Origin of the sequence: Pseudomonas sp. TTU2014-080ASC (genome assembly GCF_001446935.1) — a bacterium.
Taxonomy (GTDB): Bacteria; Pseudomonadota; Gammaproteobacteria; order Pseudomonadales; family Pseudomonadaceae; genus Aquipseudomonas.
Genome location: NZ_LKKK01000002.1, coordinates 57,672 through 173,014 on the forward strand (window position 1 = coordinate 57,672; position 115,343 = coordinate 173,014).

The window sequence follows — 115,343 nt, forward strand, 5'->3', positions numbered from 1 at the left end:
CGCCGACCAATCGGCTGAAGACTGGCGCGATGCAATTCAGCGACTGATTGAAGACGACCATGAGTGGCAACTGAAACGAGACCTGGGTTTACAACAGGCCCAGCAATTTTCCTGGGCCAATTGCGCTCGTATTACCGCAGCAGCTTACCGGGAGACCTTGGGATAAAACATGCGAGTACTGCACCTGTTCAAAACCTATTTGCCCGAGACCGTCGGCGGTATCGAAAGCGTCATTCTGCAAATCTGCCAAAGTGGAATAGCCCAGGGGATTCACTCCGAAGTTCTGACCCTCAGTAGTACTCCATGCGCGGAACCAGTCCAGATTGCCGATCACAAGGTTCATCTGGTCAAACGTGATCTGAATCTGGCCTCCACAGGGCTCTCCTACAGACTTATTCCGAAGTTCAAAGAACTGGCAAAACAGTTTGATCTGATCCATTACCACTTCCCGTGGCCAATGATGGATTTGCTGCACTTCGCTGCGGCAACAGGCAAACCGTCAGTTGTGTCCTACCACTCCGACATTGTTCAGCAGAAGTACCTGCTTAAACTGTATCGCCCACTCATGCATCGCTTTCTCGACAGCGTTGACTACATTGTCACCGCGTCGCCCAACTACCTTGCCACCAGTGAGGTACTCCAGCGCTATAAGCAAAAGACTGCGGTTATCCCGTACGGTCTGGATAAAACTGCCTATCCACAGCCAAGCCCGGACACCCTGCAGAAATGGGAACAACGATTCGGCAAACGCTTTTTCCTGTTTGTAGGAGTAATGCGCTACTACAAAGGCCTGCATGTACTTCTTGAGGCTGCACGGGACAGTGACTATCCAATCGTGATCGTCGGGGCAGGACCTCTGGAGCAGGAGCTGAAAGAGCAAGCGCGTCAGCTCAATCTCTCGCATGTGCATTTCCTCGGCCGGGTCGACGAGGAAGATAAAGCGGCTTTACTCCAGCTGTGCAGCACTGTGGTGTTTCCCTCCCACCTGCGTTCCGAGGCTTTTGGGATCTCTCTGCTCGAAGGGGCCATGTATGGCAAACCCATGATCTCCTGCGAGATAGGAACAGGCACCAGTTATATCAACCTTCATGAGCAAACCGGGTTGGTCGTTGAACGTGATAACCCGCAGGCGTTTCGCGCTGCCATGGATCGCTTGTGGAACGAACCCGAACTGGCTCAAGCCATGGGACAACGTGCGGAGGAGCGCTACTGGCAAGTCTTTACCGCCCAGCGCATGGGCGAGCAGATTGCAGAGTTGTATCAGCAAGTCATCGAAAGTCACGCTAACGCCAAAAGGGCTTAGTCAGCTCCATCTGGCGTTGCGCTTGGCTGATCCCGGTATCTGACAACAGCCTCTGATCCAGACTGGCAAGCTGTCGCCGGCTCCGTACGTTATGCCTCCAGCACGCCACCACAGTCCTTACCCTCCGCCAGATGCGGCGAAACGCCAATGGCCGTGGCGCGCATACGACCATGCTGGCTGGCACAAAGCTGCTCTTCATATCCGCCTCACATCACTGATGACTGGATAACAAGAGTGCCCTCAACAGGCAGAACAATGCAGATACAGGCGTGTTTAATTGTTCAGGTGCACAACTGCCTAACAGAAAACTGTACTTGTCCCTTGAAACCTATCTGTTAGCAACAAAAAAGAAGCCCCAACGCGTAGAGCGTTGGAGCTTCAAAAAATCCCATTTACTGGGGGAGCAGAATTCGTGTCGAGACTTAGCGCCAGAAAGGCTTGCTCAACTCAGCCTGGCGCTGGGCTTCGGTAATACCGGCATCAGCGAGCAGGCGGGCGTCCAGATGAGCCAGTTGGCGGCGGCTGATTGCGCGACGGCGCCACTGTACGATTGCTGAAAAAATACGCAGCGACAGAGCGCTGGAGCCATTGTTGTGGCCATGGTCAAAAAACAGGTCGGAACTGAGGGTACGTTCCATGATGCTCATCCTTCCGCTTGTGGCGGTACTGTGTTGCGTTACGATGAGGCTATTATCCGCTGCGCGCGCCCTCACTCAGTAGTCACAGCTGAGTAGAATTGTCAGGCAATTAGTTAGGTAGCTTAACAACTGTTATGGTTTTAGGCACAGAAACTGTTATACCCATGAGTGATAATGCCTACAATAAAATATTAAACAGTGAAAACAACTGCTTAATATCTATATAGCAAGATATTACTACCGGTACAGTTCTAAATTGATTGTCTCTTACAACTGAGCTGTCAAACGCCTTCTTCAACCTAAAAAGCCAGAATCTGTCCTTACGGTCAGGATATATTTCGTAGCCGCTTTCAGGCTTTTCAGCCCCCTGTAGCTGCCTGCACGCGAAACATCGGGCCCCAGACTAAAACGGCCGAAAACACCTACGATGACGAGCCATTATTTATGGCTGTTCATGGAAGCAAACCCACGGCGGCGGATTCTGTACTGCTCAACCCAAGCTTGCAGCCGCACAAGAAGTAGCGAAGCAAACAAACTTCCACCGATAACTGACAGTACATACAAAGGACCGTCCTCAGTCGGAGTCAGCTTTAATAGCTTTTCACAGCAGAAAAACACCAGCACGTGGCTGATGAAAATGGGGTATGCCATCCGCCCAAGCAAATCATCCAAAGCCACCCAACGTACTCCTGAGGGCTTGCTATTCAGAGCGATCGTAATCAGTGGCAATGTGAGAGCAGCCCCCAGCAACAGCTCAGTCACCCACGGATTGCGAAACAGACCAAAGCTCGGCGCTATCACTAACAGCATCAACAAATACAGCAGAAAGTAGGCCTGCACTATCCGCCTGTAAAAGCCGTCTTCTCGTCTTCCGTATGCCAATCCGGCAAGGAAGAACACCAAAACACCGAAAATGAAGCGATAGCCAAAATTGTTGCTGTTAAACCAACCATCACCATGAAACAGCGCCGCAATCTGTACAAATGCAGCTAGGGCAATCAGCAACAGAAAACCCACCCGCCCAAGCAGCAGAATCAAGGGCAACAGCAAATAGAAATGGAACTCTGTTGATAACGACCAAGCCGGCGGAACGATCGGTGAAGGCAAGATTGCTTTGATAGCCAGAGGGTCAAAAACATAGTTAACCGGAAGCAGGGCAAGGTTTAGCACAACCTTTAACGGATCAATTGCCTGGTTGAGGAACAGTGCATATTGAGCCGGCCCCAGCAAACGCATCAACACAGCAGTCAAAATCACGATCAAAACATACTGCGGCATCAGTTTAAGCAGACGGTCCACGTAGAAGTCCCGCACCGGGCGCACGCTATGTTGCTGAAAACGGCCGTAACTACGCCCCATCAGATAACCGCTGATGAAATAGAACAGGATCACGGAGCTGACCCCTAGGTTCAGCGGCATGCCCAAGCCCCATATATGTGAAAGCAGCACGAGCAGAGCAAGAATAAATCGAAGAATTCCTAGCATGTCTGTCTCACAGTAAAAGGCTGGGCTTGTGTATGAGTAAACTAACGGTGCGTCCTGACAGGCACTTATCGTCCCGCAGAGTAATAGCTCAGGCGCTCCAGTAATTTGGCCTGCAACACCTGCTCATCTAACTCAGGCTGGGCCTGCACACCGTATGCATCCAACTGCTCAATCAGTGTACGGGTTCTCTGAGCCGCACAATGAGCAAGAACATGGTAATACGTGTCGAGCATGCAACTGGCAGGGAAACGGCTGTCCTCAGGCTCACCGATAAAAGCGAAGTTCTCCGCCTCAACCATCTGCCGGATATCGTGGACGTATTGAACGATCTCGTTGCGCCATAGCTGATAGCACTCGTCATCATCGCGTGCCGTAACCGTCGGCCAGGCAAAAATGATCTGTGCCCCTGTGTTGTCTCGCAATTCATTGAGACGCCGAAGGTTGTCTGCAAAAACAGGGTTAATCGTTGCAAACTCAAAAAGGCCAAACAAAAACTGGTCGCAAGCCAACCCCTGAGTCAGCGACTCCATGGGCAGCGGCGCGTCAATCAGTTCATTGCCCCGCGCATTTTGTTGTATTAGCTGAGCAAAACGCTGCTGCGACTCCTGATGGACTACACCCAGCTGAGGATTCCATCGTTCCAGTGCGTTAAGCCCAACCAAACGTTCAAGCGCCAATTTCACCGGCACACTCTGGTAGACAAAACGAACTCGCTCAGGCCAGGACAGCTCCTGATAATAGAAAGCGTTGCTGCCGCTGGTATCGAGAATGCTCTCCACGTAATCGGCAGGAGCCGAGCCATCTGCCCGGTAATGCAGCCACTCCAGCGGCAAAATTACTGTATCGCCCGGGTTTAGGTGGTTGGCTAAGCGCCGTATCTTGTGCTCTAACGGATACCCTGCATTATCCGAAAGAATCAGAACCGGACGTTTAAAGTGCTTTTCCAGCGCCCGTGCATCGATCGAGTGCACAGCATTGGAACCACTCTCAACGATGATCCGGTTCGGCATATCGTCAGTTGCCCCCAGCAAAAACTGGCGATAAGACTTACCCAGCGGGGCATCAACGATAGCTAATCGGTCAATCAGCAAAAAATACCCGACCCCAAGCAGAATAAAACTGAGCACGCAGACTGATAGAAATCGAGATGAGCGCATTAACCGGCCACTATTAAAAGTTGAAGTACAGAAAGTCCGAAGGGCTGTTCTGGATCTGCGCAACCAGTGCGTAAAAGAACGCAAAGCCAACCAGTGCAGCCGCCACCAGCCCTCTGTTAAAGCGCAATACGCCAGCTCGTGGAGTCAACCCGGCAATCTGCTGCGAGTTCGGAGCTAAGTACGCCAACAGTGCAACACAGATCAGGCTGATTACCGCCACTAGCGGCAGTAAGGGGCTATGAATCGAGCCAACGCCGGCGCCTCCAAGTCCGAACATGCTGGACAGCATCTTCAGTGCCTGCCCAAGATCCTCTGCCCGGAAGAACACCCAGGCGAAATTGACGAACAAGAAGGTCATACCCCAGCCCACCCAGCCAGGTAAGCGCAACCCCGCTTCTTGCCATGCCCGATGCAAGGCAATGGCAGCCCCGTGCATGGCTCCCCAGATCAGGAACGTCCAGCCTGCACCATGCCAGATGCCACCAATGACAAACGTCGCGAAAAGGTTGAAGTACACCCGCGGCAATGTCGCGCGCTTACCGCCGAGGGGAATATAGACATAATCCCGCAGCCAGCTCGACAAAGTGATATGCCAGCGCCGCCAGAAATCCTGGATGTTCTGAGCCTGATAAGGAGAGTTGAAGTTGAAGGGCAGGCGAATGTTAAACATCAGGCTCAGCCCAATGGCCATGTCGCTGTAGCCGGAGAAATCGAAATACAACTGAAAGCTGTAGAACAGACTGGTAGCCCACGCCTCAATAGCAGTGAGCGGCTGCTCGCTGGCGTAACCTGCGTTCGCCCACTGCCCCAGGTTGTCTGCAATCAGCACTTTCTTGATCAGCCCGATTGCAAAGATAAACAGCCCAAGCGAAAAGTTATCCAGATTGAAACGCAGTTGGGCAGAGCCCGAAAATTGCGGCATCAATGCCTTGTGATGCACGATCGGCCCGGCAATCAGGTGCGGAAAGAACGTCACAAAGAGGGTGTAGTTCACCACGCTGTAGTCCTTTACTCCGGTCCGGCTGCAATCCACCAGATAAGCGATCTGAGTAAAGGTGAAGAAGCTGATCCCCAACGGCAGTAACAAATTCAGCGTATTCAAATCGCTGGCAGTCAGACTATTGAAAGTGGTGATAAGAAAGTCGGTGTATTTGAAATAGATCAGTGCGCCCACGTTAAGCACAATACCGATCAGCAGTAATAAACGGCTACGCCTTGAGGGCCCATCGGCCAAAACCAAACGTGAAATCCAAGTTCCGAGCACATAGTTGACTGCTATCGATACGGCAATCAACAGCAAATACTTGGGTTCCCAGAAGCCGTAGAAAAACAGTGATGCAGCTGCCAGCCACAATCGTGGTAACCAAGGCCGGCCGGATTTGGCGAGTAGAAAGTAGCCGATCAGGGCGATAGGAAGAAAAACGTAAATAAACTCAGAAGTACTGAAAAGCATATACGGTATCGCGCCTTCAAATGAACTTCAGGACCGTAGCTCGCATTACTAAAAAACCCGGCATGTGCCGGGTTTTTTATCAACAGTATGTACGTCAGTCTACCGCCTTCACCATATCTTCGATGACTTTCTTCGCGTCACCGAAAACCATCATGGTTTTGTCCAGATAGAACAGCTCGTTATCCAGACCGGCATAGCCGCTGGCCATGGAGCGCTTGTTAACGATGACGGTCTTGGCTTTGTAGGCCTCGAGAATCGGCATACCTGCGATTGGCGATTTCGGGTCGTTCTTCGCGGCCGGGTTGACCACGTCGTTCGCACCCAGCACCAACACCACGTCAGCCTGACCAAACTCGCTGTTGATGTCTTCCATCTCGAACACCTGCTCGTACGGCACTTCAGCTTCTGCCAGCAGGACGTTCATGTGACCCGGCATACGACCGGCTACCGGGTGAATCGCATACTTCACAGTCACACCACGGTGAGTCAGCTTCTCAGCCAGTTCCATCAGTGCGTGCTGAGCACGGGCCACTGCCAGACCGTAGCCCGGAACGATGATCACGGTGTCAGCGTTGGTCAGCAGGAAGGCAGCATCGTCGCTCGAACCTGATTTAACCGGACGTGCTTCCTGAGCACCGGCCGGGCCGCCTGCATCAGCAGCGCCACCGAAACCACCGAGGATCACGTTGAAGAACGAACGGTTCATTGCCTTACACATGATGTAAGACAGGATCGCACCGGACGAGCCCACCAGCGAACCGGCGATGATCAGCATCGAGTTGTTCAGCGAGAAACCGATACCAGCCGCCGCCCAGCCCGAGTAGCTGTTGAGCATCGACACCACTACCGGCATGTCGGCACCGCCAATTGGGATGATGATCAGTACACCAATAATGAAGGCCAGCACAGTCAGCGCCACGAACGCACGCACGTCGCCGGTAACGGTGAAGTACACGCCCAGGCCAATGATCGCCAGACCGAACAGCAGGTTAACCAGATGCTGGCCCTTGAACACAACAGGCGCGCCCTGGAACAAGCGGAACTTGTACTTGCCCGACAGCTTGCCGAAGGCAATTACCGAACCGGAGAAGGTGATGGCACCGATCGCAGAGCCGAGGAAAAGCTCAACACGGTTAGCCGCCGGAATGGCATCGCCAATGTTGGCCACAATGCCCAGCGACTGCGGCTCAACCACAGCAGCAATAGCAATAAACACCGCAGCCAGACCGATCATGCTGTGCATGAAGGCAACCAGCTCAGGCATTTTGGTCATTTCAACGCGCTTAGCCATGATCGCGCCCGCGCCGCCACCGACCACCAACGCAGCCAGCACATAGCCCAGCCCCTGAGTCAGGCTCAGCGTGATGCCTTGCTTGGCAAACTCTTCGATCTTCAGTTGGATCAGACCTACAGTGGTGATCACCGCAATGGCCATACCGATCATGCCGAAAGCATTACCACGGCGAGAAGTCGTCGGGTGCGACAGGCCTTTGAGTGCCTGAATGAAGCAGACCGAAGCAACCAGATACAGGACAGTAATAAGGTTCATGCTCATCGGTTACTTCTCCGCGGACGCCTTAGGCGCCTTCTTCTTGAACATTTCCAGCATGCGGCGAGTTACCAGGAAGCCACCGAATACGTTTACAGCTGCAAGTGCCACGGCCAGTGTGCCCATGGCTTTGCCCAGCGGAGTCACGGTCAGAGCCGCTGCCAGAATGGCACCGACGATCACGATCGCGGAGACCGCGTTGGTAACCGCCATCAGCGGAGTGTGCAGCGCCGGGGTCACGTTCCAAACCACGTGGTAACCCACATAGATGGCCAGCACGAAGATGATCAGGTTGTAGATGCCGTCTGAAATCAGATCCATGTCCGTTCCCCTTAGCCGTTGTTACGAACGACCTGACCGTCGCGGCACATAAGGCATGCAGCAACGATGTCGTCTTCGAGGTTGAGGTGGTACTTGCCTTCGCCGTCGATGATCAGCTTGAGGAAGTCCAGCAGGTTGCGCGCATACAGAGCAGAAGCATCCGCAGGAACCAGAGCAGCCAGGTTGCTGTGGCCAACAATAGTCACACCGTGTTTAACCACGACTTTGTCAGCTTCAGTCAGCGGGCAGTTACCGCCCTGAGCAGCAGCCAGGTCGATAACCACGGAACCTGGTTTCATCTCAGCAACAGTGGCTTCGTGCAGCAGGGTCGGAGCCTTACGGCCTGGAATCAGTGCAGTAGTGATAACGATATCAGCCTGCTTGGCGCGCTCGTGCACAGCCTTGGCCTGACGTTCCATCCACGAGGCTGGCATCGGACGGGCATAGCCGCCAACACCTTCAGCGCACTCACGCTCTTCGTCAGTCTCGAACGGCACATCAACGAACTTGGCACCCAGGGATTCGATCTGCTCTTTCACCGCCGGACGCACGTCCGATGCCTCAATCACAGCCCCCAAACGCTTGGCCGTTGCAATCGCCTGCAGACCGGCCACGCCAGCGCCGAGAATCAGTACACGCGCAGCTTTCACCGTACCAGCAGCAGTCATCAGCATCGGCATAAAGCGCGGATAGTGATTGGCTGCCAGCATTACAGCCTTATAGCCGGCAATGTTGGCCTGCGAGGACAGAACGTCCAGGCTCTGCGCGCGGGAGGTGCGCGGGGCAGCCTCAAGTGCAAAGGCAGTAATGCCACGGGCGTTCATGCGGGCAATGGTTTCATTGCTGAACGGGTTGAGCATACCAACCAGCACCGCACCGGCCTTCATCAGACCCAGTTCGGCATCATCCGGTGCAACGACTTTCAGCACCAGGTCAGCAGCAAAGGCAGCAGCAGCATCAGCAATGGTCGCACCAACGGCGGCATAGGCACTGTCCGGAATGCTTGCGTTAACACCAGCACCGGTCTGTACAGTCACCTGATGGCCCTGGCCGATCAGCTTCTTGATGGTTTCGGGAGTTGCGGCGACGCGCGTCTCACCAACATGGGTTTCGAGAGGAACACCGATGTGCACTTCAAATCTCCTGCGTGATCTTTATTGTGAACCTGCGCACTACGGGTGGCACGCGGGCGTATTGGGAGGATCAGCACAATCCCAACCTGCAACATCGAGAAACAGACGGGGGCGGCATTTTGCAGGCGATAGAGCGAGCCTTCAAGGCGTTTTGGAGTAAAAGATTGCGTCAACTACAAGACAGAGCGGCCTAAAACTCGCCGAAAAATCCCTGTAAGCCGCTAAATACAAGGGCTCTTTGCTGACTACAAAAAAAAACAAAGCCATAAAAAAATCTGAAAAAAACAAACCCAACTCAATCCTTCGAATTTTCCTTAAACCTACTGAAAGCCGCTATCCAAGCGTACTTCGAGCTTTATTTGTGCAAAAAACGCAACACTAAACTCAGACCTTTAAACTAGAAATGTAGTGATATTCAACCGACACTACATTAAATAAAAACGGCTGGAGCCAGCTATTTTCAAGGCATACGAAAAATAGCCGGAGAGCCTGAGGGCACTCAGCAATGAACTAAAGTAAGAAAATTCGTTAGCAAGCTGTGTACTATTTCAGAACACCCGCCTCAACATAGCCGCGCGCCTCCTGCACCAGCCAGTCGCGCAGCCGCACTAACGCCGCCGATTCCAGCTTGCGTTCAGGGATCATCAGGTAATAGGACTTATCGGTAGGCATGGTCAGCGGAGCAGCGATCACCAGACGCCCTTCATCTAACTCACGACGGATCAGAAACGGAGGGATCAACGCGACGCCCATTTCATGCATGGCAGCCTGAGCCAGCATGGAGAACAGCTCATAACGCGGGCCACTCATATCCCGCGCCGTACTCAGCCCTTGAGCGTTAAACCACTGCCGCCAGGCGTAGGGTCGAGTCGACTGCTGAAGCAGCGGCAACGCAGCGATTTCTTCAACACTCAGGGCTGTGCGGCCTGCCAGCAACGCCGGACTGCATACCGGCATCATGTCTTCCCCCATGAGCAGATAGGCACGGGTACCGGGCCAATCGGCATCACCGAAGTACACCGCCGCATCCAGCTCGGTATCGGCAAACAGAAAAGGGCGCGTGCGGTTGGTCAGGTTAACGGTGATTTCCGGATGCAGACGCTGAAAGTTCTTCAACCGCGGCAACAGCCACTGCGTGCCGAAGGTAGGCACCACGGCCAATTCAATGGTCATTGCACCTTGCTGGCCCATCACCGCCAAAGTGTCACGCTCAACTGCATCCAACTGACTGGCAACCCGGCGGGCGTATGACAGCCCGGCTTCCGTCAATTGCACACCACGACGCGAGCGGCGGAACAACTCAATATTCAGAAATTCCTCAAGCCCGGCGATCTGCCGACAAACAGCACCCTGAGTCAGGCTCAATTCCTGCGCAGCTTTGGTGAAGCTTTGGTGACGGGCCGCAGATTCAAAGGCTATCAGGGCTGTTGTGCTGGGAATTTTACGGCGCATTTGTGCGTCACTCTCACTCTTAAAGGCAATTATTGCCGTCAAACGCTATCTCGAAGTGAGCTTTTCGCACAAGTCATTGAAGAATTCTCGATTGTCTGCGACATATTGCCCACATAGCATCTGTTCCCATCCAGACGGGCACGAGTCAGTAGTACGGAGCCCGTCTCTTCCACATCAAGAACACGAGGTTTTACGATGGCCAAGGCAAGCTTCAACTGGATTGATCCGCTGCTGCTCGATCAGCAACTGACTGAAGAAGAGCGCATGGTGCGCGACACTGCCCAGCAGTTTGCCGCTGACAAGCTGGCTCCCCGTGTGCAGGAAGCTTTCCGCAACGAGAAAACCGACCCGGCCATCTTCCGTGAAATGGGCGAAACCGGCCTGCTCGGCGCAACCATCCCGGAAATCTACGGCGGCAGCGGTCTGAACTACGTGTGCTATGGCCTGATCGCCCGTGAAGTGGAGCGTATCGACTCCGGCTACCGCTCCATGATGAGCGTGCAATCCTCCCTGGTGATGGTGCCTATCAACGAATTCGGTAACGAAGCCACCAAGCAGAAATACCTGCCGAAACTGGCCACCGGTGAATACATCGGCTGCTTCGGTCTGACCGAGCCTGACCACGGTTCCGACCCGGGCTCGATGATCACCCGTGCTCGCAAAGTCGAGGGCGGCTACCGCCTGACCGGCGCAAAAATGTGGATCACCAACTCGCCGATCGCAGACGTATTCGTGGTCTGGGCGAAAGATGATGAAGGCGAAATCCGCGGCTTCGTGCTGGAAAAAGGCTGGGAAGGTCTGAGCGCTCCGGCAATCCACGGCAAGGTCGGCCTGCGCGCCTCGATCACCGGCGAAATCGTCATGGACAACGTGTTCTGCCCGGAAGAAAACGCCTTCCCGGATATTCGCGGCCTTCGTGGTCCGTTCACCTGTCTGAACTCCGCTCGCTACGGCATCAGCTGGGGTGCACTGGGTGCAGCAGAAGACTGCTGGCACACTGCTCGCCAGTACACCCTGGACCGTAAGCAATTCGGTCGCCCTCTGGCACAAACCCAGCTGATCCAGAAGAAGCTGGCTGACATGCAGACCGAGATCACCCTGGCCCTGCAAGGCTGCCTGCGCCTGGGCCGCATGAAGGACGAAGGCACCGCTGCGGTGGAAATCACCTCAATCATGAAGCGCAACAGCTGCGGCAAGTCCCTGGAAATTGCCCGTATGGCCCGTGACATGCTGGGCGGCAACGGCATCAGCGATGAGTTCGGCGTAGCCCGCCACCTGGTCAACCTGGAAGTGGTCAACACTTACGAAGGTACCCACGACGTCCACGCGCTGATCCTCGGCCGTGCGCAAACTGGCCTGCAGGCTTTCTTCTAAGCCCTGACGCTCCAAGGGCACCTCTAAAAACGTAGGCGAGGCAGTCAGCGCGAGGCAAAAACAGGCGAAAAAGCGCAGTTTACGAATGGTAAATGAGCATTTTGAGCCTGTTTTTAACGCAGAGATGGCAACGCAGGTAGTTATTAGAGGTGCTCTCAAGTGGGGAAAGCCTGGCTTTCCCCAGCCATTCCACGTTCGCATGAGGTCTGCCATGTCTGGTGCTTTGTCTCATATCCGCGTTCTTGATCTTTCCCGCGTACTGGCCGGGCCCTGGGCCGGGCAGATCCTTGGTGATCTCGGCGCTGAGGTGATCAAAGTTGAGCGTCCCGGCAGCGGTGACGACACCCGTCATTGGGGCCCACCCTTTGTGAAAGATGCCGACGGTAACGATTCCCGTGAGGCGGCTTACTTCCAGAGTGCGAACCGCAATAAGCAATCCGTTACCGTCGACTTCACCCAACCGGAAGGGCAGCGCCTGATCCGTGAACTGGTACAGCACTGCGACGTACTGCTGGAAAACTTCAAGGTCGGCGGTCTTGCGGCTTACGGCCTCGACTATGCCAGCCTGAAGGCGATCAACCCACGCCTGATTTACTGTTCCGTGACCGGCTTCGGCCAGGACGGTCCTTATGCCAAGCGCGCCGGTTACGACTTCATGATTCAGGGTCTCGGCGGGCTGATGAGCCTGACCGGTAAGCCTGATGGCGAAGAAGGTGCAGGGCCGATGAAGGTCGGCGTAGCCCTTACCGATATTCTCACCGGCCTGTATGCCACCGTGGGCGTACTGGCTGCACTGAACCAGCGTGAACAATCTGGCCTGGGCCAACATATCGATGTAGCCCTACTGGATGTGCAGGTTGCCTGCCTGGCTAACCAGGCCATGAACTACCTGAACACAGGCGTCTCGCCGAAACGACTCGGTAACGCCCACCCGAATATTGTTCCATATCAGGATTTCCCCTCCGCTGATGGCAACTTCATCATCGCGGTGGGTAACGACGGGCAATTCCGCAAACTTTGCGAGGTTGCCGGCCTTCCGGCTTTGGCCGACGACCCGCGTTTTTCTACCAATAAGGCCCGCGTTGCCCATCGCTCCGAGCTGATCCCGCTACTGCGTCAGGCCACGGTGTTTAAAACCACGGCCGAGTGGGTAGGCCTGCTCGAAGAGGCTGGGGTACCGTGCGGACCGATCAATGATCTGGCCCAGGTATTTGCGGACCCACAGGTGCAGGCGCGCGGCTTGCGCATTGATCTGCCAAACAGTTTGGGCAGCACCACACCGTTGGTGGCCAGCCCTCTGCACCTGTCAGAAACCCCGGTTGAGTACCGCAATGCGCCGCCGCTGCTGGGCGAGCATACCGATCAGGTCCTGAGCCGGCATTTGGGCCTGAGCCCTGAGCAGATCAGCGCCTTGCGTACAACAGGCGTTGTTTAACGGCCTTTTTCCTGCACAATGTTTACTCCTCGACGCGGCCATCTGGCCGCGTTTTTTTGTCCTGCGATTCACTATTTTCCTGCGGATCTCTGCTTTCCGACTGTCGCCCACCAGTACTGATAATTTGAATTATTCGCAATTGGCTGATCTAATTCCTGCCACGGTTACCGCTGTCCGGTAACCTCCCAATGGCAATGGATTGACCACAATGGGCAACACCTCCTGCGACCTCGAACAGCTCATCAGTACCGCCACACAGATCGTGCCGCGCCTCAGCGGACAGATCGGTACAGCACAGTCTGATCAACTGGTCTGTGGCACCCAGGACAATCCTCAGCGCATCAGCAATCTGTACACCTGGTGGCAACACCAGCACCCGGAAGCGGGTCGGCATTACTGGTCAGTGCGCAGCTGGACACTGCTGATCTGGCAACCCATCTACTTCACCGTGCTGGCCGTACACATGAACGGCAAAGCGCCTTGCCTGAAAAACATCGGCCAGACAGTTTGTGATGGTTTTGTCGGTGGTTTCTGCCTGCCGGAGCACTGTCCACGCCAAGGTCAGAGCAAAGAGCTGATCGAGTTTGCCGCAGGACAAATCGTCGAATTTCTTAACGACCAGCTTACCGAATTCAATCAAGTCGCCAACATTTATCCGAAGCTGGCACGCTTGCTCGCAGCGGACTGCGTTGTTTCCGCGCTGCTGTTGGCCCATGAGCGCCTGTCACTGTCCCGCGAACACCTGATCGAGCTTGAAGCGCTGTGGATGAACGCTCTGAAACTCGCCCCCAGCAGCGGTCTTACCAGCGTGCAAACAACAGATGGTGAAGAGCACATATGCTTGCAACGCCAGGTCTGTTGCCAGCACTTTCGCCGTCACGATGGCGAGCTGTGCAGTACTTGCCCCAAGCTTAAAAAAGCGGAGCGTGATCTGCGTTTGCAAGCGGAGTTTCAGGCCGCATGCTGAAACTGCACGACATTGAAGTATTCCGCGACCATCGCAGCATTCTCAAACTGGATCAGCTGCACATTGCCAACGGGCAATTCACCGTCATTCTCGGCCATAACGGCTCAGGCAAATCGACCCTTATCAACCTGTTGGCCCGCCAGCTCGAACCGGACAGCGGGCATCTGCGACTGCACGACAAGCCACTGCACAGCTTCAACCACCGCGCCCTCGCCCAGCAGATCGCCTACTTACCGCAACGCCTGCCAGATGTGCCGGGGCTGACCGTACGCGAGCTGGTGCGTCTGGGCCGCTATCCATGGCGCGGGCTGTTCGGGCTGTGGCAGGAGGAAGACCACAAGCGAGTCGAAGAGGCCATGCAGCAGACCGATACGGCCCAATACGCCGAGCACTTGGCCGACAGCCTTTCAGGCGGTGAACGGCAGCGCGCTTGGATCGCCATGCTTTTGGCCCAGGCCGCGCCGATGATCCTGCTGGACGAACCGACCTCGGCGCTGGATCTGGGTCATCAGTATCAGTTGCTTGATCTGCTGCACCAGCTCAACCGTGAGCAGGGGCTCGGCGTTGTGGCGATCCTGCATGACATCAACCTCAGTTGCCGCTACGCCGACCGCATCATCGCGCTCAAACAGGGGCGCCTGTTTTTTGATGGCACGCCTGAGCAACTGCTGGATGAAAAACGCCTCAGCCAACTCTACGACATCGACATTCAACTCCTGCCGCAACCGGGCCAGGCGCTGCCGGTGGCTGCTGTCAGCTGATATGTCCGCACAAACCGCCTCCTTCAATCTCGCCCAGAGCCAACGCCGCCTGTGGCAACGTTACAGTCTGACATTGCTGCTGGGTGCTGCGCTTGTACTGCTGCATATCAATCTCGGTACCCATTTGCCCCTAACGCAGCAGTGGCGACTGCTGTTCACACCAGACAGCGGGGATTTCACAGCACTGCATTACCACTTGGCCGTGTTGCCACGTACTGCTGTAGCGCTTCTGGTCGGTGCTGCACTTGGGCTGGCGGGCAGTCTGCTGCAACAGATGACGCAGAACCGACTGGTATCGCCCATGACCATCGGCGCTTCCTCCGGTGCCTGGCTGAGCCTGCTGGTAGTGGGCACAGTGGCACCGCAATTCGCAGCTGAGCATGGTGAGTGGGCAGCCTTAGGCGGCGCACTGGGGGCGATTGCGCTGGTGTTGCTGATTGTCGGCCGCGGCGGCCTTTCCGGCCTGCCGCTGGTGCTGGCGGGAATGGCGTTGAACCTGCTGCTCGGGGCGATTGCCGGGGCGATCATGCTGATTTTCCATGAGCAGAGCCGCGGCCTGTTTGTCTGGGGAGCAGGTGATCTGACCCAGATCGACTGGGGCTGGGTGCAATGGCTGTGGCCGCGCCTGTTAGTTGGTCTGCTCACCTTGCTTCTGGCACCCCGCGCGCTGACCTTGCTGCAGCTGGGCGGGCAGGCCGCGCAAGGCCGTGGCATGAACCTGCTACCAGTATTGTTTGTGCTGTTTCTGCTGGCGGTGTGGCTCAGCTCGGTGGTCATCACTGCGGTGGGCATGATCGGATTTATTGGCCTGATTGCACCGAACCTGGCGCGCTGGCTCGGTGCCCGTACGGCGCGGGACGAGCTTTGCTACAGCCTGCTGCTGGGTATGTTGCTGCTGCTTGGCAGCGACGCCTTGGCGGTGATCCTCAACAGCTGGCTGTTCGAGCTGGTGCCAACCGGCGCAACCACTGCTCTGATTGGTGCTCCGGCGCTGCTGTGGCTTTCTCGCCGGCAACTGGCCGCCAAAGATCAGGGCGCACTGCAACTGCCTGCCGGAGCGACTCAACTGGCACCTCACAACGTGCTGATGATTATTGCTGCGCTGCTGCTATTGGCGTTGGTCAGTCTATGCCTGAGTCGCACGTTACAAGGTTGGGAGCTGGCCTGGCCGGCTGAACCGATGTGGTCATTGCGCTGGCCACGTGTACTGGCCGCAGCCAGTGCCGGTTGTGGCCTGGCGGTGTCCGGCCTGCTGCTGCAGCGTCTGCTACGCAACCCGCTGGCCAGCCCGGACCTGCTCGGCCTGACCGCCGGCGCGTCACTGGCTGTGCTGACGACCCTGATTCTGTTTGGCAGCTCGCTATTCTGGCTGTTCGCACCACTCGCTGCGTTTGCCGGCAGCCTCACCGTACTGGCCGTTTTGCTGCTTCTGGGCCGTCGCCACCAATACGCACCGGCGGTGATGGTGCTGATCGGTGTAGCGCTTAGCGCCTTGCTAACGACAGCCTTGCAGTTCGTGTTGAGCAAAGGCTCATCCGATGCACTGGCACTGCTCGGCTGGCTGTCCGGCTCGACGTATCGCATCAGTGGCACACAAGCGCTGTGGCTGCTCGCCGGAGTGGTTGTCCTGAGCACCCTGAGCCTGTTGCTGCAACGCGCTATTACCCTGATTTCGATTGATGACGGCGTAGCCCTGAGCCGTGGCCTGAACCTGAGGCGCGCACGCATGCTGCTGTTGCTATTGGCTTCACTGCTGTGCGCCTGGGTCACCAGCCTGCTCGGCCCCACGGCTTTCGTTGGGCTGCTGGCACCGCATATGGCGGCCATGCTGGGCGCACGCAAGGTGGTTCCACAACTGTGGTTGTCCATGGCCCTTGGCGGTCTGTTGATGGTGCTGGCGGATTGGCTCGGGCGAAACCTGATCTTCCCTCTGCAAATTCCGGTCGGGCTGGTTGCATCGGTGGTCTGCGGGCTGTATTTCGTCCTCCTGCTGATCAGGGCCCGCCGCACATGAGCCATCTAACCCGCCGCTCATTCACACAGGCCATGCTCGCCGCCACCGTGTTGCCATGGAGCCTGGCTAAAGCGGAAACAGCTCCACGCATCGTGTCCCTGAGCTGGGAGATGACCGAACATCTGCTAAAGCTTAATGTGCTGCCAGTTGGCGTGGCCGATGCGCAGGTGTATCGGGAATGGGTCGTGCACCCGCCACTGCCGACCAGTGTGCCCAATGTCGGCACCCGCACTGAGCCGAACCTGGAGCTTCTAGCGCAGCTGAGCCCCGAGCTGATTCTGATCACCCCGCTACTTGAAGACATCCGCTACAAGCTGGAAAAAATCGCACCGGTGATCAGCTATCAGGATTTCACTCAGGAGCAGGACAATCAGGTTCTGCAACGCAGCAATCTGCTCAGTTTGGCCATGCAAGTCGGACGGACAATAAAAGCAGAGGATGAGCTGCTGCGGATGGACCAGCACCTTTTGCTGCTGCGCCAGCAGTTATTGCAGCACTTCAATGGCCAGCCGCCGAACGTCACCGTTATTCGCTTTGCCTCACCGACCGTGGTGTATGTCATGGGCCCGAACTCCATGCCGGAGCACGCCTTGCAGCGCCTCGGGTTGAGTCCGGCATTGGCGGTGGAAAAAAGCCGCTGGGGAGCATTGCAGAAGCCAGTGACCGATTTGGGCCAGATCAACGCTGGTGTGGTGTTGTACATCGGCCCATTTACTCAACAGGAGCGGGTTTTCAGCACCGCACTGTGGCAGGGCATGCCATTTGTACGCAAAGGGCACTTGGCTGAGATGAAACCAGTGTGGACCCACGGCGGCATTTTCTGCATTGAGAATCTGGCCGCGGCCATTAGCGAGGCCCTGATGCAATTGCCGGCGGATACCGGACATTAGATCAGCCCCCTAGTTATTCGCGGCTTCAGTCGCGAATAACAGCAATAAAAAGGCGACGACATCCGCAGATGTCGCCGCCTTTGATTCCCTCAACCGCAGTGGGCGGAGATCAATACTTCCAGGTCACGGTCGCCATGGTGTTACGCGGCGCGGCGTAATAGGACTGATCCCAGTACAGGCTGGTCAGGTATTTCTCGTTGAACAGGTTATTAACGTTAAGCGCGACGTTCCAGTTCTCGTCAATGTCATAACTGGCCATTGCGTTAAACACCGCGTACGAATCCTGCTTGCTGATAATCTCCTGCCCGCTGGCGGTCTTGCCCTGCTCGCGGTAGATATCGCTCTGCCAGTTCATACTGCCGCCGACCTTCAAGCCCTGAACCTGCGGCACCTTATAACTGGTGCTGAGGTATACGAAGTTCTGCGGCGTGTAAGTCCGCGCCGCGCTGCCGTCCTTGTTTGTCAGGGAGAACAAATGGGTCCAACCCGCATTGACTTGCCAGCCGGTGAGCAACTCGCCCGCCACCGTCAATTCATAGCCTTCAGACTTAATATCAATGCCTCTGTAGCGGCTCATGCCGCCAATCCAGTCGGCATACTCGCCGTAGTTATCCTGCTTGGTGCGGAACAGCGAGAAGCTGGCATTCAGGCGCTTGTCGAACCACTCGCCCTTGATCCCACCTTCGATGCTGTCACCCTCAACCGGATCAAGCAGGCCGCCATTAACGTCGATCTTGAACTGCGGATTGAAGATTTCGGTATAACTGATGTATGCCGAATAGTTGGGGTGGAAGTCGTACACAAGGCCGTAATAAGGGCTGACCTTAGATTTCTCATAGTCATGCACATCGCCGGTCTGATTCCCTGAGCTGGTCATTTTGGTCCAGTTGGCCCCGGCAACCAGCTTCAACTCATCGGTCAGACTTAACGTCGTAGCACCATAGAACCCACGACGGTAGTTGATGAAGTCAGCACCACTGGTAACCGCACCAAAATTAGGCTCTGGGTAATCGCCATTGAAGTTCGGCGGCAAGAACTCAGTGGAGAACGCATCCCTTGAGGTCCAATGCACGTCATCCTTAGCCCAGTTGGTGCCTACAACCACTTCATGGTTGCGTCCCAACAGCTCAAAGGGGCCTTTGACGTAGAAGTCCGCCAGGATTTGCCGTTCTGCACGGGCAAACTGAGACGCGTAAGGCGTTTCTGTGGCGGGCGGCAGTCCCTTGGTCATGAACATTTTGCCGTCGCCCGTCGTCTCGTTGTAATTCAGCGTAGCCTTGCTCTGCCAGCCATTGCCCAAGTCACTGGCTAGCTCAACAAAGGTCTGTTTGTCGTCGGTATCCCAATAGCTCCAGTCCGGCGCGGTGCTGTGACTGCGGCTGAAATGATGCTTGGAACCATCGCTGTTATAGAGATTGACCGCTCCCCACATGATGCCATTAGGACGGTTGCGCTGTTGCGAGTGGCCGACGGTCAAGGTGTTGCTGTCATTGAGGTCAAATTCAAGGATGCCGCCGAATACATTCTTGGTATTCGAGTAACGATCCAGGTACGAATTGCCGTCCTCATCCATCGCAATAAAACGACCGCGGACGGTTCCGGCTTCATTCAATGCGCCCGACAGATCAAACTCACTACGACGGGTATCCCACGAGCCATAACCGAACTTGGCAGAAGCCTGGAACTCCTGAGTCGGGCGCTTGCGCACAAAGTTGACGGTCGCAGATGGATTGCCTGGGTTGGAGAGTAGGCCGTTGGCCCCTTTAAGTACGTCGATATGGTCGTATAACACAGTGTCGATATCGCCCATTTGCTCTTCAGAGCTAAATGGCAGGCCAACCCCATCGACCTGGAAGTTAGATACGTCTAAACCCCGTACCGTGAAATAGGTCCGGTTGGTTTCAACACGCTGCACATTCACGCCTGCCGCATCCAACGTGTTGTTCACATTGGTCAGGTTAAAGTCTTTCATCTGCTGGTTGGTCACCGTAACGATGGTCTGCGGTGTCTGCCGTGGGGCCAGATCCAGCTTGGTCGCTGTATTGCTCGACTCGATGGTGTAGGAATCGCCCCGTTCAGTGACTGTAGGTGCAGGAGACTCCTTGCCCACAATGTTGGCGCCTTCAAGGGACAAGGTTTCCCCGGCAGCCACTACCGGTGGCTCTTCAGCCCAAGCTTGTGGAGCGATAATGCCCAGCGCAAGGATCAGGGCACAGGGGCTGGATGCAGCATTGAGCGGTGTCAGACGGCCATGCTTAGTCGTTATTTTCATGTGAGTAACTTCGGCTTGTGGGTCAATCCATGGTGCTGCGCCCTATTTACGCAGCGGTTCTTTCCATCATGTCTGCTGTGGCCTTTCGGCTGCGGCAGACGAAATAACGGCAGGCTCAACCTGCCGCTGTAACAGGTATTTACTGACCTGCCCGGGCGGGCGCGTAAGGTGCCAGCGGGTTGGGCAGCGGATCAGCCAGAATGGTGCTGCCAGCCGGGTTGGCCAGGTCGACCATCTGCAAGTTGTTGCGCAGTTGCAGGCGGTTCAGGCACGAATGCAGGAAGTCCGGGGCGAAGAAGTCGTACGTGTCGAAGCGCTGCTGCAGCTCAGGATGGGCACGCTGGTACTCCAACACCGACTCGGCCACCGTGCGCCAGTAAAGCTGCTCACTCATGCAACCGTGCTCTTCGAGTAACTGGCTCATATGGCGGAATACCCCATCGAATACGTCGATGAAGATGCCGAGCAGCTTGTAGTTTTCCGGCACATCCACAGCCAGGCGCTCAAGGCCTTGCGGCATCTTCGCGTCTTTGTCGAGGATGGCTGACTCTTCGGCGATGTCCTTCATAAACACGCGCACCGGCACGTGATCCTTCAGCACCAGAATCAGGTTCTCGCCGTGGGGCATAAACACCAGCGAGTGCGCATAGAAGCAATGCACCAGCGGTTGCAGGAAGGCCTTGAGGTACTGACGCATCCACTGCACGGGTTCCAACCCGGAGCGGCGCATCAACTCCGGCAGCAGGGCGGCACCATCCGGGTCCGTATGCAGCAGAGCGGTCATGCTCATCAGACGCTCATCCGCCTCCAGCTGACCCAGCGGGTTTTCCCTCCACAGAGCCGAGAGCATCTTCTTGTACGGGCTGTCGCTTTCCAGCGCGGCTTCGTAATAGCGGTTGCGATAACCAACTGACGCCACTTCACGGAGGATGCGGAAACCGTAATCACGCAGCACCGGATCACTCTCAATCAGCTCGTACAGGTAGGCATTGATCGCCGGAGTGCCAGCCATGTAATAGGGCGACAGGCCGCGCATAAAGCCCATGTTGAGGACCGACAGGGAAGTCTTCACATAGCGCTTATGCGGTTGGGAAATATTGAAGTAAGTGCGTACCGACTGCTGGGCCAGGTATTGATCTTCACTGCGCCCCAGCGCGATGATCTTACGGTTGGCCACATCGGCGCTGAACATGATGCTCAGCTTGCTGAACCACTGCCACGGGTGAGTCGGCATAAAAATGTAGTCGGCCGGATCAACACCCAGATCCTTTATTTGCTGATGAAAGCGGGCAACTTGCTCGCGGCCCAGCTCTTCATCCATCAGACGCTGATGGTCCAGGCCCGGAATCGACGCAAAGTGCGCATTGCTGGTGTGCACCGCCAGCCAGATCACCGAGAAGGGCGAGCCAGCTTCCGGTGCAAAAGCCTGATAATCGAACGCATCAAAGCCGAGGCGGCCGTTATTGGCGACAAAGCCCGGATGGCCTTCAGTCATGCTGACTTCGAATTGCTGATACTCAGCATCGGCCAGTTGTGCACTGGTCAGATAATTGCGACTGATCTTGTAAGCCGCGCCGAACAGAGTGCTGCTGATCTCATCCAGATAGATCGGCAGCTTGTCCGCAGGTACACCGAGTGTGCGTTTGAAGTCGATGACAAAAGTCAGCGCATCCAGCTCTTGCTCGGCCTTGCCATCCAGCTCGCGGACGATACTGTCGGCACTCACCCACCAGTTACGCAGCTCCATCTGTTTGGCTTCGAACAGGTAGCGGCAGTTCTCGGTATTGGCTGGCAGCTGATAACGCGCCCAGCCTTCACGGGCGGACGCACCGATACGCTCTGGGGTGAAGAGTTGTTCGTGGGAATACTCGGCAATGGCCTTACGCACCAGGTGGCGGTTAACCCTGGCCCACACCTCAGGGTCCAGGTGGCTGACGACAGAATTGGGCTGATCCATGCGTGAAGACGTCATCTGAGTCTCTATCCTTCAAGTGTTTGAGCAAAATCGCTGGCGGTGCAGAACGACAGCTGGGCGGTTTTCCACGACAGTTGAATAACCGCACTGTCGACAAATCCGACCTGATGATTGAGGCGGTGCACCTTGGTATTACGGATATCCGGCTCCACCACCACGCGCTTGGCCTGGCAGTGATCGAACATGAAAGCCATCACCACCCGCAGCACATCGCGGGTGAAATTGCGGATCGGGGCGCTGCTGGGCGCAACGAAGAAGTGCATGCCGACATCGCCATCGGCCACCTCGTAACGCGTCGAGACTTCATCCAGACGCGGCTCGTAGCGCTCCACCACAAACGCTGGCTCGCCCCGATAAAAGCCCATGTAAGCGCGCATGGCACCGCTGGCCAATGCATCCGCATAAAACGCCCGGGTGGCTTCCGGCGTCATGTTCTGCATGTTCCAGAAGTGGGCGTAATCCATCTGATACCAGGGATGCAGAATGGCGATATCGGTATCCAGATTGAGATCGCGCAGGGCCAGATCGGGGTTCAGCGCCGGGCGCTGGCGGGCCGGATAAATCAGTTCAGTCATGACCTGCGCCTCCTTGCGCGGCAAGCAATGGTGAAGCGCTGTCTACTGAGTGCAGCTCAGCCTGCTCACTCAGCGGCTGTTGGCGGTCCAGATCAAACACGCAGCGATCAAACATCAGGGTCAGCAGCATGCCCACTGCGGCAATCACAAAGGTCATGGGAATACCCAGCAGACTCACCACATAACCTGCGCCGAATGACGACAGCAGCACCCCGAAATTCTGGAAAAAGTTGGCCACGCTGAAATCCCGAGCGTAGGACTCCGGTGTGCTGACCTTGAACAGCGTTACCTCCAGCTTTACCAACAGCTGGAAAATGGCCCAGCCGTACAGGACGCGGCCCAGCAAAATCAGCCACATCGACGGCGTGGCCTGCAGCAGCATGCCGACTGCCGCCAGCAGCAAATTGAACTGGCTGTGTTCAACCCACCACGGCGGGTTAAGCCAACGCCGTTTGAGCAACAGAGCGAACAGCGCCACGACACCGGGAATGGCGAACACAAAGCCGGTCAGCATCTGGTTGCTAATCTGAGTGGTGTTCTCCCAAAACAGGGTAAAGAACGGACGGATCAGGTAAGCACTGAAATCAAACAGCAGCATCAGCAGGCTCAGCTGCATCAGTTTTACCAGTGCCACGCGGGAGCGTTTGGGGACTACTTTGGCGCGGTTATCTTCATCCCGGTCGATCACCTTCACCACTTTGCCGCTGCGGATCAGATACAGGCACAACAACATCTGAATGAAGTCACCGGCAGCCATCAGCAGCAGGCAGAACTCCGGCCCCTGACGCTGCAGGCTGAGCCCACCCACGGCCGCGCCGAAGATCCCGGCAATGTGGATGATTACCGACAGCAGGCCGATGACCACAGCGTGATTGTCGGCCTTCTCCAGCCGCATCAGATACGGGAACATCAGCAGGTAGCTGGCCTTGACCATGTACATCAGCATGGTCAGCACCCAGAACATCAGCGCGGTCGGTGCCCAGATCGCCAGCAGGCACAGAACTCCGGCAGCGAACTGGGTGTAGACCACCAAGTGCATGGTTTCCACGTAGCGCGCTACATACGCCCACACCGGCAACATGCACATCACCGCAATTGAAATTGCCGCGATATAGGCTCCGGTGTGAACGGCATTGGTCAGGCCGTAGCGGGCTTCGAAGAACTGTGGATAAAAGGCGATCAAGATCGAATCGCTGATCACGCCGAAGGCCGACATGATCAGGATGGCGGTTCGTAGACTCACAGTAGCTCTGCCCTAACTGGCCAACGCAGTAAAGCCGTCACCCACGCGCGGGCTGAACTCCTGAAAGGCAATCCGTGGGTCGCAAGGGTAATGATCAACACCCGTCAGTTGATGCAGCAGACGGCCGTTGCGGTAGCAGGCCAACCCCAAGTCCGGGTTCGCCATGCCATGGCTTTGCAGGCCGACATTCTGTACGTAAATCTCACGCTCCTGATGGTCCACAGCCCAGGTTCGTGACGCCTGATAGCAGCCCTGCGCATCCCAGCGAATACGCTCACGAATGCCCTCAATGAACCCCGGCAACTGGTAGCCGTACCCGGTGGCAAAGATCAACCCATCGGTGACATGCTCGAACTCGTTACCGAGCTTCTGGTGCTTCATGCGCAGCGCCCACTGTCCGTCATCACGCTGTTCTGCGCTTTGCAGGCCGAGGTTGCTCAACAGTTTGACCGGCGGCAGCTTATGCAGGCTGCGCTCATCCAAGCTGTCGTAAATTTTGGAAATCAGCGACTGATTGATTCCCTTGAACACCCCTTGCTGGCTGCTTAGGGTTGAGGCTTTTTGCGCCTCAGGCAGGCCATAAAAATACTCAGCATATTCCGGTGTCAGCAGTTCTAGGGTCAGCTTGGCGGTTTCCATCTGGAAGAAGCGGTCCGAGCGGGTCACCCAGTTCAGGCTGTAACCATGCTCGGCCGAGCCTTGCAGCAGATCGTAGAAAATTTCCGCGCCGCTCTGGCCGCTGCCAATAACCGTGACGTTCTTACAGCGTTGCAGCTGAGCTTTGTGCTCCAGATAAAAACCGCTGTGAATCGCCTTGGCAGCATCGGCCGGTTGACTGAATACGCCGGGGAAGCGGGGCAGGCTGCCAATGCCAATCACCAGCTTGCGAGCCTGATAGGCGAACGGCGTACCGGTTTGCGCATGCACACCACACACCTGATAGACCTGTTCCTGTTCGTCATAGCTGATGTCCTGCACCTCATGAGCAAAGCGCACGTTGCTCAGTTGCGCGGCAACCCACTGGCAGTAGCGGTTGAACTCGTGGCGGTCGAGGTACCAGTTTTCGCGGATGAAGTAGCGATACAGGCGCCCGTGTTGCTTGGCGTAGTTGAGGTAGGTGTAGCGGCTTGTGGGATCGGCCAGAGTGACCATGTCAGCCATGAAGGGGTTTTGCAGCGTGGTGCCATCTAACAACATGCCTGGGTGCCAACTGAACTCCGTTTTTTTATCCAGGAATAAGCAGTTGAGGTTTTCCACAGGCTCAGCCATGCAAGCGAGACTGAGATTAAACGGGCCCAAACCAATAGCAATGAAGTCGTACATGACAAAGCGCGTCCTTGTGCAGCACTAGAGCAGGTGCATTACACGCTAAAGCTAAATGAAAATCATTGTCAACAAAAAGCGCGACCGACTCTCATCTCTCTGCCAAACGGTCAGCTTTCGGGATTTTCTCAGTAAAGGAATGGCTCTACCGTGCTAGATGCAGGCAGTTCTGACCAAGGAAGCTTCCGCGAGACAGGTCGCTGCTATAGCAGCACATCACTACGACGACGGAACCATCCCGTCAGAGAAAGGCGTTCGCGCTGGGTTAACAGCACTTCGTGATGCAGATCGGCGGACATAAACACCACTAACGTACCCGCTTCAGGCAGCACATCCAGAGGCTTATCGCCATCCAAATACAGGCGTAGCGCGCCACCGTCTTCGTCTTGCCAGTCCGGGTTTAGGTACAACACAGCCGTCACCGTACGCCGGTCATCATCGCGGAAACGGTCCACATGGCGCTTGTAGAACGAGCCCGGCGGATACAGGGCGAAGTGTCCTTCGAAGTCTTCCAGCCCCAGATACAGGCTCTGGTTAAGCTCGCAACGTAAGGCCTCCAGCCGGTCTAAAAACTCATCGGTGACGCTGGACTGACCGGGCTCAAGCCACTGGATATGATCACCACGCACCCCTTCGAGCACCTGCTGCTGATTGCCACGCCCCACACCAGCCGGGTTTAAAGCGCCCTTTTTTGCCCGATCACGGCACTCTTTCGCTAACTGCAGGGTCAGAGTTTGTGGAATAAACTGGGGTAATACTGACCAGCCTTGCTCAGCAAGGTCGTCAATAATGCGAGGCAGAGTGGTGCACGGGGAATTTGTCATACTGCCGATTTTATCAGTGCCACCTGCCACCTCGACAAGCACGTGTTCACCCCGGAAAATAATGGTTCCTCAGTGGAGTCCCCAATGCGTGCCATCACTCTTGCCCTGACCCTCCTGCTCAGTCTGCCTGCCTGGGCCGACGATGTTCTGCGCCTGTATCAGGCTGCCGGTTGGCCACAACAACGCACCCACTTCAGTGAGGCCCTGCAAAGCGCGCAGGAGCGCTACCGCAGCAGCCTGCCGCCTGCCGTGTTTCAGGCCCTGGTGAATAACAGCAACCAGCGCTTCAATCCCAGCGCTGTCGATCAGCGCGTGCAGCAGGGCCTGCGCGACAACCTGAGCAACCCAACAGCAGCGCTGCAGTTTTTTGAATCACCACTGGGACGCAAGATCGTCAGCGCCGAGCTGACGGCCACTCGCCGTGATCAATTGGCGCGCTATGCCAACGGCCTGCCACGCATCGAGGCAGATGCCACGCGCCGCCTGCAAATTCGCCACTTGGCTCAGGCCCTACCCGCGAGCCAGGCCGGAGCCGAAGTCAGCCTGGCCCTGGCTGGCATTGCTGCCGACAGCCTGAGCCAGATGCTGCCGGGCCTGCTCGGTGGCGACAGCACCCACATGCTGCTCAACAGCCAGCGTCAGCGTTTGGTTGAACAGATGAATGCGGATCTGGATAACACCCTGCTGTTTGTCTACCGCGACCTGAGTGATGCCGAGCTGGAAGAGTTCGTCAGCTTCGTCCAGTCCCCGGACGGTCAGGCCTACTATCAGGCCGCCTTGGCGGCACTGCGCAGTGGCTTAGCGGTAGGGCAAAGCGCTGCCAGCTTGGCTCCGGCACCAACCGGCATCTGATCTTGCGCTTTAGCGCAGGTGTTCACTGAGAAAACCGAAGAAACGCTCGCGAAACTCCGGCAGCTCATTGGACAAATGGTGGCGAGCCTCGCTCAGGCGCAAAATCTCAGGCTTAGCGAACTTATCCTGCAACACCTCCAGGTTGTGCTGCCAGGCCACCGTCATATCCTGCTCCCCCTGAACTATCAGCGGCCTGCGCTGGCTGCGCCCAGCTGACTCGATACGTGGCACCCAACGGCTCAGTGCGCCCACCCAGGCAGTAGGCAGCATGCGCGGCTGCAGCGGGTCGTGGTTGTGGACAAAGTCGATGAAGGCGGAATCGGTTGAATTGACGCTGAAACGCCGGGGAATCTCGCTGACAAAATTGCGCATGACGTGGTAGCTGAGCTTCGACCAGTTCCAGGCGCGGGGCCGCACCAGCGGAGCCATCAGGATGGTTTCGCCGACGTTTTCGGCTGGCTCGCCGTTAAGCAGGTAGTCGATCAGAATCGCTCCGCCGGTGCTCTGCCCGAACAGGTGCCATGGACGCGGTAGCTGCAGCTCGCCCGCCTGCGCCAACACAGCCTGCAAAACGGTCTGATATTCGGCAAAGTCATTAATGCTGGCGCGAGGACCGCTGGATAGGCCATGACCGGGCAAGTCGAAACTCAGCACGGCAAAGCCCAGTGCCAACGCCCACTCCACCACATGCCGGTACAGCCCACCGTGATCGTAATAGCCGTGCAGCACAATCAACGTAGCGCGGGGTTCTTCAGGCCACCAGGCCTGCACGGCGATCTGATAGTCCCCGGCCTGAATCTGCCCCATACGACTGGTGCGGGCCACGTTTTCACGGAAGCCATAGAAGCGCCGATAGCCTTGCTCAGCAGCTGTCAGATGACTGGCTGCGGCCAAGGGTCGCAGAGCAGAGATCAGCGATTCAGGTTGAAACGGCTCAGGCATAGGGATTCCACCAGCTCCAGGGCAAAAAAGGCTCCGTGCACGCGCGCACTGCGCAGATTAGGGTTATTTAGCTAAATCGTCAGCCATGGCAAGCTTAACGCTTGTCTGAAGATGGTCCGTTATGAATCCCCGCCCACGCAATATCCTTCTGGTCTTCATCCTGCTGCTCGCCTGGATTGTCACTATGGTGGCAGCCTACTGGTGGTACGAGGCTCGCTATATGCGCAGCTTTACCGATCAGACCACGCTGTTCAGCGGAGATACTCTCAGACTACCGGAAGAGCTGGCCGGTTCAGGCAAAATTCATTTCATTCACTTCTGGGATCCGAAATGCCCGTGCAATGTGGGTAATCAACAGCACCTCGGCGAGCTGCTTGAGCGCTTCAGCGGCCAGGATGTTGAGTTTTATGCGGTGCAAAAACCCGGAACACAAGGTCTTCTGCCCCAGAATCTGGCCGCACTGAAACACCTGGCTGCGTTTACCGGCACAGATCAGATTCCCGCCAGCCCAGCAGTTGCCATCTGGGACCGTAATGACCAGCTGGCCTACCTGGGCCCTTATAGCGAAGGCACTGTCTGCAGCTCCAGCAACAGCTTTGTCGAACCTATTCTCACTGCTCTGGTGGAAGGACGCACCGTGAGCGCCAGCAACAACCTAGCTGTTGGTTGTTTCTGCCAATGGTCGGGCGACTGAACTTCAGCTCCCGCCACTCGGTTATGGATTAGCACGCCACTCATGTCGCTACGGCCACACACTTAGACACTGTCCCAATGCAAAGCAACAACCTTTCCACAGCCGCACCGCTTTCAACCCTTCAGCTGCACTACCAAAAAGCCGACCGCATCATGCTGATTGTGTTGTGGCTGATGTTTTTCTATGCGCTAGGTCTGGCCGCCTGGCATGACACCTGGATGCAGGCCCTGATCGTCGGCGGAGGCACTGCGCTGGTGATGACTGCACTGCAGCAGCTGATCGCCGGTGAGCGCCTACTGCGCTGCGCCATTGCGGCAGGCTTTATGGTGATGTCGGCCCTGCACATCAACCAGGCCAGTGGCATGATCGAAATGCACTTCGGCATCTTTGTGCTGCTGGCATTCCTGCTGTACTACCGTGACTGGCTGCCGATTGTGGTGGCTGCTGCCGTCATTGCGGTGCATCACCTGAGCTTCTTTGCCCTGCAAACCCAGGGTTTTGATGTCAGCGTGGTCAGCGAAGGCTCCTGGCCGACGATTTTCCTGCATGCGTTTTATGTGGTGCTGGAGAGCGTGATCCTGATCTATCTGGCCCGCGAAACCCAGACCGAGGCCCGCGAAAGCTCGGCACTGATGGAAGTGGCCGCAGCCCTCAGCCAAAGCGACTCGGTTGACTTAAGCGCCCGCAGCGAAGCAGAGGGCGCCGTCAGTCAGCGTTTCAATCAGTTCCTTGCTGTACTCGACGAGTTGGTCGGCGCAGCGCTGCAAAACACCCAGAGCCTGCAAGAGCTGGGGCAGAAGCTGGCCACGGCCACAGCCGAAATGCGCAGTGGTGCAGACCAGCAGCTCGGTGAAATCAATCACATGAGTTCCGCGATGCTGGAGATGAGTGCGGCCATCGACGGGGTTGCCGAACATGCCCACAGCGCTGCGGATGCCACTCAGGCGGCCGCTAAGCATGCCTGTGACAGCAGCCTCTCAGTCAATCATGTCGGCAGCGAAATCAGCCGTCTGGCGACACAGATCGACACTACTGATGCTGAAGTTCAGGCACTGGTTGTTCAGTCTGAAGAGATTGGCAAAGTGCTGCTGGTCATTCGCGCCATCGCCGAACAGACCAACCTGCTGGCGCTCAATGCCGCTATTGAGGCCGCCCGTGCCGGTGAGCAGGGCAGAGGCTTTGCCGTGGTGGCAGATGAGGTGCGCAGCCTGGCGCAAAAAACCGCCAGTTCAACCTCTGAGATCCAAGGCATCATCAGCAGACTCCAGCAAAGCAGCCAGCAAGTGGCCGCAGCGATGGTCGACAGCCGCAACATTGTCGCCGGCTGCGTCAACGACAGCGAAAATACCGCTGGCCTGCTCACTGAGTTGGCAGAAGATATCCGCTCAATCAGCCAGATGAACGAACTGATCGCCAATGCGACCCAGGAACAAGCCATCGTCAGTAACGAAATCAGCCAGCACATCAGCGGTGTGCAGCACGTGGCTGAACTGAACCTCACCGAAGCCGCTGCACTGAGTCAGGAAGGCCAGCGCCTCAGCCAACTGGCCCAGCGCCTGGCTCAACTGACCCATCGCTTCCGCGTCAGCCGCTAAGCCTCTGACGCCGGGTCTGCGCCCAGCAGGCCCGGCGTTGTGAATCATCCCCTATCAATACCTGGAAGCAGGCTTTCGCTGCCGTCAGATTTGATCGATGCTAGCCGCCGGCTAATTCAATCAATAAGACGGAGCCCGCATGAAGCGCTTGCTACTGGTGCTGTTATCAGCCGTTCTGATCCTGCTTGTGGTGGTTCTTGCACGCACCTTTGCGCAGCCTGCTGCCGAATTCAACGCAAACCCAGTGGCCTTGCCTGACGGTTTGGACGCCCAACGTGCCGCGCAGAGCCTCTCCGCCGCGATTCGCCTGCAGACCATATCCCATCAGGTCGGCGCACCAGCCGCGCAACAGGCTGCCAGCGACAAGGCTTTCCGCGAACTTGAAGCCTGGTTGCAGGAGCGCTATCCACAGGTAGTCGCCACCACCGTGCGCGAGCAGGTACGCGCGCCGAGCATCCTGCTGCGCTGGCCGGGCAAGGATCGTCAGCTGCCGCCCGGTTTGCTAATGGCGCACAGTGACGTGGTGCCAGTTACGCCGGGCACCGAGAAAGACTGGAGCTATCCGCCGTTTTCAGGTGAGATCGCCGAAGGCTTTATTTGGGGGCGGGGTGCCATCGACAGCAAAGGCTCCATGGTGGCCATGCTGGAGGCGGTGGAAACCCTGATCAGTCAGGGCTTTCAGCCGCAGCGTGATGTGTTCCTGGCGTTCGGCCACGACGAAGAAATCGGTGGTCTGCAAGGCAACAAACGCATTGCCGCGTACCTGCAAAAGCAGGGCACGCGACTGGCCTGGGTCAGCGATGAAGGTGGGTTTGTCGTACGCGGACAGATTCCCGGAGTTAAGCAGGATGTCGCCGTTGTTGGCGTCGCAGAGAAGGGCTATCTCAGCCTGATTCTGCAAACCAGTGCAGCAGGCGGGCACTCGTCACAGCCTCCGGCCTTTAATGAAACCGCGGTGGGCCGTCTCAGCCGGGCTTTGCAGCGCCTGTCCGAAACGCCTTTCAAACGTGATTTTGATGGCCCGACCGGTGCGCTGCTGGAAAGCGTCACACCGGCACAGTCGTTCCCGTACCGGATGATATTTGCCAACCTCTGGCTGTTCGGACCGTTAGTGGCAGATCAGCTGGCTGCCACCCCGACCGGCGCGGCGCAGATGCAAACATCGATTGCACCGACCATGCTACGCGCCGGCGTAAAAGACAATGTGCTCGCGCCCAGCGCCCGTGCCACCGTGAATATCCGCATTCATCCGCGTGACAATCTGGATCAGGTGATGGCGCATGTTCGCAACACAATCAACGACGATCAGGTGCAGATCAAGATGCTGCCAGCGGCGCGCAATCCGTCGGCGGTTTCCGATATCAACGGTGAAACCTATAAGCGCTTTGCCGGGATCATCCGCCAGAGTTTCAGCAACACCCTGGTCAGCCCCAATCTCACCGTAGGTGCCACAGATGCACGTTATTACGAGCCGCTGACACAGAACGTATTCCGCTTCAGCCCGCTGCTGATGGAGAAGGAAGATCTGGGGCGCATGCACGCCACCAACGAACGCGTATCAGTCGAGAATCTGGCCAACGCCAGCGGCTTTTACTATCGGCTGCTGCAGAATTTGACGGAGTAAGCGGCGGCTTACTCAATCAGCAGGCGGACCATTTCCACCACCGAGGTGACGCTGAGTTTGTCCATGATGCGCGCCCGGTGGTTTTCAACGGTACGCGGGCTGATCCCGGCCAGCTCGGCAATTTCGCGGCTGGAGCGGCCCTCAACCACCCACAAGGCAATCTTGCGCTCCTGCGGTGTCAGCAAGGCCAGGCGCGCCTCACGGCTTTCGCGTTGCAGGCGCTGCTCGTAGCGTTCGCGGCTCAGCTGCAGGGCCGCGCCGACGCGCTCCAGCAGATGCTCACCGTGCACCGGCTTTTCCACATAATCGAAGGCACCCCGGCGCATGGCTTCGACTGCAGTCGGCACATCGGCATGGCCGGTAATGAAGATAAGCGGAGTCTCAACGCCGCTCTCCGTCAGATGGGCTTGCAAGCTCAGCCCATCGATTTCGGGCATGCGCAGGTCGGAGAGAATGCAGTGATCGGGTGCTGGGGTATAACGCTGCAAAAAATCAGCGGAGGAACTGAAGCTACTCACCTGCAATCCCGCAGAGCGCAGCAGCTCTGCATGTACATGCAGAATGAAATCTTCATCATCAATGAGAAAGACTTTGCCCTTGGACATCGTCATTGGCAGGTATCTTCTGATCGGAAATTGTGGCGCTCACGCAATCCATCAGGCTGTCAGGTCATGCCGCACAGACTTCAGGACAGCAGACTGACCACCGTGTAGCGACTGATGGTGGATTGTGCCACTACCGTCTGTGACAACGCAGCAAAATTGTTGCTGCGCAGCAGGCGGAATACCTCACCGGTAAATTCTCGGGCCCATTGCTGCTCATCCTGCCCGGTATTACGCGCAAGGAATGCCTGAACCTCACTCTGACGCTGACTGATCTGCTCACGCAGAGCACTGATGCGGTCCAGCGAGGTCACCACCTGATCAAGCACACGACGCAGATCGCGCGCACCTTCCAGCTGATTTGCCGCAGGCAGACGCAGCAACTGTTCTTCTTCACTGTTAACCAGCCCGGACGTTGCCTGGGCCAACTTGCCTTCACCGCGCACCCGCAGCTCGTCTTTGATCGCCAGCCAGTCGTTTTCACGGGCGGTGAACTTCAGTTCGCCGCCCACATCCAGCTCTGCGCGTAGGCCTGCCGGGCTGAGACCGTTGTTAAAGCGACGCAGAATCTGCTGCTCACTCAGGCCTTCGTCCAGCACCACCGCCAATGGCTCATTGAGTTTGCGGCCAGCGGTAAACAGCAGGGTTTCTTTACCGGCTTGCTGTATCCGCTCAATGGAGTCCAGCCCTTGCAGGCTGAAGCGGCTGCGCACCGGCTCATTCAGGGATAAGCGCAGGCGCGCATCCAGCGCCTGACCACTGCGCTGACTGCGCTCGGCGAGCAGCTCGCGCACCACCTGCATTTCCGCTTCCAGCTCTTCGCGGGCGGCCGGGCTGGAGTGGGCATTGCCCAGATCACGGCTCAGGCGCAACTTAAGCTGCCCCAGGCGCATTTCCAGCTCGCTGAGGTAGCCGTCTGCACTCTGCATGGAGGTCAGCTGCTGATTCAGTTGCAGGCTGAAGGAGGCGTTCTGGCGGTTGTTATACGGCTGCACCAAGGGCGTGCTAACCGGCTCGGCGCGAACGCTGCGCTGGATGCCGCCCTGAGCCACTGAGGCGCGCCGGGGTTGAGCGTCAATGGCGCTCGTAGCCGGCAGCTGCTTATCGACCTTAATCACCTTGTGCGTTCCTTACAGCAGGTTGAACAGCGACATGTCGTTGATCTTCAGGTAGGTCTTTTGCGTCGCACTCAGGGCCAGCTGATAGTTGTTGAGGTCGATCGTAGCCGCGGCGTAATCCAGCTCGGACAATTCGCCGGCGATTTTCTGGTTAACCAGTGATACATCCTCATTGCTTTCCTTGAGCAAAGACAATGCGTTCTGGCGTCCACCCAATTCGGTAATGGTGCCGGCAAGGCGGCCATGGCCGGCGTCCAGCTCATCGATCATGTCAGACAGGCGCTGTTGCAAGACCGGATCAGACGACTGAATGCCCGGTGTTCTCATGGTCGCAATCAGTTCGTGGAGCTGATTGAGAATATCGGCATTGTTGCCATAGATCGCCCTGATCGTGACGTTTTCTTCGACCAGTACACCATTGGCCACCGCTGCCTGCCGGGGCTTGTCATTACCGGTCATGCTGTAGGTCTGTGTGGCGTCATCATAAGTGATCGCCGGCGTGTCACTGAGCGTGCCGGAGAACAGATAACGGCCTTCTTCATCTCGGGCATTGGCAAAGCTGAAGATGGTGCTCTCCAGAACACTCAACTCACCTGCGATGGAGGCCAGATCTTCACCGGTGTTGGAGCCGTTGGATGCCCACAACAACAGGTCACGCACGCTGAGCATAGCGTCGGAGGTGGAGTTCAGGTTGATCTCTTGTGTCGACAGGCTGCCGGAGACGTTAGCGATGTTTTTGTTGTACTGCTCAAGAGCCGACTGCTCACGCTCCACGCGCAAGATACGCACGCTGGCAATCGGATCATCCGAAGGCACCATGATGCGTTGACCTGTAGCCATCTGCTGCATGAGTTTGCCCAGCTCGGCTGAATTGGTATTCATCGAGTTGTGCATCATCGCTGTGATCTGCGCGTTGGTTATCCGCATCATGAGTCGTATCTCGGTGGTGGCGCGCGTCAGAACGCGGCCAGCATGTCTTCAAAAAGTTGGTTGGCGGTGGTGATGACTTTCATGTTGGCCTGATAGGCCTGCTGATAGGTCATCAGGTTGACCGCTTCTTCATCCAGATTCACCGCGCTGACGCTGTCGCGCTGGGCCTGTGCCTGCTGGGTCACAGTGGTCGCAGACTTGAGATCAGCCTGGTTCTGGCGGCTGTCACTGGCTACGCGGCCAAGCAAACCAGCGTAGGCATCGTTGAGGCTAACCTGGCTGCCATTCAGGGTGATGGTGCGGTTCTTCAGCGCCAGCAGATTAAGCAGCACTTCGTTGTTGCCGGCTTCACCCGGCATAGACGAGAACGCCAGTTGTTCCGGTGTCAGTGCTTCGATGGAAAGCATCGCGGTGGTGCTGCTGGAGTCGTAACGCAGCAGCGCTTGTCCGCTGTTGCCGGTCAGGTCAAAACCGCCGGCCAGGGTGGCATTAAACATCTGCTCCAAGCCCGCGGCCATCGTATGCAGGGCCTGCTGATTAGGGCGCAGGCTCTGGTATTCAACGTCATACAGGCCGCCGAAAGCTCCGCTGAAGCTGTCCATGCGCACCTTGAAGCTGGTACCGGCAAACGTCAGGCTGATTTCCTGCTCACCGGACGCGGTCGGTGATACCGCCAGTTGACCGGAAGTCGGGCCGGCGACCAGAGGCTGACCATTGGCCATGGCGACAGTCAGCGAGCCGTCCGGGGTTTCATTAACGCGGACTTTGACGAACTGGCTCAGTTCGCCGATCAGGCTTTCGCGATGATCGCGCAGAGCAGTGGTATCGCCTTTGACCGACTCGGTCTCAACAATTTTCTTGTTGAGCATGGCGATGTTTTCGGTCAGGCCGTTAACCTGCGTGGCCATCGCCACACGCTGCTCTTGCAGAGCTTTGATCTGCCCGTCGATGTTGCCGTTGAGCACGTTGAAGCGCTGAGCGAGGTTACCCGCTTCGCTGATGACCTGTTGGCGCAGGGCAATCGAGTTGGGCGTCGCACTGGCTTCGCTGAGGGCAGAGAACAACTGATCCAGACCAATGCTGATGCTGGAGCCATCTCCGGCCATCAGGGTTTCCAGCGCGGTCAGGTACTGTTGGGCAGTGCTGTAGTACTCACTTTCAGTGGTCGCACGCCAGAGCTGCTGGCTATGGAATTCGTTGGTCATGCGGCGGATGCTGATGACTTCCACACCGCCACCCACACTCAGTCCGCCCTGCCCGGAAAGGGACGCAGTCAGGGTTTGCAGACGGCTGAAGCCCGGTGTGTTGACGTTGGCAATGTTCTGCCCAGTGCTGGACAGCGCCACCTGGTTGGCTCGCACACCGCTATAGGCGATCTGACTGAGGATGCTCACAACGGGATCTCCTAACGCTCAAGCCGAACCGGCTGAGCAAACGCTGGCAGGCGTGCAGCAACATCGCCCTCAGCAGGTAATTCATGGGTTACTGAATTCAAGGCGACAGAATCGGCCGCAGAATTAAGCGCTGGTTGCGTCGGCGTATGCAATTGCTGACTGGCAACGCTGCTCAGCAGAACGCCGCTGTCTGCACTCAGGGCACTGGCCAGGCGCTGGCGGGTCTCGGCACGCTGTACCGCAGCCTGCTCGCGACTGGCAGTGTCGGTATCATTCAGAGCCGAGAGAATTTTGCGCGCGTAATCGCGGGTTTCCTGATAGGGAATACGCTCGATCCAGGCATTCTGGCCAATAGCGTCGGTACGTGGATCACCGTGCGCGCCGATCCATTCATCCACCTTACCGGGTCCTGCGTTGTAGGCCGCCAGCGCCAGCGCGGGGTTGCCGTCGTAGCGCTCAAGCATGCGTTGCAGGTAGGCCGAGCCCAGTTTCATGTTGTAGTCAGCATCACTGACCAAACGCTGCTGATCGAACTCCATACCCAGTTCGGTAGCCATATCCCGAGCGGTGCCGGGCATCAGCTGCATCAGGCCAAGTGCGCCCTTAGGCGAGACGGCATCAATGCGGCCGCCGGACTCCTGATTAATCACCCGCTGCACCAGCGATTTGAAATTAACCGGCTCATTGGCGGCCTGAGCAGCAGGCCAGGGCGACTCGCTGCGGCTGCGCGTCCAGGTACTGCGCAATGGTTCCTGCAGGCTGCTCGCGGTACGCGCCGGCAGCTCAGCCTCTCGGGCAGCAAGGGCTGCAGCTTCAAGCTCGGCGAGGGAACCTCCACCTGTGGATAACTGCTGCACGAGCATGTCGGCAATGCCGGTCTGCTTGCGCTTGGCCATGGTATCGGCCAACGCCTGGTCGTAGAAGTCACGCATGCTGTCCAGCTCACGGCTGCGCATGGGATTGCCTTCACTGAGCACATCGCTGGCTTTACGCATCTGCTTGAGGATCTGTTGCAGGAACAACGCCTCAAACTGCTCGGCGGCCAGTTGCAGTTTCTGCTCACGGGCCCGACCAATGCTTTCTGCGCCAGCGCGGTGCGTGTTCAGGTGTTGGGTCAGGGAAACAATGCTCATGCTCAGATCACTATCAGTTCAGCGTTAAGGGCACCGGCACGCTCCAGCGCTTGCAGAATGCTCATCACATCATCCGGGGTCGCACCAAGGCTGTTGACCGTGTTGATGATGCTGTCCAGGCTCGCGCCTTCCGGCCAGCGGAACATGGCGTTGCGGTCCTGACTGACCTCCAGATCAGAGCGTGGCACCACCGCAGTCTGGCCTTGAGAGAACGCGTTGGGCTGGCTGACCTGCGGGTTTTCGCTGATGGTCACAGTCAGGTTGCCATGGCTGACGGCAGCGGCCTTAACCCGCACGCCTTCACCCACCACAACCGTGCCGGTACGGCTGTTGAACACCACCTTCGGGCGCTCGCGGCCTTCGGCTACTTCCAGCCCTTCGAGCATGGCCATAAAGCTGATGCGCTGGGTGCTGGTGAGCGGTGCCCGCACGGAAATCTTGGTCGCGTTCAGAGCGGTTGCGGTACCCATGCCGAAGCGCTGATTAACCGCTTCCACCACACGGGTGGCGGTCTGGAAGCTGGGCTCACGCAGGTTGAGCATGACATCCGGGCGCTCGCTGAAATCGCTGGGAATCATCCGCTCAACAGTGGCGCCATTTGGAATCCGCCCGCTATTGGCCGAGTTGATCGCCACACTGGAGCCGCTGGCACCGCTGGCGTTCAGGCCACCCACCACAATCGCGCCCTGGGCCAGTGCGTAAATCTCGCCGTCGACACCATGCAGCGGCGTCATCATCAATTGGCCACCGCGCAGGCTCTTGGCATCGCCCAGCGAAGCTACGGTCACATCCACGCTCTGGCCGGGACTGTAGGAGGGCGGAATATCAGCGGTGACGCTCACCGCTGCGACGTTTTTCAGCTTGGGATCGACGTTGTCCGGCAGGTTGATACCGAACTGTTTGATCATGTTGGCCACGGACTGGCTGGTGAACTTCACCTGGTTCTTATCACCGGTGCCATCCAGACCCACCACCAGACCATAACCGACCAGTTGGTTGCCGCGAATGCCTTCCACATCCACCAGATCCATCAGCGGCACGGCCATGGCTGTCAGCGGGCAGCTCAGCACACAGGCGAGAATAAAGCGTTGAAACATGGCGGGCCTCTTACAGGGGGAACAGCGGGCTGGTGAAGAAGCGGCTCAGCCAGCCTGCGCTGTTGCTGTCGTTGAGCACACCACGACCGGCATAGGAAATACGCGCGTTGGCGACGTTCTGCGAGGAGATGCGGTTGCCGCGACTGATGTCATCCATACGCACCAGACCTTCCAGGCGGATGAATTCATCGCCCTGATTCAGGCGCAGGGCTTTCTCGCCGCGAATCAGTAGCGTGCCGTTGGGCAACACCTGGTGCACGGTGACGGCAATGGCACCGCGCAAGGTATTTTGCTGCGAGCTTTTCGCCGAGCCGTTGAAGTCCCGCTCCGCCTCAGCCTGGGTGTTGAGCTGATCAAACTGCTTGTCCAGCACCGTTGGAATACCGATGCCAATGCTGGAGCTCTTGCCATAGCTGGTGCCTGCGCTCTTGCTCGACTGGGTGGACTCGTCCAGCACCACAGTGAGAATGTCGCCAACCCGTACGGCGCGTTTATCGCTGATCAGCGAGCCTGCATAACCGCTGCGGAACAAACCGCCGCTGACAGTAGGCGGCTGGCTGTAATCCAACTCCAGCGGCTCGTAGCGGCTGGAGTCTTCGTCGGGCAGCATCTCGTTGAAGCTGGCGCAACCGCTTAGCAGCACCAGCATGGACACACCGGACAGAGTCAGACGGCTCATTCAATTACACCGTCTGGTTGAGGAACTGCTGCATGCCGGATGCTGCATCCAGCACTTTGGCGTTGGCTTCATAGGCACGCTGGATGGAGATCATGTTGACCATGGCCTCAACCACTTCGACGTTGGAGCCTTCCAGTACACCCTGCTTGATCTGACCGAGGCCATCTTCGCCCGGCACACCTTCAACCGGCTCACCGCTGGCGACGGTTTCGCGGTACAGGTTGCCGCCCAGCGCTTCCAGCCCGGTCGGATTGGTGAAGTTGACCAGCATGATCTGGCCCAGCTCTGTCGGCAGGGTATCGCCCGGCAGAACAGCCGTAACGATGCCATCCGCACCGACGGTGAAGCGGCTGCTGCCAGCCGGCACTTCAATGCCCGGCACCAGCGGCAGGCCCTGAGTGTTAACCAACATGCCTTCGTTGTTCAGCTGCAACTGGCCGTTCTCGGTGTAATAGATATCGCCGTTAGGCGCTTCAACCTGAAAGAAGCCGCTGCCAACAATCGCCAGGTCCATCGGCTGACCGGTGGGCTCGATGTTGCCTTCGGTGAAGACTTTCTGCGTACCGGCAACCCGCACACCGCTGCCCAACTGAATGCCAGACGGCACGGTGTTGATCTGATCAGCCTGCGCGCCCGGCTGCTTTTCAATCGCGTAGAACAGATCTTCAAAGACCACGCGGTCGCTCTTGAAGCCTTTGGTGTTGACGTTGGCCAGGTTGTTGGCCACCGCACCCATGGCTTTGTCCTGAGCGGCCAGACCGGTCTTACTGACCCACAATGCTGAACTCATGTATTTCTCCTGTCTGCCCGCTTAGCTGCCACGGATCATGCGGTTGCCGGCTTCGGACAGATCCTCGGCCGCTTTCATCATTTTCACCTGGGTTTCAAACAGGCGGTTGAGGCTCATGGTGGCCATCAGCTGATCGATCGAGGAGACGTTACTCGACTCCAGATAACCGCTGACCAACACCGGGTTTTCTGCCTCTGCGGCTGGCTCGCCATCAATGGTGGTGAGCAGGCCGGCAGCATCCTTAGTGAGGTTGGCCGCAGGCACATCGACGATGCGGATGCGGTCCACTTCAGCCGTCAGGTAATCACCACGGGGCACCACTGAAACGGTGCCGTCGCGACCAATGCTCAGGTGGTCGTATTCCGGCAGCACAATAGGGCCACCTTCGCCCATCAGCGGGCGGCCATTGACGGTCAGGCGCAGCTGCGCATCCACCTGCAGAGATCCGTGACGGGTGTAGCGCTCCTGCCCCCCTTCACCTTCAATCACCAGCAGGCCGCCGCCCTGAAGGGCAACATCCAGTTCACGCCCAGTGGCCATCAGCGCGCCAGGGGTCAGGTCGATGCCATTGTTACGGGCAACAGCCATATGCCGGCTGTCATAACCGTGACCTTCAACAGCAACGGTTTCGGCCTGTTCCATATCCGCACGGAAACCTGGTGTGTTGACGTTAGCCAGGTTGTTGGCACGCACAGTGAGCGAACTCATGGTGCGGCTCGCGGCGCTCATTGCGGTGTAACCCAAACGGTCCATAACTCAGCCTCAGATCGCGCCGAACAGGCTTTGGATCAATTCTTTGTTGGTGGTCAGCACGCGGGTGTTGGCCTGGTAATTACGCTGGCCTTCCATCAGGCCCACCAGCTGCTCAGTCAGGTCGACGTTGGAGTTTTCCAACGCACCGCCGACCAACTCACCAAACGCACCAGCACCCGGAATGCCCACCAGCACCTGACCGGACTCGGCAGTCTCCTGCCAAGCGGTGCCATCAACGCTGCGCAGTCCGCCTGGGTTGGCAAAGTTGGCCAACGCTACCTGGCCCTGCAACATGCGCTGACCATTGCTGTAGTTGGCGTAGACCATGCCGTCCTTCTCAACCGAGAGGCCAGTCTGCTCGCCGGCGGCATAGCCGGAAGCGCGGTTGCTGGTGACAACAAAGTCAGAACCGTATTGGCTGGAGTTGCTGTAGTTGACCGCCACGTTCATTGGGTCAACACCCACCAGGTTGAAGACCACATTGACCGGGTTGGTCGGTGCGGCCAGAGCACCACCGGTGGTGAAACTGATCGGCTGCGGGCCGGTCGCCGGAGTCACATCGACGCCATCAGCAAAGTAATAGGCATTCCAGTTGTTCGGCGAGGTTTTGACGAAGTACTGGGTCAGGGTGTGTTCTTTACCCTGAGAGTCGAACACCTTGGTGGTGTAGGTGGAGTTGTAGGTATTGACGTCACTGGCATCAAACGGCAGAACCGGAGGCTGCTGATTGGAGTCCAGGTTCATGACGAAATCCAGGCTATCAGTCGCCTTGGCCGGCAGGTTGGCGCTTTGCAGCTGCATATCGCCCATCACCCCGACCAGCAGGTTGCCTGCCGCGTCTACGGTGTAACCTTGCAAGCGTTGACCAGCAGCGTTGACGATCAGGTTGTCCTTGTTGGCATTGAACACACCGGCGCGGGTGTAGCTGACCTCACCGGACGGTGTGCGGGTGATGTAAAAACCGCTGCCGGCAATCGCCAGATCCAGTGTGCGGCCGGTGGTCACCAGCGAGCCGTTTTGGCTGATGCTCTGAGTAGTCCCAAGCACTTCCACACCCATTGCCTGAGAGTCGGCATAGATGCTGCCGAATTCAGTACGGGAGGATTTAAAGCCCGTGGTGCCGGCGTTGGCGATGTTGTTACTGATGGTGTTGAGCTGTTCGTTGACGGCATTCAAACCGGTCAGGGCGACGTTAAAACTCATGGCATCAAAACCTTAAATAGACTGAAAACGGGATCAGAGCAGGCCGGCGACAGGTGTCGGGCCAAACTCAGTAATGTTGTAGAAGGGCACCGAACCAATTCCGGCAATTTCCAGAACTGGGCCTTCAGTGCTGACGCGCACCTGTTTCACCTTCCCGGCAAGTTCGGCAGAAGGGTATTCGCCGCTGTCACTTTTCACCGCCAGCTTGTAGGCACCCGGCGTCAGGCCGAGCTGACCGGCATCCAGCTCAAAGCGCACCTTGCCCGGCTCCTGCGAACCCAGGCTGATTTCGTGGCTGACGCCGCGGCTGTCGGTCAGCACCAGCGACAAGGCACCGGCGGCGTGCTCCAGGTTGATAACACCCCGGACCGGCTCATCAGCCAGCTCAACGGCATCACTGGTGACGTTCACTTCCTGACCGACCAGGCCGGCCGCGGTAAGGGTTTGCAAGTTATCCAGCAGGACCAGATTGCTCTGAGTCATGCTGGCCATGTTCTCCAGACTCTTGACCTGACTCATGGCCGAGAACTGGTTGAGGAACTCGCTGCTGTCGACCGGATCAGTCGGGTCCTGATTCTTGATCTGAGCGACCATCAGGGTGATGAAGTTGTTCTCCATCTGCGCCGCATCGCTGACGTTAACGGCCTTTTTTACCGTCTCATCGACGCCATAAGCCGTGCTGCCCTGGGTATCGTTGTACACGCTGCTCATCAGCTTTCTCCCAGTTTCAGCAGGCCCTGCTGCATGCTTTTCAGGCGATTAAGTACTTCAACACCGGTTTCGAAGCTGCGGGTCGCCGACATCATGTCGGTCATTTCTTCGATCTGATTGATGTCGGCGTAAAACACGTAACCCTGGTTATCTGCCAACGGGTTACCTGGCTCATAGCGGCGGATTGGATCGCGCCCGGCGCTTACCACATCCAGTACCTGGACATGAGCGCCGCCCATACCCACGCTGCGGCTGAGCATGTCGTTCTGATAAACCGCTGCGAAGACAGGCTTGCGCGCCTGATACACATCCTCCGCTTTGGCGGCCGAGGAGTCGGCGTTGGCCAGGTTACTGGCCACAGTATTGAGGCGAACGGTCTGCGCGTTCATCGACGATCCGGCAATCCGGTAGATGGAATCAAAGGCCACGATCAACGTCCTTCAATGGCTTGTTTCAAGCCACGAAACTTCATGGAGAGAAAAGTCAGGCTGGTTTGAAAATCCATGCTGTTCTTGGAGAACTCAGCCTGCTCGACACTCAACTCAACGCTGTTGCCGTCTTGCGAGGGCTGAGTGGGAATGCGGTATTTCAGATCACTGCCGGCTGGGCCGAATGACGCCTGCGAATCAAGCCGCTGCATCTCCCTGGCAAAATCGATGTCGCGGGCCAGATAACCCGGCGTGTCTTCGTTGGCCAGGTTGGCTGCCAGAATCTCGCTGCGCTGCAGACGCAATTCGAGCGCGCGCGTGTGCGCCCCGACCACGTCATCAATCCGTATACTCATCCACCGTTACCCTTAAACCGGTTAGCATGGCGATGCCTTCAGCACAAAACGTGCCCATCGCCCCTATTAAGAGCATGTCATTGATTTTTAACGAATTTACCTGCAACTCAGGCCCTAAACGCACAGTTCCGTTTCCGTTTGCAGGCTGGCTTTCAGGCCGATGCGGAAGTATTGCTTCCGCATGCCTGTCAGCGTTTTTCCTCCTGCATCAGCCTCTGTACGCGGCGCAGACCGCCAGCACGCAAATCGAACGCAGCATTAGCAGCTACATCGACAAACAAGTGACTGAGCAGGCCCGCCAGCAGAGCTGGCAGCAGGTGCGCCACACGCTGCAAATCAACCACATCGGTAAACCTGAAACGCTGCCGCCCTGCACGCAGGCGCTGCGCCTTAGCGTCGAATCCGGCACTGAGCCCGACAGCCGTCAGCGCCTGCAACTGAGCTGCGCAGACACACCCGGCTGGAGCCACAGCGCCTTTGCCCAGGCGACGATCTACCTGATGGTGGTGCATGCTGCCAGCCAGATAGAGCGGGGCAACAACATCAGCCTCAACCAGTTGAAACTAGCCGAGGCCGAACTCAGCAAAATCCGCCGGGGCTACTTCCAGAGCATGGCCGAAGTCAGCAGCCAGGGCGCTAAACGGCGCATCCGTGCCGGCCAACTGATCACCCCGTCACTGCTCAGTGCAGCACTGATGATCCGCCGCGGTGAAGCAGTCACCATCCGCGCCAGTCATGACGGCATCAGCGCCGCGACTAAGGGCCAGGCAATGGCCAACGGACGGGCTGGTGAGGTTATCCGCGTGAGGAATCTTTCCAGTGAAAAAGTCATCGATGCGCAGGTCATCGAACCAGGCGTGGTGAGCAGCACTTTTCGCTGAGCATGCCGAAAGGTGCCGTTTTAAGCCTCTGCTGTAGTGCGGACATAAGCGCCAGAGACAAGTGCCAAAAAAAATTCACAACGCCATTTAAGTGTCGCCGGAAACTGGTCGCTTTACCTTTTCAGCAGGCAATTACAGCCAGCTCCAATCAAGCGTTCAGCACGAAGGAATATTCAAATGGCTCTGTCTATCCACACTAACTACTCCTCGCTGGTCACTCAGACCAACCTGGGCAAAACCAACAATGCGCTGGGCACCAACCAGCAGCGTCTGGGCACCGGTTTCCGTATCAACAGCGCAGCTGACGATGCTGCCGGCCTGCAGATCGCTACCCGTCTGAACGCTCAGTCCCGTGGTATGGAAGTTGCCATCCGTAACACCGGCGACGCCATCTCCATGCTGCAAACTGCAGAAGGTGCGTTCAATGAAATGACCGACATCCTGCAGCGTATGAAAGACCTGTCCACTCAGGCTGCTAACGGCACTAACAACGTTGCCAAAGACCTGGTCTCCATCCAGTCCGAATACGACCAGCTGGGTGTTGAAATCGCCAACATCATGGACAACACCAGCTACGCCGGCGACAAGCTGTTCAGCAAAGCAGCTGCAGGTAAATTCGGCGCAGCGGTCACCTTCCAGATCGGTGCTACCACCGCAGAAAAACTGACCCTGAACCTGAAAGACGTCAGCGGTGTAGACGTTTACCAAGGCCTGATCGACGCACTGGACGGCATCTCCGCAACGTTCACCGCCGGTAATGCCGACACGGCTGGCAGTGAAGTTTCCAGCATCGCCGGTGCCAACACCAACATCGACAAGGTTGCTACTGCCCTTGATGCAATCGGCACTATCCGCGCTCAGTTCGGTGCAACCATCAACCGTCTGAACCACACCGCCAACAACCTGGCGAACATGAAAGACAACACCGACATCGCCAAAGGCCGCATGATGGATGCTGACTTCGCTAAAGAAAGCGCCAACATGACCAAAAACAGCATGCTGATGCAGTCCGGCATCTCTATGCTGAAGCAAGCTGGTCAGATGCCAGGCATGGTTATGTCCCTGCTGGGCTAATCAGCTGCATCCGGGCGTTAATCGCCCACTTTAAAGAGCGCCCCGTTTTTGCGGGGCGTTTTTATTTGCTTTAAAATTGCCTGCCTCTCCCTCCGCGCCCGCGAATCCCGCGCCCGCATACCCATTTTTAGTGATGCCAATCACAAAACGGCACAAAAGTTCAAGGCTTGTATGTGCAATTTCTTGACGCCAAAATGCCACCAAACCGCCTGCGGAACTTTTCTAAACGACCACTGTCGCTCCGGCTAAGAGCCTATGAATACCTCGACCGAACGTTATTCCGAGTCAGCCGCTGGTGCATGCTGCCTCACGATCAAGACTGGCCGTAGTGACTGCTATGCGGTGTTCAATCCCACGCTCTTTCAGCTGACCCTGGTGCAGGGTGAGCGCAGCGAAAAAATTGAACTGGGCTTCTCCGGCAGCCGCCTGCTTGAACGCCTGCTGCAAGTGCCTGGCGAAGTGGTCTCCCGTGATGAACTGATGAGCTACGCTTGGGCAGACCGGGTTGTTGGTCAGGGCAGTTTGAATCAACAGATTTACACCCTGCGCCAGGTACTTGGTGATGAAAAGAACCGCGAAATAATCCAGACCCTGCCGCGCCGTGGCTACCAGATCAACCCTGGCTACCTGACTCCCTCGGCTAATGACAGCGAGCAAGCACAGGCGGACAACGACCCGCCCGTGCCAGCAGCCAAGCGCCCACTTCAGCGTCTTCGGCGCTTGATCGCCAGCTTGGCGGCCAGTGTAGCGGTGTGCAGCGCCGGGCTTTTCACCCTGCTGTCGAATGCCAGCCAACCTGCGGCGAGTTACACCAGCCAGGTCAAGCTGGAAAGCCTCGACATTCGCTATATCGAGCAGTCTCCACAGCGTCTCGAGCAACTGGTCTCAGCCACTCGCAGCCTCAGCGAACGCCTGGCCGAACTGAGTACTCAGCCCACCGCACTGACCTTCAGCTTGAGTCAGGACATTTATCAACTGGTGTGTCAGCCTGGCCAAGGTAAGGCCCACGTGCTGATGTTTCACGCCGGCCAACTCTCACACATCAAGGACGCCCAACTGCTGCGGTGTCTGTCTTGAGCCTGCAGCGCGGCACAAGTCGCGCCCACTGGCTGCTTGCAACCCTGGCGGGTCTGTTACTGCTGAGCATTTGTGCCGCCCAGCTGTGGCTGTACTACACCAGCGCGGAACTCAATGGCCGCCATCACGCCAGTGGCGAGGTGCAGTTGAGCAACGGGCAGGTGCTGCAGCTGACGCACAGCCTACATATTCACAACGGGCGCTTTTACAGCATGACCCGTCAGGGGCACGGCATTCTGGAAACATCAGGCGTGGTTGAGACAGGCTTTCTCGGCACTTACCGCCTGCGGGTGGAGCGGGGCGAAGTACACAGCCTCAACGAACAGAGTGATGATGGCATGGTCTTCAACCTGATGTACGCCAGCCACCCCGACTCGGTCATCCACCTGAGCCAGCTCAATGGCTGTCTTCTAGCTCGGGAAACCCAGCAGCTGTTCTGCCCGGAGAGCTGATCACTCAGCTTCCGGCGCGGACGTAAGCGCACTGCCTGTAACCCTGATTTAGCCCTGCGGCGGGAGCGGATTGCGCCCTTCGCCACCCTTGAGATCTGCGCGCAGCTGGCCTTCGCCAAACAACTCGCGGTAAAGGCCTTCGGCCTCGCGGGTCAGCACAAGCACTTCGATACGGCGGTTGGCACCGTTTTTAGGATCATCCGGCAGCAGCGGCATCACATCCGCCTGGGCAGCCACCTGCAGAATAGAAGAGGCCTGCAAGCCAGCCTTAACCAGCACATTGCGGGCACGCAAGGCGCGATCCCCGGACAGATTCCAGTTGTTATAGCCACCCACTACACCGCGATAAGGCGTGGCGTCAGTATGGCCGCTGATGATCAGAGGGTTTTCGACCTTGCTGAGAATGCCCGCAAGGCGCTGCAGCAGCATTTCAAAATGCGGGTCCAGACTCGCGCTGCCGCGGCTGAACATAAAGCGCTCACTGTCGTCCTTAATCAGAATTCGCAAGCCTTGCGGCACCACCTGCGCCTGAACATTCGACTCTGCATTGAGCTGCTTGGCCAACTGATCCATCAGCTGCACCAACACGCGCATTTGCTCAGGCTCAACAAAATACGGACTTACCTGCTCAAGAAACTCGAGCTGTTGCTCGGTCAGCTCCGGCATATCGACGCTGCGCTTCTCGTCGTTGCTGTCCTGAGGTGTTTCGGCGGTGTTGGACTGGTCAGAGCGGCGGGAAATCTGCACCGGGATGCCGTCCAGATCCAGCACCGTCTTGCTGACGCCATCAAAGATATCGGCACCGCCATCAACCACTGGATTGACCAGCGAACCTTCGGCCACAGTCACTACATCCAGCTTCGGCTGGACGATCCAGAGCACCATAAACAGCGCCATCATCGCCAAGGTGAAGTCGGCGAAGGCTACTTTCCAGGCACCACTGTGTTCCTCTTCGTGGCCTTTCTTACTGCGGCGTTTGACGATCACTTCATGGGCGTCACCCCCACGCTTCTTCATGCCGCGTCCCTTTCATCCTCATAGCGGTTAACCCAGGTTTCCAGCTGCCTGAAAGCAGGTTTTACGTCCTGTTCAATCAGCTTGCGGCCTGCGTCCACCGCCAACAGCGTGGGCTTACCGGCCACGTGGGCGACCAACGTTGTGCGCACGCACTCAAGGGCAGAAAGCTCTGTCTTGATGCGTTGGCTCATGGCGTTGGAAAGGGGCTCCATAACGCAATAGCACATGAAAATACCGATAAAGGTGCCCACCAGCGCCGCCGCCACATGAGCCCCCACCTCAGCCACTGAGCCGCCGATGCTGCCCATGGTGATGATGATGCCGAGAATCGCCGCGAGAATACCGAAGCCCGGCATGGCTTCACCGATTTTGTTCAGCGAACGAGCTGGCTGCAGCAGGATATGCTCCATCGCCTCAAGCTCCTGCTCAAGGAAACCTTCCAACTCATGGGCGCTGATCTTGCCCATGGCCATCAGACGGAAGTTGTCGGCAATAAACGCCATCAGGTTTTTCTCCTGACGGATCAGCGGATATTTAGCAAACAGATCGCTCTGCTCCGGCTCTTCGATGTGGCTGTCGAGCACCTTAAGGCCGCCAATTTCGACCATTTCCAACAGCTCATACAGCAGCATCAACAACTGCCGCTGAAACTCTTCGCCACGGCGCTTGTAAACAAACACGCCTTTAATCTGGGCGAGCATTTCAACCAGCACTTCTTTCGGGTTGCCGACGATCAGTGCCCCCAGACCCGCGCCCAGAATGATGACCATTTCTGCCGGCTGCCAGAGCATGCTCAGTTGACCATGCGCCATCAGATAACCGCCGATCACGCAGGCCACGATGATCATGATACCCAGTAATTTCTGCACCCTAGCCTCTCTCGTTCAGGTAACGGCTGGCCTTGGTAATTGCTTGCTTGCTCAGCTGGCAGACGCGGGCGTCGCTCAGCTCCAGCACCAAGGCAATTTCCTTCAGGCTCAGTTCATGTTGGTAGTAAAGGGTCAGCACCAGTTGCTCACGCTCACTCAGTTGGCTGAGTGCTTGGGCCAGCAGGCGCTCTTTGAGCACACGCTCTTCGACGTTGCTGCTGCCCTGGGCAACCGGGTCATGACCGCTACTCAGCAGCTCATCCAGGCTTTCGATGGCCTCACAGGCATCGGCCTGCAGGTATTCCTGATACTGCTTTTCACTCAGGCCAGTGCTGGCCAGAATTTCTTCGTCCTGAGGCATGCGCCCCAGTTTGCGCGCCAACTCGCGGATGGCGTCGCGGATACGGTGGGTCTGCTGCCGGACCTGACGCGGACGCCAGTCCTGACGGCGTAGCTCATCCAGAATCGCACCCCGAATGCGCAACGCAGCAAAGCGTCCGAACTGCTCATCCGGTGTACCGTAGCGCCGCAGACATTCCATCAACCCCATCAGACCGATTTGCTCCATGTCTTCACGGTCCAGCACGGCATTGGCCTGCAGGGCCAGCTGACTGACGATGCGTTTGACCAGCGGCAGGTACTTCAGCATCCACTTCTGCTCAGCATCCGGGGCGAGCAGGGCCACACCACCTTGTTCGGCGGCGTACCCTTGCTGATCCAGACCCGAGGCGAGCATACGGGCAGTCCTTACTGCACGATCAGCTTGCTGACCAGCACATGCTCGAACGGACGCTCAAGGTTCTTGCTGGTGAAGTCTTCGATCATGGCCGCTTCCAGACGGGCCTGCAGATCGGCGATGGGCATATTGCGCAGAGTCTCGTAATCCAGCGTCGAAAGGTTGGCAACCACCGAGTTGCGCACCATCGGGTCGAGCAGGGCGAGCTTCTTCTGGTCGGCTTCAATATCGGTTTGCAGCACCAGATCCAGCACGAAATAGTGCTCGCGGTCCTTACCCTTCAGGGTGACGATGATCTTTGGGACGGGAAAAAAACCATATTCTTTGGTCTGCTCCTGCGTCGGCTTACCTGCTGTACCTTCAGCACCGGCCACACCGGAGACTTGCAGCTCGCGCAGCATCATGTAGTTGGCAGCTGTTCCGCCCAGCACCACCAGGGTGTTGAGAATGAGCAGCAAGAGAACGATCCGCGGCATGGTCATGACGTAAGTGGGTCCATTAGCTGGGTTAAACGGTTACCAGCACATCGCTGGCAGAATCCTGTTGAGGTGCCTGTTCGCTGCTGTCCTGAGCTGCCAGTACAGGTTCTTCAGCAGCCATCGGCTGGAAGGCACCACGACCTTGCTGGCGGCCACCCTGGGCATCCGCCGAAACCTGCACGTTGACCTGTACAAAGTTCTGCGCCACCAACTCCTGGCGCAGGCGCTCGCTGGTCTGTTGCAGCAAGCGCGCAACGTCGGTATTCGCGGCGGACAGTTGAACAGTGATGCGGCCGCCTTCATGGCTGAGGAAGATTTCCAGGCTGCCCAGTTCAGGCGGATCAAGGCGAATCGTGGCGTTCTGCACACGCTGATTGATCTGCATCTCAACGCTGTCCCGAAGGCTTTGCAGCATCTGCTCGCCCCATTGCGCTTGCGGCGTCTGAAGCTTGAGTGTGTGTGTCAGCGGTGCAGCCCGGTTGCCACTGAACTCAGCCAGCGTGGCGGCTTCAGGTGCGTCCACAGCGGTACTGGTCAGTGAACTCAGGGACTCGCTTTGAGCCTGCTCCTGCGCAATCAGGCCTGTGGCAACAGCAGCCGCTGCTGTTGACGCTGGCATTACCGCCGCAGCGGGTATCTGCGCACTTGGCAGACTGGTAGCGGACGCAGTAGACGCGGCTTCAGCCTGAGCCTGTGCACCCGGGCGCTCAGCCAGTACCAGCGCAGCCAAAGTCGCTGCTGGGTTCAGTGCCTGCGGATGTTCCTGCTCAACACTGGCAGGCAAACCTGCCACTGGCACCTGAGCAGTCTCAGGCTGCAGCTCACGGGCCTGTAGCGACACTGCCTGTTGTTCCAGCATGCTGCTCAGCCAGCGCTCAGGGTCAGGCTGCGCTGCTTCCATCAGCTCAGAGGCAGGCGTAGTGTTGGTGCTCAGCAGCAGCGCCAGATCGCTGGGCAGCTCATCCGCACTGAGTGGTAACTCAAACACCGCGCCGGGCTGTGTATCGGCCATCTCCAGGGTGCTGGCAGCCACCGACTCATCGGCAACCGGGCCTGCGCCCTGAACGGCATTCGGGTTTATCAACGACAACACCTTGAACCACTCCTGCTTAAAACTGATCGACGCTCATGTAGGCATTACGCCCCTCGGCATATTCCAGATGCCGCAACAGCACTACGCGCAGCCGCTCGCACTCTTCAGCACCAGCGATGCGCACTTCGTTGTGCAGCTGCTTCAGGCGCAGGCGCGCGGCCTGCACCTCATCACTGAGCTGTGGCAGCTTTGCCAACAGCTCCAGGCAGGCGCGGATGCGCCCGTCAATCTCACCGATGCGCTCCCACTGCGCCTTGGCAAATGCGTCTGCCAGCTGTTCGTGCAGCGCGTTAAGCGCCCGCAACTCACTGTCTGGCGGCATTCACACCTTCCCAGCCTTCACGCAGAACGCTGAGCAGGCCGACCACTTCATCCAGACCTTCCAGTGACAGGCTCACGCTGACATCACTAAGCCGGTAGATGCAGTAGTCGTACAAGCGCGACAGGCTCTGCACGGTTTCACCACCAGCGTCGTAATCCAGCGCGCCATTGAGGCCGTTAAGAATGTTCAGGCACTTCTCCAGCGAGCGGCCTTTCTGTTGATAACGCTTGGCCTCAATGTGGCCTCGGGCGCGGGCCAGCTCATCAAGCAGGCCGTCAAACAGCACCAGCACCAGCTCGTAGGGCGAAGCCGCGGCTGCGCGCGACTCCAGATCAACAGAGCGGTAGCTGTCGTAACTTTCGTTGTGGTGATAACTCATCCGAACATCCCGGAGGTCTGCTCCATCGACGACATGGTCTGCATCAGACTGGTGTACTGGCGAAGGTAGCGGTTGTAATAGCTGTCGTACTGCTTCTGGATGGTGTCGTATTCATTATCCAGGCGGCGCAGCTGGGTATTGAGGTTGTCTTTACGCTTGGTCAGCACACCACCGGCACTGGAGGTGTACAGATTCAGGTTCTTGTCGAGGGTCTCGAGCAGGTTGCCCTTGTCGCTGAACAGCTTGTCGAATCCTTCCGGATTGGCAGCCACAGCTTTCTCAAACCGAGCGCTGTCGATGGTCAGCTTGCCGTAGCGGTCAGCGGCGATACCGAAGTCCACCAGGCTGCTGCCACCAAACGAGGTGCGGATCAGGTTGTTGAGCATGCTTTCGATGGCGCGCACGCTGCTGTCACCGGCCAGCACACCACGGCTCGAGCTCTCGCCACCGCTGGCAGTCAGGGTGTCGAAGGTGGTCATCAGCGTGTTGAATGCCGAGACGAAGCTCTGGGCTTTTTCCTTGGTCGCGTTCTGATCCTGGCCGATCTCGATGGACAGCGGCGTTTCACCAGTGGCATGAGCCTTGGTGAAGGTCAGGCTGACGCCATCAATGATGCTGTCGAAGGTATTCGTGGCGCTAGTCAGCTTGATGCCACCTTCGCCACCCAGATACACCTCAGCGTCTTTCGCTTCAGAGAGCTCACGCGAGTTAATCAGGGCTGTTTCCAGTGCAGAGTTGCCAGTGGCGGACAGGCTGATGGCCTGATCCGCGCCAGTTTTCTCACTGCTCAGGACCAGGTTGACCTGGCCGTTGCTACGCACCAGCGAGGCGGTGATGCCGGTATTGTCGGCTGAGTCGTTAATAGCGGCGGCCAGCTCGCTCATGCTGGTCACGCTGCTCAGATCAATGCTGAAGCTGCTGCCGTTCTGGCTGAGAGTCAGGCTGCCTGCGCCCATATCGCTGTCTTGCAGGCCTTCCAGGGCAATCTGGCTTTTGCTGGCAAGATTCTTGACGAAAAAATCATAGTTACCGCTGGCTGCGCTCGCGCCCACGGTGGCTGTGGCATAGCCCTCTTGGCTGAACTTGGCGCTGTTGATCAGCATGCTGCTGCCAGCACTCTTCAGGCCGCTTGCCGCCGACTTGAACGTCTTCAGAGCGGAATCCAGCGAGGTCAGGGCTTTGAGCTGAGCGTTGTAATTAGTCTCATTGCGCTCGGCCTTACTAAGCCGACCCTGAATTTGATACTGAGCCAGCTGAGTGGCCATGCTTTGCACGTATTCTGTAGTGATAGCCATTATCGGGCACCCGTTTTTCTATAGGTTTAGCAATAGCGGTGCCAACCAGCTGAAACGCCCTGTTGACGGGCTCTGGTGCAGGCATCACCTGAAATTGCACTTCCGCCAGAAGGCTATTTGCGGGAATGCGGAAGTAATACTTCCGCATCTTCAGCTGACGGACTCTCCTTAATGCAAGGCGACACAGTCCGGGCAAAAATTAAGCTCAGATGAGGCCGCAGGTTTGCACTGCGGCTTAGCGCTGGAATCAGCTGTGAGGGCTCAGCGCCTCAGCGCTGAAGGTGACGGTAAGTTGGGTTTCACCGGGTTTACTGGTGATGTTGAGCTGGCCGCCAATGCGTTCTATACGCATGCGCATGCTGTTCATGCCGATCCCACGACCTTGCTCACCGACACCCGCCGGGTCAAAGCCGCGGCCGTTGTCACGCACAGTCAGGCGCATACGCTGATCCTCGTCGAGCTGCAGGGTGATCTCCAGCTCACTGCATTGGCTGTGCTTGAGTACGTTGGTCAGCGCCTCTTCGAGAAACCGGGTCAGCGCCAGCAAACGCGCCGAACCCACCTCAAACGGCCACTGCTCCGGCAGCCGCCAGCGGGTGTTAACGTCCAACTCATCAAACAACGCTGAAAAGCGCCGGCGCAGCGGAGCAATCCACACCGTCGGGGTTGAATAATCCACTGCGGCAGCGGATGAACTGCCATCAATCACATGGCGCAGGTCGTTGCGCAACTCCTTGAGCATGGACAGAAACTGTGAGCGCTCCAGCGAGCGATTCTGCTCAGCCATGATGATTGAACGCATCAGTGAGCTGCCCATGCTGTCGTGCAAGTCATGAGTCATACGCAGACGCTCGTTGAGGCGGATATTCGTCCCCTCCAGCTCATGCTCACGACGCAGAATGCGGGTTAACTCTTCACGGGTCGTGTTCACCGCCTGTTGCAGTTCTTCGTTGAAGGTTTCGATGCGGCGCAGGCCCGAAACAAATCGCCAGGCCACAATTACAAACATCACCACCGACGAGATCGGCGCGGACAGCGCCTTAAGGTCCTGGAAGTGGCTGAGAAAACCCAAGTGCGCCAGCAGGTCATAAAAATTCAGCAACAGGAAAATCAGCAAGCACACACCAAGCAACATCTGGCCGGGCTGACGCGTGCGCAAGGCATAGATGGAATAGCCGAAGCAGATCAGGCTGAAAATGATCCGGTAGCTAATGGTGCAAACAAACTGCAGGACCACGATGTGCTCAGCCTGAATCAGTGCAATCACCAGCGCAACCAGCGCCGTCGAGCCCCACAATAAAGGCGTCAGCCTGGGGAAACGCAGACCGCCAAATGACCAGACAAACATGGCAAATGCGCTGGGGTAGCTGATCAACAGGATGAGGCTGATGCGGTCCCAGACTATCCCGGATTCAAACGGCCAGGGCGTGGTCAGGAACATGTTGAGCATGCCAAACGACCACAGCAACGAACTTAGGGCAAACCAGCCCAGCGCGTGCTCCTTGGGCCGCATCAGCCAGATCAGCAGAAACAAAGCGGCGATCATCAGCGAGATGATCACGTTAATGACCAGCGCATCGCGCTGCTGCCAGACATTACGCTCATGCACATCGAGCACGCTGTGCAGATCACCCAGAGTAAGCGTCCCCAACCCCGGCATCGGGTGGCGTTCACTGACCAGGCGGAACAGCAGCGTGTTTTCTCCGCGCAGCGTCGAGGCTGGCAAGACCCAGTATCGCGGCATGTTCCAACCGCGGCTCATCGGCGCCTGCAGAGATTCATCCTGCCAGAGCAATTCGCCGTTGTGATAAACCTGAGCGGCCATCACCATGCGGTCCACTGCCAGCGCTACAGGCTGATCCTGACACGCGTTGGTCCAAGCGACGCGATACCAAAGCCCGCCCGGTAAACCGAGCCACTGAGGCCTCCATACATCCGGCAGGCTGACCGGCTCCCATCCGCTTTGCGGCAACTCACCGGCATGCAGTTCAGAAGCCGCCTCGATGCGGGTGATCTGAGCCTGGCAGGCCCACACCGAGGCTGGCAACCACAGCAGCAGCAGCGCCAGCAGCAGGATCAGGCCAGAATGCCGCGCTGCCTGGCTTCGTTGACTGCGCGGGTGCGAGAAGATACTTCCAGCTTGCGGTAGATATGTTTGATATGACATTCGACGGTGTATCGGGAAATGTTCAACTGCTCGGCAATTTCCCGATTACTCAAGCCTTGGGAAACCAATTCAAGAATTTCACTCTCACGGCAGCTCAGCACTGCAGCTCCGGCGACAGGGGCAGGCTGGTTGGCGCGGGCCAATTCAGCACTGGGTAGCAGGGTCAGAATGCGCCGTGCAATAAACGGATCAATCGGCGCGCCCCCGCGCAGCACGCTGCGAATCGACAGGCTGACCTCAAGGTCGTCGCGCTCCTTGAGCACATAACCGGTAGCCCCTGCCCGCAAAGCTCCGAAAATCGACTCTTCAGTGGTCCAGGCTGAGATCACCAGAATGCACACATCAGGATTTTCCGCACGCAGCTCAGCGATCAACTCAATGCCGTTGCCATCCGGTAACCCCAGATCAACCAACGCCATCGCCAGCGGCTGAACACTGATGTGCTCACGCGCCTGTGCCAGTGAGGCCGCGAATGTGACTGACTCCCGGCCATAGCCCAACTCAGTCAGAACCCGCTCGAGACGCTCACGCATCAGGGTATCGTCTTCGACGACCAATACAGGTGCTGGGAGCCGTTGCTCAGCAGGCGGTACCGAAGCATTAAACATGATGGAGTGACCCAGTTTTTTTAAATTGTTTGCCTTCAAGTCTGGCATGGAAGGCAGGCCAATAGCCACTATCGAATCGTAATGGCTGCCTTAATCAGCACCAGCACAGCCTGTGCAGGACGTATTCAATCTCAATAGTGGCAAATTGACATAAAGTCTTTGCTTTTTATTTGACGCCAAACTACCGTTTGAATCGCCAACTCCATCAGCGGCTGCCTGCATTAGCTCAATCTTCAACTGGCGAACATAGCGCCGGTGCTACACATCACCACCAGGAACACCGTAATGCGAATGACCCTTGGTCTGCTGTTCGCAGTTGCTTGCGTCACAGATGTCACCCATGCGTACACCCCCGCAGACGTTACACACCCTCCCGCCGACCTGCGTTTTCAGGAAGCGCCGGGCATTGATCTGCGCAGCACCCTGATTCTCGGCGCGACCCGTCATTACCTGCCGCAACCTGTCTCCACAGACATGCCCACTGTCACCGGCAATCTGGAGTTTGATAATTACGGCAACCGCTTCGTTGGGGTAAACCGACTGGGCAGCACCCTGAATCTGAATAACCTGCTGGGCAAGAAGGACCAGCTCAGCCTGCGCAGCCCCGGCTCGGGCGAGGGCGGCCATTACTACCGGCTTGCCTACCACCTCACGGCAGGTCCGTGGGACACCCAGATTGGCGTGATGTGGGCCGACATGGCGTATGAGCTGAAAAAGGAACTGGCCGTGCTTGAGGCTGAAGGCGACGTCAGCACCCTCAGCGCCTTTGTCATTCAACCACTGATCAAGCGTGATGACTTCAACCTCAGCCTGCGTCTGCAGTACGACGATAAGCAGTTCGACGACCGCCTCGACCTGGCCTACATGCGCAGCGAGAAGGACAGCAAAAGCGTCAGTCTGACCCTGAATGCCGACAGCCGCGACGACTTCTTCGGCAGTGGTCGCAACTACTTCAGTCTTGGCTGGACCCAGGGCGATGTGGACATCCAGGGTAGCCCTTACACCGTCACCGGCTACACCGACGACGGTCGCTTCGGCGTGCTTCACGCAGGCCTCGCCCGCGTGCAGCAACTAGCGCCACGCCTGAGCCTGCATGGTCAGGTCAACGGTCAGTGGAGTCAGGACAATCTCGACGAGTCCGAGAAGCTGCAGATTGGCGGCGCACTTGGCGTAAACGCCTACCCGCAAAGTGAAGGGTTGGCCGACAGCGGTTGGCTAGCGAGCCTCGAGCTGCGCTACGCCCTGACCGAAAGCTGGCAAGCCGCTGTGTTTGCCGATCACGGCGAATCGCACCGCAATGCAGCCGGGCTTGACCCCAGCGAAGCGCTTCGCACTCAGCGCTCTGGAGCAGGTTTAGGCCTGCGCTGGAGCGCCTACAACTGGCATATCAATGCGGTTGCAGCGTGGAAGCTGGGCAATGCCGACGCCACCAGCGATAACGACAAAACACCGCGTGTGTGGACGCAGATTGTGCGTTACTTCTAGAACACTACACGGCCACAAAACCATCGTGGGTCATTCTTGTAGGGTGGGTAAGGCCGAAGGCTTACCCACCACAACGGTTGAAGGGCGAACCGCTTAACGCAGCTTTTCCATCATCTGGTAGTACCACATACCCGCTGCCAGCATCGGGTTTCCGAACACATCTCCCAGCGGCACTTTGATGTGCTTGCACGCAGCAAAGGTGTCGTAATGGCCCAGCGTGCCGGTCAGGGCGTTAGCCATGATCTCACCCATAATGTGAGTCGTCGCAATACCGTGGCCCGAGTAACCCTGGCAGTACCAAACGTTATCCGACAGTTTGCCCAGCTGCGGAATCCGGTTGATCACGATGCCCATTGCACAGCTCCACTGGAAGTCGATGGCAACGCCTTTCAATTGCGGGAAAGTCTGCTCGATCCCCGGACGCAGCTCAGCTGCGATATCACGGGAGTCGCGGCCTGAATAGTTACAGCCACCTCCGAACAGCAAGCGCTTGTCGGCGGTCAGGCGGTAGTAATCGAGCACGAAACGGCAGTCATACACCGCCAGATCCTGCGGGTTAATCTGCTCAGCCAGATCGCCCAGCGGCGCAGTGGTGACGATGCCGCCCATGGCCGGGAAGATCATGCCCTTGAGCTTCTTCTTTTCCAGCTTGTGGTAAACGTCGCCGGCCAGCATCACCTGCTTGGCGTTGATCCGCCCCTTAGCGGTCACCACAGCCGGTTTTGCACCGTGAACGATTTCCAGCACTTCGGAATTTTCGAAAATCAGCGCACCGAGGCTTGCTGCTGCCTTGGCCTCACCAATGCACAGATTCAGCGGGTGCAGGTGCATATTGCGGGTGTTCTTGATTGCCCCGCAGTACAACTCACTGCCCAAATGCTCACGAACGCCGCTGGCATCCAAGAGTGATACGTCCTGACTCATGCCACGACGAACAGCCTCTTCATAGGCTGCTTCCAGCTCTTTCATGTGGCTGTCTTTCATCGCTGCATGCAGGTGGCCGTGTTTCAGGTCGCACTGAATGCCGTACTTCTCGACACGGCTCTTGATAATCTCGTGACCGCGCCAACGCAGGTGCCAGATAAAGTCATCCACTTCCGCACCCAGCGTATTGCGCATCTGCTTACGCATGGCCTCATCACCGGACAAGCTACCCGTGACCTGACCACCGTTACGACCTGCCGCACCCCAACCGATTTTGTTGGTTTCGACGATTGCTACTTTCAACCCGCGCTCTGCCAGTTCAACGGCGGTGGCGACACCGGTAAAACCACCGCCGATGATGACTACATCAGCCTCAACGGTGCCTTCCAGTGTTGGGTAATCGGTTTCTTCATTAAGGGTTGCGCTGTAATAGGACGGACTGCGCACAGCGGCCGGCGTCACTTTTTTTATCGCGGCATTCATATCGGGATTCCTGATACGGGTAACGGTGACTGTCTGGCAAAGCCAGTACAGAACGGATAGCAGACAAGATCAGAAGCGATCGGAAGCATCCGGTGGCCGGGCATGGCGACAATGCCAAAGCGCCCAGAAAGCGAGAATGACCTGAAGCAAACGACCATCGTTCGGGATGGCGAAGCAAAAGCGCTCACAAGGGCGTGAGGCGGTCATAGGGATAAGAAACAGCGGCACTTGAGTACGCATGTTTTGGAGGTTCACACAGGCCGATGCATGCGTTAAATCTTGTTTTTTGTATGCTTGGTTAAGTAGCGGCTAAACATTAACCAACTACCTAGTTTCAATCTCAGACCACGTACGCCTTGGATTGCCCCTATGTCTAGCCAAGCATGGAGGGATGACACTGAACGCTAGAACCTCGCCAGATTAGACCATACTATCTGCAAGAATTTGAGCACTAACGTCCACAAATATATATAATCTAGTCTAATCACTACTCTGAAACTATATAAATATGCTGTCTTTACTCGATCTAATTCGACCTCACCAATACTTAAAGAATGGCTTTGTATTCTTGGGGCCATTATTTGCACACCAGTGGGACCTAGTAACTCTCACTAACGCAATGCTGGTTTTTCTGGCATTTTGCAGCATGGCCAGCGCCGTATATATTTTGAACGACATTATTGACATCGAGGCCGACCAAGCACACCCGGTGAAATGTTTTCGCCCTCTAGCCTCAAACAAAGTTTCACTTAGAACTGCCAAGTCCTTGATGGCGGTTCTAGTGACGGCATCGTTAGCACTATCACTGTTTGTTGACAGCTGGGTAACACTGTTTGTGCTCGCCTACTTCCTTATAAATATTTTGTACTCCTTAAAACTAAAGCATGTCGTAATTCTTGATGTTTTCCTGATCGCATCCGGTTTCATGCTTCGAATTCTGGCCGGCACTATTGGCCTCGGCATCCCTCCCTCTGCCTGGCTATTGCTGTGCGGTTTAATGGTTACACTGTTCTTGGGATTCACCAAACGGCGTGCCGAAATTTTGGTACTTGAGAACAATGCAAACGGGCATGGCGGTATGCCCCGGAAGGTGCTTGAGGATTACAGCCCCCAGATGCTTGAGCAAATGATTTCGGTTACTGCCGGCTGTACAATTATTTCCTATGGACTGTACACTGTTTCACCAAATACTGTAGAAATTCACGGCAATGACCACCTGATTTACACACTTCCTTTTGTAGTCTATGGCATTTTCCGTTATCTATTCTTGCTACACCGGCAGTTCAAAGGTAGCGATACTGCTAAGGACCTGCTCAGAGATCAGCACTTGTTCGTAACTGTTTTGGCCTGGGCGGCAACAACTGTCTGGGTGCTGTCATGACCTCAGCACTGCCCCATCTCGAAGGTTGGCGGTTTCGAACGCTAATTATCTCTATTATTTTGGCAGCCGCCGGCTATCTGGCCTTCTCACTTTGGGGGGGGTGGAATGATGTTGTAACTGCCTTCATACAAATTGGCACGCTGGGTACACTGATCACTTTATTCATGTCTCTAGTGAACTACGGACTCCGCTTTGGTCGCTGGAAACTCTACCTCTCTGTACTCGGGTATAATGTGCCATTGGGAGCCGGCCTACGCATCTACCTCAGCGGTTTTGCCTTGACAACAACTCCTGGTAAGGCAGGCGAAGCATTCCGAGGTGTACTACTTAAACGGTATGGGGTCCCATTCCCTACAACTTTCGCTACTTTCATAAGTGAACGACTGTCCGACCTAGTCGCTATCGTACTCCTCACTTTGCTCGGATTAGCCCAATACCCTAATGCACATGGCATCGTCATAGCAGGGGCGTTGGCTATTGTGGTTATGATGGCATGCCTGTCTAACCAATCATTACTAGACCAACTATACAACTGGGCACTAGGTCGCAAGTGCAAACTCTTGCCGCTAATTATTAATGTCCGAGCGATGCTGTCTGACACTCGGCAATGCCATCGCCCTAGGACACTGATAATTTCCACCATCCTAAGTTTAATAGCCTGGACTTCAGAGGCATTAGCTTTCTATTGGGCGCTGGACTGGCTGGGAACCGATGTACCACTGTCGTTCGCAATTTTCATTTATGCCGTCTCGATGCTGGCCGGTGCCCTTAGCTTCTTACCTGGCGGTTTAGGTAGTGCCGAGGCAGTAATGGTTACCCTCCTTAGTTTCGCAGGGGTGAGTATCCCAACTGCCATAGCCGCTACCGTATTTATACGCTTGGCCACACTCTGGCTTGCTGTGGCGATCGGTTTAGCTTGCTTGGCGCAAAGCAGGAATGAGGAAGTTTTATCAGAGAAGAGCTCATGAGCTATGCAGGATCTTGGAATCGCTTGCCTCGAGTGAGTCCTGAAGCGATACATTCACTCTTTCAACGCAACCTTGGCGTCCCAGAGCATTTGCCGAAGCCACTGCTGGCATATGGCAATGGACGTAGCTACGGCGACGTGTGCCTCACAGAGAGCGGCACCCTATTGATGACACGCGGTCTAGACCGCTTCATAGAATTTGACCCCCAGAATGGCGTTGTACGTTGTGAGGCGGGCATCACCTTAGGTGAGATCTTGGCCTTGACCGTTCCACAAGGCTGGTTTTTGCCGAGCACGCCAGGTACGCGATTTGCCACTTTAGGGGGAGCTGTCGCTAACGATGTGCATGGTAAGAACCACCACTCTCACGGCAGCTTTGGGCACCATGTGCTGGCATTAGAACTCTGGCGCAGCGATGGCAGCTCAATCGAGTGCCGTCCTAACGACGGAACCGGTTGGTTTGCCTCTACTGTCGGTGGTCTGGGCCTGACAGGCCTGATTCGCTGGGTTGAATTACAGCTAATGCCCATCAAAAATCCTTGGATGTGGGTGGAGACGCGTCGCTTCAACAACCTAGATGAGTTCTGGACGCTTAACCGCCAAGCTGAAACCTCTTGGCCCTATACCGTCGCTTGGATCGACTGCCTCTCAAAGGGCAACGCTCAAGGCCGCGGGATCTTAATGACAGGTCGACACGCAGCGACACAAACGGAACTTCCTACTTTCAAATATAGTAGCAAGCGGATTCCTGTTGATCTTCCATTCTCATTGGTAAACAGACTCACCCTACGCACCTTCAATTCTATTTACTATCGACAGTCAGTTAAACCACAAGGTGCACTTACCCACTACGTACCATACTTCTACCCGCTGGATTCAATTCGGGACTGGAACCGAATTTATGGACGGCAAGGGTTCTATCAGTATCAATGTGTGATCCCACCCAATGAATCTGAAGGCGCAATAGCCTCACTTTTAAACACTATTGCCAAGCACGGTGAAGGCTCATTTTTAGCCGTATTGAAGACATTCGGGAACAAACCTTCACTTGGCATGCTGTCTTTTCCTCGCCCAGGAACAACCCTTGCTTTGGACTTCCCCAATCGTGGCGAAAGAACTTTGCGACTACTAACAGAGCTAGATTTCATCGTAGCTGAAGCAGGGGGAACGCTCTATCCGGCCAAGGATGCCCGCATGCCTGCAAGCCTTTTCCAATCTGGCTTCCCACAATGGGAAGATTTCAGCAAATATGTCGACCCAAGCTTTTCTTCTCGATTTTGGCAACGTGTGGCCTTATGAACTCTCTAAAACGTGTCATCATTTTCGGGGCAACCTCTTCAATTGCCGAACAGACAGCGCGACTATTGGTTGCCCAGGGCGCCTCTATATATTGCATTGGGCGTAGTCCAAAAAAACTCAAAGCCTTGATAGATGATCTAAAAGTACGGGCCTCCACAGATCAATGCATTGACGGATGCGCAGCAAATCTGACCGACACCTCTCAGCATGCTCGACTCATCGAAACGGCTGAGCGCGTGCTGGGCGGTATCGATAGCGTATTAATTGCCCATGGCACTCTTCCAAATCAAAAGGCCTGTCAGACGGACACACTACTGACACGGCAAGAATTTGAAACTAATGCCCTAAGCGTTATTGATCTACTCACCCTTATAGCCAATTATTTTGAGCAACAGCAACATGGTGTCATCGCTGTAATCAGCTCTGTGGCAGGAGATCGAGGACGCCAAAGTAATTACGTCTATGGCGCGGCCAAAGGCATGGTCACACTGTTTCTTCAAGGCCTGCGCAACAGACTGTCTAAAGCTAACGTTGATGTAGTAACTATCAAGCCGGGCTTCGTAGACACCCCAATGACAGACGGACTCGACAAACGTGGACCGTTGTGGGCTAAGCCTAAAGATATCGCAACAGGAATTATCAAGGCCATGCGGACTGGTAAAGGGGAAGTTTATTTACCCTGGTTCTGGAAAGGAATAATGTTAGTCATCAGACATATCCCCGACTCTATATTCAAGCGAATGTCACTATGAGCTTACACCTTCAAAAAAGTAATCAAGCAGTGGCATTCTTTGATTTCGACGGAACGTTGACCACCGGCGACACTTTAATGCCGTTTCTTAAGTTCTTGGTTGGCGCCCCGGCATACTACACCAAACTACTCGGACTTAGCCCAACACTCACTGCGTACTTAGCTAGGTTAGTTCCCAACGATATCGCCAAGCAAATTTTGCTCAAAAAATACCTTGAGGGTTATGATATCAAAGAGCTATACATACAGGGAGAACTATTCTGTGAAACCGCGATTCCTAATATCCTTCGTCACGAAGGAATGGAGCGTCTAAAGTGGCACAAAGAGCAAGGTCATGAATGTATTTTACTAAGTGCCTCATTAGATATTTACCTAGAAGCATTTGTAAAAAAATTATCTTTAGACGGCTTAATTTGTTCAAAACTTCGCACCAATACAAAAAACCGTGTAAGTGGAGAACTAGATGGTGAGAACTGTTTTGGACATGCGAAAGCTCTAAAACTTAAACAATGGCTATCAAGCAGAGCCCCTTGTACCACATATGGGTACGGAGATAGTACTGGCGACCACCCCTTTTTGATGTTAGTTGACGAAGGATGGATACTTAAACGAGGTAAATTTGTACGACTTGATAAAATCTAAGAAATAAAATCACCATCTAAAAGTTCTACTTACCTACTATGAATTACAATCTAAACTCCAACACCGACACATACAGCGCATCGCTACTGGCAGTAGGACTATACTTCTTATACTCCCTATTAATCTCGATTAAGTTGTTCTTACAGTTCCCCATCGCAAGCATAACGCTCACATCACTATTGTTTTTAGCACTACTATTCATAACAGAGAGGATATTCAACTTTAGAGAACACCCTCTCTTACTAAATAAAATTTGTTCACATACCTTTGCACTGGCGCTCATAGCTTTTTCATGCTCAATCATCTATTCACAACCAAACACAAGCGGTTGGGCAATTTACATAAAAACATTTCCAATAGCCGAGTTAGAATCCGGCGCCAGCTTCCATCAGGATACGTCATACCATGTAGCTTTAATTAATAGCATGATGAATTTAGGATTCCCCAGCACAGGTCAGCACGGGACTCCTTTCAACATGTACCATATTCTGAGCCACACTGTTGACGCATTATTTTTAAAAATTAGTGGCCTCGATCCTTATGACAGTTATGGATTGTTTCATCAATTCAAAATATTTATCTTTATTTCAGCCATATTACTGCTCATTGGAAGAACAGTCAGAGGACTTCCCTCATGGGCATACATCGTGTCTGTCATCGCTATCCCACCGATCATTATTTCATCCTGGCATGGTATTGCTTCGCACGGGCTATGGCTAGGAACCTTAGTGCTTTTAACGGCAGCAACTTACCTATACGCTGTATACAACAAAGATACAGTCAAAAAGCGAGACTACATAAATTTATTCGTGATAATCGCTATAATATCTCTTTCAAAAATATCTGCAGGATTTATGCTGGCCACATTTACTGGAATCCTACTCTTACAAAAGGACTTCAGAAAAATTTCTGTATATATATTTGGGACCTGTCTTTTAATTTTTTTCTATTTCTATTCCTCACTTTTCCAAGCAGAAACCAGCACCCAAACATCATTATCAAATATAAACATTAATAGCTTTTTCGCATTTTTTTCGTTATCCGACAGACTCGCATGGCATGTTAGTTTATGGCATATATACTACCCAATATGCGCAAGTCTGGTCTGGATGTTCATATCCATTGTCACTAAAAACCATACTTACCTAAAGCTGAGCATTGCAAGCTCAATATCAATTTTGATTCTTTACTTAATCATCACAACTCAAGTCGGCCTTAATGATTCTGAACAATGGTATTTTACTTTCAGCCTTGGCAGTACTATCACCATCATACTGTACATATCCATAGTTGAGTTTATATCAAAAATCAATAAAGCGCCATTACACTTCATTAGCCCAAGTTCCGCCATTGCTTTTGTTTTGATCGCAAGTTTAGTTATAATTCAAGAAATCCCTAGCGACAAAAAAAGCCTATTGACCAGCCCCCTGAGAAACATAATACAACACATCCTTTCAAGTAATACAATTGAAAGCAACTTCAAACCAAATGAAATACTGAGTATTAAAGACTTAAATCCCTACACCCCATTTAAAAGCCGAGAAATATTTAACAATTTGGAAGATAAAAACTGGATATACAAGCTTCAAAACAGTTTAAATCAAGCGCTTAACGAAAGCGCCCTTACCCGTCGAGACACATTAATGTTTATTCCTCGCAGCATTTACGATAGCGAAGTAGCTTCACTCGGCGGACCTAAATGGGCAAGCGGGCTTCTCGTGTATTCTTTGTTTGGAGTCCCACTTGCACATGGGGTTGAAAGCAATAATAGAACCTATGGCCTATCTAACTACACAGCCGAATCTATGAGAAAGGAAAGTATCTCCGAAAATGAGATACACAACCTGTGTAGTACAAAAAAAATTAAAGGATTGGTTCTTGTTACAAGTTTGATGAAAACAGATTACGAAATCAGATACTGCACCAAATAGTACTTGTGCGTTGCTAGGCGCGATGTACCGGAACGCTTCGGCCCATGATCGACCGTGAATCAACGCTTCCGTGATTGGAGGGAAGACGGGACGTTCGAACAACTGCTTGAACGGTTGTACATTCGCCTGAGTCAGGAAAGGTTGTTCGATCTGGATACATGGATGACCGACTCCACGGTGGTACGAGCAACCCGATCCTGTTCTGGCGACGGGGAAAATGGGGGCCAGAAGAGCCGGTAGAGCATGCACTGGGGCGCAGCAGGTATGGCCTGAGCACCAGATCCATATGGTTTGCGATGCCAACGGTGTGCCCCTAAGCATTTTGCTATCTGCGGGTCAGTCCAGCGACATTTCGAATGCTCAAGCTCTCTTGGATCAGATTCGCATACTAGGGAAACAAGGTCGGCCTCGTAAGCACTACCGCTGGTCGCTTGCAGACAAGTGCTAAGATGCCGAGAACTGCGCCAATACTATGAACGTTACCGGACGGAGCCTGTGATTCCGCAGCGAACCATGAAGCGCAAGCCAAAACCGTGACTACCTCGACTGTTCGAGCGCCCAAAATACCGGCAACGGAACATCATCGACTAATATTCGGCTGGCTGAAATAGAATCGCAGGATTGGCACTCATTACGACAAGCAGGCAAGAAGTTTTGCCGTCATGGTCACACTGGCCTGGACGCTGCGATGCCTACAGCAGTAGTTTGCGTCTAGGACCTAGCTTTAGCAGCAGTTATAACCTCGCAGCAGCTATTTCGCACATTACAGACGCACTTGCCCTTAATGCGCTTGTAAATATCTGCGGACCATCCGCAGACTCGACAGTTTGCCAAAATCAGTCCGTCTTCTTCGGAGTGGCCTTCGCTTTGCACGAAAACATCTGCACCATTGATGTTGAGGTGAACCGATATTTGAATTTTCGTACCGAATCCCAGTAACAAAATTATATATGAGGATGGCTACTACACATAGAGCATTATCGAAACGTCTTATTATCCTACTTGAGAAATCTGAAACTCAGTACAACAGCACCAAATCTGCTTCAGTACAACCTAAAAACTGTCGCGACACCAATTCTTAGTAAAATCCATAGCATCAGGAATCTAGCCAGTGGCTATAGTTAAATATTTAGATAAGGTATTTTTGACTTTGGTGGTGCCTGCAAACTCAGCGAAAAGTACACTTTCAATGCTTCGAATAAGCTTTCTCCGTAGTCATCAACTTAGTCATCTCGCTTACCGCAAAAGAGTGTAGTGTAAGCTTCAGTAATGAAGACAATGTTAAAGAGTCTTACTCGTCACTGACTTTGGCTGAGTTTGAAAGCAAGACAAGCCATTATGCCGAAATTCTTTATTACTCGAGCTCCGACAAATCTATCATGCATTCAATACATCATTGCGTACACATCGATATTGAATTCATAACGGACACGATGCTCGTATATATAACTACTAGCAAACCTTCCCCTTCAACTTGAAGAGCGCATAGGGCGCTGATTAATTTATGTAGATCTAAATCGCGTACTTTGCTTTTAGACGCTCAAAATCGCAGCTCAACTGCACTCAGGTTATAGGAAAAAACAGGAGATCAAATTGAACGGAATCATAAATAGTAGCCCCTCTGACCAATCAAAGACCGATAACGACTCCAGAAAGCATCAAGGTGAAGCGTCAGACGAAACTGTTACCAATAGAGTCAGAAAAATAGAGCAACTGCTGCAACAGAGCAATAACTATGTGTGCTACTTCTTAGCGATGGGTGGGCACACACGCAGCAGCTACTTGAGACTCAGAAAAAATCCGGGACTAGAAATCATCTGGACCGGCACGGGCCTGAAAAAGGGATGGTGCATCTTAGGTTTGTTGATGCACAGCCATGCCGGACTCATAAAGATAATTGAACCTACAATGCTCAGTGAAACTTTCGAGCAACTGGGCGACGGAGTCATGATTGGTATTTATGTGTTCACCCGGAAGTTTGAGGAGCAGTTTGTCGCATCAGCTAAGCAAGATTACCCCTCGCTGGTCGGAACTTTTGGGCTGGAAATGGAGGAAGATTTCGTGTGCTACACAGTCGACACGAGAGGCATTGGCTCAACTGGCAATCTGTATGAGGAAATCCAGCTCGGAGTAAAAACCCCCAGCCCTTTTACTCCATAAGATCGGTATCCCAGAATCTGCAGTAAGAGCGCCGGAGAAGTCCGACTGACCTATTAGTGGATATCACTCCAATAGATATTAAGCCTGCACATAAGGTGCCCGAAGACGATCCAGCACTCGCCCCACGGTGGGTCATCTGCTATGCAGAGTTGCCCACCTCACAAAACAGTGCCTGGTCAGCCCTGCCTATTTCTCCGGCTTGTAGCCCAGGCGGATGCCGCCCCAATGCCGGCCTTTGACCGTAATCGGCACCGACAGATCGTGCATCAGCTCGCCGGTGTCGCGGGTGTAGGTTTGCAACAACAGCGGCTGCTGATGGCTGCCGCAGCGAATGCCGGTGCGGTCGTTGAACAGGCGCTTACCCCGGCTGCGGGCGGTATCCACCGTGCGGTCGCCGGTTGGCGGGTGGTTAAAAGCCCGGTTGTGGGTCGGCACGTAGCCTTCTGCCGTCGTAGCGATGGCGAATACCAGCCCCTCATGCTGTTGCAGTAACGGCTCCTGGATGCCCGGCAGAACATGATCGGCGTAGTCATCGAAGCGCGTCTTGAACTTGGGCGGGAAAGTGTTGGGAATCGGCTGGTAATTGCGGTCAAACAGGTCACCCAGGCTGATGCGACCGTTCTCCACATCACACTCGAACTGCTCGCTGATCTGCTGTGCCGCTGTGCGGGCAAGGTCATAGACACGCTGGTGGTAGTCATCCAGCTTAACCCCGGCCAACTGCTCACTGACGCTCTCAGCCAGCTCGACCAGACGATCCGAGGAACTGCTCAACTGGCGGGTCTGCACTTCGCTGTCACTAACATCGCTGCGCAGCTGTCCGACTGCCACAGACAGCTCAGCCAGACGCTCATGATTGTGGCGGGTACCGCTATCGATCTGGCCAACCTGCGCAGCCACATCTTCAGCCAAGGTGGCGATGCCTTGAAGCTGTTCGCCAGTACGCTCGACCTGCTCGGCAGCCTGCGTCAGTTGTTCAGCCTGACGCTGCATATGCTCGACCACGGCACCACTTTGCTGGCGGATATCGTTAACGATCTGGGCGACTTCTTCGGTGGCGCTGCTGGTACGTCCCGCCAAGTTACGCACTTCATCCGCCACCACGGCAAAGCCACGGCCCATCTCACCAGCACGGGCAGCCTCAATGGCAGCGTTAAGGGCCAACAGGTTGGTCTGGCTGGCGATGGACTGAATCACCTGAGTGACCGTTTCAATCTGCTCGGTGCGGGTGCTTAGCCCGTCAATCAACTCACGGCTGGTTGCAGTCTGCGCACTGAGCTGCTGCATGGCGGTGATGGCTTCGCGCAAATCTTGCTGACCGCTGATACTGCTCTGGCGGACATTTTGCGCAGCGCCCAACGTCTGCTCTGCAAGCAGGGCGTTTTCGTGTTCGGTGTGGGTGATAGCTTCGGCGGCTTGGTTGATCTGCTCTGTCGCGCCCAGCTGTGATTGCAAACGCCCACTGAGTTGCAGGGCGGCGTGGGCGACTTCTGCCGCAGCCAACGCGTTGTGACAGGTGTGCCGGGATAAATTCTGGCTCAGCTCGTTAAAGGCATGTTGTGCATCTGCACCCGCAGATTGGGACGCCTGATCCTGACGTTGCCACGGACCCAGCCAAGGCCATAGCGCCAATAACAAAAATGAAGGCAGGCTGATAAACCAGGGCACGGCAACCGTATGATACAGCAGGGCCAACCCGGCAAGCCCCACAGCATGCAGCAGGCAGGCCTTGGGGTAGGTGACAAACGCAGAGCGCATGACAAACCTCATTATTATTGTTCTGTGCTGCTCGTTACGCTCAGGGCTCGCGCCTGTGGAAACGGAATGCAGTGATGATGGTGAGCGCGTAGCACCGAAAACCTGTGCAGGTGATCGGCTGCTGTCAGCAATTCTATAGTCCATCGCGGTGTCGCTCTTTGCGGCCAAATCGGGCAGAGAGCTGATTCGAGCATTCACCACACCGCCCGACCATGACACTTTAGTCGAGCCATAGCGCTACATAAGTAGCGAAAGCTCAGTCGTGCTCAGAGACGGTGACGACGCACAAACGTCTCATCACGCCAGCGCTTCCAGCGGCCATAGAGCGGCCCGTTGGCGGTGTAACCGCGCCATTCGAACATGGCCCCGTCATCGCCGGTATCAAGCAAGGTCAGGCGCTGTTTACCCGGTCTGTATGGTTTTAAAGGCAAACCACGCAGCGCAGCATTGAGGTTATTCGTCAGAACCGCAGCCTGCTCCACAGCCCGCACAGCATTCTTACGAACCCCGCTGAGGCTGGCGCAATCACCTACGGCGAATACAGGCGGATGGGTATAGCTTTGCAGGGTCGGAGCGACCAGCACGTAGCCTCTTTCGTCACAACCTAAGCCACTCAACGCGAGCCACGGTAACGCCTTGAGACCGCTGGCCAGAATCAGACGGGAACCACTCCAGACGTGCTCTTTTTCGCTATACAGGTCGCGCTCCTGTATGCGCGTTACCGGGCAGTCCTCACGCACATACACCCCGCGCATACGCAACTGCCCCAGCGCACGTAAACGCAGCGCCGGGGACTGCCGTTCAAGCAGATGCCCCGAGCACATCAGCATCAGTTGCGGCACTTGCTCAGCCAGGGCGAAGGCCAGCTCAACACCCGCCACGCCGGCACCGATGATCCCCAGCGGCTTGGGATCAGCCTGCCATTGTTGCCAGGTGTTGATAAAGGTATCGAAAGGCTTAACCGCTACCACCTGCATGGCATCGCCGGTTTGTTCGGGCGCTTTATTCTGTGCCCCGACATTCAGCGACAGCCACTTACCGCGCAGGGTGCAGCCATCGTCCAGCTGCACTTGCTGCTGGGCAGCGGAAAGGCTTTGTAACGGACTGACGATCAGATCGACCTTGGCCGCACGACACAGCGATTGCAGATCAATCTGCGCATCGGCGGCGCTGGCGCGGCCCGCAACAACGGCAGGGATCAACCCTGCATACCAGGCAAACGGGCTGGATGAAATCAACGCAATGCGCCCCGGTGGACGCTCAACCACAGCCCAGCGCCGCAATACACCGAGGTGTGCGTGACCGGCACCAATCAGCAAAAGATCATATTCAGTCAAACAGGTCATCCGTGGGCAGCACAGAACATGCTGCCCATGGTAATGACATACGCCGCCAGAAAGGAACCACCCACAACGTACCCGGTTCGTTTACCGGCGGTTACTGAATCAGCTTGGCACAGTGATGTGTTTGATCTGCTGGAACGCCGCCAATCCCCACGGCCCCAGCTCGCGGCCAATCCCACTGGCCTTGCCGCCGCCCCAGGAGGTCTGTGGATAAACCACCTGCATGGAATTGATCCACACATGCCCGGCTTCCAGCGCATTGGCTACACGCATGGCACGTTGTGCGTCGGCACTGACCACGGTGCCAGCCAGGGCAAAGGCACAGTCGTTGGCCTGACGCAGCGCATCGGCCTCATCGCTAAAGCGACGGGCGCACAACACCGGGCCGAAGATTTCTTCGTTCCACAGGCGGCTATCTGCAGGCACATCGGCATACAGGGTCGGCGCAACAAACCAACCTGCGCCAGACAAGGCTTGGCCACCTGTGCGGCAGTCCAGACCTTCCTGCTCAGCGATGGCGAAATACTCCTGCACCTTGTTCAGTTGCACCTGGCTGGTCATCGGCCCCATCTCGCAACCGTCTGCATCCGGTGCCGCAACCTTGAGGTTATGCATGGCCACCGCCAAACGATCCAGCAGCGCATCGGCAATCTCGTCCTGCACCAGCAGGCGCGAAGTGGCCGAGCACATTTGCCCGGCGTTCCAGCAAATACCGCCGATGATCCATTCCACCGCCTGATCCAGATCGGCGTCGGCAAATACCACAATCGGTGATTTACCACCCAGTTCCAGACTGACCGGCAGCGTGCGTTCGGCTGCTGCTTGCATCACCCTGCGCCCCACGGCATTGCTGCCGGTGAAAGAGACTTTGACGATCTGCGGATGGGTTGTCATGGCTGCGCCGACATCCGCCGCGCCGGGCAAGATATTCAGCACACCAGCAGGCAAGCCGATGGCCTGGGCCATTTCGCCCAGGGTCAGCTCGATCAGCGGCGTCAGCTCGGACGGCTTGAGCAACACACAGCAACCCGCGGCCAATGCCGGAGCGATCTTCCAGGCGCTGGTCACCAGCGGGAAGTTCCACGGCACGATCAAACTGACCACGCCCACCGGCTCGCGGCGGGCGTAAGAGCGGAAGGCGTCATCCGGCAGCGGCACTTCGGCGTTCTGCGCGGCATCCAGAGCGTCGGCCTGTTCAGCGTAATAAGCGAAGGTGGCGATGGCGTCGCCGATATCCACTTCAGCCTCATGCCGGGGTTTGCCACTGTTGCGCATTTGCAGGCTGATCAGCTCTTCACTGCGGGCACCGATCTGCTCGGCAAAGCCGCGCAGGTACACCGCACGCTGGCGGCCACTGAGCAGGCTCCATGCAGGGAAGGCCGCCTGTGCGGCCTGCACGGCACGGTCCACATCCGCTGGTGCGGCACAGGCCACGCTGGCGATCTGCTCGGCAGTTGCCGGGTTATACACAGGCAGTTGCGTACTGATGCTGGAAGCGCACCAGTCGCCATTGATAAACAGTTGGGAAGACATAGACGGAGACCTGCAAAAGCCAGCCCGAGCGGGCTGGCTTGACGTTACTTACGGATGGAAAGGCGCCTGCTCAAGCACCTCGATAATCAGCGGGCGATCCTGCGGCGCGTTGCGCAGCAGCTCCTGCAAATGCTGATGGTCGCGGGCACGTTCCGCTTCACAACCAAAGCCGCGGGCAATCGCGAGCAGATCAGGCGTGTAGATGTCCACACCCAGCGGGGTGATATCGCGGCGCTCCATGTAGCGTTTGATTTCGCCGTAGCCGCTGTTATTCCACAGCAACACGATGACGCCGACTTTGGCCTCAACCGCACTGGCCAACTCAGGCAAGGTGAACTGAATACCACCGTCGCCCATCAGGCTGATCACCGGGCGCGAAGGCTCGGCCAGCTTGGCACCAATCGCCGCCGGCAGGCCGTAACCCAAGGTGCCGTAACCGGTGGAGGCGTTGAACCAACGACGCGCTCCATCCATCTCGACCAGATGATTTCCGCTGTAAACGGTTTGCGTGGAATCACCGACAAAGCGCACATCTGGCAACGCATCAAGGATGCAATCGAACAGCTGGCGATAGTGCGTCCAGCCGGCGAAATCTTCGGCCAGCTGTTGCTGTACCGCTGCCGTACGTTGCACACCAAGGCCGTTCGGGTTGATGTCCTGCGGGCCCAGTTCGGCCAGCAACATGCGCATGGCCAAACGGGCATCGCCCTGAATCGCCAGATGCGGGGTGAAATTGCGCTGCAATTGCTGGCCGTCGATGTCGATACGAATCAGGCGGCCGGGCAGTTTGAAGTTGCCATCGAACACCACGTCGTAATCGGTTTCGCCCAGTTCAGTGCCAATCGCCAGCACCACATCCGCCTCCAGCGCCAGCTCACGCACCGGCACCAGCGACTGGTTACTGCCCAGCAGCAGCGGGTGGCCACCCGGCAGCAAACCTTTGGCATTGATGGTCAGGGCCGTTGGTGCATCCAGCGCAGCCGCCAGCGCACGGGCTTCGGACTCAGCCGCCACACAGCCACCGCCGAGCAACAACAGAGGCCGCTTGGCCTGCTTAAGCAGATCAGCCGCTTCACGGATCAACGTGCGATTCGGTGCCGGACGACGCACCGTCGGCTTGGGCGCCAACTGCATGTGCGAGGCATCGGCGGTGATGATGTCCAGCGGCAACTCGATATGCACCGGACGCGGACGCTCACCTTCAAACACGGTAAAGGCACGGGCCAACACCGCTGGCAGCTCTTCCACGCTCATCAGGGTATGGCTGAACGCGGAAACACCGGCGACCATCGCACGTTGGTTGGGCAGCTCATGCAGATAGCCTTTGCCCAAGCCGAGGCGCTCGCGCTCGTTGACGCTGGAAATCACCAGCATGGGAATCGAATCAGCGTAAGCCTGCCCCATCGCCGTGAGGATGTTGGTCATCCCGGGGCCAGTGATGATGAAGCAGACACCGGGCTTGCCCGTGACCCGCGCGTAACCGTCTGCCATAAAGCCTGCGCCCTGTTCGTGGCGCGGTGTGATGTGGCGGATGCGGCTTTCAGGCAGGCCGCGATACAGCTCCACCGTATGAACGCCGGGGATACCGAATGCGGTATCAACGCCCCAGGCCTGTAATTGCTGAACCAGAAACTCGCCGCATGTGCTCATGCAGTCACCTCCCTATTGAGTAAAAAGGCACCGCCATCAGGCGGTGCCATCCATTCAGGCTGTATGCGCGACGGGGGATTTGCGCGGAGACAACAGGCTGATCAGGACAAAACTGGTAACGCTCAGGGCCAGCCCCCAATAGATCGGGGTGTTGGCGTCCAGGCCATCGATAACCATGAACACCATCGCGCCGATGCTGCCCAGCGCCATGCTGACGATGGCTGCGAAGGTGGTTGCACGCTTCCAGTACACCGCACCCAGCAGCGGGATCAGCATGCCGCCCACCAGCAGGTTGTAGGCCATGGTCAGGGCACTGATCACATCGCTGACCACCAGTGCGATACCCAGCACCAGCACACCCAGCAGCAGGGTGAAGATACGGTTTACGTGCACGCCTTCATCGCTCTGCTTGCCACTGACCAGCGGCCACAGGTCTTGTGCTGCTGTGGTGGAGGCAGCCAGCAGGCCGGCGCTGGCAGTCGACATCAGCGCAGCCAGAGCCGCTGCAACCACCAGACCACGGATACCGTCCGGCAGGCTGGTCTGCACAATGCTGGCAAACGCGTCGTTGGCGTTGGCCAGATCCGGCAGCAGCACCTTAGCCGCCATGCCGATCAGTACCATGGCCAGACCGTAGAGCACACAGTAGATACCGGCAGTTGTACCGGCCACGCGGGCAACGGTCTCGCTGCGGGCGGTGAACACACGCTGCCAGATGTCCTGACCGATGAAGATGCCGAAGAAGTAGATCAGGAAGTAGGTGATGATGGTGTCCCAGCCGATCGCGGTGAAGTCGAACGCGCTGGCCGGCAGCGCCGCTACCAATGCATCCCAACCGCCGGCATCACTGATCGACAGTGGCATCAGTACGAAGACCAGGCCGATAGTCATGATCAGGAACTGCACGATGTCAGTCAGGGTCAGCGACCACATGCCGCCGATAGTGGAATACAGCACCACGATACCGCCGCCGAGTAGCACACACACCCAGAACGGTAGGCCCAGCAGCACACTCATCACGCTGCCCATACCGATGATGGACGTCGCACCGATCATCAGCGCATACACCAGCATGATCGCAGCGCTGGAATGGCGGGCAGTCGGGTTATAGCGACGCTCCAGCACTTGGGTCACGGTGTACACCTTCAGGCGCATCAGCGGCTTAGCCAGCAGCAAGCTGATACCGATGATGCCCAGCCCCAGCGCGGCACACAGCCAGATGCCGGAGACGCCATGGACATAACCCAAACGGACCGAGCCGATGGTGGAGGCACCGCCAAGCACGGTGGCCGCCATGGTGCCGGTATAGAACACCGGGCCCAGATTACGCCCGGCAACCAGATAATCTTCGCGGGTTTTAGCGCGGCGCATGCCGTACCAACCCAGCGCTAACATGGCAGCTACATAAAGCAAAATAACAATCAGGTCCGTGACCATGACAAATACCTCTTATTTTTGTAGAACATCTGCACTCAGTCGCATTGCATCTGAGTGCAGTGGCCGGGTCTGAGATCCGGCCACTTTCGTTTTTACCGGCTATTTCTCACACGCGACCACAGCGCACCCTTCGGGCCAAACACCGCAGCCGGCTCCGGGAACACACGCAACAACAGCAGATACAGTGCACAAGCCATGCCCATGGTCAGCGGCAGGCTGATATCAATCCCGCCAACCGACTCACCGAATGGGCCAACAAACTGTCCCGGCAGGTTGACGAAGCACAGGCCCACGGCTGCACTTGGAATCCAGGCGATCATGGCGCGCCAGTTCCAGCCATTGCTGAACCAGTAACGACCACCGCGCTCACCGCGGGTGAACACCTGCAAGTCATGGGAATCGTAGAAACCACGGCGGTCGAGCAGGCCGATGATCATGATCACAATCCACGGCGTGGTGCAGGTCACGATCAGCACGGCAAAGGTCGATACGCTCTGCACCAGATCCGCGACAAAGCGGCCGATAAAGATGAACGCAATCGCCGCCAGACCGATCAGCATCGTCGCCCGCACACGGCTCAGCACGCGCGGGAACATGCTCGACATATCCAACCCGGTGCCATACAGCGCCGTGGTGCCGGTGGACATGCCACCAATCACCGCCAGCAGGCACACCGGCAGGAAGTACCAGGCCGGAGAGATACTCAGCAAGCCACCGACATAGTTGTTCTGCTCGACATACTGCGGCGCCTGTACCGCCACGATGGTGGCCGTAGCCAGACCAAAGATGAACGGGATCAGCGTCGCGATCTGCGCGCCGAACACCGCCCCCATGATGCGCAGCTTGGAGGTTTCACGCGGGATATAACGCGACCAGTCGCCGAGGAATGCCCCGAAGGAAACAGGGTTACTCATGGCGATCAGCGCAGCGCCGAGGAACGAAGCCCAGAAGCCTGCATCGTCCATGCTGATGCTGCCGGCGTAGTCAAAATCGAATGCACCGGCGAAGGCAAAAATACCCAGCAGGAACAGCGCACTGGCACTGACTACAGCGATCTTGTTGACCCACAGCATGAAGCGGAAGCCATAGATACACACCGCCAGCACCAGCACAGCAAACAGGCCATAGGCAAAGCCCAAGGTCAGGTTGCTCTCCGGCAGGCCGAACAGGCGATGAGCACCGCCCACCAGCGCATCACCGGAACTCCACACTGAAAGCGAGAAGAACGCGACCGCCGTCAGCAGCGACAGGAATGAACCAACGATCCGGCCATGCACACCAAAGTGAGCGCTGGACGAAACCGCGTTGTTGGTGCCATTCAGCGCACCGAAGATGCCCATCGGCGCCAGAATCAGCGCACCGACTACCACACCCAGCAAGATGGCCATCAGGCCAGCCTGAAAGGACAGCCCGAATAGCACCGGGAAACTCCCCAGCACCGCCGTCGCAAAGGTATTGGCACCACCAAACACCAGCCTGAACAGATCAAGCGGCTTGGCATGCCGCTCGCTGGCCGGAATCTCCTCGATCCCGAACGTCTCAACCCGCGTTATCGGCTTAGCATTGTCAGCGTCACGCATGCTTTCTCTCCCGAGCCGCTCCTCCCGAGAAAATGGAACTTCATGAGCGGCTCTTTGTTGTTTTTATGGTCGGCTTATGGGGTGAATCAGCGTTTCTGCACGCCAGGCAGAACGCAGAGCATTTCGTACAGCAGGTTGGCACCGAGCAACGAGGTGTTGCCGGTGGTGTCGTAAGGCGGGGACACCTCAACCAGGTCGCAACCAATCAGGTCCAGACCTTCACAGCCACGGATGATTTCCATGCCCTGAATGGTGGTCAGGCCGCCGATTTCCGGGGTGCCGGTGCCCGGAGCCCAGGCTGGATCGATGCCGTCGATGTCGAAAGACAGGTAAACCGGGCCGCCGCCGACTTTCTCGCGCACTTCAGCCATCAGTGGTTCCAGCGACTTGTGCCAGCACTCTTCAGCCTGCACCACACGGAAGCCCTGCTTGCGGCTCCAGTTGAAGTCTTCAGCGGTGTAGCCCTGAGCACGCAGGCCGATCTGTACCACGCGGTCGCAGTCCAGCAGGCCTTCTTCCACAGCGCGGCGGAAGGTGGTGCCGTGGGCGATTTTCTCGCCGAACATGTGGTCGTTAACGTCGGCGTGAGCATCGACGTGAACCAGACCGATCTTGCCGTACTTCTTGTGCAGGGCACGCAGGATCGGCAGGGTGATGGTGTGGTCACCGCCCAAGGTCAGAGGCTTGATGCCCTGCTCGGCAATCACGTCATACGCTTCTTCGATGATGCGTACGGCTTCGAGCATATTGAAGGTGTTGATGGCTACGTCACCGATATCAGCCACATTCAGCGACTCGAACGGCGCAGCGCCGGTGGCCATGTTGTACGGGCGGATCATCACGGATTGAGCGCGGATTTCACGCGGGCCGAAGCGGGTGCCGGAGCGCAGGGATGTGCCGATATCCAGCGGAATGCCGACAAATGCAGCGTCGAGTTTGCGCCGCTCTTCATCGCTCTGGATATGGGGCAAACGCATCATGGTGGCGATGCCGCCGAAACGGGGCATTTCATTGCCGCCCAGGGGTTGGTGCAGGATCTTGTCCATGGGTGGGCCTCACGGTTAGTTATGGTTGTGGATTGATTCTTGGTCAGGACAAATTCGGGAAGAATCGCCAATACCAAATATTTAGTTCATGAATTTATGAAGTATCGCTGTGTTGCCCCATTCAGAGAGGCGTGTTCCAGAACGGTTGCACCTAATCAGGCAGGCCGGTAAAACTGACCTTGATGCCGGGTTGCACCCGTGTACTGCGGGATTTATGGATGAATTTAACGGACCGTGAGGTGCCTTCACCGAAGTTAAGACGACCTCACGGAAGCAAAGCTTTAATCCTCCTGACGACTGAAAAAGCGCCGCTTTATTCAGCGCTTTCCAAACCGATGAAACGACGAACGCGCTCGTTATCACCCTGACGAATCGCTTCCGGCGCAGCATCCAACTGCACATAGCCGCCTTCCATGAAGATCACCCGGTCAGAGATCGACATGGCGAAGTCCATTTCATGGGTCACGATCAGCATGGTCATGCCTTCGCGGGCCAGATCACGGATCACGTTAAGCACATCGCCTACCAACTCCGGATCAAGCGCTGAAGTTGGTTCGTCGAAGAGCATGATGTCTGGCTTCATCGCCAACGCCCGGGCAATCGCCACGCGCTGCTGCTGACCACCGGAAAGCTGGTGCGGATACTTGTCGGCATGAGCCAGCAGGCCCACCTTGTCGAGCAATGCCAGCGCCTGTTGGCGCAGGCTGACGCTGTCGCCAAGACCGTGATAACGGGGCGCCATGACCACGTTTTCAAGAATGGTGCGATGCGGAAACAGGTTGAAGCCCTGGAACACCATACCGATACGCAGGATGCCAGCGCGCTGGCGGTTGTTATCCGGGCGGTCACCGGCCTGAATAAAGCTCTCACCGAACAGCACGATTTCGCCCTGATCAATCGACTCCAGGCCATTGATGGTGCGGATCAGCGAGGTCTTGCCGGAACCTGATGGGCCGATGATGGAAATCACTTCACCCGAACGCACAGTCAGATCAATGCCCTTGAGCACCTGATGACTGCCGTAACTCTTGGTGATGCCATTAAGGCGCAGGGCATCCGGCGCACCGGTCTGTTCCGCTTGCTTCGGGCTGCTGGTGACCTGCGGCAGGGTGCTGCGCAAGTTCTCAACCAGCGCCACATCCAGTGTCTCCGGTTTGCGTCGGGAAATATCCAGATAGCGCTCCAGGTACTGCAAGCCCCAACCAAACAGGCTGACGATCAGCACGTAATAAACCGCCACGGCACCTAGGGTTTCCAGTACCAGAAAGTTTTGTGCATACAGGCGCTGGCCGACCATCAACAGTTCGGTCAGTGCAATCACTGACACCAGTGAGGTCAGCTTAACGATGGTCACGTATTCATTGGTCAGCGTCGGCAGTGCGATACGCAGTGCTTGTGGCACTACGATCAACCGCTGCGTACCCAAGGTGCGGATACCCAGCGCGCGGGCGGCTTCACGTTGACCCTTGGCCACGGAAATCAGACCGCCACGATGAATTTCAGCCATGTACGCTGCCTCGGTCAAAACCAAGGCCAGCAGACCGGCATAAAACGGATTGGACAGAATCGCCCCGCTGCCCGGCAGCAGTTGCGGCAAGTTATAGACGAAAATCAACAGCACCAGCAGCGGTACGCTGCGGAAGAACCACACATAAACAGAGGCCGGAGCGCTGTACCAACGGCTGGATGACTGTTTTGCGCTGGCCAGTGCAAAACCCAGAATCAGGCCGATAATCCAGGCCAGACTGCTGAGCTTCACTACGGTCCAGCTGGCGGCCCAGAAAGCCGGCATGGAAAACAGTGAAAAAAAGTAGCTCCATTCGAATTGCATACGCGTCACCTCATGCTTTCAGGCCGCCATCCCTGGCCACCAGTTGAACGCCGCCTAGTCAACTGAGAGCTTGCGCTGCTCGTCTGCGGCGTTCATTACGGGTCTTATCAGGCTTCTTCCAGGTTGTACTTCTTCAGCAGCTCGGCGTATTCGCCGCTGGCTTTGAACTCATCCAGCGCTTTCTGCAGGCCGTCGAGCAGTTGCTGGTTGCCCTTCTTCACATAGATACCCAGCACTTGCGGGTAGATCGCCGCCGGAGAGCTGATGACGATGCGGCCACGGGCCTTATCCACAATCATCTTGGAGGCCGCATCAATTTCCACATGCGCCTGAATGTGGCCGGACAGCAGTGCTTGAGAGGCTTCCGAGGTGGTCGGGTATTCATTCACCTTGATTGCACCGGCGCCTTTTTCTGCGCAGTAGCCCGCAGACAGATCATTCAGCTTTTTGATCCAGGTGGTGCCCTGTTGCATGCCCACTGTCTTGCCGCACAGGTCTTCCGGAACCGCTGGTTTATCAGTGGCGTCGCCGCGCACCATGATCGCCGCACCGGTCTGCGCATATGGGATCGCATCAGCCTGCTCCAGACGCTCAGGCAGGATGTACATGCCTGAGATGATGGTGTCGTAACGGTTGGCGTTCAGGCCCAGCACCAGGTTAGGGAAACGGGTGTCGTTGAAAGTCGCTTCAAGGCCCATGCGCTTGGCCAGCGCCGCCGACACTTCCGGATCGAAGCCTTTAACTTCTTCGCCTTCGTAGTATTCGAACGGCGGATAAGAGATTTCCATGCCGACTTTCAGCTCGTTAGCGCTGATGGTTTTCACCTCAGCAGCCTGAGCAGTACCGAACTGCACAAGGCCTGCAACAACGCAGGAGGCCAGAGTGGTGTTTCGAATGATTGTGTTGAGTTTCATTGTTGTTATCTCCTGATGGCTACGGTTCAGAGTGCGCTGGGTTGATTCTTCAAATGGCCGAAGCTGGAAGGGCGGCGGGCATGTTCGGGCAGGCTGAGTTCGCCCGCCTCAACACGGGCCTTGAGGTACTCATAGGTCTGCAGAGCCTGAGCCCACATGTGCTCGCCGATGCTGATGGTTTCGTAGTTCTTGCCGGTTTCAGCGAACTGCGGAAGCGGACGAATCTGAGTGTGGTAATCACAGGCGTAGAAGTACGGGAAGGAGTAACGCTCCTCGCCGACTTTGCGCACGCGGTGCGAAGTGGCAACGAAGGTGCCGCCGCTCATGACTTCCAGCATGTCGCCGATGTTCACCACAAAGGCGCCTTCAACCGGCGGTGCATCAATCCAGTCACCCAGATCGTTCATCACCTCAAGACCCGGCTTGTCGGCCAGCAGAATGGTGAAACACTCATAATCGGTGTGCGCACCAATGCCCGGCGCATCGTGGGCTTCGCCATCGAACGGGTAATGGATCAGACGCAGCTTGGACGGCGGGAACTTGGCCATCTCGTCAAAGGTGTTTTCTTCAATCCCCAGCGCCAGCGCAAAGCCACGGAACAGCACCTGGCCGAGGCCGTAAACGCGGGCGTAATAGGCTTGCACGGCCTCTTTGAAACCCGGCACTTCTGGCCAGTTATTCGGCCCCAGCAGCGGCGTTCCGGCGACGAACAGCGGGTTATCACGGGGCACTTCGAAGCCAATATCAAAGGCTTCTTTACGGTCCGGCTTGCCTTTTGAATAGCGCTCTTCGCCTTCCGGCACATAGCCTTTGTGGCTTTCCGATTTGCCGATGTAGTGGGCCATTTTCGCGTCCATATCTTGGGCGAAATAGTCCTCGGCAGCTTTGTGCAGACCTGCAATCAAGTGATCTTCAATGCCATGCCCACTGATATACAAAAAGCCAACATCACGGGCCGCTTTGCCCAGCTCTTCAGCCACCGCCTGACGGTCAGCCAGATCGGCGCTGAACAACCCGCTGATATTCACCACCGGGATTTCGGTAAAGGTTTTCGATGTGCTCATCACAGTGCTCTCAACGACTGCTAAAACGATGGAAGTGCTGGCGCTCGCAATTACCCATCCACTGATTCAGGCCCCACAGATCTGCGACCGGGACATCGGTGAAAGGCAAGTGGTGGAGGTAGCCGTCCGGGCCAAACTCAGGGGTCATGGTGGTGACCTCAAAGCCGCGGCGGGCCTGACTGGTCCAGATGTTTTCCCAGTGGCGCTGATGGAACAGGAGGTTCTCAGCGTGCTCAGGCGCGCCCGGATGTGGCACTTGCGGGCCTTGGTCGTAACCCACGCGGGCCTGGATGTGATCAACCCGCTCGATGAAGCTCGACAGATCGTCAGTCGGATCATCCAGCAGGCGTTCGCAGGTCACGATCCAGTGGCTGATATCGCTGGTCAGGCGCAGTTCGGGCACCTGACGGATAACGTCCAGCGTCACCCACGGGCTATACAGGGAGCGGCCACGGTGAATTTCGAAGCAGCACTCAAGGCCGCTTTCGTTGCCAAGCTCCACGGCGCGGCCGAAGAAATCCACCTGCTCGGCCAATGACCAACGGTCATTACCCGCCAGCACGTTGACCTTCTTCGGGCTCAGCTCAGCGGCCCACTGCAATTTGGCGGCAAGATCGTTGAGGTGCGTTTGCGGACTGTGGCTCTGCTGAGGCAGCACAGGCGTTGAAGTGAACAGTGTTGCGATGTAGGGAATGCGTTGCTCGCGCAAAACGCGGGCATTGGCGGTGCGTTGTGCGGATGATTCCGGGATACGTGCTTCTAATCCGTCAAAACCGGCGGCCAGTAGCTCATCTACGGCTTCATTCCAGGTTCCACGGTAGCCCCAAAGCGTACGGAAGAGTTCCAGTCGCATGGCCATCTCCTTTTCAGGTCGAAGGTCTGCGGCAGATTTGTAAGGAACGGTACGTGCCGTTCAGTGACGTCCGATAACATCCGGCGTCTCGTTCTAATGTGGTTTGATTCTTCTTGCTAACGCCGTCGAATTAAATTGCGTATCTGAAATAATCACTTCAGAAATATCTGAAGTAACGCTGAATGGCTGATGAATCGCAGGCTCCGGCGCGATACACTGCCGTCATCCCCATACCAAAATATTGTTATGTCTTCCGTTCTGCCCGACCTCAAACTGCTGCGAATCTTCACTGCCGTCGTCCGCCACCAGGGTTTTGCTGCTGCACAGCAGGAGCTGAACCTGTCCACATCCGCCATCAGCACCTACATGAGCCAGCTGGAAAATCAGCTGGGTATTGTGCTGTGCCATCGCGGTCGTGGCGGCTTCAGCCTGACCAGCAAAGGCGAGTTGTTCTATCAGGAATGTTTACGCCTGCTGGGAGAAATGGAGAGTTTCGAGCGCTATTCCGCCGCCCTTAAAGGCGAGCTGCGCGGCACCCTCAACCTCGGCGTACTGGATGCAGTGGTGGGGGATTCCGCTCTGCCACTAGCCGATGTCATCGGTGCATATAGCCAGGAGTATCCGGCGGTTCACCTTTATCTCTCGGTGCAAAGCCCGCACGAACTGCAAATGGCCGTGATGGAGAACCGTCTTGATCTGGCCATCGGCGCGTTCTTCACCCGCATGAACGGCCTGGTTTACCAGCCGCTTTACCGTGAGCAGCACTGGCTGTATTGCAGCGAACGGCACTCACTGTTTAAAGCACGCCGCATCCCCGCCGAAGTAATTACGCAGCAGCGCATGGTTGGTCGCGGTTATTGGAGCCAGGCCGAACTGGCGCGACACGGTTTCAAGCACAGCGCGGCGACGGTTGAGTCGATGGAAGCCCAACTGATTCTGGTGCTGTCCGGCGCCTATATCGGTTACCTGCCGGAACACTACGCACAGCACTGGGTTGATCAGGGCAAGTTACGCGTGCTGTCCCCGGCAACCTTCGGCTACCAAGCGCCGTTCTCCCTGATTCTGCGCCGTGGTCGTCTGCGTGAGCCGCTGATTCAGGCCTTCCGCGATCTGCTCAAAGTGCAGTTCAGCAAGTAATCGCAGCGGGGCGCGGCACGCGCCCCAATACACTGATATCCAGGCGCAACAAGCGCACGCAGCGCTCATCTCGCAGACTGGTCAACGGTATATCAGGCGGCGTTTGCATGATCAGACGCGTCAGGTTCAGCACCAGCGCCTCACGGCTAAATACGCCCTGACTGAGCATGTAATAGGCAGCGATCAATTCACGCAAACTCAGTGGCAACCGCCACTGCATGCGCAGCGCCGAACCAAAACCAGCAGAGCGACTGGCGAACGCGTCGCGGATTTCTTCTTCGCTCAGTTCACCGCCAGCATCGAGCCAATTCTGCAGGCTACGCAACAAGGCCAGTTCACCGATGTTATGCAGCAGACCTGCGGTGTAGCACAGCTCACCATCGAGCTTCAGGTCATCGGCCAGCCAATGGCTCAACTCGGCACTACCTTGCGCCTGCTGCCAAACCTCAAGCGCCAACGTTGACAGACGCTCATCACTGAGCCGGGCATTGCGCTGCAAGGCCATGCCCAAAACCAGATTAAGCGTACGCGCCTGCCCCAAACGGCTAAGGGCCTGAGCCAGTGTCTGGCATGGCGCACCATGGTGTTGTGCGGCGCTGTTGGCAGCCGCGATCAGACGGGCAGTGATTTGCGGATCGCGAATAAACAGCTGCTCTAATTCACGCAGGTCACATTCTTTGCTGTTGAGTCGCTGAATGACGGCGTCACGCACCTCCGTCAGCAGCGGTGCACCCTGACCGCCGAGCCGGGACGCCTCAAGGTGCAGGGACAGCGTCGCAGCCCTTGGAATCTTCTCCACACTCTTTTGCTGCACCGTGCCCAACAAACCGGACAAGCGCTGACGCAGCTGTTCTGCATTGAACGGTTTTGCCAGATAGGCCGAAGGGGCCAGCGGGCGGGCTGCACGTACGCTGCTAGCATCCAAGCGGTCGGTGATCAGAATAAACGGCAGCGATGAGGCCGGAGCCAACCGGCGCACCTCACGCAGTAAATCCAAGCCGTCCATCACCGGTAAATCACCATCAGCGATAACCAGCTTTGGCAACCGTCGCTTGCACTGCGTCAGTGCTGAACGCCCATCGGAAAACTTCTCGATACGCGCAGCAGGCCAAACATCCCGCACAAGCTGGACAAGCAAATCGGCTGTCCATAGGTCTGCATCAGCGATAACCACATCCGCAGTTTTAACCGGCGAAACCATAGAACCTCAGGAAGAACAATCGGCAAGCCCAGGTTCAAGAAGCCATATCCCGGACAAGTGAAGTGCAGAGGTGAAAGAAGGTCTTAAAACTCAAATATTATGAGTACCATGGTACCCATATAGCTAATAGGGTTTTGCTATTCACGTCATATGAATAACAAAAGAGCTCTTCCTCTAAGCGCAACCATTAGCTCGAAACCTGCGTATTTTACACCCGATATCAAGCAAAAGACCCGCCGAAGCGGGTCTTTTGTGTAGCGTTCAAGCCGCGAGGCTTATGCCAGTTCGTCGAAGCACTCAGCGACGATGGCAATGCCTTTTTCCAGTTGCGCGTCAGGGATGGTGACCGGCATCAGGAAGCGGATAACGTTGTAGTACGTACCGCACGACAGCAGGATCAGACCCTTCTCGCGGGCACGGGCAACGATTTTGCCAACCAGCTCAGCAGCCGGCTTGTGCACATCGCCGCCTTCGAACAGTTCGATGGCAACCATCGAGCCCAGACCACGTACGTCACCAATCACTTTGTGCTTGGCAGCGATGGCGTTCAGGCCAGCCTTCAGCTTCTCGCCCACTTCGTTGGAGCGCGCCAGCAGGTTTTCTTCTTCGAACACTTTCAGCACAGCCAGAGCAGCAGCACAGGCAATCGGGCTACCGGCGTAGGTGCCGCCCAGGCCGCCCGGAGCAATAGCGTCCATAATTTCGGCTTTACCGCACACACCGGAAATTGGGAAGCCGCCGCCGACCGATTTAGCGAAGGTGGTCAGGTCCGGAACGATGCCCAGTTGCTCAGTGGCGAAGAAGGTACCGGTACGGCCAGCGCCAGTCTGAACTTCGTCAGCAATCAGCAGGATGCCGTGCTGATCGCACAGGGCGCGCAGACGCTGCATGAAAGCCGGGGAGTTGACGTAGAAACCACCTTCGCCCTGAACCGGCTCGATGATGATGGCAGCGATGTCGCTCGGCTGCGCGTCGTTCTTGAAGATGCGCTCGATGCTGGCGATGGACTCGTCTTCGCTCACACCATGCAGCGGGCACGGAGCCTGAGCACGGTATACGCCAGCAGGCATCAGGCCCATACCGGCGGAGTAAGGCACAACCTTACCGGTCAGGGACAGGGTCATCATGGTGCGGCCATGGTAAGCGCCAGTGAAGGCAATCACGCCAGCACGACCAGTGGCAGCACGGGCGATTTTCACGGCGTTTTCTACGGCTTCGGAACCGGAGGTAACCAGCAGGGTTTTCTTGGCGAAGTTGCCCGGTACGCGCTTAGCGATTTCTTCGCACAGCTCGATGTACGGCTCATACGCCAGAACCTGGAAGCAGGTGTGGCTCAGCTTGGTCAGTTGCTCTTGAACAGCGGCAACCACTTTCGGGTGCAGGTGGCCAGTGTTCAGTACAGCGATACCGCCGGCGAAGTCGATGTATTCACGACCTTCAACGTCCCAAACGGTGGAGTTCTCGGCGCGCTCAGCGACAACCGGGTGGATCTGGCCGACACCGCGCGGTACAGCGGCCTGACGGCGTTGCAACAGGGATTCGTTGGTCTTGCTCATAACTTCCTCATTCGCCGGGATCGCCGGCGTCGATTAAGGATGTGGAACCCGCTGAGCCCTGGCAGCATTCGATGATCGACTGCCTCAACCCGCAAGTTGCCTTGGTTCTTTTTGGTGTTACTGCCCGGATGGCCGACTCTTAGGCTTCATCCGGGTTACTGCTAAATCCTGCAATTCAGGTCCGGTGAGCGTTACGCATCACCGAGACCCGAAGTGGCAATCAGATGCCCAGGCACAGGTATTTGATTTCGAGGTAATCCTCAATACCGTACTTGGAGCCTTCGCGGCCAAGGCCGGACGCCTTGATACCGCCGAACGGCGCTACTTCGTTGGAGATCAGGCCGGTGTTCACACCCACCATGCCGTACTCCAGCGCTTCCGCTACGCGGAATACGCGGCCCAGATCACGGGCGTAGAAGTAGGAAGCCAGACCGAACTCGGTGTCGTTGGACATCGCGATCACGTCGGCTTCGTCTTTGAAGCGGAACAGCGGCGCCAGCGGACCGAAGGTTTCTTCTTTGGCCACTGCAGCATCACGCGGCACATCGACCAGAATGGTCGGCTCAAAGAAGCTGCCACCCAGCGCGTGCGGCTTACCGCCAGCCAGAACGCGAGCGCCTTTGCTCAGCGCGTCGTCAATGTGCTCCTGCACCTTGGCTTTGGCTTTATCGTCGATCAGCGGGCCAGTGGTGATCCCGTCTTCCAGACCATTACCGATTTTCAGCTTGGCAACCGCTGCTGCCAGCTTCTCAGCAAATGCGTCGTACACGCCTTCTTGAACGTACAGGCGGTTAGCGCATACGCAGGTCTGACCGTTGTTGCGGTATTTGGAGATCAGCGCGCCTTCAACGGCTTTATCCAGATCGGCATCATCGAACACGATGAACGGCGCGTTACCGCCCAGTTCCAGCGATACTTTTTTGATGTCCTGAGCGCATTCAGCCATCAGCTGACGGCCAATCTCGGTGGAGCCTGTGAAGCTCAGCTTGCGCACGATCGGGTTGCTGGTCAGCTCGCCGCCAACTTCACCAGCGCTGCCAGTGACAACACTGAACACGCCTTTCGGGATACCAGCACGCTCAGCCAGCTCGGCCAGAGCCAGAGCGGAATAAGGGGTTTGCGATGCAGGCTTGAGCACCATGGTGCAGCCAGCAGCCAGAGCCGGGCCGGCTTTACGGGTGATCATCGCGGACGGGAAGTTCCACGGGGTGATCGCTGCGGTAACACCGATTGGCTGCTTGATTACGATCAAGCGCTTGTCTGGCTGATGGCCAGGAATTACGTCGCCGTAAATGCGTTTGGCTTCTTCTGCGAACCACTCAAAGAAGGAGGCCGCGTAGGCAATCTCACCCTTGGCTTCGCTCAGTGGCTTGCCCTGCTCAATGGTCATCAGACGAGCGAGGTCGTCCTGATTTTCCAGCATCAGTTCAAACCAACGACGCAGCTTGCCCGCACGCTCTTTAGCGGTCAGGGCGCGCCAAGCCGGCAGAGCTTTTTCTGCAGCTTCAATCGCGCGACGGGTTTCGGCGGTGCCCATCTTCGGCACGCTGCCGATAATTTCGCCGGTAGCAGGGTTGTTGACCTTGATGGTCTGGCCGTTGTCCGCATCCAGCCACTGGCCGTCGATATAAGCCTGCTGGCGGAACAGTTGAGGGTCTTTCAATTGCATGGCGGTCTCCTGAACCCCGGCGCCGGTGCAAGGCCTGTTAAATCGGCTGCGCGAGCGGCGGTGCGCCTGGTCTTGTTCTTGGTGGCTAAGCCCCGGCCGCGTGCGCCAATACAGTGCACAATATCTCAGCCAAAGCGTTTGAAATCTCAAACGAATCCTAGGGTCAATAGGGGGTAAAGGGCAATACTCCGTTCGAAAAAATTAACGCACAATTTGGCATATCAGACATCAGGTCCAATATCCTCAATTCGTATAAAGCCCGCAGAATCACAGACATAGAACCGTATCCGTGGACGCCCGCAAACGAGATGCGTATGATTGCCCCCCGCAACGCACTCGTAGCTCAGCTGGATAGAGTACTGCCCTCCGAAGGCAGGGGTCGTGGGTTCGAATCCCGCCGAGTGCGCCATCTATATAGCAGCCTTAGCCGCTGATCCCTCAGACTTATCTCCCCCCTAACCTCGTATCCTAAGCCTCATCTGAGCACTGCCCTCAGTTATATATTTTGGCCTCATTTAAGCTTGTGCCATTTTTGTGCCTAATCCGTGCCCTGGCATATTTCCGACTGTTGGAATCTATTAATGACTTGAGCACTAGCCAAGCTCCAGCTTTGCATCCAACCAAAAAGCCAAGGGTATTAATCATCTGCCCGCTATCGGCCAGAAGCAGTCATCGGCTATCAAGGAAATCCGCGACGATTAACCTTTTAGGTAGTTTCTTGGCAAAAGATTGGAAGCGTCATGGTGCCGGTGTCACGAAGTCGTCACGCATTCTAAACGCTGCGGAAGATCCGCTTTCGACAAGCGCGTCGAGCACATACAGAATCGCCTCCCGCAGACTGGGGGCGCGTTTGAGTTCCTGCGGACGTGAGTAGACATGTCTCTGGAGCAGGTTTTCGAGTATGAAAACGGTGTTGGACTCGGGCAGCATGTCAGCGTCATTTCCCCGTCTCAGCGCATTTGCGATGTTTACAAAAGCTCCTGGCATGGAGCGCTCTCCGATGTGGTAGAGAAAACGGGCGCAGCTATCCAGCACGATCGATACCGGCGGCAGAGCATTGAACAGCGACGTCTCCCCGTTTTCAGTAGCAGTTGGCTTTAAAGTCCTGGGTCAATGTAACGGCTTTGAGGCCAGTTGCTCGGCATAGGCGGCAGGGGTTAATCCACCAAGCCCTTTCTTCGGTCGCTCTTCGTTGTATTTCCGACGCCAAGCCTCAATTACCACCTTCGCATGCGGCAGACTGGTGAACCAGTGCTCGTTCAGGCACTCGTCACGAAAGCGCCCGTTAAATGACTTGATGTAGGCGTGTTGATTCGGCTTGCCTGGTTCAATTAGGAATAACTTCACACCTCGTTGATGAGCCCATGTCAATATGGCCCGACCGCAGAACTCCTTGCCGATATCTGTGCGAATGGCTTTGGGCTGCCCTCGCGACATGGCCAGACGATCTAGGATGCGCGTCAAAGAGTACCCGCCGATAGCACGCTCTGGCACGATGGCAACCGCCTCATGCGTGGCATCAACCACCACCGTCAGGCTCTTGATGACACGTCCCTCAGCCGTGCGATCAAACACAAAATCCATCGACCAGACCTGATTGGCAGCGCATGGGCGCCCCAGCGGCTGTCGATCCAGCATCGGGATCTTTTTGAGCTTGCGTCGCCTCACCTGCAAACGGGCTTCGGCATACAAGCGCTCAACCCGCTTGTGGTAAACCACCTCGCCAGACTGTCGTAGCTTCAAATAGATCATCGCTGCGCCATAACGGCGATGCCGATGGGCCAGGGCCACAATACGTTCACGCAGGCTTTGGTTGTGATCCGGTCTCGGCTGGTAGCGCAGTGCACTGGCGCTCATACGGATGACCTGAAGCTCTTGGCGCTCACTCAAGCCTCGAGCCGTCATGGTGCGCACCAGCTCTCGACGGGAGGGTGCGCTCACCACTTTTTTCGCAACGCTTCGCGGGTGACTTCGATCTCCAACATCGACTCAGGCGAGCATTTTCTTCAGGCGCGCGTTTTCGGTTTCGAGCTCCTTATGGCGCTTAGCATCCGAAACGCTCATCCCGCCAAACTTGCTGCGCCAGAGGTAGTAGCTGACCTCCGAAAAGCCGTGCCGACGGCACAAATCCTTGATCGGCAGCCCAGCTTCAGCTTCGCGCAGGAAGCCGGTGATTTGCTCTTCAGTGAAACGCTTCTTCATGTCCTATCTCCTAGTTACTGGGATTGGACTCTAAAGCGGCGCGCTACTCAAATATGGGAGGACGTCGGACGTCGACAGATTAGGAAGGCTTCATTACGCACAATCAAGACGGCGCGGAGATACCATTACAGAGCGTTGTGCTTGATGTATTAAGAGATTAGATAAAGCAGGCTTTGTCTTCGTTAAGGGTTTAACTCCTAAGCGAACAACGTGCTTGCGCGTGTACTTCAGATCGCCGCCCGAGGAAAACCGCTCGAAGGCGTTTTAGATGTGTCCAAATTCCAGTAACTACCGCTGTGTCATCGCGTGGTCTGATAAAAATACAACTTTATCGCTGTCCACGTTCGGGTGTGGCAATTTCGAAATCCTGTATCGGGATACTAGTAGTATTAGACCCGTTATTTGATGTTATATAGTGGCAACTTGCACGACAGTGCTAACCATAAAAATACTATCGGAACCAAAATGAAGAAGTCAGTGGTCAGTTCAGCTTTGCTGGCGATAGCGGTCCTTTCCTGTGTGCGCTATGCATTTGCCAACGTCCCGCCAATTGAATATGCCCCAGAACAAATTACAACTTATATAGGTTGTATGGAGGGGGCTATCACATCTGACTCTTGGTCTAGCACCAGTGCTGAACAATGTAGAAATCAGAGTCCAGCTGTGAAAGGATTTACAGGGATAGAATATGTTGGCGCGTCATTTACATTGGAGCAGTCAATTATTTATGCAGCGCAGCGAGAGCGTTTGGTAGATTTTGAAAGATCATTTGTTGGAGTTGTAGTTAATAACGTCATACCTAGCCTTATACAAGACATCAAAATAGATACTGCATACTCGCTGCAAAAAATCCAGGATGACTTATCGGTGCGATTTCGAGAAATATATTCTCGACCATATTCCGACTATCTGAATGGCATTAATAGCCTTGAGATTAAATCATCTAGCGGAATGAGCTTATATGAACTGCATGACCGTGAGCTTACCTTAGTGAAAAGCTGTTTAGCCAGAGCTGACCTTTCTGGAGAAATGTCGGAAGTAAAATTTTCAGCGCTTTATCATAACTGCCTCAGCAATATCACAACCAAAAATCATGATGGTTCGAGCAGTCTCTATAAAAGAGAGACCTTTGATAATTTAGCTCGCGATGCGTGGGGCAGGTATCAACAGTTACTATCAAATAGAGAAGTAGCTGCGGAAGCATCGGCTATTTCAAAAAGAAATGACTCTTTAACTTACAAGGTCGGAAACTTTATTTATCACTCATTCTTTTATCTCCTATTCGCTTTAGGTTTTGCTGTTGGGGTATATTTTACGTACAGTAATGCTCCATCTAAAGGCTCTGGCTCAAGTAAATCTTATAGTCGTAGAGACTACGATGATTCAGACGATATTTCGTCCTCACCACGAAGTAACGATCATCCAGCGAATTCTTTAATGGATTTTCAGCAGCGTTATATTGAGGTTGGCGGTAGAGCCGCAAGGAACGGCTGTGGGAGCTGCATCTATTGGTCTGGCGAACGTGTCCCACACCCCGTATCCGGTCGCAGTCAGTACGTTCTGAGTACGACCACGGGTAACTGTATGTCCAGCCATCCTGGTTCTAGGGCGAAAAATGTAGGCCATAAGCACGGCCAGTACTGTAAGCATTTTGAGAGTATTGCCTAGCGTTCAAAGTCTGGCGTTATCTTAGACACAGCACCTTAGCTGTTATTTCTTCACTCAATTCATGTACTACGGGCGGGTTCTACCCCGTTAACACGGACACTTTCGAGTAAGCTCATATCGAGCAGAAGGAGTGTTCATGAAACGCAAGAAATACAGTCCAGAATCCAAGCGGGATGCCGTTGCACTGGCTCGTCGTTCAGAGACCAGTTGCCGCCAAATTGCCCAAGAGATTGGAGTAGCCCCGAGCCTGCTAAACCGCTGGGTTCGAGAAGCATAACCTGGTATGGATAAAGCCTTCCTAGGAACGGGAAGTCCGCGGGATGAGGAGCTTTCCTGCCTCAAACGCGAACTGGCCCGAGTCACCAAGGAACGTGATTTTTAAGAGACGCGGCAGCGTACTTTGCCAAGGAGTCATCGAGCGGTACACGGTGATCCGGCGCTGCCGCAACGAGCACCCGGTACGCTTGATGTGCCGTTGCCTGAAGGTTTCTGCCAGTGGCTATTAAGCCTGGCAGGATCGTGATCCAAGCCCCGGCGCTCGAGAGAGTGCGCTCTTGGTGAAGCGCATTCGAGAGATTCACTAGGACAGTCGTGGTGTGATCGGAGCGCCACGTATGCACGAGGATCTGCTCGACGAGGGCGAAACCGTGAGCCTGAACCGCGTTGCTCGCCTAATGGCGGCTGAGCGAATTCAAGGCTGGCCATGCCGGAAGAGGTGTGGCTTTGGAAGAGTCGTCAGCGGCCATCCAGAAGGTGTGAAAAACCTGCTGGAGCGCGATCTCACTGCGCAGGAGCCGGAGCGCAAGTGGGTCACGGACATCACGGAAATAGCGACACTGGAAGGCAAACTCTTCCTATGCGTGGTGCTCGACTTGTACAGCAAGCTGGTGATCGGTTGGTCGATGCACCACCGCCAAGATCGGCTGATGGTGATTCGAGCGGTGGAGATGGCGATCTGGCAGCGCCAGGGTGACTGGCCAGTGATCCTGCATTCGGATCGCGGTAGCCAATTCACCAGTGCGGACTATCAGCGCTTTTTGAATCGCAACACGCTGATCTGCAGCATGAGTGCCGTCGGTCATTGCACCGACAACGCCGCCTGTGAGGGCTTCTTCGGTCAGCTCAAACGGGAGCGTGTTGCTCACCAGTCGTATCGGACTCGTGATGAGGCCCGGGCGGATTTATTCGATTACATCGAGCGGTTTCATAACCCACGTATGCGTCGTAGAGTCGCCCGGCAAGATCTGAAGTTTTCAGCCCTTTCAAACTGTCCGTGGAAATGGGGTAGAACCCGTTCATCAATCGTAAAGTCGTGCATCGTAGGCGCTCCAGTTTTAAGGGCCGCAGTATCCAGCGCACTGGTGCGTGTCATCGTTGGGTGCATGTGCAGGGTAAACATCTTCGCCCCCAACAAACGGCTTGAACTTTCATCCATTTAGTGTGGCCAAAACAAGAAAAGCCGCGTCATGCGGCTTTCATTGTAGCGAGACAGGCAGTGTGCGCCTAACGCTTGTTCAGCTTTGACGCCAAGTCTGATGGAGCAATATAGATGATCGCTCTTCCATCCTTCGAACAGAAGAATAGCTTTTGCTCAACCAGCTTTGTCAGGTGCCCCCTAGCCGTGTTGTCAGAGATTGAGTACGAATTCGCAATCTCTTTTACCGTGAATACCCGCCCTGGTTCTTTCACGGCCTTCTTGATCAAGTCCTTCTGAATAAAGGTCAGGGTACTGCCCCATGTGGTCCGTTCAAGCACCGCGGATATTTCCTCGAACTCCTTGGCTTTCTGGTTGAGGTAGCTTCCTAGCTCATTAAACGCCTTCTGGATCGTCTCCAGCTGGTGGTAGATGAAGTAGGTGAGGTCGTTGTCATCTGTCTCGGTATAGAGATATGCCAGCCCGTAGTCCCTTGGCCGCTCCTTCAAAACCTTGCTGATGGAGAGGTACTTGAAGAGATTGTATTCGCTCTTGAGCATGTACCAGTAAAACAGCGCTCTAGCGGTCCTGCCGTTTCCATCCCTGAAAGGGTGCTCATAGCCGATCATAAAGTGGAGCGTGATTGCTTTGATCACCGGGTGGATGAAAGTGCTTCCAGCCTCTCCGCTGTGGTCTTGGTTAGCGAAATCACACAGGGCCAGCAAGCGGTCATGCAGTAGATTGAAGTCTGGTGGCTGGTGAGCAATGTTGCCCCGGCCATCATCAATGAATATGTCATTCGCCTGCCTGAACTCACCGGGCACGACGCCGTTGCCAGTCGTGCCGCTAGTGGCGATCCGATGGAATTCGAGAATCATGTCTACGCTCAGATTCTCTGAACAACACTGCTCTGCATGCTTGATCAGCAAGTAGTTGTTCAGAATCATCCGTTCGTCTTCATCGACCGGCTCCCGCTCATCCTCCAGCATTTTTTTGGCGACTTCACGGGTAGTCGAAGCCCCCTCTAGCTGAGCGCTGGTGATGGCTTCCTCCATGATCAGCGAGGAAATCAGAAACCGATCTTGAATACTGTCACTGGCGGCGGTTCCACCAACTGCCCCAACCTTGCCCCCTGCGTTGGTTGTGATTTGGTAAAGCATTGCCTCCATAGAGGGGGGGGTGCAGTAGACAAACTGCTTCCCACGGACGTCAGACAAGCCAATGTCCTTGTACTGAGCCATCCGCTTGAACTTTACGACCTTCCACAGGACGGTGGCTTTGGCACTCGGTACCCGCCACTTGAATAGATTCCAGTGTAAATAACGCCCTTTAGGGTCCGTTACCTCGCACTTCCCCAGGAGTGGTAGCGTGGCCTCAAAGTCCTTGGCGGGATTGAATGGGGGTGGACTCTCGACTGTAGGCTTGGCCATCATGCGTCTCGATAGGTAGATCAGGGGATAGTCATGTGATTAAAGCACAAAACGCAAAAAATGAAATCTGCGTTTTAACCTTTTATCTTGCCTTTACGCGGCATGATTCTGAGGCGCGCTTTTTTGCAAACAACACATGAGACCCCATTTTTATTGGATGTAATCCAAATTATTTTAATTTTTCACTAGCTAGATTTCGATTTTTCGCTAAAATAATATATTGAGATTTGAAAAGCATATCTAGGTTTTTTCTAGTGAGTACTCAATCCTAGCTTTGGTTGTTATATGCACCGTCGACGTCTCCCCCGAATTTCTTTTTTTGTGCCAAACCTCAGATGCATAATGTTTTCTTAATGCATCTCTCTTCCACGAGCCAGATTCGCTAACCACCAATAATGACGGTACTTAGCGATCATTTAGAGCTCACCGCAACATCTGAAATACTTGTACCGCACAAGCCTCCGAAGGAGGGGGCGTGGGTTCGAATCCCGCCGAGTGCGCCATTTATATAGCAGCCATAGCCGCTGACAAATTCAAACAAAGCCCGCCAAGTGCGGGCTTTGTTGTTTCCAGACAGCACAAAGCACCGGACGCCCATAGCGTTTCCAGTGCTTTTCAGGGTGCAGCGTCAGGTTTCCGGCAATCAGGCCTGCTGGCGTGTAGCGGCCAGAACGATCTCGCGGATGCAAACGTTTTGCGGCTGTCCATACGCGTAGCCAATGGCGTTGGCTACGTCTTCGGCGGTGAGCACGGTGCCGCCCATGCTTTGTTTCCACTCTTGGTAACCGGCTTTGATGGTTTCATCGGTGGTGTGGCTGAGCAGTTCGGTTTCTACCGCGCCCGGTGCGATGGTGATGACGCGCACGTTGTGTGGGGCCACTTCTTCACGCAGGTTTTCAGAGATGCCGTGCACAGCAAACTTGGTGCCGACGTAGGCCACGTGATTCGGGAAGGTTTTACGCCCGGCCACAGAGCTGATGTTGATGATGGTGCCGCGATTGCGTTGAGTCATTCCTTCCAGCACAGCATGGATGCCATTCAGCAGGCCTTTGACGTTGACATCGAGCATGCGCTCCCACTCGTCAGGGTCTTGCCCACTCATCTGGCTCAGCAGCATCACGCCCGCGTTATTGATGATGGCATCGGCCGGGCCGAATTGAGCTTCAGCGGCCTGTACAGCAGCCAGCATGGCTTTGCGATCCGTCACATCGACTTGCTTGCACAGGGTATTGGGCAGGCCCAGTTTTTCCAGACGTTCGATGCGACGGGCCAGCAGCAGCAATGGATGCCCTTGCTGGGCGAAGAGACGTGCTGTGGCTTCGCCAATTCCCGAACTGGCGCCGGTGATAATAATCAGTGGTTTGCTCATGGCTCCCTCCATCATTGATTTTTCAGATGGCAGGCAGTTTAGCCATGCTGGAATAGCTCATAAAATGATTAATTCCTCTACCAGGCATCGGCCAAACCTATGGATATACGGCACCTGAAAGCGTTTATCGCGGTGTTTGAAGAGCGCAACATCACCACCGCAGCGCAACGCCTGTTCGTCAGCCAGCCCACACTGTCGGTCACCATCAAACAACTGGAAGAGGCGCTCGGTGTCTCGCTGTTTAAGCGTGTTGCTCGCGGCGTTGAGCTCAGCGAGGAGGCGAGGGCACTGTACCCGCAAGCCTCTGCATTGGTGGGTGAGGCTGAGGCCTTGAAGCACCGATTCCGGCGTGGAGAACAGCACCTGTCGCTGACGCTGGGGGTGGAGGCGGACATCAGCCCGCAACATGTCAGTGCCTTTCTGCAACTGGCGATAAACACTGTTCCCGATCTGCGTCTTAGTCTTCAGGATGGTTGCACTGGCGATGCCCGGCTGGCGGTCGAGGAGCAGCGCTGCGAAGACGAGTTGTTTCTACCCATTTGGGATGATCCGTTTGTTTGCGCCATTGCCGCCGGCACAGAGCCAGGACCAAACCCCAGCCTGTTCCCATGGATCATTTGCCCAGACCATCCGTCCCACCAACGCCTGATGCCGCTGTATGGCCATGCCATTACGCAGGCGGCACAAAGCAGCTCCCTGCACTTGTCATTAACCATGGTGGCGGCAGGGATTGGCGTCGCTGCGTTGCCGCTGTCGTTGGTTGAAACAGCAGCAGGTGTCACCACTCACCCGCTGAGCAACCCACTGCCAAGCCGACGCGTGGGCCTGTGTTTCAGCAGTAAAGCACTGGAGCACCCGGCTTTGCGTTTACTGCACAGTGCGCTGCGGGATCAGGCTTGCGTACCGGGGATGTGAAAGGTTCAGGCAGGTTGAGCCCACTGCGGGTTCCAAACCACTTCCCAGATGTGCCCGTCGGGGTCCTGAAAGTAGCCGGAGTAACCACCCCAGAAGGTGTCGTGAGCCGGTTTGAGAATCGTTGCTCCCGCCGCAGCGGCCTGCGCCATCACCTGATCCACCTCTGCTGCTGAGCCAACATTATGGCCAATGGTCATGTTTGTGGGAGCCACCGCACTGACAGGCAGGCCGGTGTCATGAGCAATGCTTGTGCGTGGCCACAATGCCAAACGCAAACCGGGTTGCAGTTGAATAAACACCACTGCGCCGTATTCAAATTGCTCACCGACAATGCCGTCAGTGGCCAGGCCTAATCCGTTGCGATAGAAGTTCAGCGCCTTTTCCAAGTCATCAACGCCCAGCGTCAGGACAGTAATACGAGCGTCCATTTCAACTCCTTACTCAGTCATTGGTGGACGGCTGCAAACGGCTACGAAACTGCCCCGGGCTTTCGCCGGTCCAGCGACGGAAGATACGGTGAAAAGCGCTTGGTTCCTGAAAACCAGCTTGAATGGCGATATCGGAAATGCTGATGTTGCTGTCACGCAGCAGCGTGAACACGATGGCGCGGCGAACTTCGTGTTTGATCTCTTGGTAAGTAAAGCCGTCCTTGGCCAAATACCTTCTGAGCACCTGTTCACTGAGTGCGAAACTGTGAGCCAGTTCCTTGAGAGTCGGCCACTCTGAACTGTTCTGACTACGCAGCCGACGAAATACCTTTGAAGCGGTACTGGCGTCATTGCGAAAGCGCACCACCAGCCATTGCGGGCAACTGCGCAGGAAGGTGCGCAAGGTTGTCTGATCCTGAATAACCGGCAGTTTCAGGTAGCTGGAATCGAAGGCGATCTCAGTACGTTCGCAGTCATACTCCACCAGCGGGCCCCATTGCCAGGGTGATGTCTCGGACGTAGGTGCCGCCGTGCTGAAACGTGAACGGTTAAGCGGAATACGCCGGCCGATCAGCCAGCACATCAGCCCGATGACGATGCTCAGATAGATCTCTTCCGCTGCGCCTTTAAGCGCCGGTTTCTGCATGGACGTTTCCAGGCAGATAACAGCCTGGCCATTGCGCTGCTCAAGGCTGGCGCGAATATCGCGGATAAAGAAACTCAGGTATTTGAAGCACTGTTCAAAAGCTTTGCCCAAGGTGCGCTCGTGAATCAGCGCACGGCAGATCAGCGCAAAACTGCCGGAAGGCAGCCCGTGAGAATCGAAACCAAAGAACTCATCGCGGAGTTCTTCATCCATCGCCAACCAGAAGCGGGTGACGGCAGCTGCCGACAGACGGGCGTTATCCAGCGCCAGCTCGGCAGGATCAATACCGGACTTCTGCAAGACCGCAGCAACCCGCTCCGGGGCATCCTGAATACCGTGAAGGGCCGCCTTTACCAGATAGGCTGCGACTGAATCCTGATCGCGCATGATCTTTTTACCCTTAACCAACTAGACCGGATGAAGCATGCGCAACATGCCGTCATGGCAAAAACTATACGTACATTGCGAAGGGTTTGGGCATAGCCACCGCCCTTGGCACCTCCCTAGACTTTCCACCCATGCGCAGTCTGCTTCCGGGCAAACCGTTAAAAATAAAAAGAATGACCATGACTGAAAAAATGCATTCCCGATTTGAGCACAACCGTGAGATTGCCTTACAGCTATTTGCCAACCAGGGATTCGCCCAGGTCAGCTTGCGCAAACTGGCAACCCACATGGGAATGTCTACAGCGGCGTTGTACAGCCACTGTAGCAGTAAAGAGGAATTGCTATTCGATGCTCTGGAAGAGCATTACGAAAATATTCTGACCATTGTCAACCGGGGAGTACGCAACAGCGCCCCACTACAACAACGCCTGCTGCAGATCACTCAGGCGATCGCAGAACAGTATCAACGCGCGCCGTGGTACTTCCAACTGGCCAACCGTGAACGGCATTGCCTTAAGACGGCTCATCGCCAACAGATCGAGCAGCTGCGGCAACTGATCAGCCTGCAATTGCAACAGCTGTGTGCGAACCCGATGAATAAACCAGCCCGCTGTACACATGCCATTGGCCAAGTCGCCCTGAACTTGCTGGAACAACTACCGGTCTGGGTGGATGAAACCAGCGTGAGTGCTGACAGGCAGCAACAACTGATCAAAGCCCTAATTCAGGGGTTCTTCACTCAGCTCCCAGAACTGCATGAAGAACCCGCTATACCCGAGGAACCACACTATGCCGAGTTACAACGCCGATCTGCGTGAAGCACGCTTTATTCTTCATGATGTTTTTGATGCAGCCAGCGTGTGGGCGCGACTGCCGGAGCTGGCTGAACGTATTGATGCCGATACCGCCAACGCAATTCTCGAAGAAGCAGCCAAAGTCACCGGCAGCCTGATCGCCCCGCTGAACCGCAGCGGCGATGAAGAAGGCGCACAGTGGATTAACGGCGAAGTACGCACGCCGGCAGGCTTCAAAGAAGCCTATGCCACCTACATTGAAGGCGGCTGGGTCGGCCTGGCAGGCAACCCGAATTACGGCGGTATGGGCATGCCAAAGATGCTTGCCGTTGCCTTTGAAGAAATGCTGTATGCCGCAGGTTCCAGCTTTGCCCTGTACTCGGCGCTAAGCTCCGGCGCCTGCCTGGCCATTGATGCCCACGCCAGTGAAGAGCTGAAAAACTGCTACCTGCCACCCATGTACGAAGGACGCTGGGCCGGTTCCATGTGCCTGACCGAGCCCCACGCGGGCACTGACCTGGGCATTATCCGCACCAAGGCTGAGCCGCAGGCTGACGGTTCCTACGCCATCAGCGGCACCAAGATTTTCATCACCGGCGGCGAGCAGGATCTGACCGAAAACATCATCCATCTGGTGCTGGCCAAGCTGCCGGATGCACCGGCTGGGCCAAAGGGTATTTCCCTGTTCCTGGTACCGAAGGTGATGGTCAATGCTGACGGTTCGCTGGGCGCGAAAAACGCCGTGTCCTGTGGCTCCATCGAACACAAAATGGGCATCAAAGCCTCCGCCACCTGCGTGATGAACTTTGACGGTGCCACTGGCTACCTGATCGGCGAGGTCAACAAAGGCCTGGCCGCCATGTTCACCATGATGAACTACGAGCGTCTGTCCATTGGCATTCAAGGCATTGGTTGCGCCGAAGCGTCGTATCAGGCGGCACGTGACTACGCCCGCGAGCGCCTGCAAAGCCGTGCCGCTACCGGCCCAGTGGCGAAAGAGAAGGCAGCAGACCCGATCATCGTCCACGCCGATGTGCGCCGCATGCTGCTGACCATGAAGGGCATGACGGAAGGCGGCCGCGCGTTTGCCTGTTACGTCGGCCAACAGCTCGATCTGGCCAAATACAGCGTCGATCCTGCAGAGAAAAAGCAGGCAGAAGCGCTAGTTGCCCTGCTGACGCCAGTGGCCAAAGCGTTCTTTACCGACAGCGGTTTTGAAAGCTGCGTACATGGCCAGCAGGTATTCGGCGGCCACGGTTACATCCGCGAATGGGGCCAGGAGCAACTGGTGCGTGATGTGCGCATTGCGCAGATCTACGAAGGCACCAACGGCATTCAGGCACTGGACCTGCTCGGCCGTAAAGTCGTGGCCAATGGTGGCGAAGCACTGCGCCTGTTCACCAACGAAGCCCGCTCATTCGCTGCTGAAAACAGCACACCGTACAACGCTGCGCTGCTGGATGCGCTGAATCGTCTGGAGTCGGTGAGTGAGTGGCTGCTGAACGAAGCCAAGGCTGATCCAAATGCTGTCGGCGCAGCTTCGGTGGAATACCTGCACCTGTTCGGCTACACCGCGTATGCGTATATGTGGGTGCGTATGGCTGCCAGTGCAGAGCGTCTGCGGGCTGACGACGAGGTGTTCTACGCAGGCAAACTGGCCACTGCGCAGTTCTTCTTTGCCCGCCTGTTGCCACGTAGCTTGAGTCTGGAAGCCAGCATCCGTGCCGGCAGTGACGCGCTGTATCAACTGGAGGCGGAGCAGTTCTGATGATCGCTGCGGTGGATAAGCACAGCCTTATCCACCCTACGCTTGACCCCTGCTCACCTGCCGTCGCGTAGGGTGGATGGTCGAAGCCATCCACCAGCGGATACCACGCTGCCTACAGAATCTGGCGCCTATAGACGCGGTTTTAGCTGCGCATCGCATTCGTGCTTAACGTGGCCGGGCGGCGATCGCTTCTATTTCAAACATCAGCTCAGGCAGGGCCAAGGCGCTGACCTGAACGATGGAGTCAGCCGGATAGGGCGGGCTAAAGTAACGCTTGCGCAATTCCACCACATCCGGGAAGTAGGCCATATCGGTAACGAAGATGGTGACTTTGAGCACCTGATCCAGACTCGACCCACCGGTTTCCAGTACCCGTTTCAGGTTCTCGAAGGCACATTCGGCCTGGGCCATAAAGTTACCCACACCGACTATCTCGCCCTGCGGGTTCATGGCCGCCTGACCGGAGACAAACAGCAAATCCCCAAAGGCAATCCCCGGCGACAGGGCGAACGGTTCAAATGGGTCTGGCAGGGGTTGTACGAGTTGCTTGGTCATTGATTAATCGCCTCAGGGGTAATGCGCTTCAAGCGGCGCCATAAGGTGGTCTGGCTGATACCCAGGTATTCCGCAGCCAGTGTCTTGTTGCCGCCGAACTGCTTGAGTGCTTTGACGATCTCTTCCTGTTCCACCTGATGCAGGTGGCCGCCTTCATCCACTTCGCTTTCACTGTTGAACAGCTCAGGTGCCACGCGCGGCATGGCTTCGACCAATGCCTCACAGCTCCCATAAATGCGCAGGGACACCACCAGACGCTCGATGATGTTTTCCAGCTGGCGCACGTTGCCCGGCCAGGTGTAGCGGCGGAAGATCGGGGTGATCCCGCGGGTCAGCTCCACGGCATCCACTTCCACCGCATAGCGCTGGGCTTCACGGCGGATCAGGTATTCGGTCAGCAGCGGCACGTCTTCCATGCGCTCACGCAACGGCGGCAGCACCACAACGAAGGTACTCAGGCGGTAGTAGAGGTCTTCGCGGAAACGCCCGGCGCGCACTTCGGCCTGTAAGTCAGCGTTGCACGCCACCACGAACTTGATGTTGAGGGCGATTGCCCGCCGCGCGCCTACTGGACGCACTTCACGCTCCTGCAATACGCGCAGCAGTTTGGCCTGCTGCGGCAGTGGCATGGAGTTGATTTCATCCAAGAAGAAGGTGCCGTTGTTGGCGCTCTCCAAAAGGCCCGACTTACCGCCGCTTTTGGCGCTGGTAAAGGCCCCTTCGGCATAACCGAACAATTCCGATTCAAACAGCTCGGCAGGGATCGCCGCGCAGTTGATGGCTACAAACGGGCCAGCACTGTTCTGGCTGGCGGCATGAATCTGCCGCGCTGCCAGCTCTTTACCGGTACCGGTTTCGCCACGCAGCAGCACCGTGCCGGGGGTAGAGCCGTACAGGTGCAGCTGGCTCTGTACTTCCAGCATGCGGCTGGATTGGTAAACCATGCGCCGCTGCTGGTCGCTGGGCTGGGCCATGGGTTGTGGATAAAACATATACAGCGAGCCAATGGGCTCGTTATCCACTTCAAATGGCAGCTTATTCAGGGTACATAGACGGTCGCCGAGCAATAGCCCTTCCGCACGCAGACTGTCGGCCTCCAGCACGCGAGAGTCCAACACGCCACTGAGGCGGCGACGTTTGGGCAGGGTAGGGATCAAGCTCTGCGCAGCGCTGTTCCAGGCCACCACCACACCGCTACGGTTGGTGAACACTTGCGGGTTGGGGTTTTGCTCTAACAGGAACTGCTCGGTAGCCGCCTGCTGGCGCTCACGCTTGTACGCACCGGCATGGCGGATCGCCTTGCGCAGCAAGTTACGGCACGACTCGCGGGAGTACATCAACACCGAGTTGAGCCCCCACTGATCAGCCAGGTCGCACACATAGCTGGAGCCGATCACCACACCAATGCCTTCCGCACGCAGACTATGGAAAATCTCATGGGCATGCTCTGCCGTGCTGTAGGTGCGGTGAATCAGCTCCATCCCACCGAACAGGCGCAACAGCTCGACATTGGCCTCCTGCCGCTCATAGTTGAGCAGCAGAGCCTTGTCGGTAATGCGTCGGGCAGTGAGGAAGGCCTGAATCAGGTCCGACTGTTCCACCTTGAGCGCCAGCACCGGCACTGGCAGGGTGTCCTGCAGGTAAAAGGCGTTAGCCCCGGCGCTGGCGAAGATATCGACCTCTTGCCGCTCAACCAGCTCACGGGCTGCACGCACGGCATCATTGAAGATGTTGTCAATGATGGTGATGCTGGCCAGTGATTCGAACTCTGGAATCAGGCTGTGAATCAACCGGCTGACTTTGGAGTTGCCGATAAAACAGATCCTGACTCGCTCCAGCTCCTCATTCGCAAATTCCACAGCGCTACCTCTTATTCTTATTCAGGCGGCCGGCTCATTTACGCTCTGAAAACCCAGGGTTCCTCCAGCTGTCTCCATTGCTCGTAAGCCCTGACTTTCTCTGCATAGGTCAGGGTCTCACCTATTTCGTCCAATCCCTTGAGTAACCGCTGTTGACGCCCCTCATCCAGATCGAAAACGAAACGCAGGTCCGCAACACGCAAGGTCCGATCACTCACATTGATGTGCGCCTGCACGCCCGGACTCTTTTCGGCCAGGTCGAACAAAGCATCGACGTGGTGTTGCTCAAGTTGTAACGGAAGTAACCCGTTGTTAAAGCAGTTGTTACGGAAGATATCGCCGAAACTGGGTGCAATAACCACACGCACACCAAAGTCCCTGAGCGCCCAGACCGCATGCTCCCTGCTGGAGCCGCAGCCAAAGTTGGCCTGAGCCAACACCACACTCCCTTGGTCGTACGGAGGTACATTCAAGATGCATGCCGGATTGGGTCTGCGGTTGACCAGCGGCGTGTCTATTTCGCCGGGATCAAGGTAGCGCTCGTCATCAAACAGGAAGTCGCCGAAACCGGACGACTCCAGGCTTTTCAGGTATTGCTTGGGCAGCAGCATGTCCGTATCGATATTGGTGCGATTGAACGGAATGATGATGCCTTCGTGCACTGTCAGCGGCTGCATGCTCACACGCTCCCCAAATCTGTAAGTTCACCCATAACCGCCGCAGCGGCAGCCATTGCCGGTGACATCAGATGAGTACGGCCACCCTTGCCCTGACGGCCTTCAAAGTTGCGGTTAGACGTAGCCGCGCAACGCTCGCCGGGGTTAAGGCGGTCAGCGTTCATGCCCAGGCACATGGAGCAACCCGGTGAGCGCCATTCAAAACCGGCGGCCTTGAAAATTCGGTCCAGCCCTTCGCGCTCAGCTTGCAAACGCACCAGACCAGAGCCCGGTACCACCAGCGCCTGTTTGACCCGTGGATGCACTTCACGGCCACGCAGCACCTCCGCCGCCGCGCGTAAATCTTCAATGCGCGCGTTGGTGCAAGAGCCGATAAAAATGCGGTCTACCGCAATGCCGCTCAGCGCTTGTCCGGCTTCCAGGCCCATATAGCGCAGGGCACGCTCCCAATCGGCGCGCTGCAAAGCGTCGCGGGCCTGATCAAGCGTGGGAATACGGCCGTTGATGGCGATCACCTGTTCCGGCGAGGTGCCCCAGGTGACTTGAATTCCGACCTGCGCAGCGTCGATCTCCAGCTCCTGATCGAAGACTGCATCAGCATCCGAATGCAGGGTGCGCCAGTGAGCCACCGCCGCCTCCCATTGCGCTCCGCTGGGTGCCATCGGCCGGCCTTTTACGTAAGCCTCGGTTTTGGCGTCATAAGCCACCAGTCCGACCCGCGCACCGGCTTCGATGCTCATGTTGCACAGCGTCATGCGCGCTTCCATGCTCAGCGCTTCAATCGCCTCACCACAGAATTCGATGGCGCAGCCAGTACCGCCGGCAGTGCCGATCATGCCGATGATGTACAAGGCCAGGTCTTTGGCCGTTACTCCTTCACTCAGGCGATTGATCACCCGAATGCGGAAATTCTTTTGCTTGCGGCTGCGCAGGGTTTGCGTGGCCAGTACATGTTCCACTTCGCTGCTGCCGATGCCATGGGCAAGGGCCGCCAACGCGCCGTGGGTGGCGGTGTGCGAGTCACCGCAAACCAGTGTCATGCCGGGCAAGGTCAGGCCTTGCTCCGGGCCAACCACATGGACGATGCCCTGGCGCACGTCGTTGAGTGGAAACAACGGCACACCAAACTCAATGCTGTTGCGTTCCAGCGCGGCGATCTGCTGGCGGGCAATCGCATCGCTGACACCTTCAACCCCTTGCTCTCGGCTCAGGGTCGGGACGTTGTGATCGGGGGTCGCAAGTGACGTATCCAGCCGCCAGGGTTTTCGCCCGGCCAGTCGCAGGTTGGAAAATGCCTGCGGTGAGGTCACCTCATGCAGCAGGTGCCTGTCGATATATAAAAGCGTGGAGCCATCCGGAAGTTCATCAATCCGGTGGCGCGCCCACAGCTTGTCGTAGAGTGTCTGCGCTCCCACGTGTGTGTCCTCTGTTCTTCAAGGCTTAATTCAGGTCCGTCCAGGGAATCCAGCGGTAAAGTTCTTGCCCGCTGGTATCAGGGACTTTGTACCCACAGTAGGTATCCAGCCGGCCTTCAGCTTTGGGCTGAATCAGGCAGTACGGCTTGTAACAATCTTCATCAATCTGTTGCTGATCCAGACGCGCCCGGGCCTGTGCCTGCTTGTGCAGTGCACTGTCGCCATGACGGCCTTCACGCACCGCAACACTGGCGCGAAAATGCTCCACCCAGGCCTGGGCATAAAGCTGGCAGGCCGCTGACTGGGTGCGGATAGGCGATGAATAGGTCGTGGTATTCATACGCTCGCTCGCACACCCGGCCAGCAGCCCCAGCAGCAGTACGCTCCCGGCACTACGCCAGCAACGCAAGGCACTGCTCCAGTGGGCGGACATCCACATACTTCAGTTGCAGGTCAAACAAGTTGGCCTTGTGTGCATCCTGATTGCGATCGCCCACAGCCTCTTCCGGCACCAGCACGCGCAGGTCGTTCTGCAAACCATCGACCGCTGTCGCCCGCACGCAACCACTGGTGGTCAGGCCGGTCACCATCACACCATCCACACCGGCTGCATCCAGCCGGGCTTTCAGGTCAGTGCCGAAGAAGGCGCTGGCCCAGTGCTTAACCAGCACCGGCTCATCCGCCAGCGGTGCCAGGCGCGGGTCGATCTCCACCAGCTTGCTGCCGGCTTCGAGGACGTTCAGGCTCGGCAGCTTCTCGCGGAAGACGCGGGCCTGCTCCGGATTGTCATACGCCACAGTGGTGAAGATCACTGGCCAGCCCCGCTGCCGGAAGGCAGCGAGGAGGCGCTGGTTCGCTTCGACCACCTGTGGGCAGTCGGAGGCCAGCGGGCTCAGGCTGGGGTCAGTAAACCCCAGGCTGAGATCCACCAGAATCAAGGCATATCGCTTGGCTGCTACCAACTCACGCGATTCCAATGCCATGGCTTAGCTCCAGACCGGAGTGGCAGGAGCGGGCAGGCCGGTTTCAGCCAGGCAGCGGGCTTTCAGTTCTTCCACCGTGCCACCACGGTTGAAGAGGGTGATCTCGCCACGGGCTTTGCTCAGCTCTGCACGCAGGGCTTCGGTTGCCGCCGCATTAACGCTGTCACCTTCAATCACCACACCATAACGGCGGGCACCTTCAACGCTGACCAGGCCGCGCTGTACGTCCTGCAGGACTTTTGCGGTGTCACGCTTGAACGGATCACCCCAGCCGCCGGCACCCCAGGTGTCGAACAGCAGCAGATCGCCGGCTTTAACCACGATGTTGTCGCACTTGGACGGCAGCATCTGACGGGTTCCATCGACACGGATCAGCTCTTTACGGCTGCGTGCGCCCGGCTCACCACCGTTAACGCCCCACGGGTAGGTCAACCAGCGGTCGTCGTGGATGGAAATCTCGCCATCGGCCAGCAGGCGATAGCTCACACGCAGGCCGTTACCGCCGCGATGGAAGCCCGCGCCGCCAGTGTCGGTGAGGGTTTCGTAGCTTTCGATACGCAGCGGGAAGTACGCCTCAACGAATTCGTTCGGCACGTTGGTAAAGCCCGGCCACAGCGAGTGACCGTCGGCACCGTCGCCAGCCGGACGGCCCGGGATACCACCGAAACCGATCTGGAACAGCTGGAACCATTCGCCGTTTTTGTCGTAACCGGAGTACATGAAGTGCGGGGAATCGGAGAAGCCCGCTGCGTTCATGGCTTCCGGCGTGCCCTGGCCCAGCAGGCCGCCCATCATGTCGAAGATACGACCAAGCGCGTGGGTACGGCAGGACAGTGCAGCCGGGAAGTTCGGCTTAAGCAGCGAGCCTTTCGGGATACGCACGTCAACCAGGTCGTAGAAACCGTCGTTGAGCAGAATCGCCGGGTCGAACAGGCTGATGGTCAGCGCGCCAAAGAAGATCTTGAACATCTCTTCGTTGACGTAGAAGTTCACCGAAGACGGTGCCTGCGGGTCAGTCCCTTCAAAGTCGAAGATAGCTTTCTCGCCTTCACGCCACAGGGCGCAACGCAGGGTGTACGGGCCAAGGCCAGCTCCGTCGTCACAAATGTAGTCTTCAAACACCTGGCGCTCTTCAGAGACCACGCGCTGAATCACTTCTTTCATGGCGCGACGGGTGCGGTCGAGCATTTCCTGCTGGGCGCTGTAGAACACATCGTCGCCGAAGCGCTCAGCCAGCTCCACACAGCGCTTACCGGCAGTACGGCAGGCAGCAACGATGGCGTTCAGGTCCGAACGGTTCCAGCGCGGCAGACGCACGTTGTGCAGGATGACGTCGAGCATGTCGCTGTTCATCACGCCTTTGCGGTACAGCTTGACCGGCGGAATGCGGATGCCTTCTTCCCAGATCGAGCTGGCGTTGGTCGGCAGCGAACCCGGAACCTTGCCGCCCACGTCGGACATATGACCGAACATGGCGGAGTAGTTGATCACGCGGCCGTCTTTGAAGATCGGCATCAGCACCAGCCAGTCCGGCAGGTGGCTGACCGCACCGTTGCACAGGTACGGGTCGTTGGTGAGGAAGATGTCGCCTTCTTCGATCTCGCCGGTGTAGTTCTCCAGGAAACCAGTGATGAAGGAGCCGAATTGGCCGACGATCATCTTGCCTTCACTGGTGGCAATCAGCGGGAAGGCGTCGCCCTGCTCGCGGATACCGGGGCTCATGGCGGTGCGGAAAAGCACAGCATCCATCTCGAAACGGGCGTTGCTCAGGGCGTTTTCGACGATGTCGATGGTGATGCTGTCGACCGGTACGCGCTTGAACGGGGTGTTATTAGTCTGCTTGATACGCGCAACCATGATGCTTACTCCTGCGGACGAATCAGCAGGTTGCCGACGCGGTCAACCGCCGCTTCGTAACCTGGGAACACAACAGTGGTGGAATCCATTTCCATAACGATGGCAGGGCCCGCAACGACCATGCCCGGAGCCAACTTGCTGCGGTCATAGAGGGTGGCGGTGTAGTCCTTGCCGGCGTAGTGGATCGGGCTTTCGCCGCTGACAGCATCAGCCAGCGCAGGCTGCTCGCCTTCGTACTGACGCTCAGTGATTTCCGGACGCGGAGCACGGGCAATGGCACGTAGGTTGATCAGCTCGTGGGAGTCTTCGAGGAAGAAGCTAAACAGCTGCTCGTGCTCTGCGTCGAAGGCACCAGTGATCACTTTCAGGCCGTCGCGGGCCAGGGCATCACGGTCGATTTCCAGGGTCAGTTGCAGGGCCTGGCCCTGATAGCGCACATCGGCCTGGAAGTTGAGCTGCTGGGATTCACGGGCAATGCCCTGAGCCGCCAGTGAGTCGCCGACCTGGCTGGCCAGCTGCTCAATGATTTGCAGCACTTCGTCCAGGGTCAGATCAGCCGTACGGCGGATGATCGAACGTGACGCTTCGTCTTTCACGCGGGTGGTCGCATCACCGTAGGCACACAGCACACCTGGGCCCGGCGGAATGATGACCGGCCATGCGTTCATCAGAATACCCATGGCGTTGGCGTGCAGCGGGCCTGCACCACCGAAACCGCAGAGGGCGAAGTCGCGTGGGTCGTAGCCTTGCTCAACACTGATCAGGCGCAGAGCACCATACATGTGTTCGTTGGCCAGACGGACGATACCTTCTGCCGCTTCGAACAGGGTAACGCCCATGGCGTCGGCGATTTTTTGTACAGCTTCAGTCGCCAGGTCATGACGGACCTGGAAGTCACCGCCAAGTTTTTGGATAGCCGGCAGGTAACCCAACACCACGTTGGCATCGGTCACAGTAGCCACTTCACCACCGCGGTTGTAGGCCGCAGGACCAGGTACAGCACCCGCACTTTCCGGGCCTACGCGCAGGGCACGGGTCAGTTCCGGCACGCTGGCCATGGAGCCACCACCGGCACCTACGGTACGTACGTCAACCGACGGAGCACGTACGGCAACGTCACCCACGCGGGTTTCACGGCGGATACGTGCTTGGTTGTTATCGATCAGGGCAACGTCAGTGGAGGTACCGCCCACGTCGAAGGTCAGCACGCGGCTGAAACCACCACGGGAACAGAACCAGATGGCACCCGCCACACCGCCGGCAGGGCCGGACAGCAGCAGGTTGACCGGTGTATTGGCCGCAGACTGGCTGGTGGCCAGACCGCCGTCCGAGCGCAGAATCGACAGCTGCGAGTGGCTGCCAATGCGCTGGTTCAACTCACCTTGCAGGTGGTTGATGTAATTCTCGACCTCAGGTCGTACGTAGCTGTTCACCACTGTTGTTTCGGTGCGCTCGTATTCCTGCATTTCAGGTACGACTTCAGAGGACAGGGAGACCGGAATACCCGGCATGACTTCATGGGCGATCTCGAGGATTTCGCGCTCATGCACGCCGTTTACATAGGCGTTAACCAGGCTGATGGTCAGGGCTTCGATGCCTTTTGCGGCCAGGCCTTTCAGGGCAGTGCGGATCTGTTCACGATCCAGCGGGCGCACAACCTCGCCATCTGCGCCAATGCGCTCGTTGGCTTCGATGGTCAGCTCCAGCGGCGCCAGCAGCTCACCTTTGTTCCAGATTACCCAGCCACCGAGGCCGCCCGGTACGAAGGAGCGGGCAATGTGCAGAACCTGCTTGTAGCCCTGGGTTGTGACCAGACCAACCTTCGCCCCACGGCGGGTCAGAATGGCGTTGGTGGCCACGGTTGTACCGTGCATCACCGCTTTGATTTGTGAAGGCTCAATGGCTGCGATCCCACAGATCCGCTCAATACCATTGAGTACAGCAATGGATGGGTTATGCGGCGTTGAAGGGACCTTGGCGGTGAAACTTTCGCCCGTCACATCATTAATCAACAGCAGGTCGGTAAAGGTGCCGCCTACGTCTACACCCAATCGAAAACTCATGGTTCCTCTCCAAGCGCTTCTTAGATTTGTATCGGCCGGGCTGCCTGAGGCAGCCCGGCGTCTTGCGCCTTAGCGAGCTACTTTTTCAAGCTCGCGCAGGTTTACATCGTCAGCAGTGATGCCCGGTGTGTTCATAGTGGTGCCATCGCCCAGCACGAACACAGTGCCATGACGACGCTGATAGTCGATGGTGAAGCCCGCTGCCGAAGCAATCGCGGTGTCACCGTCACCCAACTTGATGGTCTTGAGGTGGTAGTTCATCCACTTCCAGAACTCACCCTTACGGTCATAGGCCTCAGCCTGATAGAAGCGCGGGAACTGCGCATCCATGTACATGACCTTCTTGCCGTACGGGTGCTCTGGCGGAGTAACCGCTTCGATTACCCATACATCACGCGGCTCCCAGCCATCATTGGGGTTCCAGTGTGGGCCGTTATCCAGATCAACGATCGGGAATTCAGCGTTGCCTTTAGCTTTGGAGTCCCAGGCAGTCTGTGTGGAGTTGGCAACCACCAGCAGCTTACGCTTGCCAAGCAGTTTGTACTCCGGGTACCAGCTCGGGTGAGCGTTGAAGATTTCGATATCGTCGCTCAGCTGATCGGTGCCGCCAATCGGGTCCATCCAGGTACCGCCCGACAGACGACGGGTACGGCGCACGGACTTCACGTAAGCCCAGGAGTCTTCCAGCTTCGGCGAGTCGTAACGGATGGTGAACAGACCCAGACCGCGGATGTCGGACGGGTAAGTTGCGTACAGCAGGGTCTTGGTGAAGATGCTGCCATCACCCTCAACCGGGTTCTGTACCCCCAGACGGCCTTTCATTTGATAACGCAGGAAGCGCCACTCTTGCTTACGCTCCAGCCCGGATTTCGGGTCGATGAACAGGTACGCGAACTTCGGATAGTCCATCACGTTCTTGTTCGGCTGCGCGTAGTGGTGGTTCCAGATCAGCTTTTCAGCGGCATGAGGATCATCCGCTTTCACATCCGGGAACGGCATACCGGCGACCCAACCATCCACCTGGCGGGTGTCCGGGTTGAAGGTGGCTTTACCGGCATTAGCCTGGGTGGCCGCCATGTAATCCTTACCCAGCGTGATCGGCTGCGAAGCTTTGAGGTTGATCTGCAGACCTTCCTCACGAATCAGCTTCTGCATGCGCTCGGTCAGCAGGTCCTTGATGGCTGTACCTTCGAAGGTATCGGCCAGGTGCTGGTCGAGGTTGCTTGCATTGATTTTGCTGCCTGGGGTCAGCTCCGCCGCATAGGCGGTGAAGCTGGCCGACAGGCTCAGAGCCAGGGCACTGGCCAGACAGCTAAGACGCATTTTCATTGTTGTCATCTCCTGGTCTTAGAAGTTGTAAGTCACACGCAAGGACAGTTGGTCGTTGCCATTGAAGTAACCAAACAGGTTGGTGTTGTTGAACCCTTGCAGGGCGCGCTTCTGGCTTTCGTCATCAAAGAAGATGTCGGCCTCAGCACGGATCCGCCAGTTGTCGCCGTAAGCGAACTCAACCGCAGGAATCAGGAAGCTGCCGCCATAGGTCATGTCGGTGCCCACTGCGATGCTTGGGTTGATGCGGTCGTTGTCGTAGTTCATGCCCAGAATCGCGGTGGCGATGGTGGAGAACTCTTTGGTACGGCCGCTGAAGCCAGCGCTGTTGACCAGCTCGTCGTCGCGGTCGTAGTCGGTGATCCAGGTGTTAAACAGCTGAACCGAGAAGAAGGACGGACGGCTGGTGCCGAGGAACTTCTGCAGGGCCAGTTGCTTATCAAGACGTAGCATGGTCTTGACCACATCCTTCTCTTTGATGCCGCAGAAGCCTGGGAAGAAGGCGCAGCCACCTGCTTCGCCCGCTTGCAAGCCGAAGTTATACGGCGAGTCCGGAATGTAGGAGAACTCGGTGGAGAACACCGCGTCGATCGATTCCAGATAGCGGTTAGCAGAAATACCGAACACATCCACGAACGGATAAATCAGCTCACCCACCGTCGAGCCTGCGTCCGAGTTGTATTCACCCTTGTAGGCACCGGCGAATTTAGCGCCGCTGGCTGCATCACCCACGCCCAACGGGTTGTTCGGGTTCGGGTTGATCACCGGGTTAACCGACGGGCCATGGAACCAGGCCAGGGAGTATTCCCATTCGCCCGCCATCGACTTCCAGCGCAGACCGTAGGATGGATCATCCATGTCGGCATCTTTGTGGTCGAAGTTGTACGGCACGTCCGCACCGAAGGTGGCGGTACGGAAGGTAATCCCCTTGTTCGGGTTGTTGGCCCAGCGGCCGCCGTCGACGTCGAAGGAGTTACCACGATCGTAGGCGCTGTTCATGCGACCGGGGATGTAGATCATCTGCAGGGTGCCATCGAGTTCGTTGAACTCCTGCTGCAGGTTGACCATCCACAGCGGCTTGCGCACGTCTTCGTTTTCCGGCTCAAGGAACGAGCGGATACGCTGATCGTAGCCGTGGATCACGTCCATGGACTGGAAGAAGTCGGTCTCTCCCCAGACCACCTGCTGTTTACCCAGTTTGAGAATGGTGTTCGGGGTGACTTTGGTCTGCCACCACAACTCGCGCAGCTCCTCGCTGTTGTAGACGTCGTCCATCAGATTGACTTGCGACTTGTTACGGTCGCTGAACATATCCGATGCCGCGTTCTGATCCATGACTTCCTGAAGGTCTTTCAGGTAGTTGGTTTCGTGCTCGCGGTTAACCCGGCCTGAAACGTAGAACTGGGAGTCGCCGAACTCTTTGAACAGATTGAGCTTCAGCGTGGCACGGGCCATGGACATGTCGTAACGGTAGTCACCTTTACGTTCTGCCCCGACCAGAGCGTTTGCGTCGTCCCCATCCATCAGGTAAGGATTCTCAAGGTTCCAGGAGAAGTGGGTACGTGCGTAACCACTTACTTCCCAATTGTCGAAGAATCCATCTTCAGCATGCACGGTTGTGTGTGCACCCGCCGCCATCATGACTGCACAGGCCAACGGAGTTAAAAGCTTGGTTTTTCTTTTCATTATCAGCTCCAGTTATGCTCAGGTTGGAGAGCGTGCCCGGTGGTCTGGGCCTCTTTCGACGGGCTGTGTTCGAAGATGAACTTCGGCTTGAACACGAGCGCCAGCGAAGGCATGACAAACAGAGAAGTGAGTGCTGAAACCATCAGCCACAGCCCGATGAGCATGCCCATCTCTGCCTGAAAACGGAGGGAGGAGAACGACCAGAACAGTACGCCTGCGGCTAGGGTGAAGGCGGTCAGCAGCACGCCACGACCTGCCGAGCCGAGAGACTGCAGCACCGCATCCAGCGGATCAGCGTCCGGATGTTTCTCCAGGTATTCCTTGATCGAATCGACGATGTAGAAGGCGTAATCCACACCCAGGCCAATCCCCAGCGCCACCACCGGCAAGGTGCTGATGCTCATGCCGATGTCTTGCCAGGCCATGAAGGCGAACGTCACCACGTTGGAGATCGCCACCGGGATGATGAAGAACACGCCGCTGACCGAAGAGCGGTACACCACCAGGCAGCACACAACGACCACCAGGAAGGCCAGGGCAACCGCCTCAATCTGGTCACTGAGGAGGATTTCGTTAACCGCGGCGATGATGCCCAGCACACCACCCACCAGCTTCACCTCAGCGCCTTCCAGCGGATTTTCGGCAATGAACTGTTTGGCGTAGTGCGTAGCCTTACGCAGGGTGTCGCCTTTGTGGTCACGGAAGAACAGGGTTACAGCACCGTTCTTGAAGTGAACGTCGGTGAACTGGGCCAGATCGCCTGGGTCAGCACCTTGCATGTAGAAGCTGATCAGCTCGCCGTTTTCGACTTTGCTGCCGCCCAACTCACGGAAACGCGGGTTGCCTTCATAGAGGTTACGGCGGATGTCGACCACGATGTCAGCCATAGAAATGGCACCACCGATCTCTTCCTGACGCTCCATGTAGCGGGAGAAACGCATCATCCAATCGAGCACTTCCGGGCTCTTCATGGTGTCGTTGTCCTTGCCCTCAATCACCACGAACATCTGCTCGGAGCCAGGGTACAGACGGTTGATCAGCGCACTGTCTTTGTTGAAGGAGGAGTCTTGCCAGAGGATCGGCGAACCATCACTGGCATCACCAATAGTCAGGCGCGTGGCCTCAAAGACCAGACCGGAGACCACCACAATCACCAGCGGCGCTACCACGTAACGGGCACGGGTACGCACCACCCACTTGGCACCGGACAGGATCACGCGCATGAAGCCATCCAGGTTGAACGGATGCGCATAACCTTGCGGACGCTTGATGAAAGACAGCAGAGCAGGGGTCAGGAACACCGCAGAGACGGTGATGGTCATCACCCAGATGGCACCGACGATGGCCACTTTTTGCAGCAGCGGAATCGGCGTCAGGATCACGCAGAGGATGGCACCGGCGTCGGCATACAAGCCGAGCATGCTGGGGCGCCACAGTTCGCGCATGGTCTGCTCAGCCGCACGGCGGGCGTCAATCTGACCGTCGCCGGAGACCAGATCATCGAAGCGAGTGATCATCTGCACCGAGTGCGACAGCGCACGGGCGGTAATGATGAACGCCACCACGATCACCAACGGATCGAAGTTGTAGCCCAGCAGGTTGCCGATACCCAACGCCCAGATCGCCGACACAGTACCTGCCATAAACGGCAGGATGGTGCCGCGCCATGTGCGGCTGAAGACGAACAGCAGCAGCAACATAGCGCCCAGCGAGAGCAGGGACAGGCTGACGGTTTCTTCCAGGTAGTGAGCAACCCAGCCATACAGAATCGGCTCACCGACCAAATGCAGACTGACCTGTTCTTTTACC

Annotated in this window: 97 protein-coding genes, 1 tRNA gene and 3 pseudogenes (2 of these 101 cut by a window edge); 32 read left to right on the plus strand and 69 right to left on the minus strand. The window is 56.5% G+C overall.

The window, feature by feature from the left end; genetic code table 11:
* Positions 1–166: the 3' end of a glycosyltransferase family 4 protein gene (locus tag AO726_RS05840; protein WP_058067956.1), read on the plus strand. Its footprint begins 962 nt before the window's first position; the window shows 166 of its 1,128 coding nt (coding positions 963–1,128); its start codon lies off the left edge, out of view; its stop codon occupies positions 164–166.
* 3 nt (positions 167–169) lie between these two features.
* Positions 170–1,303, plus strand: a complete 1,134-nt coding sequence (locus AO726_RS05845) for a glycosyltransferase family 4 protein (protein ID WP_058067144.1) — start codon at positions 170–172, stop codon at positions 1,301–1,303.
* Between the two features lie 422 nt (positions 1,304–1,725).
* On the opposite strand, the gene AO726_RS05850 is transcribed toward AO726_RS05845, so the two are convergent.
* The 8 genes from AO726_RS05850 to AO726_RS05885 all read right to left on the minus strand — a co-directional run bounded on the left by AO726_RS05850 (position 1,726) and on the right by AO726_RS05885 (position 10,491).
* Entirely contained in the window at positions 1,726–1,941 is a 216-nt protein-coding gene (locus AO726_RS05850; RefSeq protein ID WP_058067145.1) for a DUF1127 domain-containing protein, read from the minus strand.
* Between the two features lie 438 nt (positions 1,942–2,379).
* Positions 2,380–3,426 carry an acyltransferase family protein gene (locus tag AO726_RS05855; protein ID WP_082629066.1) on the minus strand — a complete coding sequence of 349 codons (1,047 nt, stop codon included), beginning with the start codon at positions 3,424–3,426 and terminating at the stop codon, positions 2,380–2,382.
* 65 nt (positions 3,427–3,491) lie between these two features.
* The gene (locus AO726_RS05860) at positions 3,492–4,583 is read right to left on the minus strand and encodes a hypothetical protein (protein WP_152987248.1); all 1,092 of its coding nucleotides are present in this window, start codon (positions 4,581–4,583) and stop codon (positions 3,492–3,494) included.
* Positions 4,584–4,596: 13 nt separating this feature from the next.
* Complete coding sequence (locus AO726_RS05865; RefSeq protein WP_058067148.1) at positions 4,597–6,036, minus strand: MBOAT family O-acyltransferase; 1,440 nt, start codon at positions 6,034–6,036, stop codon at positions 4,597–4,599.
* A gap of 94 nt (positions 6,037–6,130) precedes the next feature.
* Positions 6,131–7,591, minus strand: a complete 1,461-nt coding sequence (locus AO726_RS05870) for an NAD(P)(+) transhydrogenase (Re/Si-specific) subunit beta (protein ID WP_058067149.1) — start codon at positions 7,589–7,591, stop codon at positions 6,131–6,133.
* 3 nt (positions 7,592–7,594) lie between these two features.
* Complete coding sequence (locus AO726_RS05875) at positions 7,595–7,906, minus strand: NAD(P) transhydrogenase subunit alpha (RefSeq protein ID WP_058067150.1); 312 nt, start codon at positions 7,904–7,906, stop codon at positions 7,595–7,597.
* Positions 7,907–7,917: 11 nt separating this feature from the next.
* Positions 7,918–9,039, minus strand: coding sequence for a Re/Si-specific NAD(P)(+) transhydrogenase subunit alpha (locus AO726_RS05880; RefSeq protein WP_058067151.1), 1,122 nt, complete (start codon positions 9,037–9,039; stop codon positions 7,918–7,920).
* Between the two features lie 543 nt (positions 9,040–9,582).
* Positions 9,583–10,491 carry a LysR substrate-binding domain-containing protein gene (locus AO726_RS05885; protein ID WP_058067152.1) on the minus strand — a complete coding sequence of 303 codons (909 nt, stop codon included), beginning with the start codon at positions 10,489–10,491 and terminating at the stop codon, positions 9,583–9,585.
* 195 nt (positions 10,492–10,686) lie between these two features.
* Between AO726_RS05885 and AO726_RS05890 the strand changes: the two genes are divergently transcribed.
* The 6 genes from AO726_RS05890 to AO726_RS05915 all read left to right on the plus strand — a co-directional run bounded on the left by AO726_RS05890 (position 10,687) and on the right by AO726_RS05915 (position 17,932).
* Positions 10,687–11,865, plus strand: coding sequence for an acyl-CoA dehydrogenase (locus AO726_RS05890; RefSeq protein ID WP_058067153.1), 1,179 nt, complete (start codon positions 10,687–10,689; stop codon positions 11,863–11,865).
* 211 nt (positions 11,866–12,076) lie between these two features.
* On the plus strand, positions 12,077–13,300 hold the full coding sequence (locus AO726_RS05895) for a CaiB/BaiF CoA transferase family protein (RefSeq protein WP_058067154.1): 1,224 nt from the start codon (positions 12,077–12,079) through the stop codon (positions 13,298–13,300).
* A gap of 208 nt (positions 13,301–13,508) precedes the next feature.
* The gene (locus tag AO726_RS05900) at positions 13,509–14,267 is read left to right on the plus strand and encodes a siderophore ferric iron reductase (protein ID WP_058067155.1); all 759 of its coding nucleotides are present in this window, start codon (positions 13,509–13,511) and stop codon (positions 14,265–14,267) included.
* Complete coding sequence (locus AO726_RS05905; protein WP_058067156.1) at positions 14,261–15,028, plus strand: ABC transporter ATP-binding protein; 768 nt, start codon at positions 14,261–14,263, stop codon at positions 15,026–15,028. Before AO726_RS05900 ends, AO726_RS05905 begins: the two co-directional genes overlap by 7 nt.
* A gap of 1 nt (position 15,029) precedes the next feature.
* Positions 15,030–17,042: a Fe(3+)-hydroxamate ABC transporter permease FhuB gene (gene fhuB, locus AO726_RS05910; RefSeq protein ID WP_058067157.1), complete on the plus strand. Its 2,013-nt coding sequence runs from the start codon at positions 15,030–15,032 to the stop codon at positions 17,040–17,042.
* The gene (locus AO726_RS05915; protein ID WP_241492078.1) at positions 17,039–17,932 is read left to right on the plus strand and encodes an ABC transporter substrate-binding protein; all 894 of its coding nucleotides are present in this window, start codon (positions 17,039–17,041) and stop codon (positions 17,930–17,932) included. Before fhuB ends, AO726_RS05915 begins: the two co-directional genes overlap by 4 nt.
* A gap of 109 nt (positions 17,933–18,041) precedes the next feature.
* On the opposite strand, the gene AO726_RS05920 is transcribed toward AO726_RS05915, so the two are convergent.
* From AO726_RS05920 to AO726_RS05945, 6 genes are all read right to left on the minus strand, one after another.
* Positions 18,042–20,204: a TonB-dependent siderophore receptor gene (locus tag AO726_RS05920; RefSeq protein ID WP_058067159.1), complete on the minus strand. Its 2,163-nt coding sequence runs from the start codon at positions 20,202–20,204 to the stop codon at positions 18,042–18,044.
* A gap of 139 nt (positions 20,205–20,343) precedes the next feature.
* Complete coding sequence (locus AO726_RS05925; RefSeq protein WP_058067160.1) at positions 20,344–22,176, minus strand: IucA/IucC family protein; 1,833 nt, start codon at positions 22,174–22,176, stop codon at positions 20,344–20,346.
* A gap of 8 nt (positions 22,177–22,184) precedes the next feature.
* A complete protein-coding gene (locus AO726_RS05930; protein ID WP_058067161.1) occupies positions 22,185–22,754 on the minus strand; it encodes a GNAT family N-acetyltransferase in 570 nt (189 codons plus the stop codon).
* Positions 22,747–23,997, minus strand: a complete 1,251-nt coding sequence (locus AO726_RS05935; protein ID WP_152987249.1) for an MFS transporter — start codon at positions 23,995–23,997, stop codon at positions 22,747–22,749. Before AO726_RS05935 ends, AO726_RS05930 begins: the two co-directional genes overlap by 8 nt.
* A 12-nt stretch (positions 23,998–24,009) precedes the next feature.
* On the minus strand, positions 24,010–25,320 hold the full coding sequence (locus tag AO726_RS05940; RefSeq protein ID WP_058067163.1) for a lysine N(6)-hydroxylase/L-ornithine N(5)-oxygenase family protein: 1,311 nt from the start codon (positions 25,318–25,320) through the stop codon (positions 24,010–24,012).
* A gap of 203 nt (positions 25,321–25,523) precedes the next feature.
* Positions 25,524–26,144 (minus strand): 2OG-Fe(II) oxygenase, encoded by a 621-nt coding sequence (locus AO726_RS05945; RefSeq protein WP_058067957.1) that lies wholly within the window; start codon positions 26,142–26,144, stop codon positions 25,524–25,526.
* A gap of 84 nt (positions 26,145–26,228) precedes the next feature.
* On the opposite strand from AO726_RS05945, the gene AO726_RS05950 reads away from it, so the two are divergent.
* Positions 26,229–26,996 carry a DUF2059 domain-containing protein gene (locus tag AO726_RS05950; RefSeq protein WP_058067164.1) on the plus strand — a complete coding sequence of 256 codons (768 nt, stop codon included), beginning with the start codon at positions 26,229–26,231 and terminating at the stop codon, positions 26,994–26,996.
* Between the two features lie 9 nt (positions 26,997–27,005).
* Here the strand turns inward: AO726_RS05950 and AO726_RS05955 are convergent, their stop codons facing one another.
* On the minus strand, positions 27,006–27,938 hold the full coding sequence (locus AO726_RS05955; RefSeq protein WP_058067165.1) for an alpha/beta hydrolase: 933 nt from the start codon (positions 27,936–27,938) through the stop codon (positions 27,006–27,008).
* 121 nt (positions 27,939–28,059) lie between these two features.
* Here AO726_RS05955 and AO726_RS05960 point away from each other — a divergent pair, with 121 nt between their 5' ends.
* The 3 genes from AO726_RS05960 to AO726_RS05970 all read left to right on the plus strand — a co-directional run bounded on the left by AO726_RS05960 (position 28,060) and on the right by AO726_RS05970 (position 31,851).
* Positions 28,060–28,632 (plus strand): DUF6436 domain-containing protein, encoded by a 573-nt coding sequence (locus AO726_RS05960; protein WP_058067166.1) that lies wholly within the window; start codon positions 28,060–28,062, stop codon positions 28,630–28,632.
* A gap of 77 nt (positions 28,633–28,709) precedes the next feature.
* A complete protein-coding gene (locus AO726_RS05965; protein ID WP_058067167.1) occupies positions 28,710–30,227 on the plus strand; it encodes a methyl-accepting chemotaxis protein in 1,518 nt (505 codons plus the stop codon).
* Positions 30,228–30,366: 139 nt separating this feature from the next.
* Positions 30,367–31,851 (plus strand): M20 family peptidase, encoded by a 1,485-nt coding sequence (locus tag AO726_RS05970; protein ID WP_058067168.1) that lies wholly within the window; start codon positions 30,367–30,369, stop codon positions 31,849–31,851.
* Between the two features lie 8 nt (positions 31,852–31,859).
* Here AO726_RS05970 and AO726_RS05975 read toward each other — a convergent pair whose 3' ends face one another.
* From AO726_RS05975 to flgB, 13 genes are all read right to left on the minus strand, one after another.
* Entirely contained in the window at positions 31,860–32,462 is a 603-nt protein-coding gene (locus AO726_RS05975; protein ID WP_058067169.1) for a response regulator transcription factor, read from the minus strand.
* 74 nt (positions 32,463–32,536) lie between these two features.
* Entirely contained in the window at positions 32,537–33,568 is a 1,032-nt protein-coding gene (locus tag AO726_RS05980) for a hypothetical protein (protein WP_058067958.1), read from the minus strand.
* Between the two features lie 15 nt (positions 33,569–33,583).
* Complete coding sequence (gene flgL, locus AO726_RS05985) at positions 33,584–34,498, minus strand: flagellar hook-associated protein FlgL (protein WP_058067959.1); 915 nt, start codon at positions 34,496–34,498, stop codon at positions 33,584–33,586.
* 29 nt (positions 34,499–34,527) lie between these two features.
* Positions 34,528–35,895 (minus strand): flagellar hook-associated protein FlgK, encoded by a 1,368-nt coding sequence (gene flgK / locus AO726_RS05990; protein WP_058067170.1) that lies wholly within the window; start codon positions 35,893–35,895, stop codon positions 34,528–34,530.
* Between the two features lie 11 nt (positions 35,896–35,906).
* A complete protein-coding gene (locus AO726_RS05995) occupies positions 35,907–37,028 on the minus strand; it encodes a lytic transglycosylase domain-containing protein (protein WP_058067171.1) in 1,122 nt (373 codons plus the stop codon).
* 2 nt (positions 37,029–37,030) lie between these two features.
* Positions 37,031–38,125: a flagellar basal body P-ring protein FlgI gene (locus AO726_RS06000; protein ID WP_058067172.1), complete on the minus strand. Its 1,095-nt coding sequence runs from the start codon at positions 38,123–38,125 to the stop codon at positions 37,031–37,033.
* Positions 38,126–38,135: 10 nt separating this feature from the next.
* Positions 38,136–38,804: a flagellar basal body L-ring protein FlgH gene (gene flgH / locus AO726_RS06005; protein ID WP_058067173.1), complete on the minus strand. Its 669-nt coding sequence runs from the start codon at positions 38,802–38,804 to the stop codon at positions 38,136–38,138.
* Positions 38,805–38,808: 4 nt separating this feature from the next.
* The gene (flgG, locus tag AO726_RS06010; RefSeq protein ID WP_058067174.1) at positions 38,809–39,594 is read right to left on the minus strand and encodes a flagellar basal-body rod protein FlgG; all 786 of its coding nucleotides are present in this window, start codon (positions 39,592–39,594) and stop codon (positions 38,809–38,811) included.
* Positions 39,595–39,615: 21 nt separating this feature from the next.
* The gene (locus AO726_RS06015; RefSeq protein WP_058067175.1) at positions 39,616–40,347 is read right to left on the minus strand and encodes a flagellar basal body rod protein FlgF; all 732 of its coding nucleotides are present in this window, start codon (positions 40,345–40,347) and stop codon (positions 39,616–39,618) included.
* Between the two features lie 9 nt (positions 40,348–40,356).
* Positions 40,357–41,550, minus strand: a complete 1,194-nt coding sequence (flgE, locus tag AO726_RS06020) for a flagellar hook protein FlgE (protein WP_058067176.1) — start codon at positions 41,548–41,550, stop codon at positions 40,357–40,359.
* A gap of 33 nt (positions 41,551–41,583) precedes the next feature.
* On the minus strand, positions 41,584–42,261 hold the full coding sequence (flgD, locus tag AO726_RS06025; protein WP_058067177.1) for a flagellar hook assembly protein FlgD: 678 nt from the start codon (positions 42,259–42,261) through the stop codon (positions 41,584–41,586).
* A complete protein-coding gene (flgC, locus tag AO726_RS06030; protein ID WP_058067178.1) occupies positions 42,261–42,689 on the minus strand; it encodes a flagellar basal body rod protein FlgC in 429 nt (142 codons plus the stop codon). The genes flgD and flgC overlap by 1 nt, the downstream gene beginning before the upstream one ends.
* Positions 42,690–42,691: 2 nt before the next feature.
* Complete coding sequence (gene flgB / locus AO726_RS06035; protein WP_058067179.1) at positions 42,692–43,045, minus strand: flagellar basal body rod protein FlgB; 354 nt, start codon at positions 43,043–43,045, stop codon at positions 42,692–42,694.
* Positions 43,046–43,119: 74 nt separating this feature from the next.
* Between flgB and flgA the strand changes: the two genes are divergently transcribed.
* The 4 genes from flgA (at position 43,120) to AO726_RS06055 (ending at position 46,529) form a co-directional block, all read left to right on the plus strand.
* Positions 43,120–43,926 (plus strand): flagellar basal body P-ring formation chaperone FlgA, encoded by an 807-nt coding sequence (gene flgA, locus AO726_RS06040; RefSeq protein ID WP_058067180.1) that lies wholly within the window; start codon positions 43,120–43,122, stop codon positions 43,924–43,926.
* Positions 43,927–44,103: 177 nt separating this feature from the next.
* Complete coding sequence (lafA, locus tag AO726_RS06045) at positions 44,104–45,000, plus strand: lateral flagellin LafA (protein ID WP_058067181.1); 897 nt, start codon at positions 44,104–44,106, stop codon at positions 44,998–45,000.
* 255 nt (positions 45,001–45,255) lie between these two features.
* Positions 45,256–46,077 carry a winged helix-turn-helix domain-containing protein gene (locus tag AO726_RS06050; protein WP_058067182.1) on the plus strand — a complete coding sequence of 274 codons (822 nt, stop codon included), beginning with the start codon at positions 45,256–45,258 and terminating at the stop codon, positions 46,075–46,077.
* Positions 46,074–46,529 carry a hypothetical protein gene (locus tag AO726_RS06055; RefSeq protein ID WP_058067183.1) on the plus strand — a complete coding sequence of 152 codons (456 nt, stop codon included), beginning with the start codon at positions 46,074–46,076 and terminating at the stop codon, positions 46,527–46,529. The genes AO726_RS06050 and AO726_RS06055 overlap by 4 nt, the downstream gene beginning before the upstream one ends.
* 48 nt (positions 46,530–46,577) lie before the next feature.
* Here AO726_RS06055 and AO726_RS06060 read toward each other — a convergent pair whose 3' ends face one another.
* The 10 genes from AO726_RS06060 to AO726_RS06105 form a co-directional block, all read right to left on the minus strand.
* Entirely contained in the window at positions 46,578–47,546 is a 969-nt protein-coding gene (locus tag AO726_RS06060; protein WP_058067184.1) for an OmpA family protein, read from the minus strand.
* A complete protein-coding gene (gene motA, locus AO726_RS06065; RefSeq protein WP_058067185.1) occupies positions 47,543–48,415 on the minus strand; it encodes a flagellar motor stator protein MotA in 873 nt (290 codons plus the stop codon). The genes AO726_RS06060 and motA overlap by 4 nt, the downstream gene beginning before the upstream one ends.
* A 1-nt stretch (position 48,416) precedes the next feature.
* The gene (locus tag AO726_RS06070) at positions 48,417–49,151 is read right to left on the minus strand and encodes a FliA/WhiG family RNA polymerase sigma factor (protein WP_058067186.1); all 735 of its coding nucleotides are present in this window, start codon (positions 49,149–49,151) and stop codon (positions 48,417–48,419) included.
* An 11-nt stretch (positions 49,152–49,162) separates the two neighbouring features.
* Complete coding sequence (locus tag AO726_RS06075; RefSeq protein WP_058067187.1) at positions 49,163–49,633, minus strand: flagellar basal body-associated FliL family protein; 471 nt, start codon at positions 49,631–49,633, stop codon at positions 49,163–49,165.
* A gap of 25 nt (positions 49,634–49,658) precedes the next feature.
* Complete coding sequence (gene fliK, locus AO726_RS06080) at positions 49,659–50,723, minus strand: flagellar hook-length control protein FliK (RefSeq protein WP_058067188.1); 1,065 nt, start codon at positions 50,721–50,723, stop codon at positions 49,659–49,661.
* A gap of 16 nt (positions 50,724–50,739) precedes the next feature.
* The gene (locus tag AO726_RS06085; RefSeq protein ID WP_058067189.1) at positions 50,740–51,045 is read right to left on the minus strand and encodes a hypothetical protein; all 306 of its coding nucleotides are present in this window, start codon (positions 51,043–51,045) and stop codon (positions 50,740–50,742) included.
* Positions 51,029–51,424: a flagellar export chaperone FliS gene (fliS, locus tag AO726_RS06090; RefSeq protein ID WP_058067190.1), complete on the minus strand. Its 396-nt coding sequence runs from the start codon at positions 51,422–51,424 to the stop codon at positions 51,029–51,031. The genes AO726_RS06085 and fliS overlap by 17 nt, the downstream gene beginning before the upstream one ends.
* Positions 51,421–52,719 (minus strand): flagellar filament capping protein FliD, encoded by a 1,299-nt coding sequence (gene fliD / locus AO726_RS06095; protein ID WP_058067191.1) that lies wholly within the window; start codon positions 52,717–52,719, stop codon positions 51,421–51,423. The genes fliS and fliD overlap by 4 nt, the downstream gene beginning before the upstream one ends.
* A gap of 247 nt (positions 52,720–52,966) precedes the next feature.
* On the minus strand, positions 52,967–54,886 hold the full coding sequence (locus AO726_RS06100) for a sensor histidine kinase (protein ID WP_082629069.1): 1,920 nt from the start codon (positions 54,884–54,886) through the stop codon (positions 52,967–52,969).
* Positions 54,796–55,494 carry a LuxR C-terminal-related transcriptional regulator gene (locus AO726_RS06105; RefSeq protein ID WP_058067960.1) on the minus strand — a complete coding sequence of 233 codons (699 nt, stop codon included), beginning with the start codon at positions 55,492–55,494 and terminating at the stop codon, positions 54,796–54,798. Before AO726_RS06105 ends, AO726_RS06100 begins: the two co-directional genes overlap by 91 nt.
* A 285-nt stretch (positions 55,495–55,779) precedes the next feature.
* Between AO726_RS06105 and AO726_RS06110 the strand changes: the two genes are divergently transcribed.
* Positions 55,780–56,979 (plus strand): ShlB/FhaC/HecB family hemolysin secretion/activation protein, encoded by a 1,200-nt coding sequence (locus AO726_RS06110; protein WP_058067193.1) that lies wholly within the window; start codon positions 55,780–55,782, stop codon positions 56,977–56,979.
* A gap of 93 nt (positions 56,980–57,072) precedes the next feature.
* Here AO726_RS06110 and AO726_RS06115 read toward each other — a convergent pair whose 3' ends face one another.
* Entirely contained in the window at positions 57,073–58,386 is a 1,314-nt protein-coding gene (locus tag AO726_RS06115) for an NAD(P)/FAD-dependent oxidoreductase (protein WP_058067194.1), read from the minus strand.
* A 508-nt stretch (positions 58,387–58,894) separates the two neighbouring features.
* On the opposite strand from AO726_RS06115, the gene AO726_RS06120 reads away from it, so the two are divergent.
* The 8 genes and pseudogenes from AO726_RS06120 to AO726_RS06155 all read left to right on the plus strand — a co-directional run bounded on the left by AO726_RS06120 (position 58,895) and on the right by AO726_RS06155 (position 67,517).
* Complete coding sequence (locus AO726_RS06120; protein WP_058067195.1) at positions 58,895–59,767, plus strand: decaprenyl-phosphate phosphoribosyltransferase; 873 nt, start codon at positions 58,895–58,897, stop codon at positions 59,765–59,767.
* Complete coding sequence (locus AO726_RS06125) at positions 59,764–60,735, plus strand: lysylphosphatidylglycerol synthase transmembrane domain-containing protein (protein WP_058067196.1); 972 nt, start codon at positions 59,764–59,766, stop codon at positions 60,733–60,735. The genes AO726_RS06120 and AO726_RS06125 overlap by 4 nt, the downstream gene beginning before the upstream one ends.
* Complete coding sequence (locus tag AO726_RS06130) at positions 60,732–62,033, plus strand: FAD-binding oxidoreductase (protein ID WP_058067197.1); 1,302 nt, start codon at positions 60,732–60,734, stop codon at positions 62,031–62,033. The genes AO726_RS06125 and AO726_RS06130 overlap by 4 nt, the downstream gene beginning before the upstream one ends.
* Positions 62,030–62,785, plus strand: coding sequence for an SDR family oxidoreductase (locus AO726_RS06135; RefSeq protein ID WP_058067198.1), 756 nt, complete (start codon positions 62,030–62,032; stop codon positions 62,783–62,785). The genes AO726_RS06130 and AO726_RS06135 overlap by 4 nt, the downstream gene beginning before the upstream one ends.
* The gene (locus tag AO726_RS06140; RefSeq protein WP_058067199.1) at positions 62,782–63,426 is read left to right on the plus strand and encodes an HAD family hydrolase; all 645 of its coding nucleotides are present in this window, start codon (positions 62,782–62,784) and stop codon (positions 63,424–63,426) included. The genes AO726_RS06135 and AO726_RS06140 overlap by 4 nt, the downstream gene beginning before the upstream one ends.
* Positions 63,427–63,464: 38 nt before the next feature.
* Positions 63,465–65,357 (plus strand): hypothetical protein, encoded by a 1,893-nt coding sequence (locus tag AO726_RS06150; protein ID WP_152987250.1) that lies wholly within the window; start codon positions 63,465–63,467, stop codon positions 65,355–65,357.
* A 12-nt stretch (positions 65,358–65,369) separates the two neighbouring features.
* Positions 65,370–66,061, plus strand: a pseudogene (locus tag AO726_RS20905) (IS5 family transposase); the annotation flags it as partial.
* An 889-nt stretch (positions 66,062–66,950) separates the two neighbouring features.
* Positions 66,951–67,517 carry a hypothetical protein gene (locus tag AO726_RS06155; protein ID WP_058067202.1) on the plus strand — a complete coding sequence of 189 codons (567 nt, stop codon included), beginning with the start codon at positions 66,951–66,953 and terminating at the stop codon, positions 67,515–67,517.
* 186 nt (positions 67,518–67,703) lie between these two features.
* Here the strand turns inward: AO726_RS06155 and AO726_RS06160 are convergent, their stop codons facing one another.
* The 11 genes from AO726_RS06160 to AO726_RS06210 form a co-directional block, all read right to left on the minus strand.
* Positions 67,704–69,419 (minus strand): methyl-accepting chemotaxis protein, encoded by a 1,716-nt coding sequence (locus AO726_RS06160; RefSeq protein WP_446737413.1) that lies wholly within the window; start codon positions 69,417–69,419, stop codon positions 67,704–67,706.
* Between the two features lie 122 nt (positions 69,420–69,541).
* Positions 69,542–70,621: an FAD-dependent oxidoreductase gene (locus tag AO726_RS06165; RefSeq protein ID WP_058067204.1), complete on the minus strand. Its 1,080-nt coding sequence runs from the start codon at positions 70,619–70,621 to the stop codon at positions 69,542–69,544.
* 99 nt (positions 70,622–70,720) lie between these two features.
* Positions 70,721–72,151, minus strand: coding sequence for an aldehyde dehydrogenase family protein (locus tag AO726_RS06170; RefSeq protein WP_058067205.1), 1,431 nt, complete (start codon positions 72,149–72,151; stop codon positions 70,721–70,723).
* Between the two features lie 48 nt (positions 72,152–72,199).
* Entirely contained in the window at positions 72,200–73,801 is a 1,602-nt protein-coding gene (locus AO726_RS06175; protein WP_058067206.1) for a 5-guanidino-2-oxopentanoate decarboxylase, read from the minus strand.
* 54 nt (positions 73,802–73,855) lie between these two features.
* Positions 73,856–75,238, minus strand: a complete 1,383-nt coding sequence (locus AO726_RS06180) for a sodium:solute symporter (RefSeq protein ID WP_058067207.1) — start codon at positions 75,236–75,238, stop codon at positions 73,856–73,858.
* Between the two features lie 92 nt (positions 75,239–75,330).
* Entirely contained in the window at positions 75,331–76,818 is a 1,488-nt protein-coding gene (locus AO726_RS06185) for a purine-cytosine permease family protein (RefSeq protein ID WP_058067208.1), read from the minus strand.
* Between the two features lie 86 nt (positions 76,819–76,904).
* On the minus strand, positions 76,905–77,864 hold the full coding sequence (gene speB, locus AO726_RS06190; RefSeq protein WP_058067209.1) for an agmatinase: 960 nt from the start codon (positions 77,862–77,864) through the stop codon (positions 76,905–76,907).
* A gap of 313 nt (positions 77,865–78,177) precedes the next feature.
* Positions 78,178–79,695, minus strand: a complete 1,518-nt coding sequence (locus AO726_RS06195) for an amino acid ABC transporter permease/ATP-binding protein (protein ID WP_058067210.1) — start codon at positions 79,693–79,695, stop codon at positions 78,178–78,180.
* Between the two features lie 107 nt (positions 79,696–79,802).
* Positions 79,803–80,609, minus strand: coding sequence for an ABC transporter substrate-binding protein (locus tag AO726_RS06200; protein ID WP_058067211.1), 807 nt, complete (start codon positions 80,607–80,609; stop codon positions 79,803–79,805).
* A gap of 26 nt (positions 80,610–80,635) precedes the next feature.
* Entirely contained in the window at positions 80,636–81,673 is a 1,038-nt protein-coding gene (locus tag AO726_RS06205; RefSeq protein ID WP_058067212.1) for an isopenicillin N synthase family dioxygenase, read from the minus strand.
* 10 nt (positions 81,674–81,683) lie between these two features.
* Positions 81,684–82,526 carry a sugar phosphate isomerase/epimerase family protein gene (locus AO726_RS06210; protein WP_058067213.1) on the minus strand — a complete coding sequence of 281 codons (843 nt, stop codon included), beginning with the start codon at positions 82,524–82,526 and terminating at the stop codon, positions 81,684–81,686.
* A gap of 246 nt (positions 82,527–82,772) precedes the next feature.
* On the opposite strand from AO726_RS06210, the gene AO726_RS06215 reads away from it, so the two are divergent.
* Positions 82,773–83,663 carry a LysR family transcriptional regulator gene (locus tag AO726_RS06215; protein ID WP_058067214.1) on the plus strand — a complete coding sequence of 297 codons (891 nt, stop codon included), beginning with the start codon at positions 82,773–82,775 and terminating at the stop codon, positions 83,661–83,663.
* On the opposite strand, the gene AO726_RS06220 is transcribed toward AO726_RS06215, so the two are convergent.
* The 3 genes from AO726_RS06220 to gabD form a co-directional block, all read right to left on the minus strand.
* Positions 83,653–84,864, minus strand: coding sequence for an HDOD domain-containing protein (locus AO726_RS06220; protein WP_058067215.1), 1,212 nt, complete (start codon positions 84,862–84,864; stop codon positions 83,653–83,655). The two genes, AO726_RS06215 and AO726_RS06220, sit on opposite strands and share 11 nt — an antisense overlap.
* Positions 84,865–85,139: 275 nt before the next feature.
* On the minus strand, positions 85,140–86,420 hold the full coding sequence (gene gabT, locus AO726_RS06225) for a 4-aminobutyrate--2-oxoglutarate transaminase (protein ID WP_058067216.1): 1,281 nt from the start codon (positions 86,418–86,420) through the stop codon (positions 85,140–85,142).
* Between the two features lie 220 nt (positions 86,421–86,640).
* Positions 86,641–88,089 carry an NADP-dependent succinate-semialdehyde dehydrogenase gene (gabD, locus tag AO726_RS06230; protein ID WP_058067217.1) on the minus strand — a complete coding sequence of 483 codons (1,449 nt, stop codon included), beginning with the start codon at positions 88,087–88,089 and terminating at the stop codon, positions 86,641–86,643.
* Positions 88,090–88,421: 332 nt separating this feature from the next.
* Between gabD and AO726_RS06235 the strand changes: the two genes are divergently transcribed.
* A tRNA-Arg gene (locus AO726_RS06235) sits at positions 88,422–88,498 on the plus strand.
* A 701-nt stretch (positions 88,499–89,199) separates the two neighbouring features.
* On the opposite strand, the pseudogene AO726_RS06245 reads toward AO726_RS06235, so the two are convergent.
* Positions 89,200–90,291: pseudogene (locus tag AO726_RS06245) on the minus strand (IS3 family transposase).
* Positions 90,292–90,756: 465 nt separating this feature from the next.
* On the opposite strand from AO726_RS06245, the gene AO726_RS21125 reads away from it, so the two are divergent.
* On the plus strand, positions 90,757–91,959 hold the full coding sequence (locus AO726_RS21125; protein ID WP_152987251.1) for a hypothetical protein: 1,203 nt from the start codon (positions 90,757–90,759) through the stop codon (positions 91,957–91,959).
* A gap of 136 nt (positions 91,960–92,095) precedes the next feature.
* Positions 92,096–93,221, plus strand: a pseudogene (locus tag AO726_RS21130) (IS3 family transposase); the annotation flags it as partial.
* Between the two features lie 241 nt (positions 93,222–93,462).
* On the opposite strand, the gene AO726_RS06265 reads toward AO726_RS21130, so the two are convergent.
* On the minus strand, positions 93,463–94,614 hold the full coding sequence (locus AO726_RS06265) for a Fic family protein (protein WP_206542502.1): 1,152 nt from the start codon (positions 94,612–94,614) through the stop codon (positions 93,463–93,465).
* 832 nt (positions 94,615–95,446) lie between these two features.
* Positions 95,447–96,172, minus strand: coding sequence for an SDR family oxidoreductase (locus tag AO726_RS06270; RefSeq protein ID WP_058067222.1), 726 nt, complete (start codon positions 96,170–96,172; stop codon positions 95,447–95,449).
* A 99-nt stretch (positions 96,173–96,271) separates the two neighbouring features.
* Between AO726_RS06270 and AO726_RS06275 the strand changes: the two genes are divergently transcribed.
* A complete protein-coding gene (locus AO726_RS06275) occupies positions 96,272–97,087 on the plus strand; it encodes a LysR family transcriptional regulator (RefSeq protein WP_058067223.1) in 816 nt (271 codons plus the stop codon).
* A gap of 5 nt (positions 97,088–97,092) precedes the next feature.
* On the opposite strand, the gene AO726_RS06280 is transcribed toward AO726_RS06275, so the two are convergent.
* Together AO726_RS06280 and AO726_RS06285 are read right to left on the minus strand one after the other, a co-directional pair.
* Positions 97,093–97,515 (minus strand): VOC family protein, encoded by a 423-nt coding sequence (locus AO726_RS06280; RefSeq protein ID WP_058067224.1) that lies wholly within the window; start codon positions 97,513–97,515, stop codon positions 97,093–97,095.
* A gap of 13 nt (positions 97,516–97,528) precedes the next feature.
* Positions 97,529–98,548 carry an AraC family transcriptional regulator gene (locus tag AO726_RS06285; protein ID WP_058067225.1) on the minus strand — a complete coding sequence of 340 codons (1,020 nt, stop codon included), beginning with the start codon at positions 98,546–98,548 and terminating at the stop codon, positions 97,529–97,531.
* Between the two features lie 179 nt (positions 98,549–98,727).
* Between AO726_RS06285 and AO726_RS06290 the strand changes: the two genes are divergently transcribed.
* Both AO726_RS06290 and AO726_RS06295 read left to right on the plus strand, forming a co-directional pair.
* The gene (locus AO726_RS06290) at positions 98,728–99,366 is read left to right on the plus strand and encodes a TetR/AcrR family transcriptional regulator (protein WP_058067226.1); all 639 of its coding nucleotides are present in this window, start codon (positions 98,728–98,730) and stop codon (positions 99,364–99,366) included.
* Positions 99,338–101,110: an acyl-CoA dehydrogenase C-terminal domain-containing protein gene (locus tag AO726_RS06295; protein ID WP_058067227.1), complete on the plus strand. Its 1,773-nt coding sequence runs from the start codon at positions 99,338–99,340 to the stop codon at positions 101,108–101,110. Before AO726_RS06290 ends, AO726_RS06295 begins: the two co-directional genes overlap by 29 nt.
* A 165-nt stretch (positions 101,111–101,275) precedes the next feature.
* On the opposite strand, the gene AO726_RS06300 is transcribed toward AO726_RS06295, so the two are convergent.
* From AO726_RS06300 to AO726_RS06350, 11 genes are all read right to left on the minus strand, one after another.
* Positions 101,276–101,665 carry a RidA family protein gene (locus AO726_RS06300; RefSeq protein WP_058067228.1) on the minus strand — a complete coding sequence of 130 codons (390 nt, stop codon included), beginning with the start codon at positions 101,663–101,665 and terminating at the stop codon, positions 101,276–101,278.
* Positions 101,662–103,524, minus strand: coding sequence for a sigma 54-interacting transcriptional regulator (locus AO726_RS06305; protein WP_058067229.1), 1,863 nt, complete (start codon positions 103,522–103,524; stop codon positions 101,662–101,664). Before AO726_RS06305 ends, AO726_RS06300 begins: the two co-directional genes overlap by 4 nt.
* A gap of 38 nt (positions 103,525–103,562) precedes the next feature.
* Positions 103,563–104,201, minus strand: coding sequence for a 3-isopropylmalate dehydratase small subunit (gene leuD / locus AO726_RS06310; RefSeq protein WP_058067230.1), 639 nt, complete (start codon positions 104,199–104,201; stop codon positions 103,563–103,565).
* Positions 104,202–104,203: 2 nt separating this feature from the next.
* Positions 104,204–105,616, minus strand: coding sequence for a 3-isopropylmalate dehydratase large subunit (leuC, locus tag AO726_RS06315; protein ID WP_058067231.1), 1,413 nt, complete (start codon positions 105,614–105,616; stop codon positions 104,204–104,206).
* Between the two features lie 25 nt (positions 105,617–105,641).
* The gene (locus AO726_RS06320; RefSeq protein WP_058067232.1) at positions 105,642–106,025 is read right to left on the minus strand and encodes a hypothetical protein; all 384 of its coding nucleotides are present in this window, start codon (positions 106,023–106,025) and stop codon (positions 105,642–105,644) included.
* Positions 106,009–106,599 carry an isochorismatase family protein gene (locus AO726_RS06325; RefSeq protein ID WP_058067233.1) on the minus strand — a complete coding sequence of 197 codons (591 nt, stop codon included), beginning with the start codon at positions 106,597–106,599 and terminating at the stop codon, positions 106,009–106,011. Before AO726_RS06325 ends, AO726_RS06320 begins: the two co-directional genes overlap by 17 nt.
* A 3-nt stretch (positions 106,600–106,602) precedes the next feature.
* Entirely contained in the window at positions 106,603–108,456 is a 1,854-nt protein-coding gene (locus AO726_RS06330; RefSeq protein ID WP_058067234.1) for a hydantoinase B/oxoprolinase family protein, read from the minus strand.
* 5 nt (positions 108,457–108,461) lie between these two features.
* On the minus strand, positions 108,462–110,519 hold the full coding sequence (locus AO726_RS06335; protein WP_058067235.1) for a hydantoinase/oxoprolinase family protein: 2,058 nt from the start codon (positions 110,517–110,519) through the stop codon (positions 108,462–108,464).
* 69 nt (positions 110,520–110,588) lie between these two features.
* Entirely contained in the window at positions 110,589–111,848 is a 1,260-nt protein-coding gene (locus tag AO726_RS06340; RefSeq protein ID WP_058067236.1) for a DUF1329 domain-containing protein, read from the minus strand.
* A gap of 18 nt (positions 111,849–111,866) precedes the next feature.
* Positions 111,867–113,534: a DUF1302 family protein gene (locus AO726_RS06345; RefSeq protein WP_058067237.1), complete on the minus strand. Its 1,668-nt coding sequence runs from the start codon at positions 113,532–113,534 to the stop codon at positions 111,867–111,869.
* Between the two features lie 2 nt (positions 113,535–113,536).
* Positions 113,537–115,343: the 3' portion of an efflux RND transporter permease subunit gene (locus tag AO726_RS06350; protein WP_058067238.1), read on the minus strand. The gene runs 596 nt beyond the window's last position; only the last 1,807 of its 2,403 coding nucleotides appear in the window; its start codon lies beyond the right edge, outside the window — the gene reads right to left on this strand; its stop codon occupies positions 113,537–113,539.

Excerpts from the sequence above, each read along its gene's own strand:
- AO726_RS05845 (WP_058067144.1), top strand. The coding sequence starts at position 170 with ATGCGAGTACTGCACCTGTTCAAAACCTATTTGCCCGAGACCGTCGGC.
- AO726_RS05850 (WP_058067145.1), bottom strand. The coding sequence starts at position 1,941 with ATGGAACGTACCCTCAGTTCCGACCTGTTTTTTGACCATGGCCACAAC.
- AO726_RS05855 (WP_082629066.1), bottom strand. The coding sequence starts at position 3,426 with ATGCTAGGAATTCTTCGATTTATTCTTGCTCTGCTCGTGCTGCTTTCA.
- AO726_RS05860 (WP_152987248.1), bottom strand. The coding sequence starts at position 4,583 with ATGCGCTCATCTCGATTTCTATCAGTCTGCGTGCTCAGTTTTATTCTG.
- AO726_RS05865 (WP_058067148.1), bottom strand. The coding sequence starts at position 6,036 with ATGCTTTTCAGTACTTCTGAGTTTATTTACGTTTTTCTTCCTATCGCC.
- AO726_RS05870 (WP_058067149.1), bottom strand. The coding sequence starts at position 7,591 with ATGAGCATGAACCTTATTACTGTCCTGTATCTGGTTGCTTCGGTCTGC.
- AO726_RS05875 (WP_058067150.1), bottom strand. The coding sequence starts at position 7,906 with ATGGATCTGATTTCAGACGGCATCTACAACCTGATCATCTTCGTGCTG.
- AO726_RS05885 (WP_058067152.1), bottom strand. The coding sequence starts at position 10,491 with ATGCGCCGTAAAATTCCCAGCACAACAGCCCTGATAGCCTTTGAATCT.
- AO726_RS05890 (WP_058067153.1), top strand. The coding sequence starts at position 10,687 with ATGGCCAAGGCAAGCTTCAACTGGATTGATCCGCTGCTGCTCGATCAG.
- AO726_RS05895 (WP_058067154.1), top strand. The coding sequence starts at position 12,077 with ATGTCTGGTGCTTTGTCTCATATCCGCGTTCTTGATCTTTCCCGCGTA.
- AO726_RS05900 (WP_058067155.1), top strand. The coding sequence starts at position 13,509 with ATGGGCAACACCTCCTGCGACCTCGAACAGCTCATCAGTACCGCCACA.
- AO726_RS05905 (WP_058067156.1), top strand. The coding sequence starts at position 14,261 with ATGCTGAAACTGCACGACATTGAAGTATTCCGCGACCATCGCAGCATT.
- fhuB (WP_058067157.1), top strand. The coding sequence starts at position 15,030 with ATGTCCGCACAAACCGCCTCCTTCAATCTCGCCCAGAGCCAACGCCGC.
- AO726_RS05915 (WP_241492078.1), top strand. The coding sequence starts at position 17,039 with ATGAGCCATCTAACCCGCCGCTCATTCACACAGGCCATGCTCGCCGCC.
- AO726_RS05920 (WP_058067159.1), bottom strand. The coding sequence starts at position 20,204 with ATGAAAATAACGACTAAGCATGGCCGTCTGACACCGCTCAATGCTGCA.
- AO726_RS05925 (WP_058067160.1), bottom strand. The coding sequence starts at position 22,176 with ATGACGTCTTCACGCATGGATCAGCCCAATTCTGTCGTCAGCCACCTG.
- AO726_RS05930 (WP_058067161.1), bottom strand. The coding sequence starts at position 22,754 with ATGACTGAACTGATTTATCCGGCCCGCCAGCGCCCGGCGCTGAACCCC.
- AO726_RS05940 (WP_058067163.1), bottom strand. The coding sequence starts at position 25,320 with ATGTACGACTTCATTGCTATTGGTTTGGGCCCGTTTAATCTCAGTCTC.
- AO726_RS05945 (WP_058067957.1), bottom strand. The coding sequence starts at position 26,144 with ATGACAAATTCCCCGTGCACCACTCTGCCTCGCATTATTGACGACCTT.
- AO726_RS05950 (WP_058067164.1), top strand. The coding sequence starts at position 26,229 with ATGCGTGCCATCACTCTTGCCCTGACCCTCCTGCTCAGTCTGCCTGCC.
- AO726_RS05955 (WP_058067165.1), bottom strand. The coding sequence starts at position 27,938 with ATGCCTGAGCCGTTTCAACCTGAATCGCTGATCTCTGCTCTGCGACCC.
- AO726_RS05960 (WP_058067166.1), top strand. The coding sequence starts at position 28,060 with ATGAATCCCCGCCCACGCAATATCCTTCTGGTCTTCATCCTGCTGCTC.
- AO726_RS05965 (WP_058067167.1), top strand. The coding sequence starts at position 28,710 with ATGCAAAGCAACAACCTTTCCACAGCCGCACCGCTTTCAACCCTTCAG.
- AO726_RS05970 (WP_058067168.1), top strand. The coding sequence starts at position 30,367 with ATGAAGCGCTTGCTACTGGTGCTGTTATCAGCCGTTCTGATCCTGCTT.
- AO726_RS05975 (WP_058067169.1), bottom strand. The coding sequence starts at position 32,462 with ATGACGATGTCCAAGGGCAAAGTCTTTCTCATTGATGATGAAGATTTC.
- flgL (WP_058067959.1), bottom strand. The coding sequence starts at position 34,498 with ATGCGGATAACCAACGCGCAGATCACAGCGATGATGCACAACTCGATG.
- AO726_RS05995 (WP_058067171.1), bottom strand. The coding sequence starts at position 37,028 with ATGAGCATTGTTTCCCTGACCCAACACCTGAACACGCACCGCGCTGGC.
- AO726_RS06000 (WP_058067172.1), bottom strand. The coding sequence starts at position 38,125 with ATGTTTCAACGCTTTATTCTCGCCTGTGTGCTGAGCTGCCCGCTGACA.
- flgH (WP_058067173.1), bottom strand. The coding sequence starts at position 38,804 with ATGAGCCGTCTGACTCTGTCCGGTGTGTCCATGCTGGTGCTGCTAAGC.
- flgG (WP_058067174.1), bottom strand. The coding sequence starts at position 39,594 with ATGAGTTCAGCATTGTGGGTCAGTAAGACCGGTCTGGCCGCTCAGGAC.
- AO726_RS06015 (WP_058067175.1), bottom strand. The coding sequence starts at position 40,347 with ATGGACCGTTTGGGTTACACCGCAATGAGCGCCGCGAGCCGCACCATG.
- flgE (WP_058067176.1), bottom strand. The coding sequence starts at position 41,550 with ATGAGTTTTAACGTCGCCCTGACCGGTTTGAATGCCGTCAACGAACAG.
- flgD (WP_058067177.1), bottom strand. The coding sequence starts at position 42,261 with ATGAGCAGCGTGTACAACGATACCCAGGGCAGCACGGCTTATGGCGTC.
- flgB (WP_058067179.1), bottom strand. The coding sequence starts at position 43,045 with ATGAGTATACGGATTGATGACGTGGTCGGGGCGCACACGCGCGCGCTC.
- flgA (WP_058067180.1), top strand. The coding sequence starts at position 43,120 with ATGTCATTGATTTTTAACGAATTTACCTGCAACTCAGGCCCTAAACGC.
- lafA (WP_058067181.1), top strand. The coding sequence starts at position 44,104 with ATGGCTCTGTCTATCCACACTAACTACTCCTCGCTGGTCACTCAGACC.
- AO726_RS06050 (WP_058067182.1), top strand. The coding sequence starts at position 45,256 with ATGAATACCTCGACCGAACGTTATTCCGAGTCAGCCGCTGGTGCATGC.
- AO726_RS06060 (WP_058067184.1), bottom strand. The coding sequence starts at position 47,546 with ATGAAGAAGCGTGGGGGTGACGCCCATGAAGTGATCGTCAAACGCCGC.
- AO726_RS06070 (WP_058067186.1), bottom strand. The coding sequence starts at position 49,151 with ATGCTCGCCTCGGGTCTGGATCAGCAAGGGTACGCCGCCGAACAAGGT.
- AO726_RS06075 (WP_058067187.1), bottom strand. The coding sequence starts at position 49,633 with ATGACCATGCCGCGGATCGTTCTCTTGCTGCTCATTCTCAACACCCTG.
- AO726_RS06085 (WP_058067189.1), bottom strand. The coding sequence starts at position 51,045 with ATGCCGCCAGACAGTGAGTTGCGGGCGCTTAACGCGCTGCACGAACAG.
- fliS (WP_058067190.1), bottom strand. The coding sequence starts at position 51,424 with ATGAGTTATCACCACAACGAAAGTTACGACAGCTACCGCTCTGTTGAT.
- fliD (WP_058067191.1), bottom strand. The coding sequence starts at position 52,719 with ATGGCTATCACTACAGAATACGTGCAAAGCATGGCCACTCAGCTGGCT.
- AO726_RS06100 (WP_082629069.1), bottom strand. The coding sequence starts at position 54,886 with ATGTCATATCAAACATATCTACCGCAAGCTGGAAGTATCTTCTCGCAC.
- AO726_RS06105 (WP_058067960.1), bottom strand. The coding sequence starts at position 55,494 with ATGTTTAATGCTTCGGTACCGCCTGCTGAGCAACGGCTCCCAGCACCT.
- AO726_RS06110 (WP_058067193.1), top strand. The coding sequence starts at position 55,780 with ATGCGAATGACCCTTGGTCTGCTGTTCGCAGTTGCTTGCGTCACAGAT.
- AO726_RS06115 (WP_058067194.1), bottom strand. The coding sequence starts at position 58,386 with ATGAATGCCGCGATAAAAAAAGTGACGCCGGCCGCTGTGCGCAGTCCG.
- AO726_RS06120 (WP_058067195.1), top strand. The coding sequence starts at position 58,895 with ATGCTGTCTTTACTCGATCTAATTCGACCTCACCAATACTTAAAGAAT.
- AO726_RS06125 (WP_058067196.1), top strand. The coding sequence starts at position 59,764 with ATGACCTCAGCACTGCCCCATCTCGAAGGTTGGCGGTTTCGAACGCTA.
- AO726_RS06130 (WP_058067197.1), top strand. The coding sequence starts at position 60,732 with ATGAGCTATGCAGGATCTTGGAATCGCTTGCCTCGAGTGAGTCCTGAA.
- AO726_RS06135 (WP_058067198.1), top strand. The coding sequence starts at position 62,030 with ATGAACTCTCTAAAACGTGTCATCATTTTCGGGGCAACCTCTTCAATT.
- AO726_RS06140 (WP_058067199.1), top strand. The coding sequence starts at position 62,782 with ATGAGCTTACACCTTCAAAAAAGTAATCAAGCAGTGGCATTCTTTGAT.
- AO726_RS06150 (WP_152987250.1), top strand. The coding sequence starts at position 63,465 with ATGAATTACAATCTAAACTCCAACACCGACACATACAGCGCATCGCTA.
- AO726_RS06160 (WP_446737413.1), bottom strand. The coding sequence starts at position 69,419 with ATGGACTATAGAATTGCTGACAGCAGCCGATCACCTGCACAGGTTTTC.
- AO726_RS06165 (WP_058067204.1), bottom strand. The coding sequence starts at position 70,621 with ATGACCTGTTTGACTGAATATGATCTTTTGCTGATTGGTGCCGGTCAC.
- AO726_RS06170 (WP_058067205.1), bottom strand. The coding sequence starts at position 72,151 with ATGTCTTCCCAACTGTTTATCAATGGCGACTGGTGCGCTTCCAGCATC.
- AO726_RS06175 (WP_058067206.1), bottom strand. The coding sequence starts at position 73,801 with ATGAGCACATGCGGCGAGTTTCTGGTTCAGCAATTACAGGCCTGGGGC.
- AO726_RS06180 (WP_058067207.1), bottom strand. The coding sequence starts at position 75,238 with ATGGTCACGGACCTGATTGTTATTTTGCTTTATGTAGCTGCCATGTTA.
- AO726_RS06185 (WP_058067208.1), bottom strand. The coding sequence starts at position 76,818 with ATGCGTGACGCTGACAATGCTAAGCCGATAACGCGGGTTGAGACGTTC.
- speB (WP_058067209.1), bottom strand. The coding sequence starts at position 77,864 with ATGGACAAGATCCTGCACCAACCCCTGGGCGGCAATGAAATGCCCCGT.
- AO726_RS06195 (WP_058067210.1), bottom strand. The coding sequence starts at position 79,695 with ATGCAATTCGAATGGAGCTACTTTTTTTCACTGTTTTCCATGCCGGCT.
- AO726_RS06200 (WP_058067211.1), bottom strand. The coding sequence starts at position 80,609 with ATGAAACTCAACACAATCATTCGAAACACCACTCTGGCCTCCTGCGTT.
- AO726_RS06205 (WP_058067212.1), bottom strand. The coding sequence starts at position 81,673 with ATGAGCACATCGAAAACCTTTACCGAAATCCCGGTGGTGAATATCAGC.
- AO726_RS06210 (WP_058067213.1), bottom strand. The coding sequence starts at position 82,526 with ATGCGACTGGAACTCTTCCGTACGCTTTGGGGCTACCGTGGAACCTGG.
- AO726_RS06215 (WP_058067214.1), top strand. The coding sequence starts at position 82,773 with ATGTCTTCCGTTCTGCCCGACCTCAAACTGCTGCGAATCTTCACTGCC.
- AO726_RS06220 (WP_058067215.1), bottom strand. The coding sequence starts at position 84,864 with ATGGTTTCGCCGGTTAAAACTGCGGATGTGGTTATCGCTGATGCAGAC.
- gabT (WP_058067216.1), bottom strand. The coding sequence starts at position 86,420 with ATGAGCAAGACCAACGAATCCCTGTTGCAACGCCGTCAGGCCGCTGTA.
- gabD (WP_058067217.1), bottom strand. The coding sequence starts at position 88,089 with ATGCAATTGAAAGACCCTCAACTGTTCCGCCAGCAGGCTTATATCGAC.
- AO726_RS21125 (WP_152987251.1), top strand. The coding sequence starts at position 90,757 with ATGAAGAAGTCAGTGGTCAGTTCAGCTTTGCTGGCGATAGCGGTCCTT.
- AO726_RS06265 (WP_206542502.1), bottom strand. The coding sequence starts at position 94,614 with ATGGCTCAGTACAAGGACATTGGCTTGTCTGACGTCCGTGGGAAGCAG.
- AO726_RS06270 (WP_058067222.1), bottom strand. The coding sequence starts at position 96,172 with ATGAGCAAACCACTGATTATTATCACCGGCGCCAGTTCGGGAATTGGC.
- AO726_RS06275 (WP_058067223.1), top strand. The coding sequence starts at position 96,272 with ATGGATATACGGCACCTGAAAGCGTTTATCGCGGTGTTTGAAGAGCGC.
- AO726_RS06280 (WP_058067224.1), bottom strand. The coding sequence starts at position 97,515 with ATGGACGCTCGTATTACTGTCCTGACGCTGGGCGTTGATGACTTGGAA.
- AO726_RS06285 (WP_058067225.1), bottom strand. The coding sequence starts at position 98,548 with ATGCGCGATCAGGATTCAGTCGCAGCCTATCTGGTAAAGGCGGCCCTT.
- AO726_RS06290 (WP_058067226.1), top strand. The coding sequence starts at position 98,728 with ATGACTGAAAAAATGCATTCCCGATTTGAGCACAACCGTGAGATTGCC.
- AO726_RS06295 (WP_058067227.1), top strand. The coding sequence starts at position 99,338 with ATGCCGAGTTACAACGCCGATCTGCGTGAAGCACGCTTTATTCTTCAT.
- AO726_RS06300 (WP_058067228.1), bottom strand. The coding sequence starts at position 101,665 with ATGACCAAGCAACTCGTACAACCCCTGCCAGACCCATTTGAACCGTTC.
- leuD (WP_058067230.1), bottom strand. The coding sequence starts at position 104,201 with ATGCAGCCGCTGACAGTGCACGAAGGCATCATCATTCCGTTCAATCGC.
- AO726_RS06325 (WP_058067233.1), bottom strand. The coding sequence starts at position 106,599 with ATGGCATTGGAATCGCGTGAGTTGGTAGCAGCCAAGCGATATGCCTTG.
- AO726_RS06330 (WP_058067234.1), bottom strand. The coding sequence starts at position 108,456 with ATGGTTGCGCGTATCAAGCAGACTAATAACACCCCGTTCAAGCGCGTA.
- AO726_RS06335 (WP_058067235.1), bottom strand. The coding sequence starts at position 110,519 with ATGAGTTTTCGATTGGGTGTAGACGTAGGCGGCACCTTTACCGACCTG.
- AO726_RS06340 (WP_058067236.1), bottom strand. The coding sequence starts at position 111,848 with ATGAAAATGCGTCTTAGCTGTCTGGCCAGTGCCCTGGCTCTGAGCCTG.
- AO726_RS06345 (WP_058067237.1), bottom strand. The coding sequence starts at position 113,534 with ATGAAAAGAAAAACCAAGCTTTTAACTCCGTTGGCCTGTGCAGTCATG.